At 38.2% G+C, this 103,977-nt stretch carries 91 protein-coding genes, 2 tRNA genes and 1 pseudogene; 32 read left to right on the forward strand and 62 right to left on the reverse strand.

Annotation, left to right across the window (positions count from 1 at the left end; translation table 11 throughout):
• Positions 1–151: 151 nt before the first annotated feature.
• The 3 genes from I6F66_RS11385 to I6F66_RS11395 are packed head-to-tail and all read right to left on the reverse strand — an operon-like array spanning position 152 to position 2,950.
• Positions 152–1,360 (reverse strand): ABC transporter permease, encoded by a 1,209-nt coding sequence (locus I6F66_RS11385; protein ID WP_008171197.1) that lies wholly within the window; start codon positions 1,358–1,360, stop codon positions 152–154.
• Positions 1,353–2,141, reverse strand: a complete 789-nt coding sequence (locus tag I6F66_RS11390) for an ABC transporter ATP-binding protein (protein ID WP_007586825.1) — start codon at positions 2,139–2,141, stop codon at positions 1,353–1,355. Before I6F66_RS11390 ends, I6F66_RS11385 begins: the two co-directional genes overlap by 8 nt.
• Positions 2,138–2,950, reverse strand: a complete 813-nt coding sequence (locus I6F66_RS11395; RefSeq protein WP_165741322.1) for a DUF3025 domain-containing protein — start codon at positions 2,948–2,950, stop codon at positions 2,138–2,140. Before I6F66_RS11395 ends, I6F66_RS11390 begins: the two co-directional genes overlap by 4 nt.
• Positions 2,951–3,063: 113 nt before the next feature.
• Between I6F66_RS11395 and I6F66_RS11400 the strand changes: the two genes are divergently transcribed.
• Positions 3,064–4,689 carry a M28 family metallopeptidase gene (locus I6F66_RS11400; protein ID WP_197209298.1) on the forward strand — a complete coding sequence of 542 codons (1,626 nt, stop codon included), beginning with the start codon at positions 3,064–3,066 and terminating at the stop codon, positions 4,687–4,689.
• A gap of 126 nt (positions 4,690–4,815) precedes the next feature.
• Positions 4,816–5,991 (forward strand): putative manganese transporter, encoded by a 1,176-nt coding sequence (locus I6F66_RS11405; RefSeq protein ID WP_197119333.1) that lies wholly within the window; start codon positions 4,816–4,818, stop codon positions 5,989–5,991.
• A 70-nt stretch (positions 5,992–6,061) separates the two neighbouring features.
• On the opposite strand, the gene I6F66_RS11410 is transcribed toward I6F66_RS11405, so the two are convergent.
• The 7 genes from I6F66_RS11410 to seqA all read right to left on the reverse strand — a co-directional run bounded on the left by I6F66_RS11410 (position 6,062) and on the right by seqA (position 14,043).
• The gene (locus I6F66_RS11410) at positions 6,062–6,427 is read right to left on the reverse strand and encodes a DUF805 domain-containing protein (RefSeq protein ID WP_197119332.1); all 366 of its coding nucleotides are present in this window, start codon (positions 6,425–6,427) and stop codon (positions 6,062–6,064) included.
• 149 nt (positions 6,428–6,576) lie between these two features.
• On the reverse strand, positions 6,577–8,160 hold the full coding sequence (locus I6F66_RS11415; RefSeq protein ID WP_165727888.1) for a dihydrolipoyllysine-residue acetyltransferase: 1,584 nt from the start codon (positions 8,158–8,160) through the stop codon (positions 6,577–6,579).
• Between the two features lie 8 nt (positions 8,161–8,168).
• Entirely contained in the window at positions 8,169–9,146 is a 978-nt protein-coding gene (locus tag I6F66_RS11420; protein ID WP_008171214.1) for an alpha-ketoacid dehydrogenase subunit beta, read from the reverse strand.
• Positions 9,146–10,360, reverse strand: a complete 1,215-nt coding sequence (locus I6F66_RS11425; RefSeq protein ID WP_024596866.1) for a thiamine pyrophosphate-dependent dehydrogenase E1 component subunit alpha — start codon at positions 10,358–10,360, stop codon at positions 9,146–9,148. The genes I6F66_RS11420 and I6F66_RS11425 overlap by 1 nt, the downstream gene beginning before the upstream one ends.
• A gap of 265 nt (positions 10,361–10,625) precedes the next feature.
• Entirely contained in the window at positions 10,626–11,678 is a 1,053-nt protein-coding gene (gene astE, locus I6F66_RS11430) for a succinylglutamate desuccinylase (protein WP_165727887.1), read from the reverse strand.
• 121 nt (positions 11,679–11,799) lie between these two features.
• Complete coding sequence (gene pgm, locus I6F66_RS11435; RefSeq protein ID WP_165741148.1) at positions 11,800–13,437, reverse strand: phosphoglucomutase (alpha-D-glucose-1,6-bisphosphate-dependent); 1,638 nt, start codon at positions 13,435–13,437, stop codon at positions 11,800–11,802.
• 9 nt (positions 13,438–13,446) lie between these two features.
• Positions 13,447–14,043 (reverse strand): replication initiation negative regulator SeqA, encoded by a 597-nt coding sequence (gene seqA, locus I6F66_RS11440; protein ID WP_024589204.1) that lies wholly within the window; start codon positions 14,041–14,043, stop codon positions 13,447–13,449.
• 220 nt (positions 14,044–14,263) lie between these two features.
• Here seqA and I6F66_RS11445 point away from each other — a divergent pair, with 220 nt between their 5' ends.
• The 5 genes from I6F66_RS11445 to fur all read left to right on the forward strand — a co-directional run bounded on the left by I6F66_RS11445 (position 14,264) and on the right by fur (position 16,801).
• Positions 14,264–15,031: an alpha/beta fold hydrolase gene (locus I6F66_RS11445; protein ID WP_007586854.1), complete on the forward strand. Its 768-nt coding sequence runs from the start codon at positions 14,264–14,266 to the stop codon at positions 15,029–15,031.
• A gap of 95 nt (positions 15,032–15,126) precedes the next feature.
• The gene (locus tag I6F66_RS11450; RefSeq protein ID WP_002962930.1) at positions 15,127–15,348 is read left to right on the forward strand and encodes a DUF2788 domain-containing protein; all 222 of its coding nucleotides are present in this window, start codon (positions 15,127–15,129) and stop codon (positions 15,346–15,348) included.
• Positions 15,349–15,350: 2 nt separating this feature from the next.
• Positions 15,351–15,629 (forward strand): LexA regulated protein, encoded by a 279-nt coding sequence (gene ybfE, locus I6F66_RS11455; RefSeq protein ID WP_002962928.1) that lies wholly within the window; start codon positions 15,351–15,353, stop codon positions 15,627–15,629.
• A 14-nt stretch (positions 15,630–15,643) separates the two neighbouring features.
• Positions 15,644–16,171, forward strand: coding sequence for a flavodoxin FldA (fldA, locus tag I6F66_RS11460; protein WP_007586856.1), 528 nt, complete (start codon positions 15,644–15,646; stop codon positions 16,169–16,171).
• 186 nt (positions 16,172–16,357) lie between these two features.
• Positions 16,358–16,801 (forward strand): ferric iron uptake transcriptional regulator, encoded by a 444-nt coding sequence (gene fur, locus I6F66_RS11465; RefSeq protein ID WP_007586857.1) that lies wholly within the window; start codon positions 16,358–16,360, stop codon positions 16,799–16,801.
• Between the two features lie 109 nt (positions 16,802–16,910).
• Here the strand turns inward: fur and glnS are convergent, their stop codons facing one another.
• Positions 16,911–18,569 (reverse strand): glutamine--tRNA ligase, encoded by a 1,659-nt coding sequence (glnS, locus tag I6F66_RS11470; protein ID WP_010552676.1) that lies wholly within the window; start codon positions 18,567–18,569, stop codon positions 16,911–16,913.
• A 218-nt stretch (positions 18,570–18,787) separates the two neighbouring features.
• On the opposite strand from glnS, the gene I6F66_RS11475 reads away from it, so the two are divergent.
• On the forward strand, positions 18,788–19,858 hold the full coding sequence (locus tag I6F66_RS11475; RefSeq protein WP_165741149.1) for a DUF3083 family protein: 1,071 nt from the start codon (positions 18,788–18,790) through the stop codon (positions 19,856–19,858).
• Between the two features lie 59 nt (positions 19,859–19,917).
• Here I6F66_RS11475 and sucD read toward each other — a convergent pair whose 3' ends face one another.
• From sucD to sdhC, 8 genes are all read right to left on the reverse strand, one after another.
• Complete coding sequence (gene sucD / locus I6F66_RS11480; RefSeq protein WP_010552674.1) at positions 19,918–20,790, reverse strand: succinate--CoA ligase subunit alpha; 873 nt, start codon at positions 20,788–20,790, stop codon at positions 19,918–19,920.
• Positions 20,790–21,956: an ADP-forming succinate--CoA ligase subunit beta gene (gene sucC, locus I6F66_RS11485; RefSeq protein ID WP_007586870.1), complete on the reverse strand. Its 1,167-nt coding sequence runs from the start codon at positions 21,954–21,956 to the stop codon at positions 20,790–20,792. Before sucC ends, sucD begins: the two co-directional genes overlap by 1 nt.
• A 177-nt stretch (positions 21,957–22,133) precedes the next feature.
• Positions 22,134–23,642 carry a 2-oxoglutarate dehydrogenase complex dihydrolipoyllysine-residue succinyltransferase gene (odhB, locus tag I6F66_RS11490; RefSeq protein ID WP_165741166.1) on the reverse strand — a complete coding sequence of 503 codons (1,509 nt, stop codon included), beginning with the start codon at positions 23,640–23,642 and terminating at the stop codon, positions 22,134–22,136.
• Positions 23,643–23,645: 3 nt separating this feature from the next.
• A complete protein-coding gene (gene sucA / locus I6F66_RS11495; RefSeq protein ID WP_165727883.1) occupies positions 23,646–26,465 on the reverse strand; it encodes a 2-oxoglutarate dehydrogenase E1 component in 2,820 nt (939 codons plus the stop codon).
• 94 nt (positions 26,466–26,559) lie between these two features.
• Positions 26,560–27,276 carry a succinate dehydrogenase iron-sulfur subunit gene (locus tag I6F66_RS11500; protein WP_007375751.1) on the reverse strand — a complete coding sequence of 239 codons (717 nt, stop codon included), beginning with the start codon at positions 27,274–27,276 and terminating at the stop codon, positions 26,560–26,562.
• Positions 27,277–27,286: 10 nt separating this feature from the next.
• Positions 27,287–29,059, reverse strand: coding sequence for a succinate dehydrogenase flavoprotein subunit (gene sdhA, locus I6F66_RS11505; protein WP_007375750.1), 1,773 nt, complete (start codon positions 29,057–29,059; stop codon positions 27,287–27,289).
• Positions 29,060–29,407, reverse strand: coding sequence for a succinate dehydrogenase, hydrophobic membrane anchor protein (sdhD, locus tag I6F66_RS11510; RefSeq protein WP_007586873.1), 348 nt, complete (start codon positions 29,405–29,407; stop codon positions 29,060–29,062). It lies immediately after the preceding gene.
• Positions 29,398–29,775 carry a succinate dehydrogenase, cytochrome b556 subunit gene (sdhC, locus tag I6F66_RS11515; RefSeq protein ID WP_076914908.1) on the reverse strand — a complete coding sequence of 126 codons (378 nt, stop codon included), beginning with the start codon at positions 29,773–29,775 and terminating at the stop codon, positions 29,398–29,400. Before sdhC ends, sdhD begins: the two co-directional genes overlap by 10 nt.
• 420 nt (positions 29,776–30,195) lie before the next feature.
• On the opposite strand from sdhC, the gene I6F66_RS11520 reads away from it, so the two are divergent.
• From I6F66_RS11520 to I6F66_RS11530, 3 genes are all read left to right on the forward strand, one after another.
• Positions 30,196–31,482 carry a citrate synthase gene (locus tag I6F66_RS11520; RefSeq protein WP_197209299.1) on the forward strand — a complete coding sequence of 429 codons (1,287 nt, stop codon included), beginning with the start codon at positions 30,196–30,198 and terminating at the stop codon, positions 31,480–31,482.
• Between the two features lie 115 nt (positions 31,483–31,597).
• A complete protein-coding gene (locus tag I6F66_RS11525) occupies positions 31,598–32,824 on the forward strand; it encodes a SufS family cysteine desulfurase (protein ID WP_165727882.1) in 1,227 nt (408 codons plus the stop codon).
• A gap of 33 nt (positions 32,825–32,857) precedes the next feature.
• A complete protein-coding gene (locus I6F66_RS11530; RefSeq protein WP_007586879.1) occupies positions 32,858–33,274 on the forward strand; it encodes a SufE family protein in 417 nt (138 codons plus the stop codon).
• Between the two features lie 6 nt (positions 33,275–33,280).
• On the opposite strand, the gene tcdA is transcribed toward I6F66_RS11530, so the two are convergent.
• From tcdA to I6F66_RS11565, 7 genes are read right to left on the reverse strand one after another with little or no spacing between them, the layout of a single operon-like run.
• Positions 33,281–34,078, reverse strand: a complete 798-nt coding sequence (tcdA, locus tag I6F66_RS11535; protein WP_024603405.1) for a tRNA cyclic N6-threonylcarbamoyladenosine(37) synthase TcdA — start codon at positions 34,076–34,078, stop codon at positions 33,281–33,283.
• A complete protein-coding gene (locus I6F66_RS11540) occupies positions 34,079–34,759 on the reverse strand; it encodes a TIGR01621 family pseudouridine synthase (RefSeq protein ID WP_165740985.1) in 681 nt (226 codons plus the stop codon).
• Complete coding sequence (gene kdsB / locus I6F66_RS11545; protein ID WP_010552668.1) at positions 34,756–35,517, reverse strand: 3-deoxy-manno-octulosonate cytidylyltransferase; 762 nt, start codon at positions 35,515–35,517, stop codon at positions 34,756–34,758. The genes I6F66_RS11540 and kdsB overlap by 4 nt, the downstream gene beginning before the upstream one ends.
• Entirely contained in the window at positions 35,505–35,702 is a 198-nt protein-coding gene (locus tag I6F66_RS11550) for a Trm112 family protein (RefSeq protein WP_002961789.1), read from the reverse strand. The genes kdsB and I6F66_RS11550 overlap by 13 nt, the downstream gene beginning before the upstream one ends.
• Positions 35,692–36,672 carry a tetraacyldisaccharide 4'-kinase gene (gene lpxK, locus I6F66_RS11555; RefSeq protein ID WP_197209300.1) on the reverse strand — a complete coding sequence of 327 codons (981 nt, stop codon included), beginning with the start codon at positions 36,670–36,672 and terminating at the stop codon, positions 35,692–35,694. The genes I6F66_RS11550 and lpxK overlap by 11 nt, the downstream gene beginning before the upstream one ends.
• On the reverse strand, positions 36,669–38,414 hold the full coding sequence (gene msbA, locus I6F66_RS11560; RefSeq protein ID WP_165740983.1) for a lipid A export permease/ATP-binding protein MsbA: 1,746 nt from the start codon (positions 38,412–38,414) through the stop codon (positions 36,669–36,671). Before msbA ends, lpxK begins: the two co-directional genes overlap by 4 nt.
• A 60-nt stretch (positions 38,415–38,474) precedes the next feature.
• Positions 38,475–40,742 (reverse strand): DNA internalization-related competence protein ComEC/Rec2, encoded by a 2,268-nt coding sequence (locus I6F66_RS11565; protein WP_197140589.1) that lies wholly within the window; start codon positions 40,740–40,742, stop codon positions 38,475–38,477.
• On the opposite strand from I6F66_RS11565, the gene I6F66_RS11570 reads away from it, so the two are divergent.
• Entirely contained in the window at positions 40,722–41,228 is a 507-nt protein-coding gene (locus tag I6F66_RS11570) for a DUF2062 domain-containing protein (RefSeq protein ID WP_007586895.1), read from the forward strand. The genes I6F66_RS11565 and I6F66_RS11570 overlap by 21 nt on opposite strands.
• Positions 41,229–41,348: 120 nt before the next feature.
• Here the strand turns inward: I6F66_RS11570 and I6F66_RS11575 are convergent, their stop codons facing one another.
• The 24 genes from I6F66_RS11575 to I6F66_RS11690 form a co-directional block, all read right to left on the reverse strand.
• On the reverse strand, positions 41,349–43,094 hold the full coding sequence (locus I6F66_RS11575; RefSeq protein WP_024589193.1) for a DUF3466 family protein: 1,746 nt from the start codon (positions 43,092–43,094) through the stop codon (positions 41,349–41,351).
• Between the two features lie 11 nt (positions 43,095–43,105).
• Positions 43,106–45,019 carry an ABC transporter ATP-binding protein gene (locus tag I6F66_RS11580; RefSeq protein WP_010552661.1) on the reverse strand — a complete coding sequence of 638 codons (1,914 nt, stop codon included), beginning with the start codon at positions 45,017–45,019 and terminating at the stop codon, positions 43,106–43,108.
• A gap of 15 nt (positions 45,020–45,034) precedes the next feature.
• A complete protein-coding gene (locus tag I6F66_RS11585; RefSeq protein WP_007586898.1) occupies positions 45,035–45,274 on the reverse strand; it encodes a glutaredoxin family protein in 240 nt (79 codons plus the stop codon).
• Positions 45,267–47,384: a bifunctional 23S rRNA (guanine(2069)-N(7))-methyltransferase RlmK/23S rRNA (guanine(2445)-N(2))-methyltransferase RlmL gene (gene rlmKL / locus I6F66_RS11590; protein WP_007586899.1), complete on the reverse strand. Its 2,118-nt coding sequence runs from the start codon at positions 47,382–47,384 to the stop codon at positions 45,267–45,269. The genes I6F66_RS11585 and rlmKL overlap by 8 nt, the downstream gene beginning before the upstream one ends.
• 91 nt (positions 47,385–47,475) lie before the next feature.
• A complete protein-coding gene (locus tag I6F66_RS11595) occupies positions 47,476–48,006 on the reverse strand; it encodes a cell division protein ZapC (protein WP_007586900.1) in 531 nt (176 codons plus the stop codon).
• A 117-nt stretch (positions 48,007–48,123) separates the two neighbouring features.
• Complete coding sequence (pyrD, locus tag I6F66_RS11600) at positions 48,124–49,134, reverse strand: quinone-dependent dihydroorotate dehydrogenase (protein ID WP_197119329.1); 1,011 nt, start codon at positions 49,132–49,134, stop codon at positions 48,124–48,126.
• Between the two features lie 120 nt (positions 49,135–49,254).
• Positions 49,255–54,096, reverse strand: a complete 4,842-nt coding sequence (locus I6F66_RS11605) for an NAD-glutamate dehydrogenase (RefSeq protein ID WP_197209301.1) — start codon at positions 54,094–54,096, stop codon at positions 49,255–49,257.
• A 208-nt stretch (positions 54,097–54,304) separates the two neighbouring features.
• Entirely contained in the window at positions 54,305–56,626 is a 2,322-nt protein-coding gene (locus I6F66_RS11610) for an RND family transporter (RefSeq protein ID WP_165727873.1), read from the reverse strand.
• Positions 56,626–57,621 (reverse strand): YCF48-related protein, encoded by a 996-nt coding sequence (locus tag I6F66_RS11615; RefSeq protein WP_197140575.1) that lies wholly within the window; start codon positions 57,619–57,621, stop codon positions 56,626–56,628. Before I6F66_RS11615 ends, I6F66_RS11610 begins: the two co-directional genes overlap by 1 nt.
• Before the next feature lie 126 nt (positions 57,622–57,747).
• Positions 57,748–59,112: a DUF1329 domain-containing protein gene (locus I6F66_RS11620; RefSeq protein WP_197209302.1), complete on the reverse strand. Its 1,365-nt coding sequence runs from the start codon at positions 59,110–59,112 to the stop codon at positions 57,748–57,750.
• 13 nt (positions 59,113–59,125) lie between these two features.
• Positions 59,126–61,225 carry a DUF1302 domain-containing protein gene (locus I6F66_RS11625; RefSeq protein WP_197209303.1) on the reverse strand — a complete coding sequence of 700 codons (2,100 nt, stop codon included), beginning with the start codon at positions 61,223–61,225 and terminating at the stop codon, positions 59,126–59,128.
• A gap of 252 nt (positions 61,226–61,477) precedes the next feature.
• Complete coding sequence (locus I6F66_RS11630; protein ID WP_010552655.1) at positions 61,478–61,699, reverse strand: DUF2835 family protein; 222 nt, start codon at positions 61,697–61,699, stop codon at positions 61,478–61,480.
• Positions 61,700–64,294 (reverse strand): aminopeptidase N, encoded by a 2,595-nt coding sequence (pepN, locus tag I6F66_RS11635; protein WP_197159442.1) that lies wholly within the window; start codon positions 64,292–64,294, stop codon positions 61,700–61,702.
• A 47-nt stretch (positions 64,295–64,341) separates the two neighbouring features.
• Entirely contained in the window at positions 64,342–65,805 is a 1,464-nt protein-coding gene (gene nhaC, locus I6F66_RS11640) for a Na+/H+ antiporter NhaC (RefSeq protein WP_007586912.1), read from the reverse strand.
• A gap of 181 nt (positions 65,806–65,986) precedes the next feature.
• The gene (gene prc / locus I6F66_RS11645) at positions 65,987–68,011 is read right to left on the reverse strand and encodes a carboxy terminal-processing peptidase (RefSeq protein WP_197140571.1); all 2,025 of its coding nucleotides are present in this window, start codon (positions 68,009–68,011) and stop codon (positions 65,987–65,989) included.
• 26 nt (positions 68,012–68,037) lie between these two features.
• Positions 68,038–68,688 (reverse strand): RNA chaperone ProQ, encoded by a 651-nt coding sequence (gene proQ / locus I6F66_RS11650; protein WP_007586916.1) that lies wholly within the window; start codon positions 68,686–68,688, stop codon positions 68,038–68,040.
• A 15-nt stretch (positions 68,689–68,703) separates the two neighbouring features.
• Positions 68,704–68,982 (reverse strand): hypothetical protein, encoded by a 279-nt coding sequence (locus I6F66_RS11655; protein ID WP_002961910.1) that lies wholly within the window; start codon positions 68,980–68,982, stop codon positions 68,704–68,706.
• On the reverse strand, positions 68,982–69,440 hold the full coding sequence (locus tag I6F66_RS11660) for a GAF domain-containing protein (RefSeq protein ID WP_007586917.1): 459 nt from the start codon (positions 69,438–69,440) through the stop codon (positions 68,982–68,984). Before I6F66_RS11660 ends, I6F66_RS11655 begins: the two co-directional genes overlap by 1 nt.
• A gap of 128 nt (positions 69,441–69,568) precedes the next feature.
• Entirely contained in the window at positions 69,569–69,949 is a 381-nt protein-coding gene (locus I6F66_RS11665) for a hypothetical protein (RefSeq protein WP_007586920.1), read from the reverse strand.
• Positions 69,950–70,123: 174 nt separating this feature from the next.
• Complete coding sequence (locus I6F66_RS11670; RefSeq protein ID WP_165727867.1) at positions 70,124–70,369, reverse strand: hypothetical protein; 246 nt, start codon at positions 70,367–70,369, stop codon at positions 70,124–70,126.
• Between the two features lie 13 nt (positions 70,370–70,382).
• Positions 70,383–71,195: a CPBP family intramembrane glutamic endopeptidase gene (locus I6F66_RS11675; RefSeq protein ID WP_007586924.1), complete on the reverse strand. Its 813-nt coding sequence runs from the start codon at positions 71,193–71,195 to the stop codon at positions 70,383–70,385.
• A gap of 118 nt (positions 71,196–71,313) precedes the next feature.
• A complete protein-coding gene (locus I6F66_RS11680; RefSeq protein ID WP_231611869.1) occupies positions 71,314–72,210 on the reverse strand; it encodes a LytTR family DNA-binding domain-containing protein in 897 nt (298 codons plus the stop codon).
• A gap of 370 nt (positions 72,211–72,580) precedes the next feature.
• Positions 72,581–72,671 (reverse strand) — tRNA-Ser (locus I6F66_RS11685).
• Positions 72,672–72,754: 83 nt separating this feature from the next.
• Positions 72,755–72,845: transfer RNA gene (locus tag I6F66_RS11690), tRNA-Ser, on the reverse strand.
• 251 nt (positions 72,846–73,096) lie between these two features.
• On the opposite strand from I6F66_RS11690, the gene I6F66_RS11695 reads away from it, so the two are divergent.
• From I6F66_RS11695 to I6F66_RS11725, 7 genes are read left to right on the forward strand one after another with little or no spacing between them, the layout of a single operon-like run.
• The gene (locus I6F66_RS11695; RefSeq protein WP_008133668.1) at positions 73,097–73,762 is read left to right on the forward strand and encodes a Bax inhibitor-1/YccA family protein; all 666 of its coding nucleotides are present in this window, start codon (positions 73,097–73,099) and stop codon (positions 73,760–73,762) included.
• Positions 73,763–73,817: 55 nt separating this feature from the next.
• Complete coding sequence (tusD, locus tag I6F66_RS11700) at positions 73,818–74,171, forward strand: sulfurtransferase complex subunit TusD (protein ID WP_197209304.1); 354 nt, start codon at positions 73,818–73,820, stop codon at positions 74,169–74,171.
• Positions 74,168–74,524, forward strand: coding sequence for a sulfurtransferase complex subunit TusC (gene tusC, locus I6F66_RS11705; protein WP_138585952.1), 357 nt, complete (start codon positions 74,168–74,170; stop codon positions 74,522–74,524). Before tusD ends, tusC begins: the two co-directional genes overlap by 4 nt.
• A complete protein-coding gene (locus I6F66_RS11710; protein WP_166419422.1) occupies positions 74,521–74,787 on the forward strand; it encodes a DsrH/TusB family sulfur metabolism protein in 267 nt (88 codons plus the stop codon). Before tusC ends, I6F66_RS11710 begins: the two co-directional genes overlap by 4 nt.
• Positions 74,788–74,790: 3 nt before the next feature.
• Complete coding sequence (locus tag I6F66_RS11715) at positions 74,791–75,120, forward strand: TusE/DsrC/DsvC family sulfur relay protein (protein WP_165727864.1); 330 nt, start codon at positions 74,791–74,793, stop codon at positions 75,118–75,120.
• Positions 75,120–75,806, forward strand: coding sequence for a pseudouridine synthase (locus I6F66_RS11720; RefSeq protein ID WP_166376829.1), 687 nt, complete (start codon positions 75,120–75,122; stop codon positions 75,804–75,806). Before I6F66_RS11715 ends, I6F66_RS11720 begins: the two co-directional genes overlap by 1 nt.
• Positions 75,799–76,236 carry an NUDIX domain-containing protein gene (locus I6F66_RS11725; protein ID WP_197209305.1) on the forward strand — a complete coding sequence of 146 codons (438 nt, stop codon included), beginning with the start codon at positions 75,799–75,801 and terminating at the stop codon, positions 76,234–76,236. Before I6F66_RS11720 ends, I6F66_RS11725 begins: the two co-directional genes overlap by 8 nt.
• Before the next feature lie 45 nt (positions 76,237–76,281).
• Here I6F66_RS11725 and I6F66_RS11730 read toward each other — a convergent pair whose 3' ends face one another.
• Positions 76,282–77,553 (reverse strand): sensor domain-containing diguanylate cyclase, encoded by a 1,272-nt coding sequence (locus tag I6F66_RS11730; protein WP_197209306.1) that lies wholly within the window; start codon positions 77,551–77,553, stop codon positions 76,282–76,284.
• Positions 77,554–77,913: 360 nt separating this feature from the next.
• On the opposite strand from I6F66_RS11730, the gene mnmA reads away from it, so the two are divergent.
• The 5 genes from mnmA (at position 77,914) to I6F66_RS11755 (ending at position 82,877) form a co-directional block, all read left to right on the forward strand.
• Positions 77,914–79,014 carry a tRNA 2-thiouridine(34) synthase MnmA gene (gene mnmA / locus I6F66_RS11735; RefSeq protein WP_166376828.1) on the forward strand — a complete coding sequence of 367 codons (1,101 nt, stop codon included), beginning with the start codon at positions 77,914–77,916 and terminating at the stop codon, positions 79,012–79,014.
• Entirely contained in the window at positions 79,014–79,616 is a 603-nt protein-coding gene (gene hflD / locus I6F66_RS11740) for a high frequency lysogenization protein HflD (protein ID WP_024589171.1), read from the forward strand. Before mnmA ends, hflD begins: the two co-directional genes overlap by 1 nt.
• A gap of 31 nt (positions 79,617–79,647) precedes the next feature.
• Positions 79,648–81,018 carry an adenylosuccinate lyase gene (gene purB / locus I6F66_RS11745; protein WP_024589170.1) on the forward strand — a complete coding sequence of 457 codons (1,371 nt, stop codon included), beginning with the start codon at positions 79,648–79,650 and terminating at the stop codon, positions 81,016–81,018.
• Between the two features lie 88 nt (positions 81,019–81,106).
• Positions 81,107–82,264, forward strand: coding sequence for a cupin domain-containing protein (locus tag I6F66_RS11750; RefSeq protein WP_166376827.1), 1,158 nt, complete (start codon positions 81,107–81,109; stop codon positions 82,262–82,264).
• Between the two features lie 154 nt (positions 82,265–82,418).
• Complete coding sequence (locus tag I6F66_RS11755; protein WP_010552647.1) at positions 82,419–82,877, forward strand: GNAT family N-acetyltransferase; 459 nt, start codon at positions 82,419–82,421, stop codon at positions 82,875–82,877.
• A gap of 62 nt (positions 82,878–82,939) precedes the next feature.
• Here the strand turns inward: I6F66_RS11755 and I6F66_RS11760 are convergent, their stop codons facing one another.
• From I6F66_RS11760 to I6F66_RS11770, 3 genes are all read right to left on the reverse strand, one after another.
• Positions 82,940–83,386, reverse strand: a complete 447-nt coding sequence (locus I6F66_RS11760) for a DUF4826 family protein (protein ID WP_007580192.1) — start codon at positions 83,384–83,386, stop codon at positions 82,940–82,942.
• Positions 83,387–83,503: 117 nt separating this feature from the next.
• The gene (locus I6F66_RS11765) at positions 83,504–84,907 is read right to left on the reverse strand and encodes a M28 family peptidase (protein ID WP_197119325.1); all 1,404 of its coding nucleotides are present in this window, start codon (positions 84,905–84,907) and stop codon (positions 83,504–83,506) included.
• 118 nt (positions 84,908–85,025) lie between these two features.
• Positions 85,026–85,418, reverse strand: a complete 393-nt coding sequence (locus tag I6F66_RS11770; RefSeq protein ID WP_024589167.1) for a hypothetical protein — start codon at positions 85,416–85,418, stop codon at positions 85,026–85,028.
• Positions 85,419–85,567: 149 nt separating this feature from the next.
• Here I6F66_RS11770 and I6F66_RS11775 point away from each other — a divergent pair, with 149 nt between their 5' ends.
• A complete protein-coding gene (locus tag I6F66_RS11775) occupies positions 85,568–86,365 on the forward strand; it encodes a hypothetical protein (RefSeq protein WP_165727857.1) in 798 nt (265 codons plus the stop codon).
• 6 nt (positions 86,366–86,371) lie between these two features.
• Here I6F66_RS11775 and I6F66_RS11780 read toward each other — a convergent pair whose 3' ends face one another.
• On the reverse strand, positions 86,372–86,776 hold the full coding sequence (locus I6F66_RS11780) for a GFA family protein (protein ID WP_165727856.1): 405 nt from the start codon (positions 86,774–86,776) through the stop codon (positions 86,372–86,374).
• A 247-nt stretch (positions 86,777–87,023) separates the two neighbouring features.
• Between I6F66_RS11780 and I6F66_RS11785 the strand changes: the two genes are divergently transcribed.
• Both I6F66_RS11785 and I6F66_RS11790 read left to right on the forward strand, forming a co-directional pair.
• Entirely contained in the window at positions 87,024–87,860 is an 837-nt protein-coding gene (locus tag I6F66_RS11785; protein WP_165727855.1) for a hypothetical protein, read from the forward strand.
• Between the two features lie 149 nt (positions 87,861–88,009).
• Positions 88,010–89,857: an ABC transporter ATP-binding protein gene (locus tag I6F66_RS11790; RefSeq protein ID WP_197209307.1), complete on the forward strand. Its 1,848-nt coding sequence runs from the start codon at positions 88,010–88,012 to the stop codon at positions 89,855–89,857.
• 130 nt (positions 89,858–89,987) lie between these two features.
• On the opposite strand, the gene I6F66_RS11795 is transcribed toward I6F66_RS11790, so the two are convergent.
• From I6F66_RS11795 to I6F66_RS11805, 3 genes are all read right to left on the reverse strand, one after another.
• Complete coding sequence (locus I6F66_RS11795; RefSeq protein ID WP_002963227.1) at positions 89,988–90,407, reverse strand: MAPEG family protein; 420 nt, start codon at positions 90,405–90,407, stop codon at positions 89,988–89,990.
• 190 nt (positions 90,408–90,597) lie between these two features.
• The gene (locus I6F66_RS11800; protein WP_231611870.1) at positions 90,598–92,802 is read right to left on the reverse strand and encodes a GGDEF domain-containing protein; all 2,205 of its coding nucleotides are present in this window, start codon (positions 92,800–92,802) and stop codon (positions 90,598–90,600) included.
• 412 nt (positions 92,803–93,214) lie between these two features.
• The gene (locus I6F66_RS11805) at positions 93,215–94,324 is read right to left on the reverse strand and encodes an endonuclease/exonuclease/phosphatase family protein (RefSeq protein ID WP_197140778.1); all 1,110 of its coding nucleotides are present in this window, start codon (positions 94,322–94,324) and stop codon (positions 93,215–93,217) included.
• Between the two features lie 296 nt (positions 94,325–94,620).
• Between I6F66_RS11805 and I6F66_RS11810 the strand changes: the two genes are divergently transcribed.
• The 4 genes from I6F66_RS11810 (at position 94,621) to I6F66_RS11825 (ending at position 100,746) form a co-directional block, all read left to right on the forward strand.
• On the forward strand, positions 94,621–96,915 hold the full coding sequence (locus I6F66_RS11810) for a peptidase U32 family protein (protein WP_197209309.1): 2,295 nt from the start codon (positions 94,621–94,623) through the stop codon (positions 96,913–96,915).
• 13 nt (positions 96,916–96,928) lie between these two features.
• A complete protein-coding gene (locus I6F66_RS11815) occupies positions 96,929–97,588 on the forward strand; it encodes a glutathione S-transferase (RefSeq protein ID WP_165741189.1) in 660 nt (219 codons plus the stop codon).
• Positions 97,589–97,723: 135 nt separating this feature from the next.
• Positions 97,724–98,986 carry a valine--pyruvate transaminase gene (locus I6F66_RS11820; protein WP_197209310.1) on the forward strand — a complete coding sequence of 421 codons (1,263 nt, stop codon included), beginning with the start codon at positions 97,724–97,726 and terminating at the stop codon, positions 98,984–98,986.
• Between the two features lie 560 nt (positions 98,987–99,546).
• Positions 99,547–100,746, forward strand: coding sequence for an Nramp family divalent metal transporter (locus I6F66_RS11825; RefSeq protein WP_197140562.1), 1,200 nt, complete (start codon positions 99,547–99,549; stop codon positions 100,744–100,746).
• A 103-nt stretch (positions 100,747–100,849) separates the two neighbouring features.
• Here I6F66_RS11825 and I6F66_RS11830 read toward each other — a convergent pair whose 3' ends face one another.
• On the reverse strand, positions 100,850–101,302 hold the full coding sequence (locus I6F66_RS11830; RefSeq protein WP_197140553.1) for a hypothetical protein: 453 nt from the start codon (positions 101,300–101,302) through the stop codon (positions 100,850–100,852).
• Between I6F66_RS11830 and I6F66_RS11835 the strand changes: the two genes are divergently transcribed.
• On the forward strand, positions 101,287–102,477 hold the full coding sequence (locus I6F66_RS11835; RefSeq protein ID WP_197209311.1) for a PQQ-dependent sugar dehydrogenase: 1,191 nt from the start codon (positions 101,287–101,289) through the stop codon (positions 102,475–102,477). The two genes, I6F66_RS11830 and I6F66_RS11835, sit on opposite strands and share 16 nt — an antisense overlap.
• Positions 102,478–102,673: 196 nt before the next feature.
• Here the strand turns inward: I6F66_RS11835 and I6F66_RS11840 are convergent, their stop codons facing one another.
• The 3 genes and pseudogenes from I6F66_RS11840 to I6F66_RS11850 all read right to left on the reverse strand — a co-directional run.
• Complete coding sequence (locus tag I6F66_RS11840) at positions 102,674–103,105, reverse strand: hypothetical protein (RefSeq protein ID WP_197209312.1); 432 nt, start codon at positions 103,103–103,105, stop codon at positions 102,674–102,676.
• A 117-nt stretch (positions 103,106–103,222) separates the two neighbouring features.
• Positions 103,223–103,642: a hypothetical protein gene (locus tag I6F66_RS11845; protein WP_197209314.1), complete on the reverse strand. Its 420-nt coding sequence runs from the start codon at positions 103,640–103,642 to the stop codon at positions 103,223–103,225.
• A 191-nt stretch (positions 103,643–103,833) separates the two neighbouring features.
• Positions 103,834–103,977 (reverse strand): annotated as a pseudogene (locus I6F66_RS11850) (IS3 family transposase); the annotation flags it as partial.

Genomic DNA, 103,977 nt, shown 5'->3' on the forward strand with positions numbered 1-103,977 from the left:
TTGTTCTATATTCACAAAAAAATCCGTAGTTAGTTTCCTAACTACGGATTTTGCATGATCGTTTGGATCGGTCAACCGGTCATTTTCTTAACTGATCGGCATTAAGCCAATGCTACCTTTTATATATTTTTAGAGTGCTAAATCTATATTATTATCTAAACAGCACATCTTCTCTGTTAAACCATTTAACGCAAAATGCCAGTAGTCCGGCTGCAATGATTGCAGTTGCTAAAAATATTAAGCCTACAAATGTGTAATCAACAGTCCCTTTTACTATTTCTTTAATTGCTAAAGCCACGTTTGTAACAGGAATGAATGCTGTTTTAGCAGTAAGCTCCATATTTGGCATTATTGAAATAATAATAGGGAAAAACACGCCCATACTTAAGGGGGCCATATAGTTTTGTGCTTCTTTAAACGTACGTGCATAAATAGATATAGCCAGTGCCAAAGCCGAAAATATAGCAGCCACAGGCAGTAGCAATACAAATATCATCAGTAAATCGGTTACCGCTAATGTACTAAATGCCGCTTTAATAAAATCTAGATCGGCAAATGCTAACGCCAGTGCTATCCAGCAGCCCATACTTAAGACCGTTATGGTTGTGGAGGCAATGGATGTAGTTAACAAAGTTATAAATTTACCAAGCACCAGCTCTGTACGCGTAATAGGTGTAAGTAGGAGTGTTTCTAGCGTGCCGCGTTCTTTTTCGCCAGCGCCTAAATCAATAGCGGGATAAGTAGCCCCCATTAGTACTAATGGTATAAGTAAGTAAGGTAAAAAACCGCCAATTTTTTCGCCAAGGTTTTCACGTTTATCGGCTGTATCCACCTTAATTACTTCAATTGGGTTAAGAATAGATTTTTGAACAGACTCTTCAATACCAAAACTGATTAGCTTTTGAGTTTGCAGTACGTCACTGTATTCTTTTGCTAGCTCTTTGACGCGTTCGAATAAAAAGTTAATAGATTTTGAATCGTTAAAAACAACCTGCCACTGACTTTGTTCACCATTATCTAGTGTTTGCTCAGCATGGCTTGGTAAATAAATACCCATATCAATATCGCCAGCTATAACACCAGCTTTAAGCTCTTCAATGTTATTAAAGGTTTTAGCCCCTTTATAAAGCTCAAAACTTTTGTGATAAAACACTTTATCAGTAAATTCTTGTGCATATTCACCATTAATAATGGCATACGTATTTACTTTTTGTTCTGCGTCCATTGCTGCTTGTGAGCTTATAAATGCCATTACGGCAAACAATAACGGAAATATAGCGACAGGAAGCGCAACAACAAATAATAGCGTTTTTTTGTCGCGTAATAACTCTCTTAATTCCTTTTTAAATACCTCAAACATCATGTTTCTCCGTTAATATGTTCATAAACGCTTGATTAAGCTCATCACTATTACCTGCTTGTTTAAATTCATCTACTGTTCCGTCAAAGCAGCTAATACCTTCGTTAATTACAGCTACTCGGTCACATAAAAGTGCAACTTCATCTAAATGATGGGTAGAAAAAATAACAGGAGTACCTTGCGCCTTTAAACCCTTAATAAATTGAATAACGGTTTGCGTGGTCATTATATCGAGACCCGTTGTTGGCTCATCAAGCACAACAACTGCTGGGCGATGCACAACAGCACGCGCTATATTTGCTTTTTGCTTCATACCTGTTGATAGGTTTTCTGCGCGTTTATCTACAAACTTATGCATATCAAGCAATGTAAATAGCTCATCACAACGCGATGCAATATCGCTTTTGCTCATACCGTGGAGCTTTGCAAAATACTCTATGTTTTCTTTTACAGTTAAGCGGCCATACAAACCGGTAGAGCCCGATAAAAAACCGATAGACTTACGCCCCAGTAGCGGTTTTTTTACAATGTCGTTTCCGGCAATTGTTATTGAGCCTTCATCGGGCTTTAACGCGGTTGAAATCATTCTAAGTGTAGTTGTTTTACCCGCACCATTTGGGCCTAGCAATCCAAGTACTTCACCCTTTGCGCAGCTAAAACTCACATCTCGTACTGAGTGAAAATAATCTTTATCTTCACGAGGGTCGATGTCGTCTATTTTATTTTTTTTGTGATCTTTAGTTAGCTTAAATTTCTTTTTAAGCCCAGCAACTTCTATCATGTTCGTATCCTTCGTTTCGCTCTAAAATAATCTGTATTGTTGTAAAAAGAGTCGTCTTTGTTTTCGTCATGCCAGCCTGGCACACCTAATAAAGGCAGTGGTGAAAGCTGTTTGTTATCGGCTAAGCAGTTATCTGTATTAATCATCTCATAAAGGGCTTGGTCTAGGTACTGATATTGAGTAACTAAATCTTTACAAAATATTTCATCCGGTACACAAACAAACAATGCTTTACCCGTTAAACCTATATAAGGTTTGGTGAGCATTTCATAATTAGCATGGCCAAACATAAAAGGTTTTATTGTTTTACCCCACTCATGTTTGTGTTCAACAAATGCTGTTTTCCATTGATGATCGCAAAGCCACTGCTGCCATTTACTCTCACTTATAGCTAATACAACACCACATTCATCAAAGAGCGTTAATGCATTACGATGTTTGGTACGCTGTTGTAATCCATGTTCAGCTATATCTTGTACATGCCGCTGGTTTATAAGTGCTTTAGTTTTAGGAAATAAACACCAAATAAAGCCACCAAATAAGTCATGCCAGTTCTCACTGCGTGTAGGTACAACACCCGTTTCAAAAATAACTTGTTCGTAATAACGATCGCCAAAATCTACCTTTGCATCATCTTCAAAAGTAATAGGAATATTATTCGCATTAATAGCGGTTAAAAATGGAGAAAACCACTGCGGCGCCGGCCAATCTGTTAGTTCGTTAACTTTAAACAGCTCACGTAAATGCGCAAATGCACCTGTTTCTAAACTACTGATTTGCCACTGCTCGGGGGGAGTAAAACGCTTCATTTAAACCTTTAACAATTTATGCCTATAATTTACGAGAAGTTTACCGCAAAAACTGGTTCTACTTAATAGAAGTTAATATACTAATCACAACTTAAAACAAAAAAAGAGCTGACATGAAACATTATTTCTCTCTCACACTCCTCGCTACCGCTGTTTTAGCAGGTTGCGCAACAACAAGTATTACACCTACTGATGTAACAAATGGTTATAACAGTATCCAAGCTGATGAACTGGCTAAACATGTAAAAGTACTTGCATCGGACGAATTTGGTGGTCGTGCTCCTTCATCACCAGGCGAAAAGCTAACGCTTGATTATTTAACTGCGCAGTTTAAAGCTTTAGGTTTAAAACCAGGTAATGGCGACAGTTACTTACAAGAAGTGCCATTAGTTTCTTTAGAAGCTGATTCGAACATGGTGCTTAGTATTGGCGGTAAAGACTACCAATACACAAAAGACATGGTTATGGGTAGCAGTCGGATAAGTGCTCAAGAAAGCATAGAAAACTCTGAACTTGTATTTGTGGGCTACGGCGTTAATGCACCTGAATACAATTGGAATGATTACGAAGGTTTAAACGTTAAGGGCAAAACGGTTGTAATGCTGGTTAACGATCCGGGTTTTGCAACAAAAGACCCTGCTTTATTTACTGGCGACGCGATGACCTATTATGGGCGTTGGACATATAAATACGAAGAAGCGAGTCGCCGTGGTGCCGCAGGTGCAATTATCATTCATGAAACAGCACCTGCATCTTATCCGTGGTCGGTTGTTGAAAACTCGTGGAGCGGCGAGCAGTTTGGTTTTCAAAAAGAAAACAACAACATGGACCGTGTAGCTGTTGAAGGCTGGGTTACAACTGACGTAGCAAAAGAGCTCTTTACTAAAGCAGGTTTAGATTTTGATACCGTTAAAACGAATGCTGCCAAAGGTGCTTACCATGTTGATATGGGCGATTTAACTGCTTCTGTTACTATTAAAAACACGATTAAAAAATCGGTGTCATATAACTTTATCGCCACTTTACCTGGTAGTGAAAAACCAGATGAGCATGTTATTTACTCAGCTCATTGGGATCACTTAGGCACAGATAAAACACGTAAAGGCGATCAAATTTATAACGGTGCTCACGATAATGCAACGGGTACAGCGGGTCTTATTGAAGTAGCTGAAGCTTTTACTAAATTACCTAAGCATCCTAGCCGCTCGATGACCTTTTTAGCGGTAACTGCTGAAGAGCAAGGCTTATTAGGGTCTAAATACTATGCGGCAAATCCTGTGATTGCAGCGAATAAAACAGTCGCTAACATAAACATGGATAGCTTAAATTTATTAGGCAAAGTAAAAGATATGAACGTGGTTGGTATTGGTAAATCTCAAATGGATGAGTTTTTAACTAATGCAGCTAAAGAGCAAGGCAGAACAATATCTGGCGATCCTAAACCATCATCGGGTGGTTACTACCGCTCTGATCACTTTGCATTTGCAAATATGGGTATTCCGGCAATGTATGCAGGCGGTGGAACTGTGGCTGCTGATGAAGAAACAGCTAATTATCGTAAACGCATGAGCTTAGTACTTCGCGGTTGTTACCATCAACCGTGCGACCGCTACCGTGATGAATGGGATTTATCGGGTGCTGTTCAAGACTTACAATTATTTTATAAAGTAGGTTTTGATATTTCTGAAACAGAACAGTGGCCAACATGGAATACAAACTCTGAATTTCAGCGTAAGTAGCCTTATTTGAGTTTACTTATCGAAAAATTCAAAGTGAGTAATCGATTTAAATAGATGTAAATGATATTGATTATCATTTAATTAAAATATACAGTGTGACCTAGTTAATTTATTAGGTCGCATTGTATGATTTCACTCCCTCACATTGGTTTTATTACTCCTGCCTCAAAACGATTTTTGAGCCAAAATAAACGCTTACTGCTGCCTTTATTTATTTTAACTTGCCTTGCAATACCGCAATTACGCGAAATAACAATGACCGCACTGAGTGATGCATTTTTTCAAGTGAGTGTGTTTGTTGCTGCTACCCTTTTAATTTATTACTACGCTATAGAACACTTACCTCAATTAGAGCTTAGTTATTTAAGTGCCAAGTCCCCTATTTTAGAAATTAGCTTTGCAGCGGTTTTAGGTGCATTACCTGGCTGTGGTGGCGCTATTATTGTGGTTACTCAATTTACAAAAGGCCAAGCAAGCTTTGGTGCTATTGTTGCTGTGCTAACAGCTACAATGGGAGATGCAGCATTTTTATTACTTGCTACCCGCCCTACTGAAGGCTTGTTAATTATGGGAATAGGGTTAGTTGTGGGTACATTCAGTGGTTTACTGGTTAATACAATACACAAAAAAGACTTTTTACGACCAACAGCGCAAGAACAAAACCACCAAATTAAAATACTCTCAACTAACATTATTAAAATCAGCAAACCGGTTTGGATGGCAGCAATTATCCCAAGCCTTATAATTGCCTTTTTGATTGCGTTTAATGTTGATTTTTCACAGTTTGGTTCAAGCACAAGTACTGTAATTACGCTATTTGGTGCATTAATGGCTTTATTTATTGTTAGTATTTGGGCACTTTCGTCAAGAGGTGAAAGCTATCAAGAAGTAACGTCAGAAGACGATGCATGTAACCCCCCTTCTAAAATAATAAAAGTATTACAAGATACCCATTTTGTAACGGCATGGGTTGTAGCCTCTTTTATGCTATTTGAGATTTTGGTTAATATTGCAGGACTTGATTTAAAAACGTGGTTTGTACATTACGCCTATTTAGCCCCATTAATTGCAGTGCTTATTGGATTTTTACCCGGCTGTGGCCCGCAAATAATTGTTACAACGCTTTATATTCAAGGCATTATTCCCTTTAGTGCTTTAGCAGGAAACGCAATTTCTAACGATGGTGATGCGTTATTTCCAGCAATAGCAATGGCGCCCAAAGCTGCAGTTATAGCTACACTTTATACATCTATTCCCGCATTAATAGTTGGTTATGGGTTGTATTTTTTTGCTGAAATTTAAAAAATGAGATTTAAAAAACACAAAAAAGCTCAGCAATTGCTGAGCTTTTAACATGTTAAGTTATTCTTACTTATAAAGTTGCAGGTTCTACTGCTAATTCTTTTGGATTTGGACCAAAATCATTTTCGCCTTCGTGTGAATCTTGAGCAAGGAAAACAATTAAAACAATCCAGCCGATTACTGGCACTAACCAAAGTAGCTGCCACCATCCTGAACGGCCTGTATCGTGTAAACGACGTGCACCCGCACTCAATTGAGGGATCAATAAAGCTAAGCTATATATTGAGCTTACGAACATTGTGTTTGTAATACCATCTATAACACTTGTTAAAAGCGAAAAAATAATATTAATTAGCATAAACATCCAAAATGCTTTACGACGATTACGGCCTGAAAAATCTGCGTAGCTACGCAACGCGTTCATATAATGTTCCATGAAATTTCCTTAGTGTTATTTTTTATATTCCCTAACGGGGTTAACTTTATTACTTTTTAGTAACATTTGTATCTTAATTAAAAACAGCTGACATTAAAACAAAAAACCAGCTAAAAGCTGGTTTTTATTAAATATTAACAATTTAGCTATTAACTCATAGCCATCATCATTGCCGATGGGTTTTCTAAGTAAGACTTCCATAGGTTATTAAAACGAGCAATAGTGCCCCCATCAATAACACGATGATCGCCAGACCAGCTCACTTGCATAATAGCTTTACTCACAACCTGCCCACTTTCATCAAAACGCGGTAGATGCTGCAGTTTACCTAGCGCAACAATAGCCACTTCTGGTTTATTAATTATAGGGGACGCGATAGTGCCGCCAATAGCACCAATGTTAGAGATGCTAATTGTCCCACCTTTTAAATCATCGGGTGCAACACGGCCTTCTCGCGCAGAATGAGTTAAACGGGTTAAATCATTTGCCACATCAACAATGCTTTTACTCTGGCACGATTTAATATTAGGCACTAACAAGCCAATTTTAGAATCAACCGCTATACCGATATTATGATCGTTATAATAGGTAAGCTCTGAGCATTCATCGTTCACTTTTGAATTAAGTACAGGGTACTCTTTCATTGCTAGCGAGAGTGCTTTTACAAAAAATGGCATCATGGTGAGCTTAACGCCTTGTGCTTTATACTGCTCTTTTAAAGCGCTACGCAAAGCTATAAGCTGTGTTAAGTCTATTTCATCACTAAACGTAAAGTGCGGAATAGTTGAAACCGAAGCTACCATTTGCTTGGCCATGGCCGCTTTAATACCTTTAATTTGCTCTACTCGTACGCCACCGCTTTGATTCTGTGTTTGGTTTTGTACTGCACTTTGAGAAGCATCGCTATTAAGCGGTGAAGTATCAATAGTATTTGGCACTTCGCCTTTTACAAACTCTTCAATATCTTGCTTGTAAATACGTCCATTTTTACCACTACCTGGTACACAGGTTAAATCAACATCTAGCTCACGTGCTTTACGACGAACCGCAGGTGATGCAACCGCTTTTTGATTGATAACTTTAGCAGTTTGCTGTGTTTTAACAGGGGCAACTTTTTCAGCGACGGCATTAGTTTGAGCCTTTACGACCGCTTGGTTTATATCAACATTTGGTTTTGCTGCACTGCCTGCAATTGTCATTTGAAACAACGGGCTATGTACTTTTGCTATTTCACCTTTCTGGTAATATAGTTTTTTTACTGTGCCTGTATATTTTGCCGGAATTTGTACTAATGCTTTGTCGGTCATTACGTCACAAACCGCTTGGTCTTCTTCTATTTCGTCGCCTTCAGCAACTAACCAATCAACAATCTCACACTCAACAATACCTTCACCAATATCCGGTAATATAAAGTCCTCAACCACATCAGCTGCATCATTAGTTTTATTTTCAGCTTGTACTGGCTCTTGTACTACTTCATTGCTAATGCTTTCACCTGCTACATCCATAGCGAATAAAGGGGCATGTACTTTAGCAATCTCACCTTTTAGATAATATAGCTTTGAAATAACGCCATCATGCACTGCCGGAATTTGTACTAATGCTTTGTCTGTCATAACATCGCAAATTGGCTGATCTTCAGATACGGTATCGCCTTCTTGTACTAGCCATTCAACTACTTCGCATTCAACAATGCCTTCACCAATATCGGGTAATATAAAATCTTTAGCCATGGTAACCCCTAAAAATCCATTGATTGTTTAATTGCAGCCAACACTTTTAGTGCATCCGGTACGTATTCTTTTTCAAGTGCCAGCGGGTATGGCGTATCTAGACCACATACACGTAAAATTGGCGACTCTAAATGCAAGAAACACTCTTGTTGTATTGTCGCGGCTATCTCTGCACCAAAGCCATTGGTTATAGGCGCTTCATGACTCACGATTAAACGGCCGGTTTTAATAACCGATTTAGCAATCGTTTCAACATCCCATGGTAAAATACTACGAAGATCAATAACTTCACAGCTTATACCTTGCTCACTTGCTTGCTTTGCTGCATCTTCAATAATCTCCATTTGAGCACCCCACGCTAAAAGCGTAATATCGGCCCCCTCTTGTACTACTTCAGCCGTGCCTAATTCAATACTATAATCTTCTTCTGGCACTTCGCCAATTGATGCACGATATAAACGCTTAGGCTCAAAAAATATGACCGGGTTATCATCTTTAATTGATGCACGTAATAAACCTTTAGCTTGATAAGGGTTACGCGGTACAACTACTTTCAAACCAGGTGTGTGCGCAAAATACGCCTCGGGTGATTGTGAATGGTATAAACCACCGGCAATACCGCCACCATAAGGTGTACGAATAGTTAAGTTACCGACATTAAATTCATTACCACTGCGATAACGAAATTTAGCGGCTTCATTTACTATTTGATCAAACGCTGGGAAAATATAATCAGCAAATTGAATTTCTGCCAATGCAGGCGCACCAAAAGCAGCTAAACCATTAGCAAAACCTAAAATACCTTGCTCGGTTAAAGGCGTATTAAAAACACGATGTTTACCGTACTTCTCTTGCAAGCCCGATGTTGCTCTAAATACACCACCGAAGTAACCAACATCTTCACCAAAAATACAGGCTTGAGGGTGTTCATTCATCGTAATATCGAGAGCAGAGTTAATTGCGTGGAGCATGTTCATTTTAGCCATTACTTAATTCTCCCTGCGGTTACTGGGTAAGCATCTGGATGCTGTTTTATATGTTCTTTTAGTTGCTCGTACTGGCGTTGCAGTAATGGAATTGGTGTATCGTAAACGTCAGATACCAGTTCTTCTAAAGCGGGCTTTGCTACAACTTCAGCACGTTTAAGCGCTGCTAAAATTTCTTCACGAATCGACTCTTTTGCTTTTATATCGTCTTCTTCGTTTAACCAGTCTTGCTTGACCAGCCATTTTCTAAATTTATCAATAGGACACGTTTGATGATTCGCTTCTTCATCTTTAGAGCGATAACCACTTGGATCGTCTGACGTAGAGTGCGCACCCAAACGATAAGCAATCGATTCAATAAGTACAGGTTCACCTTGTGTTGAGGCTATTTCGCGTGCTTTTTTAGTTGCCGCATAAACAGCAAGTGCATCTGTGCCATCAACACGAATTGTTTTAATGCCATAACCCACACCACGCGACGCAATACCGTCGCCTTTAAACTGCTCATCAGCAGGGGTAGATATGGCATAGCCGTTATTACGTGCAAAAAATATAACCGGCGCTTTGTGAACAGCGGCCATATTTAAACCGGCATGAAAGTCACCTTCAGAAGCAGCACCTTCACCAAAGTAACAAATAGTCACATTATCAATTGTGCTGGCAAGCTCGCCTGTTTTAGCGTCGATGTGCTTTATTTTTTGGCCATATGCATAACCCGTTGCCTGTGGTATTTGCGTACCCAATGGCGATGAAATCGTCATGTAGTTTAGCGCTTTAGACCCATAATGAATTGGCATTTGACGGCCTTTGCCTAAATCCAATTCATTTGAAAACATTTGGTTCATAAATTGATCAAGCGTAAAGCCACGATAATGCAGGGCTGCCTGTTCACGATATTGAGCCATGATCATATCGTCTTGATCCAGTGCAGCAGCAGAGGCTGTAACTGCGGCTTCTTCGCCTAGGCATTGCATATAAAAACTAACACGGCCTTGGCGCTGCGCGCCTTGCATACGTTCATCTAACAAACGTATAAAACGCATTGTTTCATATAACTTAATAGCGGTATGTTTTGAAATGTCAGGTGCGGTTGCACTAGGATGAATGTCGCCGTCCTCAGTTAAAATACTAAGGGTTGGAATATTAAGCGCTTGACCATCAATAAATTCAAGCTCGTGGTTAATATTCAGCGATACGTTATTTGGATTACTCATAACCTACCTTCTTTTGTTGTCGGTAAAACAGTGCCCCTTTAAATTATTATTGTGGGTGATTGTTGCTGGTTAAACTTTGCAACATCTGCACTATCTTTAATTAAAGCTGCCAACACTTTACGTTAACGTAAAGTGTTATTCAACAGATCTGGGACGAAACAAAAGCAAATACTGGTTAAATAAGTGGCAAGTTAACGATACGGTTACTTTAATTAATAGTAATCATATAGTTAACTTTAAGTTGCTAGTGGTCTGATGAGTTAAATTAGACGAAATTGCTATCAATATCCATTGGAATAACAGTAAGGAGTGCTCTTTGCCCTAATGCTACGCTCGCATTTGGAAAAATAATAGCCTCTCCTTCAACGTCAGCGTAAATCGCTGTATCACCGTCGGTTGCAAGTAGTGCACCTTTCGCAAAGCCAGTAAAGTTCTCGGCATCGTCAGAAAAAGGAAAGCTAAAATCGTTCTGCGTTCTATTTATTGTGCGATGGACAGCAAACAATTCAAAATCGTTTGCATTAAATTCAGGATATTTAACTTCATTTTGACTAATTAATGCAGTTAAGGTTTGCTTTGTTTTTTCAAAGCGAGCCATATCGTTTTGACCAAATGGCTTAACTTGACCCAGCTCTACCGTAAAAGAATCAGCACCGTGTATAAATGACGAATAATAGCTAAATGTTGTTGCAGGAGATTTCATCATAAGCACGGTATTTACACCACAACTCAATAAAAATTGTAGCTGCGACTTTTTCCATGGCTTACCATGTAAAAATGGATACACAGCAAATTTTTCGTTTTTAGAGCCTCTAATTGCAGTGTGTAAGTCGTAATGACATCGCGTACTGCCTTGCTCGCCACGTGTATAAAAATCGCTTACGTACTGCTCTAGCTTTGCAGCGCGGTTTCGCTCATTATTCATTGGTACACCTTCAATTGTATGGTGACCATTAAATAATCTATTTAAGTTTTCTTCTACAAAACGCAGGCCAATATTAATTGATTGTGGATTACCGTAAATAAACAAAACACGCTGCTTAAGTATCAGCTCGCCTTTTATAATTTGTTTAATAAGTGCATCACAAATTTCAATTGGCGCAGTTTCGTTACCGTGTACAGCGCTTGAATAAACTACATCTTTTGACGTTATAACAGCAGGTTGAAACTCAATGACTCCGGTATCGTGTATATTTACACGAGTCCCATTATCTAAAACAAACTCACCTGCATCTAAATGCCATTCGTTGTCACGACTAAGCGTTAAAAAATCGCCTGTTTGTTTTAATTCATTTAAGTAAGATGGATTGGCTGACATATAATAAGCCCTTTAAAAATAATGTGAGAGTAGACTCTTATGCATATATTTTTATAAATACACAAGGTATAGAAACGAAAACGGCTGAATAAATCAGCCGTTTTAAAATTATTAGATTAAGTTAGCTTATAACTGAATCTACAAGCTTTTTAGCTTCTTTTTCAAGTAACGCTAAATGCTCTTCACCTTTAAATGATTCAAGGTATATTTTATAAATATCTTCAGTACCTGATGGACGCGCTGCAAACCAGCCATTTTCAGTAACCACTTTTAAACCACCAATGGCAGCATCGTTACCTGGTGCATGAGTCAATTTTTGCAAAATAGGCTCGCCAGCAAGTGTATCTGCTTTTACATCAGAAGCACTCAATGCTTGTAAACGTGATTTTTGACCGCTTGTGGCTGGTGCATCTAGGCGTTTATAAATTGGAGAACCAAACTCTTGTTCTAATTCTTTATAAAGGACTGATGGCGTTTTACCTGTCACAGCAAGTATTTCTGCAGCGAGTAGACCCATAATGAAGCCGTCTTTATCTGTACACCATACAGAGCCATCAAAACGTAAGAATGCAGCACCTGCGCTTTCTTCGCCACCAAAGGCAAGCTTGCCTTTGCTTAAGCCTTCAACAAACCATTTAAAGCCTACTGGTACTTCTTTAACCTTACGGTTGTTACGAGCAGCTACTTTGTCGATCATAGAGCTAGAAACCAATGTTTTACCAATTTCTACGGTTTCATTCCAATCACGGTGTTTAAGTAAGTAATCGATTGCCACTGCTAAAAAGTGGTTTGGATTCATTAAGCCGTCTGGCGTTACAATACCGTGACGATCGTAGTCAGGGTCGTTACCAATAGACACATCAAAATCATCTTTTAGTGCAATAAGATTTGCCATTGAATAAGGTGATGAACAATCCATACGAATTTTGCCGTCTTTATCAAGTGGCATAAAAGCAAAACGTGGATCAACAACATCATTAACTACGGTTAAATCTAAATTATATTTTTTTGCAATGACTGGCCAAAAATTAATACCTGAACCACCTAGTGGATCGATACCAATTTTAATACCTGCATCGCTAATTGCTTTTAAATTAACGATATTTGCTAAGTCATCAATATAAGGAGTCATTAAATCTTCGTAGCGGATAAAGCCAGAACGCGATGCCTTAGCGAATGGGAATAACTCAACTTCAACTAAATCTTCTAGTAAAAGTTGATTAGCTCTGTCTTCAATCCATTTAGTGACGTCGGTATCTGCTGGTCCGCCATTAGGTGGGTTGTATTTAAAGCCACCATCTTCAGGAGGGTTATGCGAAGGCGTAACAACAATCCCGTCTGCTAATTCATTTGGGTGTAGCTTATTGTGGCTAACGATTGCATGGCTAATCACTGGTGTTGGCGTAAAATCACCATCTTCTTGTGTGATCACTTGCACTTCATTCGCAACAAGTACTTCTATTGCAGAGTTAAATGCGGCTTCACTCAATGCGTGTGTGTCTTTGCCTAAAAATAACGGACCAAATATGTCATTTTGTTTTCTGTAATCACAAATAGCCTGAGTAATCGCTAGAATGTGTGACTCGTTAAATTTAACATCGTAAGAACAACCACGGTGGCCTGAGGTACCAAAGGCAACACAATGCTCTGGATTTTGTTCAAGATCAGGTTCATTTAAGTAATACGCAGATACTAATTTAGGTACGTTAACCAGTGCCGATTGTGGAGCAGTTTTGCCTGCGCCTGAGTGAATAGCCATTATATTTCCTTACAGGTAATCGCGAATTTTTTCAGCTTGCTCTGCACTATATCCAAGGCAAAGAGCAACTTCATGAAGCATCATTTTTTTACGCGTTGTATTAGAATTAGTCATAACCCAATATTCACTATCGGTTATGTTTTTAGGATTCATACTACTACCGCTATTTACTAAAGCTTCTTTACTAGTAGCAAAGTAAACACGGTCACGCCCTTTTATGTCTAATACCGCAGAAAAATCAGTTTTATGTGTGCGGTAAAATGCACTTAAAATAAACAAAAAGCGTCCAACAACACCTTTTTGCATTGCCAGCTCTTCTTTATTTAATACATTAAAAACATTATCGCTTTTTTGCTTCACGGGTGCGTGAGCTACAGGCGTTTGTTTTTTTGAAGTCTCAGCAGCAGATGGCTCTGAGCTTTTTAATGTGGCGGTAGACGTAGTCGCAGTTTGATTATTTTGAGTTAGTTCTACGTTTGCGGTTTGAATTTTTTCGCCGCTCAGATTTAATAAACGACGTAAAATAGTGGATGCACTTTCACCAATACTTTGCGTATTGCTAGCAATATATTGATATAACTCGTCGTCTATGTCGATTTGTTTCATGTTCTTCCTGTCATTACGGGTCACATTTTTTTCTCCCGTGTGATTATACCCAAACCAATCAGAAATGCGAGTTACAACAAGCACTCCCGTAAACATATTAATATTTACCTCATTGTTGTTGATTTAACAAACAAAAGCCCAATTTAATAAATAGTCGCTGTATTTTTTGCTTTTTAGAGCAATGCTCGGCAAACTATGGCGAAATTTTCAGGAGGCGGGTATGCAGTTAAATTACAAGCAACAAGGGCAAGGTCCTAATGTTATTTTGATACATGGGCTTTTTGGATCATTAGAAAACCTAAATGTAATAGCAAAACCATTAAGTGAACACTTTACTGTTATTAACGTTGATTTACGTAACCACGGGCTTTCTCCTCATAGTGATGAAATGAACTACCCAGCAATGGCACAAGATATTGTTGAGTTATTAGCACATTTGAACATAGATAAAGCACATTTAGTTGGGCACTCTATGGGTGGTAAAGTGGCAATGGAATTAGCGCTTACACATCCTGAACTTGTAAATAAGCTTGTTGTACTTGATATAGCACCTGTTAGTTACCCTGCTCGGCACACAAAAATATTACAGGCATTAAAAGCGGTTTCAGCACAATCAATTGACGATAGAAAACAAGCTGATGCTCTAATGCAGCCTTACATAGAAGAGCTGGGAGTTCGACAGTTTCTACTTAAAAGCCTCGCTAAAAATGAGGAAGGTCATTTTGCATGGCGATTTAATTTAAATGTGCTTGACGAAAAATATTCTACAATTACATCCAATGTTAATGAAAACAATTCTTGTTTATGCGATACTCTTTTCATTAAAGGTAATGATTCTGACTATATTTTGCCCGAGCATCGTACTGCAATTAAAGCTCGCTTTAAAAATACCAAGGCTAAAATAATTCATGGCGCAGGCCATTGGCTTCATGCACAAAAGCCACTTGCCGTAAATAAAGCGATAAACGACTTTTTAACTGCGGTTTAAAGCAATTTTAATCGCGTGTTTTTGATTTTGCGCACTAAATATATGAATAATTATATGCTATAGTACGCGCCGTTTAATTTAAAGGTTATACGTTGATGGTCAGTCAGTTAATTAACGAATTTGATACCCTAGGGTTGTATTTTGGCTTAGCCGGTATTTTCATATTCATCGGCATGGCAATTAAAGACGTACTAAAAAGTGGCAATGTGCCTAAGTTCGGACAATACATTGTCTGGGGTGTGCTCTTTTTAGGTTGTTCAGGCTTTATTGCTAAAGGTCTTATTCAAGTATTTTGGCAAGGCGCAGGTGTAGGTTAAGCATGGCGAAGTCAGAAACAGATAGAACTACACTCGATTTATTTGAATACGAAAAACGCCCAGGCAGACCTAAAACCAATCCCCTTTCACGGGATATGCAGTTAAAGGTAAATAAACGTAATCAAATAAAAAGAGATAAAGCACGTGGCTTAAAGCGTGTTGAATTTAAAGTTTCATCGCAGTTATATCAAGCATTGAGTGATATGGCAGATGCACAAAATATTAGCCGCAGTGCGCTGATTGAAACGATTTTACAAGAAAGATTGGCTATTGATACATAAAAGGTTTTAAATCCATGGCAAGTGTAGGCATTTTTTTCGGAAGTGACACAGGTAACACAGAACACGTAGCAAAAATGATCCAAAAAGAATTGGGTAAGAAGCTAGTGGCTGTTCATGATATTGCAAAAAGCTCTAAAGAAGAGATTGCTGAATTTGATTTAATCTTATTCGGTATCCCTACTTGGTACTACGGTGAAGCACAATGTGACTGGGATGACTTTTTTCCAGAACTTGAAGAAGTAGACTTTGAAGGTAAACTTGTTGCTATTTTTGGTTGTGGAGACCAAGAAGATTACGCTGAGTACTTTTTAGATGCGATGGGCATGATCAACGATATCGTTACTGAGCGTGGCGCTATTGTTGTTGGTCATTGGCCGAGCGAAAGCTATGACTTTGAAGCATCTAAAGGCATGGCTGATGATAAGCATTTTGTAGGTTTGGGTATCGACGAAGACCGTCAACCAGAGCTTACAGAACAACGTGTTAAAGCATGGTCTGCTCAAGTATATGAAGAGATGTGTTTAAGTGAATTAGCTGACTAATTTACTGCATATATCGCTAGCTGTTTAAATAATTATCAAACAGTTAGCGTTTTAAGCTTTAGTGGCAATATAAATCAATTGTTCTTTGCACTTAACGCTTAGGCACGTTATCCTGTTCGTTGCTAATGTGTCGTGTACATCTTTGCAAGATGTCTAGTATAACCAAATAAAATTGAGACAGATTTAATGACTGATCATAACTTGGAACTTAAAAAAGCCGGTTTAAAAGTAACTTTACCGCGTATTAAAATATTAGAGATTTTACAATCTCCAGATAACCAACACATCAGTGCTGAAGATGTTTACAAAATTCTTTTGGATCTAGGTGAAGAAATTGGTCTTGCAACTGTATACCGCGTACTTAACCAATTTGATGATGCGGGTATTGTAAGCCGTCATCACTTTGAAGGTGGCAAATCAGTATTTGAACTTTCAGGAAGCACACACCACGATCATTTAGTATGTTTGAAGTGTGGCAAAGTTGTAGAGTTTGAAGATGAGATGATTGAACGTCGTCAACTTGAAATTTCTGAAGAAAATGGTATTACACTTACAAACCATTCTTTATATTTATACGGTGAGTGTAATGATAAAGCAGCGTGTAAAGAATTTAGCGACGCTAACAGCTAATACCGCTTTTAAAAAGCAATAAAAAACCTGCTAAGTGCAGGTTTTTTTGTGTCTAAAATACGCTTGTAATGAATATCCCCAGTAAATACTGGAGATATTTAGATATTATTTATTGAGTTTTAGACCATGAATCGCGAAGACCCACTGTTTGATTAAATACAACATTCTCTGATTTAGAATCACGAGAGAAATAACCCGTACGCTCAAACTGAAAGCCCTGCTCTGCTTGTGAATTAGCAAGCGATGGCTCTAATTTAGCGTTTGATAAAACAACCAGTGACTCTGGATTTAATGTTGTTTCAAACTCATCAGCGGCTGCTGGGTTTGGAACACTAAACAAACGATCGTATAAACGAACTTCTGCCGTAATAGACTCTGGTGCTGAAACCCAGTGAATAACACCTTTTACTTTACGTCCATCACTTGGATTTTTACCAAGTGTTTCAGTATCGTAAGTACAGAAGATAGTTGTGATTTCACCATTTTCGTCTTTTTCAACACGCTGTGCTTTAATAACATAAGCACCACGTAAGCGTACTTCTTTATCAAGCACTAAACGTTTAAACTTGTTATTCGCTTCTTCTTTAAAGTCTTCTCGTTCTATATAGATTTCACGAGTAAACGGTACATCACGACGACCCATTTCTTCTTTATTTGGGTGGTTAGCCACAGATAAAACCTCAACCTTGTCTGCATCGTAGTTTTCAATAACAACTTTAACAGGATCGAGTACGGCCATTGCACGTGGTGCATTTTCGTTTAGATCTTCACGGATACATGCTTCAAGCATACCCATTTCAACCATATTCTCTTGTTTTGTTACACCAATACGCAAACAAAACTCACGGATTGAACCTGGTGTATAACCACGGCGACGCAGGCCTGCAATTGTAGGCATACGTGGGTCATCCCACCCTTCTACATGGTTATTTACCACTAAATCGCTTAGCTTACGCTTAGACATAATTGTGTATTCAAGATTTAAACGTGAAAACTCAATTTGCTGTGGGTGACACTCTAAACTAATGTTATCAAGTACCCAGTCGTACAAACGACGGTTATCTTGAAATTCGAGTGTACATAATGAATGTGTAATACCTTCGAGTGCATCAGAAATACAGTGCGTGAAGTCATACATTGGGTAAATGCACCACTTGTCTGCTGTTTGATGATGATGAGCAAAACGTACGCGATAAATAATTGGATCGCGAAGCACCATAAATGAGCTTGCCATATCAATTTTAGCACGCAGGACACATTCGCCTTCTTTGAATTCGCCAGCACGCATTTTTTCAAATAACGCTAGGTTTTCTTCAACGGATGTATCTCTGTACGGGCTATTTTTACCTGGCTCTTTCAATGTACCACGGTATTGGCGTGCTTCATCCGCTGTTAAAAAGCAAACGTACGCTAAGCCTTTATTTATAAGCTCAACAGCGTAACCATATAAAGTATCAAAATAGTTAGAAGAATACTTTATATCGCCATCCCAGTTAAAACCTAACCACTGTACGTCTTCTTTTATAGAATTAACGTAGTTAATGTCTTCTTTTTCTGGGTTTGTATCGTCAAAACGTAAGTTACATAAACCGTTATAATCTTTTGCGATGCCAAAATTTAAACAAATTGATTTGGCATGACCAATATGCAAAAAGCCATTTGGTTCAGGTGGAAAACGTGTATGCGTTGTTGCATGCTTTTTACTTGCTAAGTCTTCATCAATTCGGGTTCTAATAAAGTTACTTGGGCGATTCTCAATTTCCGCCATAGGAGTGTAGTCCTCTAAATATTACGTAATAACAAAACTAATGCATTATTACAAAAACATACACTAACATACAGCACTAGATTAAGGTTTATTTTTGATATTGCTTAACTTTAATTCAGCTGAACCATTGTTTATGAATAAAATTTGTTTTAACGCAATATTTAAGTCATCTAAACAGTTTATAGTAGGTAAATAACCTACATTATAAGGATTTAAAGATGGCGACACTTAATCAACATCGTGTATATATTCCAACTAATGCACGCGCTAACCACTACCTTTTAGCTGAAATAACCCCTAATCAGGATTTTTATAAAAGCTTTAGTGATATAAATTGCTGCTATGAACGTATTGCACGCCAGCTGTTTGCTTCTTGTGATGAGTACGAGCTTTATAATGTGCACTTATTAGCGAATGATAAACTACCCGTTGTAAGATTTAATGATGAGTCTTATCAATTAGAAACAGATAAACAAATGCTCTTTTTTTATAATCCCCGTTATCACGAAGCGCATAAGATTTATTACACTGAAGGTACACCGAGTAAAAAAATACGCATTCTATTTTTAGCAACAGGCGATGATTTGCGAGCCAACTCTGCAGAATTTCATAATAAAGTTCAAAAAGTGTTAGACACTTTACAAGGACAACTCTTAATAAATCAGCCCCAGTTTAAACTACGCGACCATCAACACTTAACGTATGACCTATTTGCTAAAGAAAAAGGCAACAAGGAAAGCTATGGTTACAAATTAAGAAGTCTCTACCCTCGCTACCAATCAAGACAATGCAGCATACCCAATGATTATGCAGAGATGACTTACGCCACTTTTACTATACCGGTTTCGCGCGCAATTAAAACGCAGTTTCAAACACTAATGAACACAAACGACTATGCTAAATTTTATGACTACTTTGCATATGCATTTATACGTGCGTGTCAAAATAACAACTTAAACCATGGCGCTATGGTTGCTAACGGCGCAACGCCTATTATACGCAATAGTAAAATAGATAAGAGTGAAGGCAATGATGAACTTCAAAAGTTAAGTTTTGATATTGAATCTAATGAAAATCAAATTAAGCACTTTTCTGAAGCAAGTAAATTAGTAGAAACGCTGCATTTTGTAGTAGTAGCAACGCAGCAGGATAAACATGAAATGGGCTACGGTCGATTTATGAACCAAGTAGAAAAAACAATCTATACTCTGTGTAATGAGCTGGCTATAAATAAACAACGCCAAGACTTATCTGTACGTTTTTTCCAGCATATTAGTTACCCGTTCTAAATTTTCATCTAATAACAAAAAGGCCCGCATGTGCGGGCCTTTTCAAAGGAAACAAGCGATTACCAGCCTGTTTTCTCTTTAAGTGCTTTACCGATATCAGCAAGTGAACGTACAGTTTTTACGCCCGCAGCTTCTAATGCAGCAAATTTCTCATCAGCAGTACCTTTACCGCCGGCAATGATTGCGCCAGCGTGACCCATACGCTTACCTTCTGGTGCAGTAACACCAGCAATGTAAGATACTACAGGTTTAGTTACGTGAGCTTTGATGTACTCTGCAGCTTCTTCTTCTGCAGTACCACCAATTTCACCAATCATTACGATTGCTTCAGTTTGTGGATCTTTTTCGAACATTTCTAGAACGTCGATAAAGTTAGTACCTGGAATTGGATCACCACCAATACCAACACACGTAGACTGACCAAAACCAGCATCAGTAGTTTGCTTAACTGCTTCGTACGTTAAAGTACCAGAGCGAGAAACAATACCTACTTTACCAGGTTTGTGGATATGACCAGGCATGATACCAATCTTAGTCTGACCTGGAGTAATAACACCTGGGCAGTTAGGACCGATCATACGAGTACCTGTTTGATCTAGTTTAATTTTAACATCAACCATATCAAGTGTAGGGATACCTTCAGTAATACAAACTATTAGCTCGATGCCAGCATCGATAGCTTCTAAGATTGCATCTTTACAGAAAGGAGCTGGTACGTAGATAACTGAAGCAGTTGCGCCAGTTTCTTTTACAGCATCACGAACTGTGTTGAATACAGGAAGACCAAGGTGCGTTTGACCGCCTTTACCTGGGCTAACACCACCAACCATTTGTGTACCGTACTCAAGCGCTTGCTCTGAGTGGAAAGTACCTTGGCCACCAGTGAAACCTTGACAGATAACTTTTGTATCTTTATTGATTAATACAGACATTATTTGCCCTCCGCAGCAGCAACAACTTTTTCAGCAGCGTCTGTTAGTGATTCAGCAGCAATGATATCTAGACCAGAGTTCTTAAGAACTTCACGACCTAATTCAGCATTAGTACCTTCTAAACGTACAACTACTGGTACGGTTACGCCAACTTCTTTAACTGCGCCAATGATGCCTTCAGCAATCATGTCACAACGAACGATGCCGCCAAAGATGTTTACTAAAACAGCTTTAACATTGTCGTCAGAAAGAATGATTTTGAATGCTTCAGAAACACGTTCTTTAGTAGCACCGCCACCAACATCCAAGAAGTTAGCCGGCTTGCCGCCGTGTAGGTTTACGATGTCCATAGTACCCATTGCTAGGCCTGCACCGTTAACCATACAACCAACATTACCGTCTAGAGCAACGTAGTTAAGCTCGAAGCTTGCTGCGTGTGCTTCACGAGCATCTTCTTGAGATGGATCGTGGAATTCACGGATTTTAGGTTGACGGTAAAGTGCATTACCATCAATACCGATTTTGCCGTCAAGACAGTGAAGGTTGCCTTCATCTGTAATTACTAACGGGTTGATTTCAAGTAGTGCGAAATCAAAATCAGTGAACATTTTACCAAGACCCATAAAGATCTTAACAAACTGTTTCATTTGTACTGGGTTAAGACCCAATTTGAAACCTAGTTCACGTGCTTGGTAAGCTTGAGGACCTACTAACGGGTCGATCTCTGCTTTGTGGATAAGCTCTGGTGTTTCTTCAGCAACAGTTTCAATTTCAACGCCGCCTTCAGTAGACGCCATGAAAACTACTTTACGAGATGCACGGTCAACTACTGCACCTAGGTACAATTCGTTAGCAATGTCAGTACAGCTTTCTACTAAAATTTTAGCTACTGGCTGGCCTTTCTCGTCTGTTTGGTAAGTAACTAGGTTTTTACCTAACCAATTAGCTGCAAACGCTTTTACTTCTTCGATAGTTTTAACTAGCTTTACACCGCCAGCTTTACCACGTCCACCTGCGTGAACCTGAGTTTTAACAACCCACATATCGCCGCCAATTTTTTCAGCAGCTGCAGCAGCTTCTTCAGGTGTATCGCAAGCGTAACCTGTAGAAACGGGTAAACCATATTCGGCAAAAAGTTGTTTTGCCTGATACTCATGCAAATTCATGATGCTTTATCCAATTTTTTATACTAAAAGAGCTGAATATTTTTTCAAATAAACAACTATCCCAAATTGCGCACCTAGTATAGATCCCAAGGCTTAACATGAAAACCCCAGTACGACCAAAGGCGCAAAAAAAAAGCTGTGAATGTTCATTCACAGCTTACATTTCATACAACTAGATTAAACATCTAGCAATAAGCGAGTTGGATCTTCAAGTAACTCTTTAATAGTCACTAAGAAACCAACAGATTCTTTACCATCAATGATGCGGTGGTCATAAGAAAGTGCTAAATACATCATAGGAAGTATTTCAACTTTACCATTTACTGCCATAGGACGATCTTGGATTTTATGCATACCCAAAATCGAAGATTGTGGCAAGTTAATGATAGGTGTAGATAGCAATGAACCAAATACGCCACCATTAGTAATAGTGAAATTACCACCCGTCATATCAGCAAGCGTTAGCTTACCATCACGACCTTTAAGTGCTAGTTCACGAATACCTTTTTCGATTTCAGCAACAGATAGTTTGTCACAATCTTTAAGTACTGGAGTAACTAGACCACGTGGAGTAGATACTGCAATGCTGATATCGAAATAGTTATGGTAAACAATATCGTCACCATCAATTGATGCGTTAACATCAGGGAAACGTTTAAGTGCTTCAGTTACCGCTTTCACGTAGAAAGACATGAAACCTAAACGAATGCCATGACGCTTTTCAAACGTTTCTTGATACTGCTTACGAAGGCTCATGATTGGTCCCATGTTCACTTCGTTGAATGTTGTTAACATTGCAGTTGAGTTTTTAGCTTCAAGAAGACGTGTCGCAATCGTTTTACGTAAACGAGTCATAGGTACACGTTTTTGTGTACGATCGCCCATCGGTGCTGCTGGAGCAGAAGCTTCTGCTTTTTTAGCCGCTGGCGCTGGTGCTTTTAAGAAAGTATCAACGTCTTCTTTAGTTACACGACCATTTTTACCCGTGCCTTTAATTTTAGAAGCGTCTAAGCCTTTTTCAGCGATTAAACGACGAACTGATGGAGTTAACACATCTGAGCTTTCGCTTGAATCTGCTGGCGCTGCGTCTGCTTTTGCAGCTGGAGCCGCTGGTGCACCGCCTGCTTTAACCGAACCAATTACTTGCTCGCCTAATACAGTATCACCTTCTCCGTGAATGATATCACCCATGATGCCATCTTCTTGAGCTACTACTTCAAGAACAACTTTATCTGTTTCAATATCTACCAAGTTTTGGTCGCGTGTTACAGCGTCACCTGGTTGTACATGCCATGTAGCAATTGTTGCGTCTGCAACTGATTCTGGAAGTACAGGTACTTTAATATCCACTTCTTTACCTTCTGATGCTGATTGCGCCGCTGGCGCGTCTTCTGATTTAGCTGGTGCTGATTCTTCTTTAGTTGAACCTTCACTTGCTGGCGCTGCATCAGCATCACCAAGTAAACCCATAACTTGATCGCCAAGTACGGTTGCACCTTCTTCTTGTGATATCTCTGTAATTACACCGTCGTGCTGTGCAACAACTTCTAGAACCACTTTATCTGTTTCAATGTCTACTAAGTTTTGATCGCGAGTTACTTTGTCGCCAACACTTACATGCCATGTAGCAACGGTAGCATCTGCAACCGACTCAGGAAGAACAGGAACTTTAATTTCTGTGCTCATTGCTTATCCTTTATTTTCTATAGTAAGCGCGTCGGCAACGAGCGCTTGTTGTTCTTTAGTATGTACTGACATGTAACCACACGCTGGTGATGCAGATGCTTTACGTCCTGCATATTTTAATTTAGCACCTTGTGGGATTGCATCAATAAAGTGATGTTGTGAACAGTACCATGCACCTTGGTTTTGTGGCTCTTCTTGACACCATACAAAATCAGTTACGTGTTGGTAGCGCTCTATAATTGTTTTCATTTCATCGTGCGGGAACGGATATAGCTGTTCAACACGTACAATTGCAACATTATCTTGCTCAAGCTTACGACGTTCTTGTAATAGTTCGTAGTAAACTTTACCACTACAAAATACAACACGTTCTACTTTCTCCGGGTTAATATCATCAATTTCATCGATCATATTATGGAAAACACCGTGTGAAAGCTCTTCAAGTGATGAAGTAGCAAGAGGGTGACGAAGTAACGACTTAGGTGTCATTACAATCAGTGGACGACGAAGTGGTCGAACTGATTGACGACGAAGCATAGCGTAAACTTGTGCCGGAGTAGACGGAACACACACTTGCATGTTGTGATCAGCACATAGTTGTAAGAAACGCTCTAAACGCGCTGAACTATGCTCTGGTCCTTGACCTTCGTAGCCATGCGGTAACAAAATTGTAAGACCACATAAACGGCCCCATTTTTGCTCACCAGAACTTAAGAATTGGTCAAATACAACCTGTGCACCATTGGCGAAATCACCGAACTGCGCTTCCCAAAGTATTAGTGATGTAGGCTCTGCTGTTGCATAACCATACTCAAAAGCAACAACGGCTTCTTCAGATAAAACCGAATCAAATACTTGAAAAGTACCTTGGTCTTTACTTAGGTGCTCTAAAGGAGTGTACGTAGCACCATCAGTTTGACTATGAACAACAGCATGGCGATGGAAGAATGTACCACGACCAGAATCTTGTCCAGTTAAACGAATGTCAGTGCCTTCTGTCGCAATTGTTGCATAAGCAAGTGTTTCTGCCATACCCCAATCAAGCGCTTTTTCACCACTTGCCATTAACTTACGATCATCGTAAATCTTTTTAACACGAGATTGAGCAACATATTGCTCTGGGTAAGTTGCAATTTTTTCACCCAGTTCTTTTAGTCTTTCAACAGAAACACTCGCGTCGTAATCAACATTCCACTCGTGGCCAACATATTTAGCCCAATCTGAAGAATGCGAAGTCTCTGGCTGTATTTCTGAAACAACACAGTTGCCTTCATCTAATGCATTACGGTAATCATCTGCTAGAGCTTTAACTTCTTGTTCAGAGAAAGAGCCTTCTGCAATCAGTTGATCAGCGTAAATTAAACGTGGAACTGGATGTTTTTTAATTTTTTGGTACATGACAGGCTGAGTTGCATTAGGCTCATCAGCTTCATTGTGACCATGGCGACGGTAACACACTAAATCGATAACTACGTCGCGCTTAAACTGGTTTCTGAAATCAAGTGCAAGCTGTGTAACAAATGCAACAGCTTCAGGATCATCAGAATTAACATGAAATATTGGTGACTGAACCATTTTAGCTATGTCAGTACAATATACAGTTGAGCGTACATCATCTTGTTTAGACGTTGTAAAACCTACTTGGTTATTTACAACAATGCGTATACTACCACCACAGCTAAAGCCATTAGTTTGTGACAAGTTAAATGTTTCTTGTACAACACCTTGACCAGTAACTGCAGAGTCACCATGAATTGTAATTGGTAGAGCTTTAATACCAGAGCTATCACCTAAGCGATCAAGACGAGCGCGAACTGAGCCCATAACTACTGGATTTACAATTTCAAGATGAGATGGGTTAAACGCAAGCGCCATATGTACGTTGCCACCTTTAGTAGCAAAGTCAGATGAGTAACCCATGTGATATTTAACATCGCCAGAACTTAATGTCTCTTTGTGTTTACCGGCAAACTCATCAAATAATTCTGATGGGTTTTTACCTAGTACATTCACAAGAACATTCAAACGACCACGGTGAGCCATACCAATAACAGCTTCTTGTTGGCCGCTTTCACCAGCGCGGTGAATAAGCTCTTTTAGCATTGGAACTAACGCATCGCCACCTTCGAGTGAGAAACGCTTAGCACCTGGGAACTTAGCCCCTAAATATTTTTCAAGACCATCAGCAGCCGTAAGACCTTTTAGGATACGTAGCTTTTCATCTTTTGAGAATTTTGGCCTAGACTGGACAGATTCTAAACGCTGTTGTAACCAACGCTTTTCCTCTGTTGATGTGATGTGCATATACTCAGCGCCAATTGAACCACAATATGTAGTTTTTAGTGCTTGGTATAGTTCACCTAAAGGCATAGTATCGCGCCCTACGGCAAACGACCCTACGTTAAACTCGCGGTCAAAATCACTTGAAGATAGGTCGTGGTACTCTAGCTCTAAATCTCGTACACGCTCTCGTTGCCAAATACCTAATGGATCTAGGTTTGCATTTTGGTGTCCACGAAAACGGAAAGCATTAATAAGTTGTAGAACTTTAACCTGTTTAAGGTCACCGCCACTACCCTCTGCTACCACTACTTCTCTATGCTTGTTTTTTGCAAGCTGTGCAAACTGTGCTCGAACCTCTGAATGTTTTACTTCAACATCCACACCATCAACTTTAGGTAATTGTTCAAACACTTCTCGCCATTCGTCTGGCACAGAAGTCGCATCGTCTAAATACGCTTCATAAAGCTCTTCTACATAAGCAACGTTGCCGCCGTTTAAATGTGAAGATTCTAGCCATGCCTTCATCACACCTTCGTGCATTTATAAGCCCTTTTTTTTAGCGCAGAAATTAATAGTTATTATAACAAGATGGCTAATATAATTTAATATCAGCCATCTTACCTTTACTAAGCTATCAAACCGCTCGGTTTAGTAACATAGATTTGATTTGTCCAATTGCTTTGGTCGGATTAAGACCCTTAGGACAAACGCTAACACAGTTCATGATACTGTGACAACGGAACACACTGAACGCATCGTCTAAATCCGCTAAACGTTCTTCAGTTGCTGTATCTCGGCTATCAGCCAAGAAACGGTAAGCATGAAGAAGGCCTGCTGGACCAATGAACTTGTCTGGATTCCACCAGAACGAAGGACACGATGTTGAACAACATGCACACAAAATACACTCATAAAGCCCATCTAATTTATCACGTTCTTCAATAGTTTGAAGACGTTCGCCTGCTGCAGGCTGATCATTAATTAAATAAGGTTTAACTTTTTCGTACTGAGTGTAGAACTGACTCATGTCAATAACAAGGTCACGAACCACAGGTAAACCTGGTAATGGACGTACTACGATTTTACCTTTGCCATTTTTTTGTAGCGTAGATAAAGGAGTAATACATGCTAAACCATTTTTACCATTCATGTTAACACCATCAGATCCACACACACCTTCACGGCATGAACGACGGAAAGATAATGTAGGATCTTGTTCTTTTAGAAGAATAAGTGCATCCAACACCATCATGTCGTGACCTTCCTCTGTTTGCAAGGTGTATTCTTGCATACGAGGAGCGTTGTCAACATCTGGATTATAACGATAAACTGAAAATTGTACTTGTGCCATCGTCTATCTCCTAGTAAACACGTGCTTTAGGTGGGAAAGCTTCACGCGTTTTAGGCGCATAGTTTACATCACGCTTACTCATTTCATCCGTTACAGGATTGAATACTGAGTGACATAACCAGTTTTCGTCATCACGATCTGGGTAGTCAAAGCGAGAATGTGCACCACGGCTTTCTGTACGGAAGTTTGCAGCTACTGCAGTCGAGTAAGCTGTTTCCATTAAGTTGTCTAGTTCAAGACATTCGATACGCTGCGTATTGAAGTCTGATGATTTATCATCAAGACGAGCATGTTGCAGACGTTCGCGAATTTCTTTAAGTTCTTGAAGACCTGCAGCCATTGAGTCACCTTCACGGAATACCGAGAAGTTAAGCTGCATACATTGTTGTAGGTCTTTTTTGATTTGAACTGGATCTTCACCTTGGCCAGCCGTTGAATTTTCCCAACGATTGTAACGTGCAAGAGACGCTTCTAAATCTGATTCTGAAGCAGCTTTAGATATTTCAACGTCATTTAGGTACTTACCTAAGAAGTTACCCGCAGCACGACCAAACACAACTAAATCAAGTAATGAGTTACCACCTAAGCGGTTTGCACCGTGTACAGATACACATGCAATCTCACCTACTGCAAATAAACCTTGAACTACTGTTTCGTTGCCTTGAGCATCGATTTGTAGCGCTTGTCCATTTACATTAGTAGGAACACCACCCATCATATAATGACAAGTTGGAATTACTGGAATTGGCTCTTTTGCAGGGTCAACGTGAGCAAATGTTTTAGCAAGGTCACATACGCCTGGAAGACGTAAATTAAGTGTTTCTTCACCCAAATGGTCAAGTTTTAACTTAAGATGTGGACCCCAAGGACCATCACAACCACGACCTTCACGGATTTCAGTCATCATTGAACGTGCAACAACGTCGCGAGACGCTAAGTCTTTTGCGTTTGGTGCGTAACGTTCCATGAAGCGTTCGCCATCTTTATTTAAAAGATAACCGCCTTCACCACGACAACCTTCAGTTACTAGCGTACCAGCACCTGCGATACCCGTTGGATGGAACTGCCACATTTCCATGTCTTGCATAGAAATACCAGCACGTGTTGCCATACCAACACCGTCACCAGTGTTAATGTGAGCATTAGTGGTTGATGCAAATATACGACCTGCACCACCAGTAGCTAATACAACAGCTTTAGATTTGAAGAAGGTAACTTCACCTGTCTCAATCTCAATTGCAGTACACCCTACTACATCACCATTATCGTTTTTAACTAAATCAAGTGCATACCATTCAGAGAATACATTTGTTTTGTTTTTAACGTTTTGTTGATATAGAAGGTGTAATAAAGCATGACCAGTACGGTCAGCAGCTGCTGCAGTACGTGCGGCTTGTTCACCACCAAAGTTTTTCGATTGACCACCGAAAGGACGTTGGTAAACACGGCCATTTTCAAAACGAGAAAATGGTAAACCCATGTTTTCTAATTCGGTAATAGCTTCTGGGCCAGTTTGACACATGTATTCAATAGCGTCTTGGTCACCGATAAAATCGGAACCTTTAACGGTATCGTACATATGCCATTCCCAGTTATCTTCGTGTGAATTACCAAGCGCAACCGTAATACCGCCTTGAGCAGATACAGTGTGTGAGCGCGTTGGAAATACTTTAGATATTAATGCACACGTTTTGCCAGATTCTGTAATTGCTAAAGCAGCGCGCATACCTGCACCACCTGCACCAATTACTACGGCGTCAAATTCACGAACAGAATATTTCACTTAAACACCCCATAATACGATTAGACCAATAGCTACGTAAGCAACGGCCATTAGGTTTAATACAAAACCTAAAACTGCACGAAGCTTTGCGCACTTAACATAGTCTGTAAGAACTTGCCAAAGGCCAATGCGGGTATGAACCATAATGCAAACAAGGGTAATTAACGTAAACCCTTTCATTGCTAGGTTAGAGAAGAGGCCTGTCCAGGCTTCGAAAGTGACTTCTGGCGTCGCTAAAAAATAGCCGATAATAAAAATCGCGTAAGCGCTGATTATTAATGCCGTGGTACGTAAAGATACGAAATCTTGTACACCATCACGTTTTAGAGTTGCTTGATTTAAAACCATATCCACACCCCTGCCAATACGGCAAACACAACACCAAGAGCCATTGAAACTTTAGCGCTGAGGTTACCTGATTCAAGTTCTTCCCAATGTCCCATATCCATAATCATATGACGGATACCACCAATAAGGTGATAACCTAATACAGAAACAGTGCCCCAAGCTATAAATTTGGCAATGAATCCGTTAAACAGACCCTTGACGAATTCAAAACTTTCAGCTGAAGAGAGAGACTCAGACCAAGCCCAAATGACAAACGTTAAAGCAAAAAATAATGCAACACCGGTGACGCGGTGAAAAATTGAAGCTTTAGCCGTTGCCGGCATAGATATAGTTGTTAGATCTAGATTTACAGGTCTTTGCTTTTTCACAGTTACTTGCCCATCTTTGCTCACAGTGGAGCTCATCTACTTGTTTTTCTAAAAACCCACCAAATATTACTGATGGAACTATCAAAATAAACGTACCAAAACAATTAAAGTTCACAAACCTGTAAATTTTAAGCTGTTAATAATATGTTTACCCAAATACAATACGGTTTAAAACCACCGTTAGTATATATACCCACAGGGCTTTTTACAATTCTTGTTTATTTAGAGATGTTTGCGAATTAGCCAATAGTATTATATTTAATTAATACCGAATATTTATTATACATATATGCATAATGTTTATAAAAATTGACTTTAACCCCCTCTTTCACGTTAAAATGAGAAGATGTGCTTAAAACAGATTTCAGAACTTTAAAATCTAAAAATCAGAATAGATATCTTAATAGGAGATACATAACGATGGCAGATAAAAAAGCCACAGTCCAAATTGATGGACTAGATCCAATCGAACTTCCAATTTATCAAGGCACTGCTGGCCAAGATGTAATCGACGTACGTACGTTAGGTTCACACGGTCACTTTACTTATGACCCAGGTTTCATGTCGACTGGTTCTTGTGAATCTGCAATCACCTATATTGATGGTGGTAAAGGTGTACTACTTCACCGTGGTTACCCAATTGAGCAATTAGCTGAAGACTCAAACTACATTGAACTTTGTTACTTACTTTTAAATGGTGAGTTACCTTCTAAAGAACAATATGAAGTTTTTAAGAATGAAATCACTACAAGCACTATGCTTGACCAGAAAATTGCTAACTTTTTCCAAGGTTTCCGCTTTGACGCTCACCCAATGGCAATGCTTTGTGGCGTAGTAGGTGCATTATCATCTTTCTATCATGAAGACCTTGATATTACTGATGCTGAACAACGTAAAACAAGCGCAGTTAAGCTTGTTGCTAAGTTACCAACAATCGCGGCAATGGCTTATAAAACAAATATCGGCCAACCGTTTGTATACCCACGTAACGATTTAAGCTACGCAGAAAACTTCTTACACATGATGTTCTCTGTACCTGCTGAAGAATATAAAGTTAATCCAGTAACTGCAAAAGCGATGGATAAAATCTTTATGCTTCATGCAGATCATGAACAAAATGCATCAACTTCAACAGTTCGTCTTGCTGGTTCATCTGGTGCTAACCCGTATGCATGTATTGCAGCTGGTATTGCATCTTTGTGGGGCCCTGCTCACGGCGGCGCTAATGAAGCATGTTTAAACATGTTAGAAGAGATTGGCTCTGTTGACCGTATCGATGAATACGTAGCTAAAGCTAAAGATAAAGCTGACCCGTTCCGCCTTATGGGCTTTGGACACCGTGTTTACAAAAACTTTGACCCACGCGCTACAGTAATGCGTCAAACGTGTCACGAAGTTTTAGCTGAGCTGAATATCCAAGATCCACTTCTTGATATTGCTATGAAGCTTGAGCAAATTGCGCTTGAAGACCCATACTTTGTAGAGAAAAAACTATACCCTAATGTAGATTTCTACTCTGGTATTATCTTAAAAGCGATTGGTATTCCAACAAGCATGTTCACTGTAATCTTTGCAATGGCACGTACTGTTGGTTGGATCACTCACTGGGATGAGATGCTATCTCAACCTGGTCATAAGATCAGCCGTCCTCGTCAACTTTATACTGGTTACACTCAACGTGACTACGTATCAACTGACAAGCGTTAATTAACGTTGGTTAGTTTAAAAAGGCCGCATTTTGCGGCCTTTTTTATTAACAACACTTGAGAATTATCATAAACCGATTACAATTCCTGCCTTAAAAACACTATGTAGATGAGCCATGCTTGCTTTAAAGTTTGATATAAATAAAATTAGAAACGACTTCCCAACATTAAATCAAACAATAAACGGCTGCCCGCTTGTTTATTTAGACTCAGCAGCAACCTCACAAAAGCCTCAATCAGTTATAGATACAATTACTGAATTCTATACGTTTCAAAACGCTAATGTACACCGTGGACGCCATACACTTAGCGAGCAAGCAACTTATTCATATGAACAAGTACGGGATAAAACTGCACAGTATTTCAATGTATTTAGTAAAGAGATTGTATGGACTAAAGGTGCTACAGAAGCCATTAACTTGGTCGCTAACGGATTAAAAAAGCGCTTAAATGAAAGTCATACCATAATGATATCTCCGCTTGAGCATCATGCAAACATAGTGCCTTGGCAAATAGTGAGTCAACAAACGGGTGCTAAATTAATAGCGCTTCCACTAAATAAAAATGGCACGCTGAACACCAAAGAATGCTGTGAATTTATAAAAGAAACAAAACCAGCCCTATTAGCTATTACACAAGCATCTAACACACTGGGTAATATCACCGATTTAAAACCACTAATTAGAGCTGCAAAAGACGTCAATTCTCTTGTTTTAGTCGATGGTGCACAAGGTGCACTGCATTTAAAACCCGATTTACGTGAATTAAACTGTGACTTTTATGTCTGCTCAAGCCATAAAATGCTCGGCCCAACAGGATTAGGTGTACTTTATGGTCGATATGAGCAATTAAATACCCTTGATATTTACCAATCAGGTGGGGAAATGATCGATAAAGTGTACTTAACTCACAGTACTTATCGTCCTGCGCCTGCAAAATTTGAAACTGGAACACCAAATATCTCTGGAGTTTTAGGCTTTGGTGCCGCATTAGACTATTTAAATGAATTAGATCACGCAAAAATTCAGCAATATGAGCAAAAATTGTTTAGTTATGCCGCTCAAAAATTGGTAAAGGTTGATGGTATTACAATATATAGCAACCTATCTGACAATATTGGTACACTCTGCTTCAACTTAAATGATGAACATCCTTATGATTTGGCAACTTTACTTGACGGGTACGGGGTTGCAGTAAGGAGTGGACACCATTGTACACAGCCATTAATGACACATTTAGGGCTTAATGGAACGCTAAGAGCGAGCTTTTGTTTTTATAATACCTATGAAGATGTAGATATATTCATTGATTCACTTAAAAAATGTATCGCTTTACTGGACTAAACGTCACTTTAATAGAATTAATTAGGATAACTCATGACAAATACGTTTAACAAAGTCACAGAATCTATAAAAAATGCGCCCGCTTGGCAGCAAAAATATCGTGAGATAATGCTTTTAGGAAAAACTTTACCTGTTTTAGCTGATGTTTTGAAGACTGATGATGCACTTGTACCGGGCTGTGAAAGCAAAGTATGGATGTTTGTTGAATTTGATTTAACAGAAAATACACTTGTTGTAATTGGTGACTCAGATACACGTATAGTAAAAGGATTATTAGCCATTATTTTAGCGCTTTACAATGGCCTCACACCAGAGCAAGTAGTGAATAAAAATGCGTATGAAGAATTTGAAAAGCTCGGCCTTATAAGCCACTTAAGCGCATCACGTGGTAATGGTATTAAAGCCATGGTTGATAAAATACAAACCATGGCACAACAAAAGCTTAGTTAGCAAAAACTAAGCTTGCGAGCGTTGTTTTTTATCTAGATATTTACGCACCGCTTTTGCCGCAACAAAAAAGCCGAAGCTTCCTGTGATCATAGTCACAGATCCAAAACCATTATTACAATCCATATTCATCGAGCCATCAGCACTTTGCTTAGCATGACATACGCTGCCATCGCTTCCTGGGTAAACCAATTGCTCTGTTGAGTAAACACAATCAATATTAAACTTACGTTTAGGATTATTACTAAAATTATACTGCTTACGCAAAATATAACGTACTTTTGCAAGTAATGGGTCTTGCGTAGTTTTAGCTACATCACCAAAAGTTATTTGGCTAGGATCTGTTTGCCCGCCAGCACCACCAGTTGTAATTATAGGTAGTTTATTACGTTTACAGTGAGCAATTAATGCTGCTTTTTCTTTAACTGCATCAATACAATCAATCACATAATCAAAACCTTGAATATGCTCTTGAATATTATCAAGCGTAATAAAGTCATCTATTACATTAATTTGGCACTCTGGATTAATAAGCTCGCAGCGCGCTTTCATTGCATCTACTTTAGCTTGACCAATAGTGCCCGTTAACGCATGAATTTGTCTATTGACGTTAGTCGCGCAAATATCATCCAAATCAATCAATGTTATTTTACCAACACCAGTACGTGCAAGTGCTTCTGCTGTCCAGCTCCCTACACCACCAATCCCTACTACACAAAAATGTGCTTCTTGAAGCCAATCAAACTGTTGATGACCATATAAACGTTTAATACCACCAAAACGTATATCTGTAACTTTTTCGCTCATTTACCAATCCAGTTGCCATGGCGACTGCCATGCTTGAAAATCTTGATGTTTAATTAACGCCAAATACTCATCACCATTACCGGGTAATAAAGTTAGCTGTATTTGTTCACCTTGCCATAAAAAGCTCAACGCATATGCATGTAAATAGGTACGATTTGATGGCGTGCCTGAATACATTGCATCGCCTAAAATAGGTGAGCCAACACTTTTTAGTGCCACTCTTAATTGATGCGTCTTTCCTGAGTAAGGTTTTAAAATATACCCTCTAAACCCAGGTTTATAGCTTAGCGAATAAAATCGGGTAATTGCAGGATTCAGCTTACTCGTTAGTAACTTAAACGAGCCACGGCGAGATTTAGCCATATCGCCTTTGATCCACCCCTGCTTCTTTTTCGGTTTAGCGTCACTAACCGCTAAATAAAATTTAGCAATCGCATGCTCAGTAAACATAACAGTAAAGCTGGCCGCAGCGGCTTTGTTTCGCGCTAAAATAATCAGCCCTGATGTCACTTTATCTAAACGATGAACGGCATAAAGCTTTTGCGATAATTGTTGTTCGGCTAACACAACAAAGCCGGGGCCATCTTCTGAATGAAAATTAAGACCCGCTGGCTTTTCTAAAATATAAAAATCGTTATGTGTAAAAATGATTTTTAATATTTTACTTACTTGCTCACTCACACGTTTTTACTTTTAATATGCGCTATCACTTTAGCTAAGTCATCGGGCGTATCAACTCCAGCATGGGGTGCTATTTGAGCTTGCTCTATTTTGATTTTATAACCATGATACAACACACGTAACTGCTCAAGCGATTCAAGTAGCTCAAGTGGCGATACGCTCAATTCTATATATTGTTTAATAAAACCCGCTCTGTACGCATAAATACCTACGTGGCGCTGAAATGGCGCTAAATTAAGAGCACTGCTGTCATTCATCATTGTGCTTCTATCAAACGGAATACTTGCACGAGAAAAATACAGCGCATTTTTATTTATATCGCTAACCACTTTAACGGCATTAGGATTAAATACTTCATCACGCTCTTCAATAGCAACACTTAACGTTGCCATTGGTGCTGTTGAATCACTTAATAGTGCAGCAACTTGGGATACATTTTCTGGCGCAAGTAAGGGCTCATCGCCTTGTACATTAACCACAATTGTATCGCTGTCGAGATCAAGTAAATCAACTACTTCGGCTAAACGCTCAGTACCCGATTGGTGATCTTCGCGAGTCATTACAACATCACTAGTAAATAAACTTACTGCATCAAACACTTTTTGATGATCGGTTGCTATAACCACTTTACTTGCACCTGATAAACATGCTTTTTCGTAAACATGTTGAACCATTGGCTTACCGCAAATATCAGCAAGCGGCTTACCCGGTAGTCGGGTTGATGCAAAACGTGCAGGAATTACAACTACGAATTCCACTTTTCAACCTCTTCTAAAGATAACTCACGTGCTTCGTTTTCAAGCAATACTGGAATATCATCTTGAACGGGGTAAGCAAGCTTAGCTGCAGTACTAATTAGTTCGTTGTTTTCTCTATCAAAGCGTAGTTTACCCTTACAAACTGGGCAGGCAATTATCTCGAGTAATTTTGTATCAAAGGCCATTGAGTATTCCTTTTTCTTTTAATAATGAATTTAATGTGTTTATTACGCTATCGGAAGGCTCTGCATCTATAGGTAAATAATACCAATTAGGTTTTGCAAAGGACTTACATTTAACCGCGTCTTTTTCGGTCATTATAATGCAATCATCACCAAACTGAATAAAATCATCTGCTGTATAAGCATAATGATCTCTAAAGTGATGAGTCGACAATAGCTTAATATTTTGTGCTTCTAATGAGTTTTCAAACCGTTTAGGGTTCCCAATTGCACTTATTGCATGTGCGTGAGTTACCGTATGTTTTGCATCATCACCTGAATTAACTAAGTGAAGGTTACTTACTTGCAGCACGTAGCTATTATTAGCCTGACCGCCATTTTCAATTACTATATCAACACTTTGTAAGCGTTTAGTTGTTTCGCGTAGTGGCCCTGCGGGCATAACAAAACCATTACCAAAGCGGCGTTCACTATCAACAATACAACACTCAATGCTACGAGGCATTTTATAATGCTGCATCCCATCATCAGAAATAATGACATCTAGCGTATGATTTTTTTCTAATAAATCGATATTGTGTTGTCTATTAGGGCCAACTGCTATTGGGCATTTTAAACGATGGTATAAAAGCACAGGCTCATCTCCAGCCTGCTGAGCATCTACAACTGAAGTGACTAACAGCGGGTAATTATCTGATTGCCCACCATAACCTCTACTAATAATACCCACTGATAAACCTTGCTGTGTTAAATGACTATACAACCACAAAACAAAAGGTGTTTTACCATTGCCGCCTACGCTTATATTGCCGACTACAATAACAGGCGTTTTGCACTCAAAAGGTTTAAGTATTTTAGCGCTGTACAAGAGTTTTCGAAATGCCGATACAACCCAAAACAAAGCACTTAATGGTAATAACAATAAAGTAATTAGACCAAATGGTTTATACCAGCTTTGCTCTATTTTGCTCACGCCTGATCACCAAACTGCATTTTGCAAAGTGCTGAATAAGTACCGTCATTTGCTAATAAGCTACTATGATCGCCACTTTCTATCACACGACCGTTATCAATAACATAAATTCGGTCACTGTTTTCAATAGTAGATAAGCGATGTGCTATAACAATAGAGGTTTTATCTTTCATTAGCGTTTCTAACGCTTGCTGAATAAGCTTTTCAGATTCGGTATCAAGTGCTGACGTTGCCTCATCTAAAATCAAAATAGGTGCATCTTTTAATATTGCACGCGCTATCGCTATTCGCTGGCGTTGACCACCTGAGAGCATTACCCCATTTTCGCCTACCATGGTGTTTAATTGCTCTGGCAGGTCTTTAACAAATTCCCACACGTGCGCTTGTTTGGCAACTTGTTCTAACTCTTCAACAGACACATCGTGCTTTATGCCATAACAAATATTGTTAGCAATCGTATCGTTAAATAACACGACCTGCTGAGACACTAAAGCAAATTGGCGACGCAGATCAGTTAATTTATAATCCTGCAGGGCTATACCATCAAGTAATATTTCACTCGGTAACTCTAAGTCATAGTAGCGTGGTAACAAGTTAGAAATTGTGGACTTACCTGAGCCTGAGCGCCCAACTAAAGCAATACTTTCACCCGCCTCAATCTTTAGCGACAAATCGTTTAATACGGCTTCATCTTTCGTTGGGTACTTAAAGGTTACGTTCTTAACTTCAATTAAACCTTTAACTTTATCAACCGAAACAGTGCCTGTATCTTTTTCCATTTCTTCGTCTAAAACTAAAAATATACTTTGCGCTGCAGAGATACCACGTTGCATATCACTATTCACATTGGCAAGTTGTTTTAGCGGACGCAATAACATCATCATTGAGGCAATTAATGCCATGAAGTCACCAGATGTAATCGTATCAATCATTGATGGCAACGACACCGCCCACAAAATAACTGCCATGGCACTTGCCGCTAAAATTTGAATTATAGACACACTAAGCGCTTTAGTTGCGTCCATTTTGATACGTTGCTGACGATTATGATTATTAATTTTCGAGAAGTGATTAATCTCTTGATCTTGACCACCAAAACCATGAATAACTTTATGTCCGCTCAGCATTTGTTCTGAGCTACGGGTAACTTGCCCCATGGCAGATTGAATGTTTTTAGAAATGTGGCGAAAACGTTTAGAGACGACGGCGACAATAATAGCAACAAGTGGGATGATCACTAAAAATATCAGTGATAGTTGCCAACTGGTATAGAACATTACCGCAAGTAAAAATACAACAAATGCCCCTTCACGTACAACTATTAGCAAGGCTTTAGTAATCGCTTGTTGAACTTGTTCTGTATCAAATGTGATTTTTGAAATTAAATCTCCCGTTGAGTTTTTGTCATGAAAAGAAACGGGTAAGTGCAATATGTGCTCAAATAACTCTTGGCGTAAAGAGCGTACAACTTGGGAGCCTACATAACTTAAGCAGTAAGAAGACATAAAGTTAAAAACACCACGCCCTAGAACTAACGCGATAACGACAAAAGGAGCGTACTTTAAAACTTCTGTATTACGCTGGTTCAAACCTTGATCAATAAACGGCTTCATTAATTGAATAAATAAAGCATCCATTGCTGAATAGCCTATCATCCCAATAATTGCGACAAATGCGACGCTTTTGTAGGTGCCAACATATGAGACAAGACGTTTATAAATTTGTGTAGTACTTTGATCCATAACACTCTCTAAATACAGAAACAATCTGTATTGTATCCTCCGATGAGATAAAACTAAACGTCAATCTTTGATAAACCAGTAACTTTCCTGCCCTCTTGCTGTTTCTATAGCCAAATTCTTTGCATAAAACTTAATACTAATTTGCCCTTCAACGCCTGTCGTAAATTGCTGGGCATTTATTTGGTTATACCGTTCAACGACAATGGCCTTGGGGAATTCCCATTGCCCTTTATAGGCACTTGAATGAATGACTACTTGGGGAGCAACGTTATTTATAAAATTAACACTTGAGGATGTATCGCTGCCATGATGCGGGCTTAACATTACTGTACTTTTTAATGATGTATTATCCGCTAATAACGATGCTTCACGCGCTTTTGATATATCACCAGTAAGTAAAACGCTATGAGTATTATCTGATACCCTAACAATGCATGAATCATCATTTTCATTTCCAAACCCTTTTGTACTAAAGCTTTGTACTTTTAATCCAGCAAAATCAATGTTTATGACTTCACATACATTATGTGTATTTTTAGGATGAAATTGTTGTAATGTTTCACCAAAGCCAGCATCTATGAAATGTTGTAATCCTCCAGCATGATCATTATCTTCATGACTTAGAATCGCCGTTTTCACTGTTAAATTATTTGCTTTAATATAAGGCAATAAAATACTTCGCGTACGGCTAAAGCGATTGAAATAACTGGGGCCAAAATCATAAATAAGCACTTGTTTATCTTTTTCAATTAATGCCATCAGTCCATGCCCTACATCAAATACATGTAGTTGCCACTTAGACTTTTCTGTTAGCCAATAATTTAATAAAAGCGTTATTGCTGGAATAAAAGCGAGCCATTTATAAGGAAGAAAATAAACCATCAACATAATAATATAAGTAAAAACGACAAATATTGAGTCAATTCTGCCAGTCGTTATCCACCTTAACGATTCTGGTATTTCATTAAGCAATTTAAATAGCGCATATAAGCCAGTATCAAACAGGTTTATTAAAATACTTATATCTAAGAAAATACTCAGTAATGTAAAAACAATTAAAAAAGGTAAGATAATGATTGAAAGCAGCGGTATAGCAATTAAGTTTATTATCAAACCCGCAATACTTACCCCATTAAAAAAATAGAGTGAAAGTGGCAATAAACCAATAAATAACGCTATTTGAATAACAAACAGTGAAATAACTTTATTTTTTATGCGAGTGTTTAATATTGGTAATTTATTAATAACTGTAAAAATGATAGCAACAGCTAAAAATGAAAAGTAGAGACCTGGATTGAGTAAATTAAATGGGTTAACAATAAGAACAATAACCAAGGCAAATAAAATGCTCCGCCAACGCAGCGGCTGCTTAGCAAGAAAATACAATAATAAATAACAACCCAGCATGATAAGCGCTCGCGTTGCAGATACTAAAAAGTCACTTAAGTATACATAAACCAAGGCTACTAAAAATCCGCATGAACTGTAATAAAGAGTCAGGTTGGATGATTGCCCAATCGAAGAATTAATCTTTGCAAAAATGAATCGAGTAAATAGATAACCGAAGCTAAAAATCAAACCAATATGTAACCCCGATATAGCAAGTAAATGACTTAGCCCAAGAGATTGCATTAATTGTTTATCAGCGTAGCTCATCAAAGATTTTTCACCGCTAAGCAATGCATAATAGAGCCACTGTAGTTTTGTATCCGTATAAGTGTTTTTAAGGAAGTGTTGATAATCTAAAATTATGCTTTGTTTGTCGCTATTTATAATATTAAGATTTTTATTAAGTACTTTACCTTTAAATAATATTCTACTTATAAAAGCATAACGTTCATTATCAAATACATTAAAATTTTTATTACTACGAAAATGTTTTAAATGAATTAAAGCAGAAAATTCATCACCTACTATTAAAGACTGTGCAGAATTAACACTGAGCATTGCTTTGGGTGCTCTAAAATCCGAGAAATTACTCCCTTCTAATGCCACTATTTTAACTTTAATATATTGAGGTTTTTTGTCAGAAATAACCTCTTCAACAATTAATGTAGAATCAAGTGCATACTTTTCATCCGGTTTTGGTATTTCAAAACTATAAAATAGGTAAAAATGCAGTCCGACAAAGCAAATTGCGCAAATAAAGCCTAACAATACGTTTGAAAACGGCTTAAAATAAGCGCTCATTATTACAATGAAAATTGTGAATACTGTAAATTCGAGAGTTTGATAATAAAATACGGTTGCTATACAGCCAATTACAAACCCAAGACTTATCCACACTGATGTAAATGGTTGCTTTAAATGGCTAAAAAAACGATCCAAAGATTTTTACCTGATCCAAATAAAATTAGACATCATAAATCACTAAGAATATTTGGACGCCTTTTACAAGATGCAAATCTTTGGCATTTAAATAGACGTTCTGCTCGAGGTGCATTTGCAGTCGGGTTATTTTTTGCTTTCATCCCTGTTCCTTTTCAAATGGTTTTAGCAGCAGCCGGCGCTATATTATTTAGAGTTAATTTACCTATCTCAGTAGCACTAGTATGGCTTACAAACCCTCTAACTATGCCACCTATTTTTTATGGCTCATACTTAGTGGGTACATTAATACTTAATCAGCCTGAGCAACACTTTGTATTTGAAGCTAGTTGGTCTTGGTTTCTAGAGAGCATAGAAACTATTGGTCCTGCATTTTTACTAGGTTCGTTAGTATGTGCTTCTATTGCATCAATTATCGGCTATTTTGGTATTGATATTATTTGGCGTCGTTCTGTTAAAAAGGCATGGTTATCGCGAAATAATTAGTAGCGTTAAAGCTAAATAATAATTATAAGATTCATGGCAATCCTAATCTTATAAAATATTATAGACGAAAAAAAACCAACTTTATTAAGTTGGTTTTTTTATAATCAATATTAGTAAACTTTAAAAGCGAAATATACGTCTTAAGCCAACTAATGGTAATAGCAATAATGTATACCAAGGAAAGCTAGCAGAGTTACGCTCATACACTTCTGCTTCTACTGGAGCACAGTTTTCTACTTCACCATTTGCAATTGGCGTTAACTTAACTGCAACTGCAATACTTTCGTATTCAATTTCACCATTGATATCAGTTACAACACCGCCTAAAGAATCAAGTTTTTCAACTGTCTTAGTCGCAGTACCAAATATTTCATTATTTTCATTGATAGCTGTTGCTTCAACCATTGAGTAAGCGTAGTCAGTTTCGCCATCAGTGTCATAACAAGGCAGTAAATCATTCAAATTAGTGATTTTATCTTCACCAATTTTGTAAATAAAGGCTTCTTTGAGTCGTGAACTATCAGATACACCCACTTCCCCTTCGCCTACAATATATCCTTGATTATTTATATCGTTGCCATAAGAACTTGAACTTGAAAAATAATCAGTTGGAAAAACTGTATTACCTGTTTCGATGTCATGATAGAAGAATTTATTACGAAGAGTGCCTTCAATACGCTTTGTCGCATAACCTGTAATTACATCATTATCATTAATAGCGATTGATTTACCAGCCTGCCAATCGTCTTCTTGATTAATAAAGTCAGTGACTGCACCGTCTTTAAAATAGACTGGCATTGTAAGAATCGTATCATCATTTTTGTAATAACGCGTATTTGATGAACCTACAATTGTACCGTTGTTGTTCACTGCTAAAGCAGTACTCGTAAATGCGTCATCTTCCGTTTCACCTTCATCAGGTGTAAGTGCCATACCAAGCTCTTCAACAGAAATAATATTTAACGATTCATCAAGTTCCCATTTAACAGCACGCTTATTAAATAAGCCTCGTGAAATATTAGAATTTAATAAGTTGATACACACTGACGTTGGTTCGTCTTCATTATCACAGTTATCATCAATATTATCTTGTCTGTCATCAGGAATACTTGTAGAGATATTACCTACAACAGTGTAACCACTATTTGTTTTGACTATATCGTTAGCGCGGCTTGTGCCGCCGTATTCATTAAACTCAGGCTCTAACTCAACACTTATACTGCCATCAGCACTTATTACAATCCCACGTTCTATAAACTCATGTGTGAACCACGTTTCTGCATCATCTTCACCATCAGGTGTAAAAGAAACTTTATCGTAAGGAGCACCGCCCCAACCAACAGTAACGCCGTCTTCACTTACAGCATTAAAAAGGTTAATAGTTGAACGCGTTAAGCCATCATAATCAACAGATGCAACATCAAATAACGGTTGCTCTGTTACTTGTGTGTCATTGTACTTTATGCCAACTAATGAGCTTAATTTTTGATATTCAAAATTTGTAGAAATTGAAGATAAAAAACTAACCATGAAAGTATGTGCATCAGAATTAGTAAGTACTGCATCATTATTTTCAATGTCATCAAGTGTAAAGGTAATCTCTTTATCACTTAAATCAAATGCAGCCTCTGTATTATCGTAGCTATTTTCAATAATATTTTCAGTAAAATCTATATAGCTGATATCAATAGGTAAATTGTATAAACCATTTGCGAAACCAATAATATGCCCGCTTTCGCTTACATCTGTTACATAAGAATATTTAGCGTCTTCAAGAGTCCCTAATTCACTTAACTGGTACGTAGCACTTGTTGCTGAAGTGCTTAATGTCGCTAAAATACTGGCAGCGAGTAATTTATATTTCATTTTAGTCCTTACTACTGATTCTGTAATTCTTCAAGTTCTTCCCAGCGCTCAAGCGCAGCTTCAAGGTCAGACTCAAGTTGTGCCAAATGGTTCAATGCTTTAGTTGTTACATCACTCTCTTGTTTAAAAAAGTCTGAGTCACTAACTACAGCTTGTTGAGCTTCAATTTCAGCTTCTAGTTTTTCCATTTTATTCGGTAGTTGCTCTAATTCAAGTTTTAATTTGTAAGAGAGTTTATTTGTTTTAGCTGCAGGTTTAGCAACTGGAGCGACTACTTTTTCAACTTTTTTTACTGGTTGCTGCTGCGTTTTTTTTTCTTGTTCAGCTAAATAGTTAACGTAAGCCTCATAGTCGCTATAGCCACCTACAATATCTGTAACTTTACCGTTACCTTCAAACGCCCATACACTTGAACATGTATTATCAATAAATTCACGGTCATGGCTTACAATCAGCACTGTACCTTGGTATTGATTAATGATGTCCTCTAGTAACTCTAACGTTTCAATGTCCAAGTCATTCGTTGGCTCATCGAGAACAAGGATATTAGACGGTTTTAAAAACAGTTTAGCTAATAGTAGTCTATTTTTTTCACCACCAGAGAGTGCTTTAACAGGGGTTCGAGCGCGTGCTGGAGGGAATAAAAAGTCTTGCAGGTAACCTAAAACATGACGTGAGCGTCCGCCCATCATCACTTCTTGTTTACCTTCGGCAACGTTATCTTGAACTGTTGCTTCTTCATCAAGCTTTTCACGATATTGGTCAAAGTAAGCAAATTCTAAATTAACACCTTGCTTAGTTATGCCGCTATCTGGTTCTAAATCACCAAACATTAGCTTTAATAGTGTTGTTTTACCAATACCATTTGGGCCTACTAGACCGATTCTGTCACCGCGCATTACCAGTGTAGAAAAATCATCAGCAATAACTTTGTCTTTAAATGCATGACAAAGATGTTGAGCTTCAAATACTAACTTACCAGAGCGATCTGCTGTTTCAATATTGAAATCAGTTTTACCAACTTGGTCAACACGTTGCTTACGCTCTGTACGAAGCTGTTTTAACTCACGAACTCTACCTTCGTTACGCGTTCTACGCGCTTTAACACCTTGGCGGATCCATGTTTCTTCTTCGGCTAAACGCTTATCGAACAATGCATTTTGGCTTTCTTCAACTTTTAAATCATGGGCTTTTTGCTCTAAGTACGTAGCGTAATCACCAGGGTACGAAATAAGCTTACCACGGTCTAAATCTAAAATACGCGTAGCAACAGCGCGAATAAACGCACGGTCATGCGATATAAATACGATTCCGCCTTTAAACTCTTTTAAAAATTGCTCAAGCCACATGACGCTTGCCATGTCTAAATGGTTTGTTGGCTCATCAAGTAATAATAAATCAGGCTCACTGACAAGTGCACGTGCAAGTGCTACTTTACGTAACCAACCACCAGAAAGAGACTCAAGTTTAGCTTCTGGCGTTAATTCTAATTGTGTTAGCACTAATTGAATTCGGCTATCAAAGCGCCAGCCATCAGCCGCTTCTAGTTGATTTGATAAACGTTCAAGCTTGTTTAATAACTTATCAGTACACACTGTTTGCAACTCATTACTTACATGATGAAAATCAATTAGTAAGTTTGCAATCTCAGGCATACCTTGCGCAACATAATCAAATACTGTGCCATTTGCGCCTTTTGGTGGATCTTGTTCTAAACGAGAAATTCTAATCCCGCCTAGCTGATTTATTTCACCATCATCTAATACAACTTCGCCATCAAGCACTTTTAATAGAGTTGACTTACCCGCGCCATTTCGACCAACAACACACACTCTTTCGCCACTTTCTATAACGGCATCTGCTTTGTTAAGCAAAGCATGCGTACCAAAAGCAAGTTGTGCTTTTAAAATTCTAATTAAATCCATAGTTCTTATTTGCTCTTATTCTGCTTGTGCTAAAAATTCGCGCACAGTGTGTAAAGTAAAAGGCCAAAATAATTGCTCGCCTTTTTCACTTTTTAATACAGGAATAGTAATTTGATACTCAGCTATAAGCTGCTCATCAGTCATAATATCGATTAGTAATAACTCACTCGTATTACTAAGTACCTCAGTGATAAGTTGCTCAGCTTGCTCGCACAAGTGGCAACCATCAGTGTGATATAAAACCCATTTAGCCATGTGTGATTAACCAGCTATTATGGATTTTTTTATTACGTTTAAAGTCTGGTGATAACGTTTTATCTGAAATATTAATGGCTTTTAAACCTAGACCAATCAGGCCAACTTCATCTATTACAAAGCCACGTTTGTTATTAGAGAAAATCAAAGTACCCGATGGGCTCAAAATCTTTTTAACCCACGTTAATAATTTAATGTGATCGCTCTGCACATCGAATGCATCTTTCATACGTTTTGAGTTTGAAAACGTTGGAGGATCTAAAAATATCAGATCATATTGCGCCGTTGCGTGCTCTAACCATTTTAAACAATCAGCTTGTTCAAAACGGTATCGTGTATTACTAATACCATTTAAATCAAAGTTATCTTGGCCCCATTTTAAGTAGGTCTTTGATAAATCGACTGTAGTAATGGCTTTAGCACCACCAAGAGCAGCATGTACAGAAGCTGTACCTGTGTATGCAAAAAGGTTTAAGAAACGTTTATCTTTAGCATTTTCTTGAATATAACGGCGCATTAAGCGATGGTCTAAAAACAAGCCTGTGTCTAAGTAGTCAAATAAATTAACTTTGAACTTAGCACCAAACTCTTCAACAACCATAGTACGGTTTTGTTTAGACATAGCGGTGTATTGATCTTCGCCCTTCTGCTTTTTACGTACTTTTACAGCAATGTTTTCAGGTGAAATCTCAAGCTGTTGAGCCGTTAAACTTATTACGTCTTGCAGGCGTTTTTCTGATGTTTTTTCATCAATTTCTTTAGGCGCTGCATATTCAAAAATTACAGCAGAGTCACCATAAATATCTACAGCAACATTGTATTCAGGGATATCCGCTTCATAGACGCGATAAGCATCTATTTTATTTTGTTTAAGCCAGTTTTTTAAGCCTTGCTTATTTTTTTTCAATCTATTTGCGAATGACGTTGAACCTTCAAAATTGAGTGCTTTTTTGTCATCTGTGGTCAAACTTACTTGCTTATCATCTAATTGATATAAGTTAAGCTCAACATCTAATGGGCCATTTTTAAATTTATAACGCTTAAGGCGCACAAGTTTTAAAAGTTTAAATAAGCTCTCGTCCATACCCAATAAGGCAAGTTTCCAGTGATTGAAGTGCTTTTTAAAGCCAACGCCTAAATTACGGTGTAAATCAACAAGCTCAGCCATAGAGCCAATACGCTCACCATAAGGTAAGTTTGAAATTACAACACCCGGTAATTTTGCAACAGCTGTAAGTTTAGTTGCATCACTTTGCTTAAACTTAATCACGTCGTCAAGCTCGGCTCGTTTAGCATTATCAATTGCTTTACTTAATACTTGCTCATCGTAATCGTGGCCAATTAACCACAATTTAGGATCAGTAATATTAGCGAGTAACTCTTCTTTAAGCTCTTTAAACTTAGCGGCTCTAAAACTGGGTAAACGCTCAAAAGCAAAACCTTCACGGAATAATCCTGGCGCTTCGTTTCGCGCCATACCGGCAGCTTCTATCAAAATAGTACCCGCACCACAACATGGATCGAATAAAGGCTGTTTTACATTTTCAAGCCAGCCACTTCGCTTAATTAATGCAGCAGCTAAGTGCTCTTTAATTGGCGCTTTACCTTGGCCTTGGCGGTAACCACGTTCTGACAAACGAGGACCTGAATAGTCAATATACATCGATACGCCGTAACGATTTAATCGTGCAACTACGCGCACGTTAGCATCTTGCTTATCAACGTTAGGACGTTGCTCGTATAAATCATTAAAATAGTCAACAATCGCATCTTTGATTACAAGACCCGAAAATTGCGTGTTTTTTAATGAGTCATTGGTACCGTTGAAGTCGACAGCGAATGTTTGCGTAGGTCCAAACCATTCTTGCCAAGGTTGCGAGCGCGCAAAATTATACAGGCTATTTTTGTCATCTACGCCTTCTTTTTCTTCAATAAGCATAAGCACACGCGTTGCAAAACGAGTTGATAAACAAACCTTTTGCGCAAGTAATGAGTCAGCCTCAAAACGAACAGAACCAACAGTTTGCTTAGACACGGTTGCGCCAAGTTCTGTTAGTTCATCAACCAATAAATTTTCGATTCCGATAGAAGTAAGTGCGATAAATTGCAAAGTAATAACCCTTAATAGCTAATTGCGCAGGATTATAACATAGGTTGGGCGACAAACACGCCATAAAGACACGCTTAAGTCTTAAATTTGGTTAGGCGGTTTGACTTTGATATTGCTGATTTAGAATGGGGTGTACTCGATTATTCAAAATACGGATTACTTCAAATTGCGCTAAAGATAAGTTTTCGTCTAATTTAAAGGTTTCACTTAAATTCAAACAAATAGATGCATCAGGACAATGCTCTACAATTAAAAAATCACCTGACTGCGCTTTAGATGTTAATTTTACTATTGCCTCTACGCTTGGCTCTGTCCCTGTGTATTCTTCAAAAAACCAACTTTTTGCTAAAACGGGTTTTAAGTGATACTTAACAGCAGTTGCATTTAATGATATTTGACAAATTTGAGCCGCAGACCACAATTCAAATCCATCCAGATAATTATAAACTTGTTCGTAAAATGCAGCATCTTCGAGACTAAAACGTGGATTTTTAAAAACAGAATCGGTGAGCTGTCTTAATTTATAAGGCGTGCATAATTGCATGTCGTCATTTAAATCAAGTAACAAACGATTTTTATCAGGACAAGTAATCCACTGCCATTGCTTTGATGCTTGTAACATTTACTCCTCCTTGTGTATGTTGAATAGTTATTGCTCAGAGTATAACCGCTTTTGACCACTTTTAAAATGTTTGCTTAGAACATTTAGCTAACGATCAAAAGCTTAGATAACTGATCCTTATAAGCCGTTAACGATCGACTTTACCAATTGTGGACCTTTGTAGATGAACCCAGTATAAACCTGAACTAAATTTGCGCCTGCATCTAACTTTTCTTTTGCAGATATAGCATCATCAATACCGCCGACTCCGATGATTGGTAGCTTACCTTGTGTTAAGCGTTTTAGTTCACTTACTACCTCTGTAGAGCGCATTCTAACAGGGTGACCTGATAAACCGCCCGCCTCTTGTGCATATTGCTGCCCCATGACTGCGGCTCGTTCAAGCGTTGTGTTTGTGGCAATTACACCATCAATTTTATTATTTAAAAGTGACTCACTTACTTGCTCTATTTGTATTTGATCGAGATCCGGTGCAATTTTTACAAGCATAGGAACTTGCTTATTATGCTTTGCAATTAAATCTAACTGTTCATTTTTAAGACTTTGCAATAAATCGTCAAGTGCAGCACCATATTGTAAATCACGAAGCCCTGGGGTATTTGGTGATGAAATATTTACCGTAATGTATGAGGCATGCTCAAATACTTTACGCATACAATGAATATAGTCATCTTTACCTTGTTCATTTGGCGTATCTTTATTTTTACCAATATTGATACCGAGTATGCCACTGTACTTTGCTGCTTTTACATTTTCGACTAAATTATCAACACCTTTATTATTAAAACCCATACGGTTAATAATTGCGTTTGACTCTGGAAGTCTAAAAATACGTGGCTTGTCATTACCAACTTGAGGACGCGGTGTAACCGTTCCAACTTCAATAAAACCAAATCCCATTTGGCTAAATGCATCTATACATTCTGCATTTTTATCCAGGCCAGCGGCAAGCCCTACTGGATTTTTAAATTCAAGACCTAAAAAGTTTACGGGTTTATCTGAAACACTTTGTGACCAAGCTATATTTAGAGGCGTATTAGCAAAACGACGAAGATTATTAAGTGCAAACTCATGCGCCCACTCCGCATCACGGGTAAACATAAAACGGCGAGCTAAATCATAAAACATCAATATAATCCTCTTTTTAAATTTCAGACAAAAAAATACCTCAGACAAGGCTGAGGTATTGTATAACAATTTTAACAATCAGTTATTTATTTACTAAACAAATAACTGATTAAAGCTAAATTATTTTCCTGATGTATCACAGTTGTGACTTAATAACATAAGTTCACGAAGTGCAACTGAGAACTTAGCAAAGTCATGGCTTTGTGATGTTTTAAACTCAGCCAACATTTGTTTCCAACGCTGAAGTAATAAATCTTGGCTATCCATCCACTCATCTATTTGACTATCAACATCGCTCTCGTCACCTTCAAAGCTATTTAGCACCACTTCAGATAACGTACGTTGCTGCCAATCAAGCTCTTCACGGTAAGATGAACGAGCAAGTGCTTGCCAATGATTTGCTACTGGTTGCTTAGTTATTTGCTCTAAGAACCAATGCAGACCCATTCTCGCGCCTAGTTTAAAGTAAGTATTCGATACCATCGAAATACTCTTACCTGAATTATTAGCAACTTCAGCTAAATCCATCACAGAGAATAAGCTTGATAACGAAACAATGCGCTTAGCTATATCTGCAGGAACGCCGGCATCAATTAACTTATTAGCTTCAATTACAATACGGTCATTTTCTTTTTCAATCATGTACGTATTTAAATTATCGCTTAAATCTTTAAATGTTGGCGCAAAGAACTCAATTCCTTGTTCAATCGTTTGTGACTTATTACGATGACGTAAGAACCAACGCGTAGTACGACGAACAGTACGACGAAGTTGGTAAAGCATTTCAGTTTGTACCGCTGCTGGTATTTTATTATCCAGTGCGCTGATAGACGACCATGTATCGCGCATTTCAAATATTTCGCTAGCAATTGAGTAACACATTGCAATTTCAGCTTCGTTGGCACCGGTTTCTTCATGCATACGTACCATGAAGTTTAAACCCATATCATTAACGATACTGTTAGCAAGTTTAGTTGCAATAATTTCTTTACGAAGTGGATGGTTGTTCATCGCATCGTTAAACTTCTCACGTAGAGGACGTGGGAATGACTTCACAAGCAATTGGCGATAGTAAGGGTTTTCAGTAATTTCATCACTTACTAAAGACTCTTTTAATACCATTTTTGCGTAAGACACTAGCACTGAAAGCTCAGGGCGAGTTAAGTCTTTACCTGCGGCTGCACGTTCTGCCAATTCTTCATCGCTTGGAATAAACTCAATAGCACGGTTTAACTTGCCATCTTTTTCAAGTGCATGAATAAAACGAATCTTTTCTTTAAGCGTTGAAGTACCTTTAGACTGCGTAATTGAAATAGTATGTGTTTGACGGTAACAGTCTTTTAATACTAATTCAGATACTTCATCTGTCATTGAATAAAGTAGCTCATCACGTTGTTTACGTGTTAAGTCACCTTCAGCAACCAAGCCATTAAGTAAAATCTTAATGTTAACTTCGTTATCTGAACAGGCAACGCCCCCTACGTTATCAATAAAGTCAGTATTAACACGACCACCCTTAGCTGCAAATTCAACACGACCTAATTGAGTTGTACCTAAGTTACCGCCCTCACCAATTATTTTAGCGCCTAAATCTCTACCATTGATACGTAGTGCATCGTTTGCACGATCCCCTACATCTGCATCAGTTTCTTTAGAGTTTTTAATGTATGTACCAATACCGCCATTCCACAGTAAATCGAACTCCATCATCAATGAAGCTTTCATTAACTCATTTGGGGTCATACTTGCTTTTTTAGTACCCAACATATTTTTCATTTCTGGGCTGAGCGTAATTGATTTAGCAGCACGAGAGAAAACACCACCACCGGCAGAAATTAACTCTTTGTTGTAATCTTCCCAAGATGAACGCGGCATATTAAATAAACGTTCGCGCTCTGGGTAAGAAGTAGCAGCATCTGGGTTAGGATCAACAAAAATGTGCATATGGTTAAAGGCAACTTGTAAACGAATATGCTTAGATAACAACATACCATTACCAAATACATCACCAGCCATATCGCCAATTGCAACTACCGTAAAGTCGGTAGTTTGACAATCGATATCCATTTCACGGAAATGTCGTTTAACTGACTCCCATGCGCCTTTAGCTGTAATACCCATTTTCTTATGATCGTAACCAACCGAGCCACCTGATGCGAATGCATCACCTAACCAGAAATTGTATTCATTAGCAATGCCGTTTGCGATATCAGAGAAAGTCGCGGTACCTTTATCGGCTGCAACTACTAAGTAAGCATCATCTTCATCGTGGCGAACAACATCACGAGCTGGCACTACTTCACCGCGCTCTATGTTATCTGTAATATCTAGAAGACCACGGATAAAGATTTTGTAACACTCTTGGCCTTCTTTGATAAACGCTTCGCGCTCACTAGGTAGTTGTTTACATACAAAACCACCTTTAGAACCAACTGGCACAATTACTGTATTTTTAACTTGTTGTGCTTTAACTAGGCCAAGTACTTCAGTACGGAAATCTTCACGACGGTCAGACCAACGCAGTCCACCACGCGCTACTTTACCGTAACGTAAATGCACACCTTCAACGCGCGGAGAGTATACAAAAATCTCAAACGCAGGAAGAGGAAGCGGTACATCCGGAATTAAACTAGGCTGTATTTTAAACGAAACATAAGACTTAAACTGACCTGCATCGTCTTTTTGGAAATAGTTAGTTCGTAGCGTCGCAACAATCATATCTACGTATAAACGTATAATACGGTCATCATCAAGGTTTGCTACGTTTTCAAGTTCTAAGTAAATTTGCGTACTTAACTTTTCAAGTGTTTTAGCACTTGCTGGGCTCTTAACTGAGAACTTTTTAGCAAATAAATTAACAATTTGCGCTGCAATGTTTGGATAATTTGCAAATGTGCTTTCAATGTAACTTTGTGAGAACGTTACACCAATTTGACGCATGTACTTAGCGTAAGCACGTAAAATAGAGGCTTCGCGGCCAGTTAGGCCACCCATTAACACTAAACGGTTAAAACCATCATTTTCAAGGCGGTTGCCCCACACATTTGTTAATGCAGCGCGAAAACGTGCTGAAATTTTATCAAAGTCTGCCATCCCTTTGCTGTCAATAAGCATCGAGAAGTCCATGATCCAGTTAATACGACCATCGCTAGTTTTAACTGAATATGGTGTTTCACCAACAACGCGCAGACCAAAGTTTTCAAGCATTGGCATAACATCAGATAAGTGAATTGGCTCATCTTTATGGAATAAGCTTAATCGTACAATATTACTGTTTGCTTCTTCTTGAGGACGGTAGAACAGCATTTCTAGCTTGTTTTCATCGCTAAGTAGTTCTAACTTTTCAATATCAACAACCGCAGCACTTGGCAGTACTTCATCTTTGTATGAGCGTGCAAACGCATTACAATATTTACGATTTAAATCGTTACCACGTGCTTCGCCCGCTGACTCTAAAAGTGCAGACTGAAGTTTATCTTCCCACGTGCGCGCAGCTTCTACTAAATTGTTTTCGATGTCTTTCACGTTATATTCGATCTTGTTGTCGGTCACACGAACGGTGTAATGTGTACGCGCCAGTGTTGACTCAGAGAAATAAGTAGTAAATTCGACTTTATCGTCAGAATTAAATGCATTAGCTAATATATCTTGCGTTTCACGGCGCAGGGCTGTGTTGTAACGCTCGCGAGGTACATAAACCATGCAAGATAAAAAGCGACCATACGCATCTTTACGTACAAACAAGCGACACATATCGCGCTCTTGTACTTGTAAAACACCCATAGCAACTTCAAGTAGCTCACTTTCGCGCGCTTGAACAAGCTCATCACGTGGGTAGGTTTCTAAAATGTTTAAAACAGCTTTGTAAGCGTGCGTGCCTTTAGCAAAATCACACATTTCCATAATGCGATTAATTTTACTTTTTAATACGGGTACATCAGTAGCGCTGTTATTGTAAAAGCTTGATGAGAACAAACCAATAAAGCGGTCTTCTCCAATTACATTACCTTCATCGTCGAAACGCTTAATACCTACATAATCAATGTAAGCTGGGCGGTGAACGCGAGAAACAGAGTTAGTTTTAGTTAAAATCAATAAGTTGCTGCTACGTGCTTCTTGGCGAGCAACTTCTGGTAATTCTGATAATAATCGTGTGTGTTCTTCAGTAGAATTTTTCATTAAGCCAAGGCTTGATTCCATTTTACCTTTTAATTGGTAATCACCTTGAACTGGGCTTAACTCATATTCACGGTAACCCATTAGGGTAAAGTTATCTTTAGCTAACCAATCTAAAAACTCAGTTGTTTCTGACACTTCTTCTTTTGTTTTATTATGATGACGCTTAGGTAACTCTTTGGTCACTGCCATCAATTTTTTACGGATTGGCTGCCAATCATCAACAGCAACTGACACATCAACAAGAACCGATTCTAACTCTTTTTTGAAAGACTCAATCACAGAAGAATCTGTCTGACGGTCGATTTCAATAAAGAACACTGTTTTAGTAGATGAAGATTCTTGCTCTGCTTTTAAATTTGATAATCCAGAAATTTTAGCGTTTGTATCGCGCTTAATTTTTAATGGGCAATGAAGTAATAAGTGAGAGGCGATATTTTCACGAGTCATGGCCATACGAACAGAATCAACTAAAAACGGCATGTCTTTAGTAATAATTTCTACAATTGTATGCGATGACTGCCAGCCATCTTTTGCCACTTCAGGGTTGAAAACGCGGATAACAGCGTCGTCGGTAGTATTTTTTTCTAGTGCGTTCCAAAGGCTTAATGCTGCGCCATATAGGTCACTATCGTTGCGATTTGCCAAATCCTCTTTAGACATGTTGCTGTACAAGGCTTTGGCGAATTTCTCAACGAGTAACACATTATCAGCGCGAACTTTTTTCTGGATCAGCTTACAGACATTATCTAGGATAACCGAGGCTTGGCCTTCATTTCGTGTCATTGTATGTTCCTTAATCTATTACTGCTCAGGAGCAGAAATTTGTACAGCTATTCATTAGCGTGGAGTCAATCAAATTCTAACCCTTTTGCAGCTAATAAACAGCCTTTTCGATGAAAACATTTTAAGCATTTCAGCTATTTGGTCATCTATTCACAAATTGTAGATATAAATGGCCTTTACAGGCCATTTAGGAGCAAAATTATTCACATTATTTTTTCTGGTCAGTCCAGAGAAGGCTACCAATCGCCGGTAATAACAACACTGCACCCAACATATTTACTAAAAACATGAAGGTTAGCAATATACCCATATCAACTTGGAATTTAAGATCTGAGAATATCCACGTACTCACACCAATAGCTAATGTAATCCCCGTAAACAATACAGCACTACCACGCTCAACAAGTGCATTACGATAAGCAATACTCAGTGGTACGTTTTGCTTAAGCTGCCCCATCATTGACGACAGTATATAAATACCATAATCAACCCCAATACCAACACCTAACGCAATTACAGGCAGTGTAGAAACGGTTAAGCCTATTTCTAATTGAACCATAAGTGCTTGTGCAAGTGTTGATACAATATAAAGCGGCAATACTACGGCTATTGTTGCTTTTACGCTTCTAAAGCTCATTAGGCATAAAATAATAACGGCACCATAAACATAAAGCATCATTGGTATTTGCGCCTCTGCAACCGACTCATTAGTCGCTGCCATTACACCAACAGGTCCTGAAGCTAATTTAAATGCTAATTTATCAGTGCCCTCTTCTTGCGCAAATTGCTTAACACTCTTAATTACAGTATCTATAGTTTGTGCTTTATGATCATCTAAAAATATAATCACTGGCATAACTGAACAATCACCGTTAAGTAAACCTGTACTAGTTTCAACTCGAGACGTTGACTGCACTAAACTTGCTGAATTTCGTGGCAAGCTTTGCCATTTCAAATTGCCTTCGTTGTAGCCTGCGTTAACCGATTGAGCTACAGAGCTCAAACTTACAGCAGACTGCACACCTGCTACATTCTCTACTTTGTATTGAAAACGGCTTATACGCTCCATCACATCATGCTCAGTACATGCTGCAGGATACGCTTCTACAATTACCTTTAAGATATCAGACGAGATAGTGTACTTGTCTGATATTAAAAACGTGTCTTGATTATAACGAGCATCTTGATGCAGTGATGGCGCGCCTGCATGTAAGTCACCTATACGCATTTTATCTGCTTGCCAGTAACCTAAAGCAAATAGAACAAGGGTAAAACCAATAATCATTTTAGCTACTTTAGGATCAGTCGCTTTAACAAGTAAGTCGCGGATTTTATCAAGCATGTTTGGTTTTGCTGCATCACCAGATTGAATATGTACACTATTTTCAAAGTTCATGTACGAAGCCCAAACTGGCAATAAGATTAAATTAGTAAATATAATTACTGCTACACCTAAACTCGCTGTAATGGCAAGTTCACGGATAATACCAATATCGATGGTAAGTAATGTTAAGAAGCCTACGGTGTCTGAAAGCAGTGCAATACCGCCTGGCACTAATAAAGCCCTAAAACTTGACTGACAACAAATACGTGTTGTTTTACCTTCACCTACTTTTTTACCAATCGCATTTATCATCTGCACACCATGGCTTACACCAATAGCAAATACTAAAAACGGTACCAAAATAGACATAGGATCAAGGCCAAAACCTAAACTTGAAAGCAGGCCTAATTGCCAAATAACAGCAATAATGGAACATGCGATAGGCAAAATAGTCAGCTTTAAACTGCCACAAAATAGCCAGACCATAATAAAGGTAAAAGCGATAGCAATGGCAAAAAATACAACCACCCCTTTTGCACCTTCCGCTATATCACCAGCCATTTTTGCAAAGCCAATAATATGAATACTTACTTTGTCCGTACTTAAAGGCTCTCTTAAATCACTTTCTAGCTTTTGTGCAAAAGCTAATGTGTCTAATTTTTGTTGTGTTTGAGGATCAGTTTCTAAAAGTTGAGCAGTTACCATTGCACACGAATAATCGCTGGCAATCATACGTCCTACAACTTTTGCTTTTTCAATGTTTTCCTTTACTACACCTAAACCACGCTTATCTGCTTTAAAGTTAGCAGGAATAATTGGGCCACCGGCAAAGCCATCCTCCACTACTTCAACAAAACGAGCACTGGGTGAAAATATTGAGTTAACTAATGGACGATTTACGCCAGGAATGAAATAAAGCTGATCGTGAACCGCTTTTAATTGAGTAAAGAACTCTGGATTAAATATATCACCACTGTCATCACACACTGAAATCAAAATACTGTTTGCACCACCAAACTGCTTTTCATGCTTGGTATACACTTTCATATAATCGTGGTTTAACGGAATATTTTTATTAAACGATGCATCTAATTGAATTTGAGTCGCTTTGAATACAAGTAAACAGCTTATAAGTGCAAAACTTATAAGCATAATTAAGCGATGTCTAAAAATCGCCTTTTCAATAAAATCGAGTAGTTTATGCATTAAGGGGTTAACTCCTTCACTTTAATGCCATCTTCTGTAGCCATAATCAGCCTGTTATCTAATATTACACCATCAAGAATCGCTTTACCGTCAGCAAGCTGCTCATGGGTGAGTAACCCATCTTGAAGATGAAAAATAACGCCACTGTTGGCAAGCATAAGCCATTGTTTGTTATTATAATTAATGATGTTGTTGATCGTCGCTGTTTTAACATTTTCGAAATGCTGCCACTGCTGTTCACCATTTTGCTTTGCAAAAACATTACCTCGAAGCCCTGCCACAATTTCTTGTGTGCTATCTGATGCAACTGCAAAGAATGAACCAGGATAAATTTCTTCTATCCTTTGCCAAGTTTGACCATCATCAATGCTTCTGGCCATCAAGCCCATCTCACCAACCAGCATTAAACCATTATCTGTTTTTTCGATTCGATTAAAGTGCGGTAAAATTGAAGCAGTTTCGGCTTCGTATCCTTCGGGGTCATTTTCTTTTAAATCGTTCAAGTAATCACGATCATCACTAAATAATAGCGAATCTAAAAAGCGTTTTTGCCAATGTTTACCACCATCGGTGGTTTGATAAAACATGCCATATGCGCCCACTGCAAAACCTTTTAAATCATCTTCAAATAGAATATCTAAACATGGTTTGTCTAATTTTGGTTGTACTTGTTGTAGTTGCCAATTAACACCACCGTCAGTAGTATTTATTATTGTTGCATCGTGGCCACACGCCCATCCATTATTTTCATTACTAAAATCAACGGCAGTTAATAGCACTTGAGTTGGGACTAGCTCAGCTTGTTGCCATTTATCACCCGAGATACTTTTAATAACAGTACCGTGTTTACCTACTGCAATTAGACCATTGCCTGTGTTGGTTATGTCGGTGAGTAAGGTTTTAGCTGCATTTGTTGCACTGATTGCATTGCTAGGGGCTTCTTGTGCAACACTCGCACCGCTTATTATCAGGCTGGCATATACCAAATACTTCATAAATTTTAATCGCCTTGTACGAGAGAGTTGTTTGTCTTTTTACTGGGGAAAGCGTTGCGCGCTGTAAGACAAACGCGATGAGAAAGGAAAAGGCACTTAACAAATTGTTAAATGCCTAGTTTAATACTATCTACCTGCGCGACGTAAAGCGCTTGAAGTAAATTCGTTATCGTTAAATGACTGTGAAAAATCGTACATTTTTTCTTGGTTATCTAAACCAATTGCTAAATAACGACGAGAATTCAAATCATGATAAACCTCAAGCGTACTCCACTGTGTAGGTACTTCGTAGTAGTTAAGGCCATAAGCCATTGCTACACGATAAAGTTGGTCGCGGTTATCATAAATATCAGTAACCTGTACTTGCCAGCTATCTTCATCGATGTAAAACACACGTTTTTTATAGATATGACGTGTATCATCTTTTAAGTTAGCTTCAACAACCCAAACACGGTGTTTTTCGTAACGTGTATGTTCTGGGTTAATATGGCCAGGCATTAAAATATCATCGTACTCTAGCTTATCACTATGAAGTTTATAGCTGTTGTAAGGTATATATAACTCTTGCTTGCCTTTTAGTGTCCAGTTGTAACGATTTGGCGAGCCATTAAACATATCAAAATCATCGGTAGTACGCAGGCTATCTGCAGCTGTGCCTGGTGCATCATATGCAACATTAGGTGCACGACGAACACGACGTTGCCCCGAGTTATAAGTCCATGCTTGGCGCGGCGTTAATATTTGATCCATTGTTTCATGAACTAATAATGCAGTACCCGCTAAACGAGCTGGTTCTGTAACGCTTTGTTTAAACTTAAACAAAATATTTGAGTCTTGTAGCTCTGCTGGTGTTGCACTAGGGTCTGAGTACTTAACTAATAACTGCTCATCAAAGCCAACATAGTTATAAGAACCAGATGCAGTTGGTGCAGCTTGACCACCAAAACGCTCAATAGACTGGCCACGGTAACGTAATAAATGATTCCAAATTGCCTCTAAACCCGTTTTAGGAATAGGGAAAGGAATACCAATCGCCGTATTTTTAATACCGTTACCGCCTTCAATTAATTCAGCAGTCGGTGCAAACTTTTTAGTCGCATCATACACAAACTGAGGGTAAGACGCAGAACGGTGAGTTTCATACACAGGCATTTTAAATGTGTCTGGGTATGTTTCAAATAAAGCAATTTGACCCGGACTTAAATTGGCTTTGTACTTTTCAATATTACTTTTATCAATAGTGAAAAGCACTTTATCAGCTGTAAATGGGTCAAGGTGATGCATACCAGCTTCATAACCTGCTGGTGCAGAAGTAATGCCATTATTCCATGCTGGAATAGAGCCATCAGCATTAGCTGCTTTTTCTGCGCCCATTGGCGTTAAGTTTTGACCTAATTGAGCAACTTCATCAGCGTTTAATTTAGCTAAAGCTGCGCTGCTTGCAAACAAGCTACAAAAAGCTGTAGCGATGAGGGTAGGTTTTTTAATCATAATAATGTTACCCCTAAATAGAATATTTTAAGTTAAAAGAAACGTAATCGCGATCTGAGAAAGTATTAATATCGCCGCCGCCCCAAAACGAGTTATAGCTCACATCAAGTGACCACGCATTTTGGTAGTTAAAGTTCATGGTTGCACCCAAAGATTTACGGTCTTCGATAAATAAGAACATAGGGTCTGGTGTATTACCATTTACGTCATGAGAAAATACAAAACGTGGAGAGAAGTTAATACCTTTGTAAAGGTTAAAATAATCACCTTTAGCAATTAAGCGGTAACCCCAAGAAGATGCTGTGGCGAATGATTTTTCTTCAGCGCCATTTGATAAACCAAGTTGCAATGTTGAATAATCAGTAGTACCTGGGCCTGTAATTGTGCCACTACGGCCAGTACCGGATACATTTAAACGCATTTCGTCATATTCTGGCATGTTATGAATTTTTACTGCACCCACTTCACCAACTACAGCCCAACTATCAGCACCTAATGAAGGTCCAAATAAGTGAGTAGCCGTGAATTGAATTTGTGATGTATCACGTTCAATATAGCCTTGAGCAACTTCACCCGCACCAACAGAACTAATATCATCGCCAAAACTCATTTGCGAAATACCTGCAAAATCAGGACGAAGACCTGCAAGAGCTAACTGCTCAGGCATAGCTGTATAAAGTAACTCTACGTCATCAATTTGCAGTGGTTCATCTTGACGAAACGCAAACTCACCCGCAAAGGCTGTTTCACCAATAGTTGTGTTAAAACTTAAACCATATAGTTTAATATCTTCTGGGTAGTCGTTTTCAGCTTTAGAAAAAGCGGTTAAATCAGCAACATTATCTGACGTAATTTCTGTTGTCATGATCATTGCTAAATCTTGAGCAATTGCTGCCTGCGAAAAGTTTGATACACGACCAGATATAAGCGGACGACGACTATGGTAATTCACGTGGTATAACGCAATTTCAGTATCATTAAATTCAGGTAAAAATATACCTAAACGTAAACCGTACTGGCCGCCATCTTCAGGTTCTGTTTTACCATTATCCCCTTTGCCTTTTAATGCAACCTTAGTTGGGTAAGCAAGATACATTTGGGCTAATAAAGCGCTTCCTTCAGCACTTGAAGGATCAATACCTTGAGCAGCTGCTGCTAATGCAAAATCAGATGTTAGGTTATTTAAACTATCCGTTAAAAAAGCAACATCAATATCAGGATTAGACGTAAAGCCTAATTGAACATTCTGCTGATAACCATTTTCTGCTGCAAAGTCATTAGTAGAAAAGTATGTACCTGCTGCTGGTAAACGTGTTTCTTGCCATTGATATTGGTAGAAACCTTCAAGCGTAATATTCTCAGTAATTCCGAGCGATGCCCAAAGCATACCGATTGGTATAAATGCTTCTTTTAGCTCAGCGCCAGGTGCTTTTAATCGATCTATATCAACTGGGTTTACGTTAATACCATGAGATATAAGCGTACTTTCACCCCAGTTAACTACTTGCTGGCCTAAACGGACAGATAAAGGGTTATTACCATCATTTAAATCAAAATCGGCCCATACAAACGCGTCTAATAAACGTATGTCGGCACAACTTTGTGCTTTGGTGTCTTTATCGTCACATGGATCAACACCCTGCCCTGATGTAGGATTTGAATATGCATGATTGCCATCCATCAACGCAAAGTCATAAAAATACATGAAGCGAGTGAACAAACCGTAGTTATCTTTATTTATTGAAAGGTCGTGTGTGCCCTTCAATAGTTTTGAGAAGGAGTCACCACTATCAAAATTTAAATTACCCGCATCACCATTGTTTGAGTAAGAGCCCGGTTGTGCCCATACATCTTGTGATGAGTAAATAGTATTGTTTAGCGCTGGGTTGTATCCTGTCCAATCAAATGCTGGGTTATTACTTTTGCCAATTAGGTTAAAGTCTCTGTCTTCTGCACGAACACTTTGCCCATATGAAAAGGTTGAATCGAAGGTAATATCAAAACCTCCAGCTTCAAATGTTACAGCTTGAGTACTTGCTGCAGATAAACCTAAACTAGCGGCTGCTAAACCTATAGCGATTCTATTTTTAACAAAAAGCGATCTTCTTATCATTTTGGTTCCCCCCTGTCGCGGGTCATTTTGTGTGATCAAGTTATTGTTTTTAGTGTAATCATAACGATAGAAGCGAATCAGTGAAATTACAAATACTCGCTCTAATCTGTTATATACTTTTTATTCTGGTTGACGCTTACGTATTAGTAAGACGTCGTACCAGATAATTTATACACGTAATTTAACAATAGGACAAATTGAAATTAACAAAAATACAATATTTTTATGTATATATAACATAAAAATCGAGTGTCAGGCCACTCGCTCTAGGCGGATGAACTTGTTTTCGGGGGTTAATAAGAGTCTAAAACGGCCACGTACACCCAAGCTCGAAATGAAGGGCCTCAAATGCGTAGCAGCAAAACGAATTGTTTTACCGCCATCCTCTACAACTTGTAAAGAGCTAAAACGGCCATGGTAGTAATCCATGCACTCGTTATAGCTCAATCTTAAGGTAAAATAATACTCAATCATTTATGCGAGCGCTTTTTCAACCTTTTCATACAAGTCAGCACTTAGGCCATCTAAATTGGCTAAGCGCTGTAATTGCAGTTTCATTGCTTGTGAGCGTACATCATCGTAACGCTTCCACGACATAAACGGTGTTAGCATACGCGATGCATTTTGTGGATTAATTGCATTAAGTTTTATTAATAAATCACCTAATAACGCATAGCCTTGAGCATCTGCTCGATGAAATTGTGCTGTATTAAAGTGGCTAAAACTTCCTACAAGTGCACGTACACGGTTAGGATTTGAAAAATCAAAACACGGGTGTTCGTAAAGTGCCTTAATATCATCTATAGCAGTACTGCCTGATTGCATAGCTTGCAGTGCAAACCACTTATCCATGACTAAAACATCATGACGCCACTGACTATCAAAATGACTCAAAAGCTCATCTCTAACAGGGTGTGAAGCTTTTACCACAGCGCTAAGGGCACCAAGTACATTAGTCATATTAGTCGAGCTTGCAGCTTCTTTAATAAAGGTTACAGCTTCTGGACTTTGTGTTTTAGCAAGGTAGTGCAGACATATTTGCTTTAAAGCACGATTCGCAACAGCGCTTGCACTTATACTGCCATCATCTTCAAGAGATTCGTAACAACTAAGAAGCTCATCAGCAAGTTCATCAGCAATTTGTTGCTCAAACTTTTCTGTTATTTCAATAATGTCATCTACAGGTATTACATCAAATTCAGCAGCTAACGTGTCAAAACTCGGCAATTTAAACAGCTCTGCAATTAAAGCTAAATCGCCCTCTTTGGTGTTTATAAGTACACGTAGCGCATTTATAATTTCGCTGCTTAATACGCTATTCGTTGCATCGGTGATTTGAGATTTAATCGCCTTAATGAATAGCTGCTGTTGTGCATCCCAACGTGAAAAATCACTGCGCGCAAAACGCATAATATGCAATAGTTCGGGCTCTGTTGTTTGCTGGTTTAAAATACAAGGTGCAGAAAAGTCTTCTAGCAAAACCGCAACAGGCTTTTCTAAAATATTATCAAAGCTAAATATTTGAGTCGCATTAGTTACATCGAGTACATGATCTAGCTTTTTACCTTTATATTGCAGAGCAATACTTTGTCCATTGGCATCAAGTAGTTCAATAGCAAAAGGTATATGAAGCTTTTTATTCTCTGGCTGATTAGCTGGCGCTGTTTGCTCGATTGTCAAAGTGTATGTATTTGAGCTGCTATCAAATTCTTGAATTGCATTTAAACGCGGTGTACCTGATTGGCTGTACCATTGTTTAAATTGCTCTAAATCAACACCTGATGCATCGCTCATCGCACTTACAAAGTCATCACATGTAACTGCTTGCCCATCGTGGCGCTCAAAGTAAAGCGTCATCCCTTTTTGAAAATTAGTTTCACCCAGTAATGTGTGCATCATACGGATAACTTCAGCACCTTTATCGTATACAGTTACTGTATAAAAGTTATTCATTTCAATAACTTTCTCAGGGCGAATTGGGTGAGCCATAGGGCCTGCATCTTCGCTAAACTGATGCGTACGCATAACTTTAACCGCATCAATTCGGTTAAGTGCACGAGATCCTAAATCACTACTAAACTCTTGGTCTCTAAATACAGTTAACCCTTCTTTTAGAGATAACTGAAACCAATCTCTACAAGTAACTCGGTTACCTGTCCAGTTATGAAAGTACTCATGCCCTACAATGGATTCAATCGTATGGTAGTCTTTATCTGTGGCTGTTTCTTGATTAGCTAATACGCATTTACTGTTAAAAACGTTTAGCCCTTTATTTTCCATCGCGCCCATGTTGAAAAAATCGACGGCTACAATCATATAAATATCAAGGTCATACTCTAAATTAAAGCGTTCTTCATCCCACTGCATTGCCTTTTTGAGTGAGGCAATAGCATGGGGTGTTTTAGATAAATTACCTTTATCAACAAACAATGCTAATTCTACATCTTTGCCGCTTTTAGTCGTGTACGTATCTTTTAAAACATCAAAATCGCCAGCTACAAGTGCAAATAAATAGCTCGGCTTTTTAAATGGGTCTTGCCATTTAACAAAATGACGACCATCTTGTGTTTCACCACTGTCTACTTGATTACCATTAGAAAGAAGTTGTAGATACTTTTTATCGGCAATAATAGTTACATCAAACGTGGCAAGTACATCAGGGCGATCCATGTAATAGGTGATCTTTCTAAAACCCTGCGCTTCACACTGTGTACAATACGCACCGCCAGATAAATACAAACCCTCTAAAGAAGTATTCGTCTCAGGCGATATCTCGGTCACAATACTTAATTGACAACTATCCGGTAGGTTATTAATTATTAGCTGCTCGCCAATAATTTCATAATCAGTTATATCAACCGTATCAATAGATAAAGACAGTAAGCGTAAATCAATACCATCAAGCACTAAAGGTGCTTTTTTATCACCAACACGCGTAAGCGTTAGCAAAGAGCTTACTTTGGTTGATAATGGCTGTAAGTCAAAGGTTAGCTCTGTGTGGTCAATTAAAAAATCAGGAGCTTTATAGTCTTTAAGATATTGTGCTTGAGGTTTACTTGATTCAGTCATAGATACTCCAAAACAGCTCCTTTTAAGTTAAAAGGAGCTGTTTAAAATTAGGCGGATTGTTTTGGCTTAATACGTAAAATTTTAATGCCCAAGTAGGCATAAACCACCGCTAAAACAGGGTTAATTAAGTTAAAGAAAGCGTAGAGTGCATAATCAAAAGGATTTATTAGTAAAACGCTTTGCATATATGCGCCACACGTGTTCCATGGAATTAGTGGGCTGGTAATTGTACCGCCATCTTCCAATGTACGAGATAAGTTAACAGGCTTCAAACCACGTTTTTCATATTCATCTTTAAACATACGACCAGGTACAACAATTGCAATATATTGATCGGCCGCTATCACGTTAGTACCAATACACGTTGCTATTGTTGCCGCAATTAACGATCCCGTACTTTTAGCTATTTTAAGTATGCTTTTAACAAAAATATCCAAAAGGCCTGTTTTTTCCATAATGGCACCAAACATCAGTGCAGTCATAATAAGCCATGTGGTTGTAAGCATTCCAGACATACCGCCACCACTGAGTAGGGAGTCCATTTTGTCATCGCCTGTACTTATGCTAAAACCATCAAAAAACGTCGTCCAAACAAGCTTAAAATAGCCAACTAACTGCCCTTGAGAAACATCAATTTGACTAGCAATTAAATCAGATTGAAACAACATGGCCCAAACAGCGCCCACAACAGCACCGATAGAGATAGCAGGAAAGGCTGGCATTTTTTTAATCGCTAAAACTAAAAGTACAATTAGCGGGATTAGCATTTCAAAACCAATATTAAAGTTTTGCTGTAAAATAGCCGTTATTTCATCAATGCGCCCCGCTTCGCTTGAAGCAGTTGCGTTAAAGCCCATGAATATAAATATAATCAGCGCAATTACAAAACTTGGTACTGTCGTCCACAGCATATGTTGAATATGCTCAAATAAATCAGCGCCTACAACTGCTGGCGCTAAATTGGTTGTTTCAGACAGCGGGCTTAACTTATCACCAAAGTACGCGCCAGATATAACAGCGCCTGCTGTAACTGTTTGTTCAAGTCCAAGACCCGTTGCAACGCCTAATAAAGCAACACCTATCGTAGCGGCAGTAGTCCAAGAACTACCTATACTCATAGCTACAATGCCACAAATTAAACAACTCGCTGCATAAAACCAACTTGGGTTTATAACTTGCAAGCCATAATAAATTAAAGTTGGTACAGTTCCAGAAAGTAGCCAAGTGCCAATTAACGCACCTACCATAAGTAAAATTAGGATAGCGCCAAGTGAAAGCGTTATACCTTCGATCATAGCTTGTTCTAATTTTTTCCATGTATAACCGTTTTTAAGCCCAATTAAAGCCGCTGCAAAAGTAGCAAATAAAAGTGCAATTTGGTTAGGGCCTGATGAAGAGTTATCACCAAATAAGTAAACGGCAGCACCAAGTAAACAAATTAATACAGAGATAGGAATTAATGCATCAAAAAACGAGGCGGGCTTGATTGGTTTGTCATCCAATAGCTTCAAAGTAGAGACTCCTAGACACACTTACTGTGTGTTTAATTATTATTTTTAGCACGTAAAGCGCATTAATTGAGCATGATTGTTCTAGCTCAACTTTATGTAATCAAATATTATAACAATTTAGTAAATTTTAGGTAGTAAAAAAGGCGCTAATGCGCCTTTTTTATAGAGGTAAAACCAGTTGTTACTTCTTAGCTATACGACCATAATTAATATAATCTTGAGTAATTAATGCAGCTTCTTCCAAAAATGGGTCAAGCTCTTCAATTACTTCAGGTAAATCGTCTAAGTTTTCTACCGGATCTTTACCTAAACGCTTAAGACGCTCGTTAGTACGTACAAGTGCACGTGCTTCACCTTCATCTTTTTCTTTAATACGGTCTGCTTCAACTAAAGAGATAGTTTTACGGTCTTTCTCTTCGTTGTATAAGGTAATGTCATTAAATACATAACCAAATTCTGGTTCTGATTTAATTCGTACTTCGTGTTGTTTCTCAAGGTACGTAATAATAGGTGTTAAATTACCTAACTTTTTGTATTTTGCTTTAACAATGCTGTCCCAAGGGAGTGCATTATCTTGCTTACTTTCGCCCCACTCTGCAGGATCGATTGCTGATGGAAACGAAATATCAGGGATCACACCTTTATGTTGCGTACTACCACCGTTAATACGATAAAACTTAGCAATCGTATACTGTACGCTACCTAGCGCATTATCGTATAAATCGTAAGCGCGGCCTAAGCCTTTGTGCTGCTGTACTGTACCTTTACCAAAAGTTTGCTCGCCAATAATAACTGCACGACCGTAATCTTGCATAGCTGCTGCAAATATTTCAGAAGCAGAGGCACTGTAACGGTCAACTAAAACAGTTAAAGGACCATCGTAATAAGTTATACCATCGCGATCTTTTTGCTCTTCAATACGGTTATTTAAGGTATGAATTTGAACCACTGGACCTTGGTCAAAAAACAAACCAGACAGTTGTGTTGCTTCATATAAAGAACCACCACCATTTTGGCGTAAGTCGATAATAATACCATCAACTTTTTCTTCTTTAAGCTTAGCCAGCTCAACTTTTACATCTTTCGAAAGATTATTGTAAAAGCCTGGAATTTCAATCACGCCAACTTTACTTGTTAAATCAGAGTATTTTGCTTCAAATACTTCTGATTTAGCCGCTCTATCTTCAAGTCGAATTTTATCACGCGTGATTTCAACAACTTTAGGTGCGCCGTGAGCGTCAACACCTTTTAAATACTGTAGACGTACTTTAGTCCCTTTAGGACCTTTAATTAAATCAACTACGTCATCTAAACGCCAGCCAATTACGTCTACAAATTCTTCGCCATCTTGGGCAACACCAATAATGCGGTCATCAGCTTTAATTTGATCTGTTTTATCTGCAGGGCCTCCCGGCACTAAGCTGCGAATAACAGTGTAGTCTTCATCTGGGCTTAGTACGGCACCAATGCCCTCAAGCTCTAAGTCCATATCCATTTTGAATTGCTCTGCACGACGTGGCGATAAATAAGACGTATGCGCCTCAATACTACGTGCTAGCGAATTCATAACAATTTGAAAAGCATCTTCTGAATTAGATTGTACTAAACGTTTTTCTGCATTTTTATAGCGTTTGGTCAGCACTTCTTTAATGCCTTCCCAATCTTTACCCGTCATTTTTAAACGCAGTGCGTCGTACTTTACACGCTCACGCCAAATTTCATCAAGCTCAGCTTGTGACAAAGGCCATGCTGAATCTTCACGGTCAAAAAAGTATTCATCTTCTTTATCAAACGTCATTTCTTTTTCAAGTAAAGTAAGTGAATACTCGTAACGTTCAAAACGGCGTTTAAGACTTAAGTTAAAAATATCAAACGTAAAGTCTAATTTACCGGTAGTAATAGCGTTATCAAAGTCATCACGATATTGCTCAAAAGAAGCAATATCGCTGGCTAAGAAAACGCTTTTATTAAAATCAAGGGATTCGATATAACGATCGTACACTTTACTAGAAAGCTCATCGTTAAATCGAACCGGTGTATAGTGTGAACGAGCAAATAAGCTAGCCACTCGTTTGCTAGCAGTACCATGTTGACTCTCTTGCTTAAGCTGGGGTAAATCGTCAATTGTAACGGCTTCTACAGCAGCAAATAATGAACCTGAAAACAGGGCAGCAACTAACGGAATGAGCGTAAACTTTTTACTCATACACAACTCCTTAATTTATTTACAACTTAAACGATGTATAAGCTGTCAGCTTTGGTTTTAACTTGCATACCAGTCACTAATTCAACATGAACGTCATCTTTGTTCACTTCAGTGATTACTGCATTTACAAGTGCTTGGCCAAGTTTAACCTTAACCTTATTATTAACCTTGACCTCAGTTGCTGGTAAAGGTTCAATTTTTCCTGAACGTTTAACTGGCGCTGCTTTAGCAGGTTTGTTAGCTGCAGGTGCGTTTTTATCGCCTGCTTTGCTAGCATGAGCTGGTTTTTTCTTGAAAGATTTAGAATCAGAATCTTGGCGAGGACGCTGTTGTTTTTTGCGTTTTGCCATTTTAGCACGGCTTTCTTCCAATGCTTTTTGTGCATGGTCGATATGCTCTTGCTCAACTTTTTCACCTTGATTACCATCAAGATCAATACGAAACTCTGACTTTGTCACAGCTTCTAAATAACGCCAATTAGACGTGTATTTTCTAAGCGCTTGACGAACTTGAGTCTTACTTACTTTTTCAGACCCTTCAATACGCTCAGCAATATCTTTAAAAATACCTACTTTAAGCGGCTTGATGCCATCTTTTTGTTTAAAACATTGTGGGAATTCTTGATATAAAAATTCCAACACTTCATTAATATCTTTTAGCTTGTTTGTGGTTTCCATTTTAGAACCTATTTTTCACATCTTTTCATCAAGGGACGAATCGACGTAGTGTGTTACCCAGTCGACCAACTCTTCGAAATCGGCTTCTATTACAGCCATATCACCCCGAAGGTGTTCCCAAATACCATTAATTGTTTCATCAATAAATTCACATTCTGAATCATCTGGAAGACGATCCCATGCAATATGAATTAAATCATTGAGCGTTTCCGCTACATGCTCTTCTTCGCCTTCCCAGTCGCCAACATCTTGCACAGCAAATAGGTAGTCTTGAACATTTAGCAAATCTTTCATTACAGGCTCGCCTCTAAGCATTTCACTAATGCTTCAAGGCCAGCTTTATCATCAGCATCAAATCGGCCAATACTTGGACTATCAATGTCTAGTACTGCGAATACTTTACCATGTTTCATGATAGGTACAACCACTTCAGAGTTAGACGCTGCATCGCAGGCTATATGCCCGTCAAAAGCGTGAACATCTTCAATTAATTGTGTTTCAGCGGTTGCCGCAGCTGTTCCACATACCCCTTTCCCAACGGGAATACGGATGCATGCAGGATTACCTTGAAACGGACCAAGTACTAATTCAGTAGGAGAATCCATAAAGTAAAAGCCCGCCCAATTTACATCTTCTAAAGAGGTAAATAACAGCGCGCTTATGTTTGCCAAATTGGCAATTACATTAGATTCACCAGCTATCAGCGATTCAGTTTGCTTAACTAATGACTGGTAAAAATCGTGCTTTTGCATACCAAACTACTTCTTATTAAACATACAGTAGCTAAAGGTACTCTTTGTCGTGAAAAATTGGAACCTTTTGGAGGTAAAAAAAAGGAAATCACACCGTTTATCAGCGTGCTTGGTTAATAATGCTACGATTATTTTTTTACCGATTTGCGAAGACCAAATAAAAACAGTCCGGCTGCAAATGCTGACATAACACTATTAATCAAAAATATCTCGCCAGTTGAGGCACTTAATAAGTAACTAAATATAGCGCCACCTAATAAACCAAGCGTTAATACACCTGAATAATTAACTTTAGAATACTTAAACATTAGTAAATACCCTGGCACAACAAAGGCCGCCATCGTTAAGCCTACAATATGTGCATTTGAGATAGCAGTCATCAATAGTTGAAAAAATACGGATAAGAAATCACCCTGTAGCGTTAGTGCATAATACAATCCTAACAAGCTACCAATAATTACCGGGGACAATAATGAAAGCGCGACACTTTTTGCGAGTTGATGTTTCATCTAATAATCCTTAATACAGAGTATAAATTTTAATGTATTAAGCATGCACCAAGATCTAAAGCTTAGAAATAGAGACTATGGTCGTAATTTATGATTAAAAATAAACCTTATTGCAGTATGAGCCTATTAATAAATTAATAGGCTCATACGTTTGGGTCATACTTATCAAAGTGCTTATAACTGAGCTATTTTATTTGATAACTCAAAGTGGCGAGATGTTACTATTTCCTCTAGCACTGCCAATCTTTTGTTCAACATCGCTGTTTGTTCCTCTAATTTTGTTATCTTATTATTACTCAGTCCTTTAAATTTTGCTTGCGCTGCCATTATTGTAGTTTTATAGGTGAAATAACGTTTAGTAATAGTAAGAATCACAAAGGGTGAGCTAAATATAGTTATTACAATAAATAGTTCTAGCATGGTCGTTTCCCAATCAATTTAAGTTAGCTTGTTGCGTATAAAGGCCACTTTTAGTGCATTGAAATAATTTTGATAATGTAACTTCGCGCTGCTTTCCTCGTCGAATTAGCATCTCAACATACACAATACTTAACACAATGGCTGTTGCTTTAAACAAGTTACCTTGTAGATCACCTACTGCGCCACCCGACATACCAAATATTCCGTAAGCTGCATTCATAAAAATATGCATCCACATAGGAAACCAAATACGATAACCACATTCACAATATAGCCACGCAAACCATGTACCTGCTACAGTAGTGATCGCAACCGCCATCAATGCAGAAATCGCATCATTACCTTGATAAATATGACCCAGGCCAAATATTACTGAACTAATTAATGCCGCAGGCACAAAGCCCCATCTACAATATTTAAATAAAACACCAAACAATGCAGCCCTAAAAATTAGCTCTTCAAAAAAACCCGCATAAACTGAGCCGGTGATTATGGCTGGTATTGATAGGTTAAGTTCATCACTCAAAAATCCATAACCTATTGCCATAGGAGCACAACAAATAATTGCTGCGAGTGCATAGTTAATAAAACCAGAAGAATTAAGCCCTATAGATTCAAAAGGCTCACTTTGTTTAAACAAAATAATAGCCGCAATAACTAACGGTCCATATAAAAAAGTATATTTAGCGGGGGTAAATAAAATGCCAGTTAGATTATCAAGTTCAGACAACCAGCTAGACCAACCTTCTCCCCAAAACTGCCTCATTACATAGTGGCAAAATACAAATATAGAAATTATTACAAGTGCCTTGATAGCGTATTTCATATCTACTTTCCTCGTTAAGTTGTAAATTTCAACTTAATCTTGGCAATAGTAAAAATACAAAGCGACTTATTAGGTCTCAATTACAAGACGAGGTATAAAGCCCATGTTTTAGGGGGGATTAACATGTTTTTGGGATTAATGACAAAGCATCTTTTATTACTTTTACATAAGAACGAGACACCGGTATTTTAATATCAATTGTATGCAGCGATAATTGCAACCCTCCAGCATTACCACTGTAGTGCTGAATGTTTTGCAGGTTGACCGCATAAGAACGGTGGCATCGTAATATAATTGTATTTTCTGGAAGCTGCTTTAATAAACCGCTAAGAGATACACGTAATAGTTTACGTGAAGTTGAAGCTCCTTCCAGTATTGTTATTTCACAATAGTTGTCTGAAGATTTAATAAATAAAATATGGTGATGAGCCGTGTTAATTTCGTCGTTTTTATTATCGCCTTTAAGAGTAATTGTCTTTAATTCAACTTCTCTCAACTGCTCTTGATCGACGCTAACTGTACTTGGCTTAGTTAAATCTATTACATGCCTATTTACCACAAGTAAAAAAATAAGAGGAAATACACCAATACAAAAAATATACCCTACAAAAAGTAATTGATTCTGCCAATGCCAAGACCCAAGTACAGCAACCACAAAATACCCATGATTGAATAACGCAGTAATTAAAATATATGTGACAGGAATAATAATTAAACGGCTTAATTTACTTAGCTTAAACTTAAGTAACACTATTTCTATGAAACCTGACAATAGCAAAGCACAAAAGGTTACTAACCCATAGCCAAAAAGCCGCAGAAACTTGTAAGACTCGGTATCGCTTGAAGTGCCAAAAGGTTGAAATACAAAAAGTACAAAAAGCGCTATAAACGAAAACATGACGGCACGATATACAATTAACTTTCTCGAATCTAGATCATCTTTGAGCCACAACATCCTATTTTGCATACCTTTAATCCACCAATGTTTAAAAATAGCACACATTAATATGTGCATTCCAACTCATTTAAAATTTTTTGTGATGGTAGTTTTATTAAAAACAAAAAAAGGAAGAGAACATCAACGTTATTTAACAGCAGAAGGTGGTGTGTGAGCAATTCTATCTGCTTTTAAGATTTTACTAATGAGAGATAAAACATGTAATACCAATTCGCTTAATTAAGTGGTCTATTTTGAGGGCGGAAAAACGTGTTGATAGCTAGGCAAAAAATCCGCTATTAGTTGTTCTAAATGAGAATTTTTTAATGCAGGGAGCGACACGTTTAGCCCCGCAAAATGATTAAGTATTATTACGGATTGGTATAAGTGCACTGATTTTGTTCCAAACACAAAAAAGCCCGCTAAATTAGCGGGCTATTTTGTTATATGGTGGAGAGATAGGGATTTGAACCCTAGATGGGCTATAAACCCATGCCGGTTTTCAAGACCGGTGCATTCGACCACTCTGCCATCTCTCCGATACTGCTAAGTTAAAAGTAAGAGTGTACTAATAACTATTTAAATGAATGATACTTTAATTACCACACACTTATTAAATAAGTGGTGGAGAGATAGGGATTTGAACCCTAGATGGGCTATAAACCCATGCCGGTTTTCAAGACCGGTGCATTCGACCACTCTGCCATCTCTCCGCACGGCCTGCATAATAGGGAAACCCATCCCTTTTGTGAAGCTTTTTTTTAAATTAATTGTTTAAGTGCTTAAAAAACAATTAATTTGTCTAAAGTTAGAACAAAGTGTTTTTAATTTAGCCGTCAATACTCTTTTATTTAAATATTTAACTCTATTGATCTACAAAGGTTTGCCCAAACATATAAGAGTTGGTAATCTAATTTTAGTTAAATTATCGAAACACACACGTTTCACTTAAAGGAGCTCTACAATGGCGTTTAATCAATCGTACAATACCGCGAAACCGGTAATGTCTACCATTGAAACAAACAAGGTACTTAAAAACACCTACTTTTTACTAGCTATGACACTTGCATTTAGTGCAGTTACAGCCGGTATTTCAATGGCACTACAATTACCTTACTTTATGGGAATTGTGTTTACACTCGTTTCGTTCGGTTTATTATTTGTTGTAAATAAAAAAGCAGATACAGCATCTGGTGTATTTTGGGTGTTTGCTTTCACAGGTTTAATGGGCGCAGGCTTAGGTCCATTGCTTAACCATTATGCAGCATTACCTAATGGTCCGATGCTTATTATGCAAGCGTTGGGCTCTACGGCGCTAATCTTTTTTGGTTTATCTGCTTATGCACTAAATACTAAAAAAGACTTCTCATTCATGGGTGGCTTTTTAACTGTTGGCTTAATCGTTGTGATTGTAGCAAGCATCGTTAATATTTTTATTGGCAGTTCATTGATGTTTATGGTGCTTAATGCAGCAGTTGTACTGATCATGTCTGGCTTGATTTTATTCGATACAAGCCGAATCATTAATGGCGGCGAAACCAACTACATTCGCGCAACAGTGTCTTTATACCTAAGCGTATATAACTTATTTACGTCTTTACTTGCTCTACTTGGCGCAAGTGATGACTAATTAAATAGTTCTGTTAAAATAGCCCCTTAATTGGGGCTTTTTTATTGGAATTGTTTTGTCGCGCTTTGTTCTTTCATTACATACACCACCATCCGATCACGATACAACGCAAAGATTAGTTAAGTTTGCGAATGCATGTTTAGCCCAAGGGCACACCATTGATGCTATTTTTTTATACCAGCAAGGTATTTATCATGCATCTACCCACTTTGATTTATCCTCAGACGAACTTCAAATTTCAGCACTTTGGCAGCAACTCGCTGCTCAAAAACTAAATTTAATGCTGTGTGTTACCGCCGCTGAAAAACGCGGGTTAGATATTAAAAACACAGGTGTATTTGCAGTCGCAGGGTTAGCTGAATTTGCAATGCTTGCATCTGATGCAGATAAATGGGTGCAATTTAAATGATAAACGTATTAGTAATGAGTCAGTGCAGCCCATTTGACGATTTAAATATTCGTGATGCACTTGATATGACATTGATATTTGCTGCTGTTGATCAGAATGTGAGTTGGTTGTTTAGCGGCCCCGCCGTTTTAGCTTTAAAAAAGCATCAACAACCAAACAATATTGGCTTAAAAGATTTTTTTAAAAACATTAAAACACTCGAAATCTATGATGTTGAAAACATATACGTGTGTGAAAAATCATTGCTTGATTATGGTTTAAGTAAACATGATTTACTCATAGAGGCAAAAGCACTTAACTTTAGCCAACAACAAACATTAATTAAAGCGCAGCAGCATGTGGTGAACCTATGAGTACGTTACATATATTTTCAAAGCCGCTTAATTATTACTGCGCAAATCAGCTAGAGAATTTAATTTTATCAACCGATAATGTGCTACTTGTGGGTGATGCCTGCTTTGCAAAAAAACAATTTAGGCAATTTGCAGATACACTGTTAATGCTTGAGCAAGACGCGCAAGTACGTGCAATAAAATTAACAGATAACGATAAAGCAATTAGCTATGAAGACTTTGTAGCACTGACTTTATCAACTAATCAATCAATTACGTGGTAACTCATGCTTGAATTTAATAACCAACAGATTGAAACCGACAAACAAGGCTACTTGCTTGACCATACTTTATGGTCAAAGGAACTTGCACCTGTAATTGCTATCCAAGAAAACATTACACTTAGTGAACAACACTGGGAAGTCATTAACTTTGTTCGTGATTTTTACATTGAGTATAACACCAGCCCAGCCATTAGAATGCTTGTAAAAGCAATGGCTAAAGCACTCGGTGAAGACAAAGGAAATAGCCTTTATTTATATAAATTATTTCCTAAAGGCCCTGCTAAACAAGCAACAAAAATCGCCGGATTACCAAAACCAGCTAGGTGCATATAATGAGATCTAAATCAGGCAATAATCAAGTAACTGAATCCAAGCCAAAAAGAAGTACAGGGCGTACTTATTCACGCAGTGCACTTAACAAAACGCCTTCAGGTAAAAGAGAAATAAAGCCGCAAATAGCATCTAAAGACAGAAAAATTGTGTTGTTCAATAAACCATTTGATGTGCTATGCCAATTTACAGATGACGCAGACAGAAAAACTCTCGCTGAGTTTATCCCTATTAAAGAAGTTTACGCAGCAGGAAGATTAGACAGAGACAGTGAAGGTTTATTACTTTTAACAAACTGTGGAAAATTGCAAAACACCCTAACAGCACCTGATAAAAAAACGAATAAAACCTACTGGGCACAAGTTGAAGGTGAACCAACAAGCGAATCAATTAATGCTTTATGCAATGGCGTAGAACTTAAAGACGGGCTTACACTCCCCGCTAACGTTAAAATAATTGATGAACCTACAATTTGGACTCGTAATCCGCCTGTACGCGAGCGAAAAGCAATCCCTACCACTTGGCTAAGTATTACGATTAATGAAGGTAAAAACAGACAAGTTCGCCGAATGACCGCACATATTGGCCACCCTACACTTCGCCTTATTCGCTATAGCATTGGCAACTATACGTTGGATGATATTAATTGTGGTGAATACAAAGTAATTAAGGGCGTAGTTGATGCATAAACCGCATGTAACAGTTGCGGCAATAGTAAAAAAGCAAAATGAGTTTTTACTTGTAAAAGAGCGCGATAAATTCACTCATCAAATTTGCTACAATCAGCCCGCAGGTCTCTTAGAAAAAAATGAAACACTTGCACAAGCCGCAAGCAGAGAGCTACTTGAAGAAACAGGCTTAGCGCTTGAGCCAGTCGGCTTTTTGGGTGTGTATAATTTGCATGCCGAAAATGGAGTGCACTATTTACGATTCTGCTTTTTATTTGAAGCGCCTGATAATATAAAAGCGCCAACGCCAATAGATACCGACATTATCAGCGCTAACTGGTACACATTAGAGCAAATAAAATCACTACCGCTTAGAAGCCCTTTAGTATTGAAGTGTATTAACGACAGCCTGAATCGACCAGTATTAAGCCTAGAAACTATTTATAATTAGCTATATTGGGGAGTAGCTTAAATAAAATAATTAACTCTATTTTATTTACTCTGAGCTTAGAGCTATGCAGTTACGCCCTTGTTTTTTAGCATAATACAGGGCGTTATCAGCGGCTTTTACAAAGCTGATTTCATCACTATTTGTATAGTCACTGATGGTATTAATACCCATACTTATAGATAAAAATCCGGTAAAGCTATCCTGGTGTGCAATAGCTAAGTTTTCTACAGCTTTTTGTATTTGCTCAGCTATAAACAGCGCCCCTTGCCTATCGGTTTGAGGTAATAAAACAACAAATTCCTCTCCCCCATAGCGAGCAACAAAATCTTCTGGGCGACTAACCGTTGAAGCAATTGTTTGAGCCACATCATATAAACACGTATCGCCCGCTACATGCCCATACCGGTCATTAAATTGTTTAAAATGGTCAATATCGATAATAATCATCGATAGCATGCCTTCGCATTCTTTTGCTCGTTCGTACTCATGCGTTAGTTTTTCATCAAACCGACGCCTATTTGCAATCTTGGTTAATGCATCCAAAAAGGCCATATCCCTAAGTATATCCTCTGCTTCTAAACGCTCTGTAGCATCATTAAAAACAGCTAAAAACTCTTCGCCTATATCAATCCCTGAAATTTCCATCATCACTTGTGAACCATCACGACATGAAACTCGATAGTTATTTGCGGGTATATCGTTATTATTATTCAGCGCCTTTTCAAGTGAGTCTTGCCACAGTTCTTTTACAAGTGCTCTATATTGCGGATCTGGATACGCTTTTTCCCACCACGATTTAAGATTAGGTACATCCTCTACTGTATAACCAAAAACATCTACAAAGCGTTGATTAACTTTTAAAATATCACCCGTTTTGGCGCACACATTACATACCGGCATTGGCAAAACGGTAAATAATCTAGCGTAATGACTTATCTCATGCTTGCGCATAGGGTTGAGCGTACTTTGAGGTAAGTAACTCATTGGCATATCACTTTTTTCAATACTAAGCTTTTCGTCCATTTCTAAAGCAAAATACCATTCAAGCCACCAATGCTCTACACGCTCAAGCACCTTTAGCTCAATGTTCTTTTTAGCGGTTGAGCCCTTAATTAAGCTAAATAACTCATGTACATGATTTGGTTCTTGGAAAATGTGAGGGTTTTTGAGTTTTATTAACTCATAAAAAAGGTGATAGGCTGACTTTTTAAACTCTGTCGTTTTACTGGAGAGTAATTCACTATCCACAAAATCAGATTCGTTTGTGTAGTGTTCAACTAAAGAATTTATCTTGTTTATTTGATAGGCGTAATTCATATATTCATTCCATTGACTATATATCAAGCGACTTAAAGTGGTTTACATTCATATACTCACCACTATTTTTATTTTATTAAGTGTATATTTACTCTAGTAGTTTTAAAAGAAAATACTATTAATAAAACTCAATAACTACATGAATTATTCTATAGTCTTAATTTATTAGTAAAGATCACTTTAATATTACTAAAGTTACAGCCTGATAACGCGCTTAAGTCTAGTTTGCTATTTGTTATATAAATAAAATACTGACTAATTCCCCTCTTTGCGCCCTTAGTCTCTTTAAGCACAAACAAAATACATGCTATAATCGCGGCCTTTCCAAGTTAACAGCAATCTGTATAAGCGAAATTATTCATGAGCGAAAATAGTCACATTAAAGTCATTGTTGGCATGTCCGGCGGTGTTGATTCTTCTGTATCTGCATATTTATTACAACAACAGGGCTACCAAGTAGAAGGCCTGTTTATGAAGAACTGGGAAGAAGACGACAATGATGAGTACTGTGCTGCCGCTGATGACTTAAAAGATGCACAATCAGTGTGTGATAAGTTAGGCATTGAACTTCACACAGTAAACTTTGCAGCAGAATACTGGGACAACGTATTTGAGTACTTTTTAGCTGAGTACAAAGCAGGTCGTACACCTAACCCAGATATAATGTGTAACAAAGAAATTAAATTTAAAGCCTTTTTAGAATTTGCTGCTCAAGCACTCGGTGCTGACTTTATTGCAACGGGTCACTATGTTCGCCGTGAGCTTCGCGATGACAAATACGTAATGTGTCGCGGACTTGATAACAATAAAGATCAAAGCTACTTCTTATATACTCTAAGCCATGAACATATTGGCCAAACGTTATTCCCTGTAGGCGATATCGAAAAACCAGAAGTACGCCGCATAGCAGAAGAACAAGACCTAATCACTCACGATAAAAAAGACAGTACAGGTATCTGCTTTATTGGTGAGCGTAAATTTAAAGACTTTTTACAAAAGTTCTTACCAGCACAACCTGGCGTTATCGAAGACACAGACGGTAATGACGTAGGCGAACACGAAGGCTTAATGTACCACACACTTGGACAACGCAAAGGCTTGTTAATTGGTGGAATGAAAGAAGGTTCTGGTGAGCCTTGGTACGTAGTAGATAAAGACCTTGAGCGAAATGTACTTATTGTGGGCCAAGGTAAAGATCACCCTCGCCTATACAGCAACGGTCTTAACGCAAACCAACTTCACTGGGTAGACCGTATTGGCCCTAAAGGCACAACTCGCTGCACAGTAAAAACGCGTTACCGCCAAGAAGACTTAAGCTGTACCCTACTTGTAGGTGAAGACGGCATGGCCCGCGTATTGTTCGACGAGCCACAAAAAGCAGTGACGCCTGGTCAATCTGCCGTATTTTACGCAGAAGATATCTGTTTAGGTGGCGGTATTATTGATTCGGTGATTAAGTAATGAATGAACACCAAGTCATGGCGCTTGCCGCCATGTGCCAGGCTGCTAAACAAGTTCAAAAAATTGCCCAATATGGCAACAATAACGAACATGATTTAGAAATATTACTTTCAAGTATTATTCAAACATCTCCGGCATCGCCAGAAGATGTTTACCAAGGTACTGACAACTTACGTGATGGTTACAAAACATTAATGGCGCAGCTAACCGCAGGCGCTCAAAAAGATGTTGAAATTGTAAAGTACGTAGGTGGTTTAATGCAGCTTGAGCGAGCACTAAGTGCAAACGACAAAAGCTTAAACGAATTAGGTAAACGAATTGATGATATTCATCGTCGTTTAGACCACTTTGCTATTACCGATGAGAGCGTTGTTGCCGGTTTAGCAGATATATACTCGTCGGTGCTGAGCCCCCTTGGGCACCGAATACAGGTTTATGGCAAACCCGAGTTATTAAAACAGCAGCTCACTCAAAATAAAATCCGTGCGTTATTATTAGCCGGCATTAGAAGTGCAGTATTATGGCGACAAATGGGCGGTAAACGCCGTCACTTTTTCTTTGCAAAAAGAAAAATACTCGCCATTGCTAAAACAAAAATTTAACTATCGTTCAAACTAAAATTTAGGAGTTATTATGGAGCTTTCAGCGTTAACGGCTATCTCTCCAGTGGATGGTCGCTACGGCAGCAAAACCACTGAACTACGCAGTATTTTCAGCGAATTTGGCTTAATCAAATACCGCGTAATTGTTGAAGTGCGTTGGTTGCAAGCGTTAGCTGCAGCAAGCGATATTAAAGAAGTACCTGCATTTAGCGAAGAAGCTAATGCACTTCTAAACGCCATTGTAGATAACTTCAGTGAAGCTGATGCACAACGCGTTAAAGATATAGAACGCACTACAAATCACGATGTTAAAGCGGTTGAATACCTACTAAAAGAAAAAGTCGCCGATAACAGTGAGCTTCATGCAATAAACGAATTTATTCACTTTGCTTGTACTTCAGAAGATATTAACAATCTATCTCATGGTTTAATGCTAAGCGAAGCGCGTAAAAATGTTTTACTTCCTTATTGCGATGAACTTTTAAGCGCAATTAAAGCTAAAGCAATTGAATACAAAACAATCCCAATGATGACTCGTACGCACGGACAACCTGCTACACCATCAACTATGGGTAAAGAGTTTGCTAACGTATATATGCGTTTAAAACGTCAACGCGGGCAAATTGCACAAGTAGAGATGCTAGGTAAAGTTAACGGTGCTGTAGGTAACTACAACGCACACCTTAGCGCATACCCTGATTACGACTGGCATACACATGCAGATAAATTTGTATCAAGCTTAGGCTTAACACTAAACCCATTTACTACACAAATTGAACCGCATGACTATATTGCAGAATTATTTGACGCAATTGCACGTTTTAACACTATATTGTTAGATTTCGACCGTGACATGTGGGGTTACATTGCCCTTAATCACTTTAAGCAAAAAACAATTGCTGGCGAAATTGGCTCATCAACAATGCCACATAAAGTTAACCCAATTGATTTTGAAAACTCAGAAGGCAACTTAGGCTTAGCAAATGCTATTTTTGCTCATCTTGCACAAAAATTACCCGTTTCTCGCTGGCAGCGTGACCTTACTGATTCAACGGTATTACGTAACCTAGGTGTAGGTATGGGTTATGCAATTATTGCATACCAATCAACACTTAAAGGTGTAAGCAAGCTTGAAGTAAACGAGCAACGTTTAGCTGACGAGCTTGATCAAAACTGGGAATTGCTAGCCGAGCCGATTCAAACAGTTATGCGTAAATATGGTATTGAAAAGCCATACGAAAAACTTAAAGATTTAACACGCGGTAAACGTGTAAACAAAGAAATAATGGCTGACTTCATCGATGGTTTAGACCTTCCAGAGCACGCTAAAGTAGAAATGAAAAAACTAACACCTGCTAATTACATTGGTCGTGCTGTTGAGTTTATTGATGATTTAGTTTAAAAACTAAATTGCTCTTTTAAAAAGCGAAAGGATCATCCTTTCGCTTTTTTTGTTTTAACCCCATTGCACTAACTAGTAGGCATAATGTATGTATCAATTAAAAATAAATAATTTGTCTGAGCAAGAGTTTTTAAGCCATTTTTGGCAAAAAAAGCCGCTTTTAATCAAACAGGGTTTTGCTAATTTTCAAGACCCGCTTGATGCTAATGAACTTGCCGGCCTAGCAATGGAAGAAAGCATAGAGTCACGTATTATCACCAATCATAAAAATGACTGGCAAACGCACCAAGGTCCATTTGAAGACTTTGAGCAGTTAACAGACGATCATTCTACATTGCTCGTGCAAGCAGTTGATCACTGGCATAGCGAAGCTGCACAACTACTAGAGCCATTTAGGTTTATTCCAAACTGGCGCATAGATGATTTAATGATCAGCTATTCAACGCCTAATGGTGGTGTTGGCCCACATTTAGACCAATATGACGTATTTATTATTCAAGGCGAAGGTAAACGTCATTGGCGTGTAGGCCTGCCCGATCCAACACTTAAACAGTTTGCTCAAAACAAAAAGTTACTGCAAGTTGAACCTTTTGAAGCCGTAATTGATTGCATATTAGAACCAGGCGATATTTTGTATATTCCACCAGGGTGCCCTCACGAAGGTTACGCTGTAGAAAACGCACTAAATTATTCAGTTGGTTTTAGGGCGCCAAATCAACAAGATTTATTGTCGAGCTTTGCCGATCATATTATTGATACCGAAAGCGGACAAAAACGTTATACCGATCACAACATCACACTAAGAAAATCAAAAGGTGAACTTACAAACCTTGAAGTTGATAAAGTTAAAACACTGATGGCGGCACTTTTAGAAAATGACGATTTATTTAAACAATGGTTAGGCTCAACGCTTAGTCAGCCCAAGCATGAAATGGATTTAGCACCAGTAGAACCTCCATTTACACCTGAGCAAATAAGCGATGATTTAAGTGATGAAGAAGCTGTGTTTGAGCGTTTAGGTGGCACGCGTGCTATTTATCAGCAGCTCGATACCGAAGTGTTATTAAGTGTAAACGGTGAAAATTACGCTATGCCATTAACTGACTTAGCGGCGGTAAAACTACTTACCGATAATACTGAATTTGAAAGTTCAGCATTAAATTTAACAAACCCAAGTTTAGTTTTTACTCAAACTTTTACTACACTTGTTAATGAGGGGCTTTGGTTTAATATAGACCAAGAGTAATAATACCAATTTTATTAATAATGGTGAGCATTTTGCAGCGTAAAATATTATGTATACAGGTTAGTTAAAAATTTTAATTTTCACCTGATATTGGCTTAAATAATTTTGCTGTGATTGCTTACTCATTTTAATTGGCTATCAATAGGAGTTTGCAATGGGCTATCTGGTTGATAAGGTTGAATGGGATATAAAAAAAGATATGCTACAAAAAATTCGAGAGCGAGTTTTTGTTTACGAGTTACATATCCCCAAGCACATCGAATTTGATAGCCTAGATAAAATTGCATTACATGTACTTGTTACAGACGATGCAAACTGCCCTATTGCAACAGGTCGGCTGTGTACAGATGGCTTAATCGGCAGAATAGCGGTATTACCCGAGCACCGTAATCGCAAAGTATATAAATCGCTTCTTAACTTTATTGTTGAATTAGCTTCCAACCAAGGTATAGAAGAAGTAAGCATTAATTGTATTTTAAATGAGGTAGAGCGTTTTAAGCGAAATGGCTTTATTCAGCAAGGAAATGTTTTTATGGAGGCGGGAATTCCTAGGCAACGTATGCAATGCTCTGTTTCGGCGTTTAATACAACCCCCTTCACACTTGTCCATTAGATAAAGAAAAGGGCAATAAATAAGCTATCACCCTCTACATTGTTACTTAACCCAAACTGTAGTTACTTTGGTTCATTTGCCCACAGCGGTTCATTATCATACATTTCGTACAAGCCATGTGCTCTATTTATAAGTAAGTTAGCAAAATCTACCTGCGTTTTATCACGCGCGCCTGTACTCATAATTTGATCCGCTTTTAATTGCCACTGCAAAGAAAAATAACGCATTGCATCGCGAGCATCTGTAGCTGCACTTACTTCAGCATGATCTGTAGGTAAGCGCCCTGTTACTACCCAATATGTTTTACCGTTTTGGGCTTTAAATTTCCACATTGCACAAAGTGGTGCTAAAAATCGGCTGTCTTTATCAACTACTGATTTTGGCATAATGCCCTTTTCGGCTAAATGTTTTTGCGCTGCTTGAAAACATTCGCGTTGCCACTGCATTCTTTGCTCATCAGTTATAACTTGCTCTTTTGCTGTTAACGGCTTTTTTTCTTGTTGTTGCATTTTTAATAACCTTTTACTTCTTTTTTAACACTCTAAGGGCTTAGTAAATAAGGTGCAAGTATAAAAAGGTCGTTTGCACCTTAAAGCGCTCTGTTTGCTGTGTTTTTAGCCAAACTATTATTTTATATTGTGATCAAACGAACCTACATCACCCGGAAAAACTACTGGAGACTCAATACCGTCTTTACTAACAGAGGCTACACCAAAGTAATAATTATCAATCACTACGTTTTTAAGTGTGTACTGTGAAACCTTACCAACGTATTTACTAAACTGCCATTGCGGCTCGCTCGTGTAACGCCAATAAATTTTATAGCCAGCAATATTTTCATCACTGCTTTGTTGCCATGAAAACGACGTATCAGCTGTAACAGCGCCCTTTATTTTAACTTCTTTTGGCGGTGCGGGTGCCCACGCCATAGACGCCATCGTTACCGCATTAAGTGAAGTTAACTTAGCCGTATAATCAAAATCAACACCTTCAATGGTATCACCATACTCAACACCATTTTCAGTGCGTAAATCTTGATGCTGACGATCGTAGTGCTCGTTAGTTTCCATAATACGCACTGCTGCAAAACCTGCATCATTAAATGGGCGATGATGCCCACCACGACCAAATCTATCTAATCGATATACAAGCATTGTATCTAAATTAGGAATGTATCTGTCAGCAATAGTATCTATGTAGCGAGCTAAATTACGACTCGCAGAATCAACTTCACCACCTGTAAAGCGCCGAGTATTAGCTTGCTCTTTTGTTTCTACAACACGGGTACCTTCTGAAAATATACGTGCAGTCGTGTTATTAGTTACCCCATTAATACCGGTAATATTGCCAATCATATCGTTGTTTAAAACGCCATGAACTTGCCAGTTATGCTTTTGTGCATAAGCCGTTAATATTTTACCGCCAAACAAACCTTGCTCTTCGCCCGAAAGCGCCGCGTAAACTACCGAACCATTAAATTTGTATTTACTTAAAACACGAGCTGCTTCTATTACTCCTGCCACGCCCGATGCATTATCGTTAGCACCCGGTGAATCACTCGTAAAGTCCATAACATCACTTACACGTGAATCTATATCACCCGACATCATCACCATCCGATTCGGCTCGCTCGACCCACGTTGAATAGCCACTATGTTAACCACTTCAACAGGATTAGGAATGCGTTTTTCGCCCGATATAGTGTCCTTTACTTCAATAATTTCCAGACAACCACCACACTGCACAGATATTTTTTCAAATTCTTTTTTTATCCAACGCCTAGCCGCACCAATACCTCGCGTATCCGATTTAGTCTCTGAAAGCGTATGGCGAGTACCAAAATCCACCAGCGTTTGAATGTCACTACCGATACGGGTAGCCGACACTTCACTTGCTATATCGTGTAACTTTTGTTGGTCGGTATATTGTAATTGCGTTTCACCATGTGCTGATAATGCAAGTGAGCAAGCGCCTGCAATTGCAGTAAATTTGAGTAACGTTGTTGTGATTTTTAAAGGTGTTTTAAGCATCTATTAGCTCCTAATTATTATGGTGTAACCATTACTTAACTAAGATTTTATGGCAATACATTTGAGGTAGATGTAGAAAGGAGCACGCTAAAGCGCAGTTATAGTAATACTTAGAGAGTTAATTGAGTCGTACAATCAACATAATACCGGTCATAGGAATTAACCCAAACATCCACAGCTTTATTCCTAAAATATATTTTTTAAAGCTCCCTTTATTTATACAAGATCTAACTCTACTTCTATAACCGTTAAAATCACCCAAAATTAAAAACACAATTCCAATTACGATTGCGTAAAATAGAGCACCAATAAGTAAAGGGTTTTGCTTAAAAGTACTGATTATTTTATCTAAGTAGTGAATGTCAAACGTCATAGCTAAAAGAAAACTATATACAGTAGATATCATAGCTAACAATGCTGCAGCATTTATGGCCGTATTTTTATTTCTTGAGTCTAATTTTTTCATCCACTGAGCACACACAAAATGAACAGCGCAAATAAATGTTCTCATTTTCAATCCTTGAATAACGTCTAACTAATTAATTGCTAATACAATATTATATTTTGAGGTTAAATTACAAACCTTGTTACACAATAATCTATTAAAAAATATGTTTTTCGTGGCACACTGTCATTGTTTATATATTAATAGTTTAAGTTATGCGTCAGCTAAAAGAAGATACAGTTAAAAGTAACCTTATTGAGTCGCAGCAAAGTGCATACGGCCCCGTATGCGTGTATCAAAATAAAGAATACCGGTGGTTAACGCTTGCACAAAAAACCAATGAAGACATTACAATTCAGGGCGTTATGAACCTTATACACCCTGAGCAAGTAATAGTACCTGTAAACCAGTGTATGATGTTATTTTTACTTAAACCGGTAGATACACTAAATATATTAAATTTAGGCTTGGGCACTGCAGGGTTTGAGCGAATTATGTATCACTTACAAAGTAATACGCCTTACATAAACACCATCAATACATTTAACACGGTAGAAATAAACCCAAGCATTGCCTTAATTGCTGCCCAGCACTTTAAGTTACCAATTAAGCACAGCACCTATTTACAATGCGCCGAGCAATATATTACCCAATGCACTGATCACTTTAACGTAATCACTATCGATATTTTTAGTGGTGAATATCACCAGCCTTTTTTAACCAGCGATAGCTTTTGGCAAAATATAAATAGCTGCAGTGAGCAAAATACGCAAGTAATCATTAATTTAAACCCACAAACTGGCCAAGAGCTGCAAATGCTTTTAGTACTTTTAAGGCAACATTTTAAGTGCTTAGGGATAATAGAGTTTAACGAATACAAAAATATAGTGATCATACTAAGCCAGCAAACATTAATGCACATAAACGTTGATGAAATACAAAACTCACCTGTGTTTATAAATTTTGCACCAAACCTTTATAAAAGTATTAACAGCATTTACCACATTGAATAAAACGCGTTACCGTCCAGGTTCATGTTTTTCATAGCACGGTAAGCTTGTTTCTAACTTCTCCCAGTTAGCTTTAGACGTAACAAAATTATGCGATAAAACCTGCTCAGTAATATCGCTATCAAATATTCCTAAACGAATTCGTATTCTGCTTTTGTCATCATTATTGCTACTGTAAACCGGCGAGCCACACCACTTACAAAAGTAACGAGTGCGCCCTGGTTTAAAACTAAATTCACTAAGTAATGCTTTTCCTTTGGTTATTGTGAAGTCATCTGTATTTACAAAGCCATTGGTTGCAAATGCAGTCCCGCTGTTTTTTCTGCACAGTGAACAATGACAATGAATAATGCTGGTTATACTACCCGACACTTCAACCCTTACCTCACCGCACAAACACGAACCCGTATACATATAACATCCTAACTATTAAATTATTTTAAACTCAGCTGAAATTTGCTGAGTTGATTTAATGGATAAGTTTACTGGTTAATTTTTTGAATGGAATAATAATTTTTGTATCTTCGCAGTTCCCACGCCATTACCTATTGCTTTAATGGTTGACATAAAAACATTAAATTGGTTACATAACTCTCAATAAAAACTATAGCCAAAATTTAAATTGGTTAACCAAATATCAATAATATTACGAGAGCCAATTATGTCTTCCAAACACATTTTAATTCTATGTTTGTTTAGCACGCTATCAGCATGTTCAACCATTCAAAAAAGTACATCGAGCGATTGGCTACTTATTGATAACTTTGAAAATTCACTTAGCAAGTGGCAAAGTGTCGATACCCAAAATGAAACTAAACCACAGGTTAAAAACCCACAAATAACAGTTATACAACCAGAACAAGCAAACTCATCAACAAATCATTATTTACTAAAAAAACCTGCAGCTGAGGGCATTGTAGGAAATCGTAAAGCGCTTTCTTATACAAAACTTCCACAAGCGGTTGAAGTTGGTCAAACCTACACATTTTATATGCGTATAAACGTAGCTGCTTTTCCTAATAACCATGCTTTTGGATTAAGCAACCTTACGCCAGAGCTAATTAATAAACATGCGTACGATGCGTTTGAGCCTACACTTCGCGTAACCGATAAAACAGAATCAAACGGGTTTGTAAACGATGGCGCTTTAATGGTTAAAACCGACAGCGGGTATAGCAACATTCAAAACTACACTACCAAACAATCGGCCAAGCCACTGCAAACAAATACCTGGTACGACGTATGGTACGTTGTTAATAACGCAGCAGCCTCAGAGCAAGGTCAGCAATATGATGTTTACGTAAAAGGTGGTGAATTTAGCAAGCAAACACTGGTGTATAAAAATGCACAATTTAGAATGAAGCGCGAACAACCTCTTATATATTTTTTAGCAAACTGTAATACAGGCCCAATTAAAAAGCCTTACGGAAATGGTGGTCTCAGATATGACGATTTATACATGAGCAAAGGTACAAACCTAAATAACCCAATGCTATAAAGTAAGTGAAGTGTTTTTAGGTGTTCTTTTATACATAAGTTTATATTAATAACGCTCTAGCATATTCACAATTAATACCTTACAAACCTGCATTTAAAAATACTTAAATGGTATAATAGCCACCATTATTTGCCATTTAAGTTTTTAAAATGTATCGATTATTTGAAAAAATGACAAAAGCATTTCCTGAGGTTCAACCTACTCAGCCGCCTTCGACTTTATTTGCTTTTTGTCGTCACTACACCAAAGGAATGGAATTGTCGTTGGTGCTAATGTCAATCAGCGCCGCCATGCTCGCTATTTTAGAGGTTTCTTTATTTAGCTATATGGGGCAGCTTGTTGATTGGTTAACGGCCTACACACCCGAAACCTTGTTTGTAGAGCAAAAATCAGAACTTATCAAAATGGCTGTCATGCTCTTACTGGTATTGCCCGTAGTCGTATTTTTTCATTCTGCTATTTTGCACCAAGCATTACTGGGCAATTACCCTATGTCGATTCGCTGGTTAGCGCATCGTTATTTACTGCGCCAAAGTGTGAGCTTTTATCAAAATGAGTTTGCAGGAAGAATAGCCACCAAAGTATTACAAACCTCTTTAGCCGTTCGCGAAACAGTGACCAAACTACTCGATGTATTAATGTACATAGTGGTTTATTTTGGCTCAATGGTATTTTTAGTTGCCGAAGCTGATTGGCGCTTAATGATCCCTTTACTGGTTTGGTTAGTTTTATACATTTGCGTACAGCTTTATTTTGTACCTCGCCTTAAAAAAATTGCCAGCTCACAAGCTGATGCGCGCTCAGAAATGACCGGTCGAATTGTTGATAGCTACACAAATATTTCTACTATTAAATTGTTTTCGTATACCCAGCGTGAAGAGCAATACGCAAAACAAAGCATGGATGTATTTTTGCAGCCTGTGTACAAACAAATGCGCTTGGTAACCAGCCTAAACTTTGTTATTCAAAGCTTAAATTATTTATTAGTATTTTCGGTTACCGCAGTATCACTTTATTTATGGTCGCTTAGTGCAATTAGCGCAGGTGCCATTGCAGTTGCTGTTAGTTTAGCGCTTAGATTAAACGGTATGGCGCAATGGATCATGTGGGAAATAAGCAGCTTGTTCGAAAACATTGGCACCGTAGCCGATGGTATGAAAACACTGTCTAACCCTATTGAAGTTGCCGATAAACCAAATGCCGATACACTTAACGTAAGCCAAGGTGCTATTGAGTTTAACAACGTACATTTTAACTACGGCAAAGCTGCAAACGAGACTAATCGCAGCCCAGTAATGAATGGTTTAAACTTAAACATTAAACCTGGCGAAAAAATTGGCTTAGTCGGTCGCTCTGGTGCAGGTAAATCAACACTTGTTAACTTGTTACTGCGTTTTTACGATACTGACTCAGGAACAATAAAAATTGATGGGCAAAACATCACAGACGTAAGCCAAGAAAGTCTACGCCGCTACATAGCGATGGTTACGCAAGACACTTCCCTGCTTCATCGCTCAGTAAAAGACAACATTTTGTATGGTCGCCCTGATGCAACACAAGACGAAATGATCAACGCGACCAAACAAGCTAAGGCACTTGAGTTTATAAACGACTTGGTAGATAGCAAAGGTAACAAAGGCTTTGATGCACAAGTGGGCGAACGCGGTGTTACTCTTTCAGGCGGTCAACGCCAACGTATTGCTATTGCACGTGTGCTACTTAAAAATGCACCCATACTTATACTCGACGAAGCCACCAGCGCACTCGACTCAGAAGTAGAAGCGGCAATTCAGGCAAGTCTTGATGACTTAATGACAGGCAAAACAGTAATCGCCATAGCGCATAGGCTCTCAACCATTGCACAAATGGACAGATTAATTGTACTTGATGACGGCGGCGTAGTTGAGCAAGGCACTCATGAAGAACTAATCGCTAAGGGTGGGATTTACGCAGCCCTGTGGACACATCAAACAGGCGGGTTTATAGGCGTCGATTAGCCATTAATATTACCTTACTGTAGACGTGGTTTATATTCTGCTGCTACCTAAACAAAAAAGCGAAGATGCCTTAAAGGCTCTTCGCTTTTTTGTTTAAAGTTATAAATAGAGTTTATAACTTTTTTATAAACTAAGAGATTAGTCTTAATCCTATCATTATCAGCATAACCACATTAGCAAGCACACCAATTAAAAAGAAGTAACTACGTGGACTTGGGTTTTTCTCCGTTGCTATAGCGTAGTACAGCGCCATGTGAATTAAACGCGCAATTAAGTACACCCAAATACACATTGCAAAAATCGGGCTTTGATAATTAATTACAAACGCAAATAACACCGTACCTATAAATAATGCGCTGTTTTCAAGCGTATTATGAAACGTACGATGCGCTCTAAATATAAAGCTATCGTGCGATAAATCCTCGTCAATTTTACCTGGTACAGCATTTGGCTCTTTAGCTTTGCTAAACGTAGCCACAGCCCACTGTACAAGCAACATAATTAAATAGAGGTAAAATGCCAAATAGGCCGAAAGTGCAACTTCAGTCATTACTAAATCCCTTATTTTGTTTTTTAACTTAGTTTAGAATGCAATTTTAAAGCCTAAGTTAATACACTGATATTTAAAAGGTTAATTTAATAAACCTAATTACATATGTAAGTAACTCACGGCGTTGTATAAAATTTACTTGTTATGATTTTAAAAAATAACATCAAAACTGAGCTGTATACTGCTAGGTTTACTCCGATCTAAAAAGCTTAAACTCTTCAAACGCACAATCCCACAACACAACTTGATTACGACCCAAAGACTTAGCCTCATAAAGTGCTAAATCAGCCTGTTCAATTAACTCAGAAGGTGTTCTGGCTTTAAATTTAATAGACGTAACCCCAAAACTACACGTAACAGGAATATCATCAAATATCGCTTTTTCTACTTTAATACGAATAGCTTCAGCAATACGTATTGCTTGCTCTTGAGTCGTGTTGGGTAAAATAATACAAAATTCTTCGCCACCAAAACGGGCAACGCTATCGCTCGTACGTATATTAGCTTGTAAAAGACTGGCAACGCCACAAAGTACGGTGTCGCCAATGCTGTGCCCATAAGTATCGTTAACACTTTTAAAATGGTCAATATCGACCATTAAAATACAGTACTCTTCAATCTGAGGTAAATCCAAAAAGTCGCGATTCATAATCTCAAATAAAATACGGCGGTTATAACAATTGGTCAAAGGGTCTCTCGCGGCCAAATAGTCTAACTCTTCATTACGTTTTTTAGAGGCAATAAAGCTTCGATAAACCAATAAAACAATAGCTAAGCAAGCGGCTAATAAAAATGCGAGCGCAATACTCGCGTATTTGTTTTTTGCAAGCTCTAGCTCTGATATAACCCTAGCTTGGCCTGATATTTCAATTTCATTGTTTTTCTTTTCAAGCTCAAGTTGATGGAGTTTTTCTTTTTCTCTTAACGTTTCCAGCTCTATTTCCATTTTGTGAGAATGCAAATGTGCTTTTTCAAGAGCAAGCTTACTTTCGTCTCTTTCGTATTGAATGATTCCGGTCAGGGCAATTTCTTCTTCTGCGTAACGTAGTGATTCATTTATTCGTCCACGCTGTTTTTCTGCTATTCGAATTTCACGATAAGCGTATAGCATATGTAACTTATCATCTATTTCGGTTGATAAAGCGAGTGACCTTTTTAGTAAAGAAATCGCCTCATTTGTATCAATACCAATTAAAATCGCCGCAAGCGCTGTTAGCGACTTTATCTCATAAAGCTTACTGCCCGTTTCTCTGGCGAACGACAACGACTCTTTGTAATACTCTATAGCCTTGTTTTTATTCCCTTGGGCACGATAAATATTAGCAATAATACGCGCCGTTATAGAAATGTAGGATGTAAGATTTTTGGTTTTATAAGTTACGTAAGCTTTCTGAGCAAATCTCATCGCTGATTCTAAGTCGCCAGACTCATAGTTAATAACAGCCATTTCTCTTAAGGCCGACGCGAGCGTTTTTTCCTCGACCACACCTTTTGGTAAATCAATGGTTATTTGATAGAAAATCTCGGCCTGATCAAACTGCTTTAATCGTGTGTATAGCAGCCCCATTTGATTGGATGTTTTAGCAATCCCAAGCACGTTATTTACTTTTTTATAATATAAATATGCCTCATTTATATGCTTAAGTGATTTTTCATAAAGGTTGATATGTCGATAAATAATACCAGCACCTAATAATGCTTTAGCCAAGCCAACAGGATCGTCAATTTCTTTATGTATTTCTAATGCTCGAGTGCTGTAATCAAGGGCTAAAACTAAGTTGTCTAAATAGCGCTGCGCTTCTGCTAGTGTATTTAATGTACGCGCCATCAACTTTAAATCATCTAAATTAGTATATATATCTAAAGCTTTGGTATAAAAATGAGCCGTTTGCTCTCTATTTTCAAGACGCTTATACGACTGAGCTAATTTTTTATACGTTTCACCTAACTGTTTTTGTATTTGTTCGTCTTTATTTACAAGGTATTTTAAAGCAGATGAATATTGCGTTATCGCGTCATTGTATTTTTTTTGTTCATAAAACGAATCCCCCTTTGTTAGGAGTACTTGTGCTATAAAAAACTCATCGCCATACACAAGCGTTGTTGGTAATAAAGTTTCAATGCGGTTAGCAAGTTCGTCATAACGTTTTTCATCTAATAATATTTTTATATAATTAATAGACGCCTTTATTTGGTTGCGTGAATCATTTAATTTACTGTAATAAGCCGAGGATTGTGAAAAGTGATGAAGCGATTCATTAATATTGTTATTTTTTTTATTCGCTTTACCTAATAAGTTATGTAATTTTGCGCTGAGTAACGTGTCATCAGCACTTTGCGCTTGTAACAACAACGCCTTACTTAGTTCGATACTTGTTATAACGTCAGTATCCATAAGTAATTCGGCTCTTTTTAGCAGCCCTGTATTAGATTCATTGATTAAACTGTATGAGGTGGTTTCTTGCGCGTAAGCGCTACTTAAACTAATAAACAAAGCAAAAAGCAAAGCTTTCACTAACAATTTAGAATTATAAATTCGATTTACGAAGAAAGTGTGTACTTGCGAAGTTAAGTCCATCTTTCGCGTGTGATACGAGTAAGTGTAAAATTCCATATTTACCATTTTAGTGATTTGTTATTAATTTAATGCAAAAATTCTGGCGATAAAATATACACATAAAGACTGCAGGTCAAGTTTCGCTGCAATATGGGTAATTGTTAATTTATGATTTTAGCATAATTATGCATATTGCAGCTTAATTCTTTTTTAGCTTAATCGTACGCTGTAAGTTATTAAATGAGAAAACCTAGCTTCTTAGTTTAAGGGTAACCAATACAACACCGTGGTCGGTAGTTAAATCATCACGCTCATATTCGGGGTTTATTAAGTGCCTGTCGTAAGTGTTATACGCGCTTACTTCAAAAAAGCTGTCATCGTAACTAGCGTCAAACTCACACGACAATAAAATGTAATCAAGCACAGAGCTGCTCGCGCCATAATAATGTGTTGGCGGCCTTAACGGTGCTGTCTTTGTTATATTTATATTTTTTACTTGGCTTTTATCCGCTGAATCAACAATCTCGCTGTTATTGCGATCACAATCACTTTGTTCATCGTTTGTTATTGCTTCATCGCTAATCACTTCATCATTACTTAGCTGCGACTTAACAAACAAATCCCATGAATCATTTAGACAATATTTAGCGAGGTAGGTTTTAGCGTCAAACGCAGGGGCAAAACGTAGCGTATTAGTAAGTAAATGACTGAGCACACCATCAGCTAGGTCGTTATTAAAATCGCCCATTAGCATCATGGGTTGCTGCGTAGCTTCGCGGCGAGTAATCATTTGTATCATTAGCAATGTAGCTTCACTACCACGCTGAATAGTTGAGCCCCACCCTCCTGCTACATTTGCTTTTAAAATCTCAATTATGTTTTTCTCGGGCGTAAGCTCTTTATTATGCTCATCAACATTAATCATCGGGCGCTTAGATTTAAAATGCACCACATAACAATCAGTATTGCCTATGTGCGGTAAAGTAACGGTCGCTCTCAATACCTTACGACTAAAAGTAAACTCACTATTAAGGCCAAGCGTACTTGCAAGCTCGCTGTCATGCTCAACCGCTGCTACCTCAACTATGGGATATTTAGAGGCAATCGCCACTACGGGGCGCTTATAAATAAAATCATCAATCACCTCTGGTGTATCTACCACCGCAAAGTAATTATAGCCTTGCTCAGCAACTAGCTCTTTTAACGAATCAATACTAAACACTTCCTGAAAACCAATCACATCAGGCGCATGTTCTGTTAAGTAATCAGCAATCCAACGCTGCTTTTTGGCCCACTGTTGCGCGGTATAAATTTTCTCAAACTCATAGTATGCATTGGGCGGCTCAAGATAGTTAAACAGGTTAAATGTGGCTATTTTTAGTTGGGTGTTAATAATTACAGATTCTTGAGCGTTTAAATCTGTATCTAACTGTTTAAGATCTTGATTGCTGATGGGTATCGCCTAAGTAAAGTTGAAAGTGTTGCTTGCTTATAAACTATCATTTTATTACATGTTTACGTAATAAATCAGCCAGCTTAATTGTAATTTTATACACTCTTTTATTTTAGTCTTTATTATATCCCTCAATAAATAGCATTAACGTGCTTAACCAGATAAAATTCGCGGCAATTAAATATGAGCGAAGTGAAGTTGTCATGAGTAGAAAGATTGAACTATTAGCCCCAGGCGGTGATGTAAACGCGGTAAAAGCCGCCATTGTAGCCGGTGCTAATGCGGTTTATTGTGGGTTAGATACCTTTAATGCACGTAACCGAGCGTCTAATCTTTCGTTTGATGAGCTTAACGGCGCACTTCGCCTAGCCCATGAATACGGCTGTGAGATTTTTTTAACGCTAAATGTAGTTATATTAGAGCACGAAATGGGTGCGCTATTTAAGCTATTAAATCAGCTAGTAAATACCACGCTCGATGGCATTATTGTGCAAGATTTAGGGTTGTTCAATATAGTTAAAAAGCACTTTCCTACGTTGCATATTCACGCATCAACTCAGTTAACCACGCATAACGAATCACAGGTTGAGTTTTTAGCGCGCATTGGCGCTACACGTGTAAATTTATCGCGCGAGCTTAACTTAACTGAAATTAAAATACTGACCGACGTAGCGCATAAATGCGACGTATTAACCGAAGTATTTGTGCACGGCGCATTATGTATTGCGTTTTCAGGGCAATGTTATTCAAGCTCAGTAAGTGTGGGTAACTCGGGTAATCGTGGTCGCTGCTCGCAAGCGTGTCGTGATGAATACGAGCCAACTGCGATGGGTAACAAGCATCCGTTAAACTTAAAAGATAACTCAGCTTATTTCGACCTGCCAGAGCTAGTAGCCGCAGGTGTTGATTCGTTAAAGGTAGAAGGTCGTATTAAAGGCGCTAACTACGTACATACGGTTATTGATAGCTGGCGCAAACAAATAGACACGTTTGTGCAAACCGGTAACCTAATTGAAGACGATTCAAGCTTATACAAAGTATTTAACCGTAACTTTACTAATAAGTTTTTAACCGGCGACATGACCAAAAACATGTTTACCGATAACCCGCGCGACCATAGCTTTGATCACGCAAATGAAAAAAACAACGCAATTTCGGTCGTGCAAATTTACGATGCACAGCAAGAGCTTTCTACTCAAAAAAGTGAAATTGATTCGTTAGTTAAAAAGAAAATTGAATTTTTAGATATTTCAAAGCGCGAGCTTACATTAGAATTTTCAGGGCAATTAAATCAGCCATTCACTGTAAACATAATTATTGAAGATAAAAACGATATTACGCTTTCGAATAAAAACGAAAAAGAGCCTCTACGCTTTGAAGTTCAATCGCAAATGCCTATGCAAACCGCCGATAAATCGGTTGTTGATATTGCTGCTATTGATAAACGCTTTAAAAGCTTTAGTAATGCCAATTTTGAAATTAAAAATATGGATTACTCAAACTTAGGCAACAACTTAAGCATTCCGTTTAAAGAGCTCGCCCGTATTAAAAAGCAAGTCGCGTTTTTATTAAACGAAGGCAAAGACGTACTCGCCCCTGTTGAATTACCAAAACTAGTAAGCCACGAAAAAGCAGATAAAAACAAAACAACACTCTCTATTTTAATATCGGACATAAAAGACGTTCACCTATGTGATTTAACAGATGGCGATGTTTACTTTAAATTACCTGAGAGCTTTAGAACCGATAACGATAAATACATCAACGTATTTTTAGAGCACCCGCAGTTAATTCCGTGGTTCCCGGCGGTATTAATTGGTAAAGATTTTGAAGAAGCGGTACGTTTACTCGAGGTTGTAAAACCTAAGCTTATTATTAGTAACAACACAGGCGTTGCATTTAAAGCCGTGCAAATGGGTCTTGACTGGATTGCCGGTCCATTATTAAATACTACAAACTCTTATGCGTTATTAACGCTACAAGAAGATTTAAACGCAAAAGGCGCGTTTATTTCAAACGAAATAAACAAGCAGCAAATGCGCAGTATTAAACGCCCTAACAACTTTAAAATGATGTACAGCATTTATCATCCAATACTAATGATGACCAGCCGCCAGTGTTTTTTCCAGCAAACCGTTGGCTGTAAAAAACCACGTATTGATGCCAGCTGTATGCTGAGCTGTAAAAAGGAAACAACCGTTACCAATGTTAAAGGCATTAGCTTTGCCATTGATAAACAAAAAGGCGGCTACCCGAGCATTTATAATCATGAACAATTTTTAAATATGGATATTGTGACCGATTATGCCGACAAGTTTGACGAGTTCATGATTGATTTAACCGACATTGGCTCAGGCGATAAAGAAAAACTCGATAAAGCCGTGTTACTTGCGCATTTTCAAGATTTAATTAGCGGGCAAACACAAGCAGCTGCTCAGTTAAATCACATGGTAAAAGTAAAAACACGTCAGCAATATGTTGAAGGCTTAAATAGCTAAGGTAAGTAATAAAATGACACTGCCATTATTATATTCATTACAACACTGCCCATACGCAATGCGTGCACGAATGGGTATTTTAATGGCAGAGCAACACGTGCTACTACGCGCTATTAAAACTAAAAACAAACCACCGCATCTTTTGCAAATATCGCCAAAAGGCACGGTGCCTGTTTTATTACTGCCGAATAATCAAGTTATAGATGAAAGCCTAGATATTATGCTGTGGGCTTTAAAGCAAAACGATCCGCATAATTTACTTCATACTCAAGACCCATTAGCACTTGAGCGCATGCTTGAATTAATTAAGCTAAACGACACGAAATTTAAACCAGTGCTTGAAAAGTATAAGTTTTATGCTCGCACAAAAGACATGGCACAAATTTATTACCAAAAAGCCTGCGAAGAATTTATTAAGCAATTTGAAGAAAAACTAACCACGCATAAATACTTAATGGGCGATGAAAAAAGTCTAGCCGATTATGCCCTGCTACCATTTATTAGACAGTTTGCCCGTGTAGATAAACATTGGTACTTACAAAGTGAATACACGCATGTACGCGCATGGTTAAACGAGTTTTTACACGCCCCCATGTTCACCAAAGTTATGACCAAATTTGATTTGTATATGGACTGCGGCGAAGAGTTTTTATACGGCGTTAAAAAATCTTAACTTAGCCTTTGTTTTATAGAAATTTTATTGTCATAGCCAACTACAAAGCTAAGTATTGAATTATTCTCATCATCGGATTTAAGCCCTTTATTTACGCTATACTGCCCTCCCCATTACTAACAAACGCTATGCATTATGAACTACTCAAACTTCGGCACTAAATTCACACAACCCAACGGCATTACTCAGTTAATGGAAGATTTAGGTGGTGCTAAAAACAGCAACAATCCTAATATTGTTATGCTCGGTGGCGGTAACCCCGCATTAGTACCACAAGTAAATGAGGTTTTTTTAAGTGAATTACAAAAACTCGTTGCCAGTAACAAGGTATCGCAGGTATTTGGCCTTTACGACGGCCCGACTGGTAACGACGAGTTTAGAGCTGCATTAGCTGGCCAGCTAAGTAAAGAGTTCGCATGGGATATTAGCGCCGATAACGTAGCACTTGGTAATGGCAGCCAAGCTAACTTTTTTGTATTGTTTAATATGTTGGCAGGTGAAATGCCGGATGGCAGCCATAAAAAGATTTTATTTCCCCTTGCGCCAGAGTACATAGGTTATGCCGATCAAGGTTTATCGGCTGATATGTTTGTTGCCATAAAGCCTGATATCGAAATTTTAAATACAGGCAGCACATCAAAACAGTTTAAATACGTCATTGATTTTAAAGCAGTTGAAAAAACACTAGCAAACGACAACAGCATAAGCGCGCTGTGCGTCTCACGACCTACCAATCCGACAGGTAATGTAATTACTGACGATGAAGTAAAACACCTTGATTTGCTCGCTAAGCAATATGGTATTCCACTCATTATTGATAACGCATATGGCGATCCGTTTCCAGGTTGTATTTACACCGATGCAAACCTAACGTGGAACTCAAATATTATTTTATGTATGTCACTTTCAAAGCTGGGCCTACCGGGTTTACGCAGCGGTATTGTGGTTGCAAACAATGAGATTATTAAAGCAATTGGTCGCGTAAATGGCAGCATGGTGTTATCGCCAAATAGTATTGGTCCAAGCTTAGTGACACGCTTAATTAACGACAACGAACTACTGCCACTGTGCCGTAATGTTGTGTTGCCTTTTTATCGTAATAAAGCACACATAGCGATTGAGTTGTTTAATGAAGTATTTGCCGAACTGCCTGTTTACCTGCACAAAGTTGAAGGTGCCTTTTTTATGTGGCTGTGGTTTAAAGATGCAAAAATAACCAGCGAAGTGTTGTATCAAAAGCTTAAAGCTCAAGATGTATATGTAATTCCTGGGCACAACTTTTTTATTGGCATTGACGACAGTTGGCCGCACAAGCACGAGTGTATTCGTATTAACTATGCTACTGATGCCAATACTCTAAAAAAAGGCTTAGAAGTGATTAAATCGCTAATAAAGTAAATACACTGATGCTGATATTAATATCAGCATCACCCATTTAACTCGATTGGCTTATATATTCGTTTAAAATTTACTGCATTTAATACTCTGCTTGTTTGTGCAGTAAGCGTTATTTTAACTTTGAACCTTAGCTTGTAACACATACTCATACCCACTTTTAGCTTAAACTTTATTCAAACGCACTGTATCCCCTTTAAATTTATATATATATTGGTATCCTACGCGACCTTTTTTAATAGCAATTCGCTTAATTAAGTGATCTATCAGAGGTGAGAAAATCGTGTCGATAACCAGGCAAAAATTTCGTTATTTAGTTGTTCTATATCAGAAATTTTTAACGCAGTTAGCGTCAAATCTAATCCCTCAAATTGATTAAGTATTATTGCGGATTGGTATAACATATGCTTATTAAAAAAGAACCAGCCAAGGGGCGATAATCGCTGCAGGGCACTTAATTAAAGTGGCAGCAATAACACTACAGGCATCGCGTATAAATATTGGTTTTAAACGTTAGATGTAACTTTAAATAGCAACATGCAATAGCACTATTAAGGTCAATTATGCGATTAGGACCAGGACTACTCGTCACCGCTGCCTTCATTGGACCAGGGACTATTACTACCGCCAGCGTGGCAGGTGCAAACTTTGGTTTTGCACTTATATGGACATTACTGTTTTCAGTAGTTGCCACTATATTATTACAATCTATGGCGGCGCGCCTTGGCGTTGCCACCGGGCAAGATTTAGCTCAAGCACTCAGAGCACATATTCAAACGCCTTTATTTAAATCTTTAGCTATATTTTTAGTCATTAGCGCAATTGGTGTGGGCAGTGCAGCTTATGAAGCGGGTAACTTAAGTGGCGCTAGCATGGGGTTAATTGAAATATTCCCTCAAATTAGCTCTCAAGTATGGACACCACTTATTGCTTTTTTAAGTGCTGCTTTACTGTATAGCGGCAAACATAAAGTGATTGAAAACGCGCTAATTTTACTCGTTATTTTAATGAGCTTAGTGTTTATCTCAACACTTGTAATGGCAGCGCCTTCACTGGGTGATGTATTTGCTGGTTTTATTCCTAGTATGCCTGAAGGCTCTATTACAACCATACTAGCTTTAGTTGGCACTACCATTGTGCCGTATAACCTATTTTTACACTCCGGCGTACTCGCTGCTAGACACGACAGTAACAGCGACATGCAAAAAGTGATTAAACAAACAAATGTTGATACAGGCCTATCAATCACTTTAGGCGGTGTGATCACTTTAGCTATTTTATCTACAGCTTCAGTTGCATTTTATGGCACCGATGCGGGGCAAATTAGTGCGGCTAACATGGCCGTGCAGCTAGAGCCATTGCTTGGCGACGCCGCTCATTACTTTTTTGCTATTGGCTTATTTGCTGCAGGTTTAACAAGTGCTATTACAGCGCCACTTGCGGGTGCTTATGCTGTGTGTGGCATGTTAGGTTGGTCAAACGATATGGGTAACACGCGCTTTAAAGGCGTCGCTATTGTTATTTTATTGTTTGGTGCTGCTGTGGCGTCACTCGGTTTAGACCCTGTCGCGGTGATTATATTCGCGCAAGCGGCTAACGGGTTATTACTTCCTATTGTTAGCACCTACCTTGTATGGCTGGTTAATCAAAAAGGCGTTATGGGAAACTACACTAACTCTTTGGTGTTAAACCTGGTAACCCTACCCGTTTTAATCCTAATTTTTGGGCTAAGTAGCTACAAACTAATTAGTTTAATTTTTTGATTAAATTCTAAAAACCATATTTAAAGGCCCCTGTTTACAATAAACAGCGGCCTTTATTTATTAATCACCAAATAACGTATAAGCCGTATTTATATTCACACAGCTAACACGCTTTTTGGTTTTTAGTTGCCTTAACTAATTGCGAAAACGCCAAACCACCTAACGCGCCTGCAAGCAGTTGAGCATAAAAACCCCAGCCTCTTGCGCCCGCTATAATATGAATATTCATAATTGATTCAATGGCAATTAACACAATAGCAAATGCCACAATGCCAGCAATAACAAATAGCTGAGTACTGTATTTTTTAACCTTTTTATTAAGCTTTAGGGTAACAAAAAAAGCGATGGCAAGTGCTAGGGCAATAATAGCGCCGTAGGTAGGTAATAGGCCTAACCAATCATCAAACGTTAAACTAGCACGATCACTAAAGCCCACCACTACACCTACATTAACTAATTGATTGACAACGTATTGGCTATGAAACAAGCTAGCAAGTGTGAATGTAAGTAACCAAGAAACTAAAAATGAAGGCAATATACGTGTTAAAAACGACATGGTTATCTCAACTTAAAATAAAGCTTTTTTCTTATACTAGTCATGCTAGCAAAGGCTTGCCCCGTAAACAATGTATCTCTTTTTTTACTTTGCTTTCGCTTTTTTCGCTTTCTGTTAATGCAGATGCTACGTTACCAAAAGAGCAATACAGTACAAAAGCACTGGCTACGCAATTACAGTCTCCGTGGAGCATGGTTGAACTACCAAACGGCACATGGTTAATTACAGAGCGTGATGGCCACGTAGTTATAGTTAAAAACAATGCGCAATCAAGAGTAAAATTAAACCTAACAGGTTTATACGTAGCAGGCCAAGGTGGTTTACTCGACATTGTGTTATCACCAGATTATAACGACTCCAAAGAAATTATTTTTACTTATGCCCAAGGTGATGCAAGCGCAAACAGGCTTGTTGTTGCCAAAGCCACGTTTAATGGCACTGACTTTTCAAAACCTAACATTATTTATAAAGTAGCGACTGATAAAAACACACCGCAACATTACGCAGGACGCGCCCTTGTCCTACCCGACAATACGTTATTAGTTTCAACGGGCGATGGTTTTGACTTTAGAGAGCAAGCACAAGTTATCACCAGCCAACTTGGTAAAATATTACGTATAAACCTAGATGGCACCATTCCTACAGATAACCCATTTATTAATCACAAAAACCTAAATGCACATGCTGTTTATTCGCTCGGTCATCGTAACCCGCAAGGCTTAGTTTATGATTACGATACGCAGCAAATTGTAAGCCACGAGCATGGCCCTGCAGGCGGTGACGAGCTAAACTACTTAACCGCTGGGACTAATTACGGCTGGCCGGTAATCACCTATGGCAAAGATTATTCGCAAGCGCGTATTTCACCATTTACCGAATATAAAGGCATGCAAAAACCAAGTGTCAATTGGACGCCATCAATCGCCCCATCAGGCATGGCGTATTATGACTCTAAACATACCGCCTTCCCTTCATTGCAACAACATGTACTCATAACTACACTAGTCGATAAAAAACTCTACAGCGTTAATCTGGCTAACGGTGAGTTTACGCAGTCTCACGTATTTCCTAAGGCTGCAGGAAGACTAAGAGATGTATTTGTAACTGATAAAGGTAACGTCGCGGTATTAACCGATGGGAAAGATGCGAAGCTGATGTTGATGACAGCAAACTAATTCACAAAGGGGGTAAGAGCCGCTTCGCTTTTAAAGTAAGATAGCGGCTTTAAATAAGCCACTTTGGTTAATTAAGTAATTTGATCAGTAAGATCAGGGTTAACCCCTTTAGTTTTAAAATTAAGATGAGCGTCTTTATTATGTTCTTAATAACGTTCTTGTCTCCAACTGCCTTTGCGAATACTTACTATGCTTATTATTTACCCGATTCTAATTGCTGTCTCAATAACTCAATAAGTTGAGTGTTAAGCCCTGTAATTTCGGCTTCTAGCACCTTCACTTTAGCCTGCGACTCTTCATCTTCTTTACTGCGTAATAATGCAGCTTCTTGTAGTAGCTTTTCAAGCTTCTCTTGTATTTCAGCAATCTGTTCATCTATAGGATCTTCTTCAGATTGTGATGCCTGACTTACATCTTCATTGCCTGATAATTTACGTAACGCCTCTCTATTTTGATCTTCCAGGCTTTTTTCTTTTTCTTCTTCGGATATATCTACTTGGTCACTTTGATCTGCTGCTTTGTGAATAGTCGCTTTTTCGGTTACTTCATCAGCTACCACCTTTAAAGTTTGTTTTTGCGGGTAAGTTTCTAAAGGTTTGGAGGTTATGTGAACTGACATTTTATCCATTTTAATATTCCTTGTTCCGTCAATTATTGGCGACCAGTAGTTAACTATAAATATAATGCTTTACCAAAAGCCAATTGTAATAGCCCTTGTTTGATTCTTTATTAGATTACACTTTACTCACAAGCTTGCCCATTGTTGTTTTAAACCAACAAGGTGAACAATACCAAAAGATAAACAAATAATAGAACTCCAAACCCAAAACTCAGGCGAACGCCCCATAGGGTTATTTATTAGAAAGAGTCCAGTAATCCCACGAGCTAAATAAATAAAAGTTATTAACACAAGAGCTAGTCGGATGAATGGAAGTTTAAAAATAACACCTGCGGCTGAAAATGCATACAATGACCAAGTTGATAGAATCAGAACAATTACACTAGTAATAAGAGTTGGTTTAATACTTCCTTGCTCAGAAAGTAATGCCATTTTCTCTCCTGCACCGAAGAACCGATACCAAGAACCTCCAAAATAGATACAACCTAAATGCAAAGTTGCTACAACAGCACTTAATGTACCTGCAATTATTAGAAACACATTCATAGAGCGATAAACCCCCCGTGAGACATAACGAACCTGTAAATTAGCTGGTTTATTTATCTTGATAAACAAACCATAGCCGGGTTTTTATCTGGGTACAATCGATTGTCGAATGTTTACGCGTGATATCAAAGCTCGCATTAAACTAGACAGCCACTCCAATTGTAAATTAATCTGGCCTAATGGTGTAGTGGTCAATAAAATTTGGCCACAGTTTTAGAATCTTGATATCTAACCTCAGATTCATTTGGCGCTAAACCAGCATTATAATGATGCGGCCTAACGTTGTTGTAATATCCGTTGATATAATCACTAACGCTATATTTAGCATCTATAAA

It is taken from the genome of Pseudoalteromonas sp. NZS100_1 (genome assembly GCF_015864285.1).
GTDB classification, from domain to species: domain Bacteria; phylum Pseudomonadota; class Gammaproteobacteria; order Enterobacterales; family Alteromonadaceae; genus Pseudoalteromonas; species Pseudoalteromonas arctica.

Coding starts and splice junctions, on each gene's coding strand:
- I6F66_RS11385 (WP_008171197.1), bottom strand. CDS start 1,360: ATGTTTGAGGTATTTAAAAAGGAATTAAGAGAGTTATTACGCGACAAA.
- I6F66_RS11390 (WP_007586825.1), bottom strand. CDS start 2,141: ATGATAGAAGTTGCTGGGCTTAAAAAGAAATTTAAGCTAACTAAAGAT.
- I6F66_RS11395 (WP_165741322.1), bottom strand. CDS start 2,950: ATGAAGCGTTTTACTCCCCCCGAGCAGTGGCAAATCAGTAGTTTAGAA.
- I6F66_RS11400 (WP_197209298.1), top strand. CDS start 3,064: ATGAAACATTATTTCTCTCTCACACTCCTCGCTACCGCTGTTTTAGCA.
- I6F66_RS11405 (WP_197119333.1), top strand. CDS start 4,816: ATGATTTCACTCCCTCACATTGGTTTTATTACTCCTGCCTCAAAACGA.
- I6F66_RS11410 (WP_197119332.1), bottom strand. CDS start 6,427: ATGGAACATTATATGAACGCGTTGCGTAGCTACGCAGATTTTTCAGGC.
- I6F66_RS11415 (WP_165727888.1), bottom strand. CDS start 8,160: ATGGCTAAAGATTTTATATTACCCGATATTGGTGAAGGCATTGTTGAA.
- I6F66_RS11420 (WP_008171214.1), bottom strand. CDS start 9,146: ATGGCTAAAATGAACATGCTCCACGCAATTAACTCTGCTCTCGATATT.
- I6F66_RS11425 (WP_024596866.1), bottom strand. CDS start 10,360: ATGAGTAATCCAAATAACGTATCGCTGAATATTAACCACGAGCTTGAA.
- astE (WP_165727887.1), bottom strand. CDS start 11,678: ATGTCAGCCAATCCATCTTACTTAAATGAATTAAAACAAACAGGCGAT.
- pgm (WP_165741148.1), bottom strand. CDS start 13,437: ATGGCTATTCACTCAGGCGCAGGCAAAACTGCTCCACAATCGGCACTG.
- seqA (WP_024589204.1), bottom strand. CDS start 14,043: ATGAAACAAATCGACATAGACGACGAGTTATATCAATATATTGCTAGC.
- I6F66_RS11445 (WP_007586854.1), top strand. CDS start 14,264: ATGCAGTTAAATTACAAGCAACAAGGGCAAGGTCCTAATGTTATTTTG.
- I6F66_RS11450 (WP_002962930.1), top strand. CDS start 15,127: ATGGTCAGTCAGTTAATTAACGAATTTGATACCCTAGGGTTGTATTTT.
- ybfE (WP_002962928.1), top strand. CDS start 15,351: ATGGCGAAGTCAGAAACAGATAGAACTACACTCGATTTATTTGAATAC.
- fldA (WP_007586856.1), top strand. CDS start 15,644: ATGGCAAGTGTAGGCATTTTTTTCGGAAGTGACACAGGTAACACAGAA.
- fur (WP_007586857.1), top strand. CDS start 16,358: ATGACTGATCATAACTTGGAACTTAAAAAAGCCGGTTTAAAAGTAACT.
- glnS (WP_010552676.1), bottom strand. CDS start 18,569: ATGGCGGAAATTGAGAATCGCCCAAGTAACTTTATTAGAACCCGAATT.
- I6F66_RS11475 (WP_165741149.1), top strand. CDS start 18,788: ATGGCGACACTTAATCAACATCGTGTATATATTCCAACTAATGCACGC.
- sucD (WP_010552674.1), bottom strand. CDS start 20,790: ATGTCTGTATTAATCAATAAAGATACAAAAGTTATCTGTCAAGGTTTC.
- sucC (WP_007586870.1), bottom strand. CDS start 21,956: ATGAATTTGCATGAGTATCAGGCAAAACAACTTTTTGCCGAATATGGT.
- odhB (WP_165741166.1), bottom strand. CDS start 23,642: ATGAGCACAGAAATTAAAGTTCCTGTTCTTCCTGAGTCGGTTGCAGAT.
- sucA (WP_165727883.1), bottom strand. CDS start 26,465: ATGCACGAAGGTGTGATGAAGGCATGGCTAGAATCTTCACATTTAAAC.
- I6F66_RS11500 (WP_007375751.1), bottom strand. CDS start 27,276: ATGGCACAAGTACAATTTTCAGTTTATCGTTATAATCCAGATGTTGAC.
- sdhD (WP_007586873.1), bottom strand. CDS start 29,407: ATGGTTTTAAATCAAGCAACTCTAAAACGTGATGGTGTACAAGATTTC.
- I6F66_RS11520 (WP_197209299.1), top strand. CDS start 30,196: ATGGCAGATAAAAAAGCCACAGTCCAAATTGATGGACTAGATCCAATC.
- I6F66_RS11525 (WP_165727882.1), top strand. CDS start 31,598: ATGCTTGCTTTAAAGTTTGATATAAATAAAATTAGAAACGACTTCCCA.
- I6F66_RS11530 (WP_007586879.1), top strand. CDS start 32,858: ATGACAAATACGTTTAACAAAGTCACAGAATCTATAAAAAATGCGCCC.
- tcdA (WP_024603405.1), bottom strand. CDS start 34,078: ATGAGCGAAAAAGTTACAGATATACGTTTTGGTGGTATTAAACGTTTA.
- I6F66_RS11550 (WP_002961789.1), bottom strand. CDS start 35,702: ATGGCCTTTGATACAAAATTACTCGAGATAATTGCCTGCCCAGTTTGT.
- msbA (WP_165740983.1), bottom strand. CDS start 38,414: ATGGATCAAAGTACTACACAAATTTATAAACGTCTTGTCTCATATGTT.
- I6F66_RS11570 (WP_007586895.1), top strand. CDS start 40,722: ATGGCTAAAAAAACGATCCAAAGATTTTTACCTGATCCAAATAAAATT.
- I6F66_RS11575 (WP_024589193.1), bottom strand. CDS start 43,094: ATGAAATATAAATTACTCGCTGCCAGTATTTTAGCGACATTAAGCACT.
- I6F66_RS11580 (WP_010552661.1), bottom strand. CDS start 45,019: ATGGATTTAATTAGAATTTTAAAAGCACAACTTGCTTTTGGTACGCAT.
- I6F66_RS11585 (WP_007586898.1), bottom strand. CDS start 45,274: ATGGCTAAATGGGTTTTATATCACACTGATGGTTGCCACTTGTGCGAG.
- I6F66_RS11595 (WP_007586900.1), bottom strand. CDS start 48,006: ATGTTACAAGCATCAAAGCAATGGCAGTGGATTACTTGTCCTGATAAA.
- pyrD (WP_197119329.1), bottom strand. CDS start 49,134: ATGTTTTATGATTTAGCTCGCCGTTTTATGTTTACCCGTGATGCGGAG.
- I6F66_RS11605 (WP_197209301.1), bottom strand. CDS start 54,096: ATGACACGAAATGAAGGCCAAGCCTCGGTTATCCTAGATAATGTCTGT.
- I6F66_RS11610 (WP_165727873.1), bottom strand. CDS start 56,626: ATGCATAAACTACTCGATTTTATTGAAAAGGCGATTTTTAGACATCGC.
- I6F66_RS11615 (WP_197140575.1), bottom strand. CDS start 57,621: ATGAAGTATTTGGTATATGCCAGCCTGATAATAAGCGGTGCGAGTGTT.
- I6F66_RS11620 (WP_197209302.1), bottom strand. CDS start 59,112: ATGATTAAAAAACCTACCCTCATCGCTACAGCTTTTTGTAGCTTGTTT.
- I6F66_RS11625 (WP_197209303.1), bottom strand. CDS start 61,225: ATGATAAGAAGATCGCTTTTTGTTAAAAATAGAATCGCTATAGGTTTA.
- I6F66_RS11630 (WP_010552655.1), bottom strand. CDS start 61,699: ATGATTGAGTATTATTTTACCTTAAGATTGAGCTATAACGAGTGCATG.
- pepN (WP_197159442.1), bottom strand. CDS start 64,294: ATGACTGAATCAAGTAAACCTCAAGCACAATATCTTAAAGACTATAAA.
- prc (WP_197140571.1), bottom strand. CDS start 68,011: ATGAGTAAAAAGTTTACGCTCATTCCGTTAGTTGCTGCCCTGTTTTCA.
- proQ (WP_007586916.1), bottom strand. CDS start 68,688: ATGGAAACCACAAACAAGCTAAAAGATATTAATGAAGTGTTGGAATTT.
- I6F66_RS11655 (WP_002961910.1), bottom strand. CDS start 68,982: ATGAAAGATTTGCTAAATGTTCAAGACTACCTATTTGCTGTGCAAGAT.
- I6F66_RS11660 (WP_007586917.1), bottom strand. CDS start 69,440: ATGCAAAAGCACGATTTTTACCAGTCATTAGTTAAGCAAACTGAATCG.
- I6F66_RS11665 (WP_007586920.1), bottom strand. CDS start 69,949: ATGAAACATCAACTCGCAAAAAGTGTCGCGCTTTCATTATTGTCCCCG.
- I6F66_RS11670 (WP_165727867.1), bottom strand. CDS start 70,369: ATGCTAGAACTATTTATTGTAATAACTATATTTAGCTCACCCTTTGTG.
- I6F66_RS11675 (WP_007586924.1), bottom strand. CDS start 71,195: ATGAAATACGCTATCAAGGCACTTGTAATAATTTCTATATTTGTATTT.
- I6F66_RS11680 (WP_231611869.1), bottom strand. CDS start 72,210: ATGCACATATTAATGTGTGCTATTTTTAAACATTGGTGGATTAAAGGT.
- I6F66_RS11695 (WP_008133668.1), top strand. CDS start 73,097: ATGGCGTTTAATCAATCGTACAATACCGCGAAACCGGTAATGTCTACC.
- tusC (WP_138585952.1), top strand. CDS start 74,168: ATGATAAACGTATTAGTAATGAGTCAGTGCAGCCCATTTGACGATTTA.
- I6F66_RS11710 (WP_166419422.1), top strand. CDS start 74,521: ATGAGTACGTTACATATATTTTCAAAGCCGCTTAATTATTACTGCGCA.
- I6F66_RS11715 (WP_165727864.1), top strand. CDS start 74,791: ATGCTTGAATTTAATAACCAACAGATTGAAACCGACAAACAAGGCTAC.
- I6F66_RS11720 (WP_166376829.1), top strand. CDS start 75,120: ATGAGATCTAAATCAGGCAATAATCAAGTAACTGAATCCAAGCCAAAA.
- I6F66_RS11725 (WP_197209305.1), top strand. CDS start 75,799: ATGCATAAACCGCATGTAACAGTTGCGGCAATAGTAAAAAAGCAAAAT.
- I6F66_RS11730 (WP_197209306.1), bottom strand. CDS start 77,553: ATGAATTACGCCTATCAAATAAACAAGATAAATTCTTTAGTTGAACAC.
- mnmA (WP_166376828.1), top strand. CDS start 77,914: ATGAGCGAAAATAGTCACATTAAAGTCATTGTTGGCATGTCCGGCGGT.
- hflD (WP_024589171.1), top strand. CDS start 79,014: ATGAATGAACACCAAGTCATGGCGCTTGCCGCCATGTGCCAGGCTGCT.
- purB (WP_024589170.1), top strand. CDS start 79,648: ATGGAGCTTTCAGCGTTAACGGCTATCTCTCCAGTGGATGGTCGCTAC.
- I6F66_RS11750 (WP_166376827.1), top strand. CDS start 81,107: ATGTATCAATTAAAAATAAATAATTTGTCTGAGCAAGAGTTTTTAAGC.
- I6F66_RS11755 (WP_010552647.1), top strand. CDS start 82,419: ATGGGCTATCTGGTTGATAAGGTTGAATGGGATATAAAAAAAGATATG.
- I6F66_RS11760 (WP_007580192.1), bottom strand. CDS start 83,386: ATGCAACAACAAGAAAAAAAGCCGTTAACAGCAAAAGAGCAAGTTATA.
- I6F66_RS11765 (WP_197119325.1), bottom strand. CDS start 84,907: ATGCTTAAAACACCTTTAAAAATCACAACAACGTTACTCAAATTTACT.
- I6F66_RS11770 (WP_024589167.1), bottom strand. CDS start 85,418: ATGAGAACATTTATTTGCGCTGTTCATTTTGTGTGTGCTCAGTGGATG.
- I6F66_RS11775 (WP_165727857.1), top strand. CDS start 85,568: ATGCGTCAGCTAAAAGAAGATACAGTTAAAAGTAACCTTATTGAGTCG.
- I6F66_RS11780 (WP_165727856.1), bottom strand. CDS start 86,776: ATGTATACGGGTTCGTGTTTGTGCGGTGAGGTAAGGGTTGAAGTGTCG.
- I6F66_RS11785 (WP_165727855.1), top strand. CDS start 87,024: ATGTCTTCCAAACACATTTTAATTCTATGTTTGTTTAGCACGCTATCA.
- I6F66_RS11790 (WP_197209307.1), top strand. CDS start 88,010: ATGTATCGATTATTTGAAAAAATGACAAAAGCATTTCCTGAGGTTCAA.
- I6F66_RS11795 (WP_002963227.1), bottom strand. CDS start 90,407: ATGACTGAAGTTGCACTTTCGGCCTATTTGGCATTTTACCTCTATTTA.
- I6F66_RS11800 (WP_231611870.1), bottom strand. CDS start 92,802: ATGGATACTGACGTTATAACAAGTATCGAACTAAGTAAGGCGTTGTTG.
- I6F66_RS11810 (WP_197209309.1), top strand. CDS start 94,621: ATGAGTAGAAAGATTGAACTATTAGCCCCAGGCGGTGATGTAAACGCG.
- I6F66_RS11815 (WP_165741189.1), top strand. CDS start 96,929: ATGACACTGCCATTATTATATTCATTACAACACTGCCCATACGCAATG.
- I6F66_RS11820 (WP_197209310.1), top strand. CDS start 97,724: ATGAACTACTCAAACTTCGGCACTAAATTCACACAACCCAACGGCATT.
- I6F66_RS11825 (WP_197140562.1), top strand. CDS start 99,547: ATGCGATTAGGACCAGGACTACTCGTCACCGCTGCCTTCATTGGACCA.
- I6F66_RS11830 (WP_197140553.1), bottom strand. CDS start 101,302: ATGTCGTTTTTAACACGTATATTGCCTTCATTTTTAGTTTCTTGGTTA.
- I6F66_RS11840 (WP_197209312.1), bottom strand. CDS start 103,105: ATGGATAAAATGTCAGTTCACATAACCTCCAAACCTTTAGAAACTTAC.
- I6F66_RS11845 (WP_197209314.1), bottom strand. CDS start 103,642: ATGAATGTGTTTCTAATAATTGCAGGTACATTAAGTGCTGTTGTAGCA.